The organism is Cyclobacterium xiamenense (assembly GCF_009467825.1).
Taxonomy (GTDB): domain Bacteria; phylum Bacteroidota; class Bacteroidia; order Cytophagales; family Cyclobacteriaceae; genus Cyclobacterium; species Cyclobacterium xiamenense.
The window spans coordinates 1-115343 of the sequence record NZ_WIOK01000004.1; the positions used below are offsets into that span (position 1 = coordinate 1).

76 protein-coding genes and 1 pseudogene (1 of these 77 running past the window's edge) are annotated in these 115343 nt (G+C 49.6%); 41 read left to right on the forward strand and 36 right to left on the reverse strand.

What is annotated here, in order from left to right; genetic code table 11:
- Positions 1 to 481: 481 nt before the first annotated feature.
- The 6 genes from GCU44_RS03950 to GCU44_RS03975 all read right to left on the reverse strand — a co-directional run bounded on the left by GCU44_RS03950 (position 482) and on the right by GCU44_RS03975 (position 9625).
- Positions 482 to 709, reverse strand: a complete 228-nt coding sequence (locus tag GCU44_RS03950; RefSeq protein WP_092168152.1) for a hypothetical protein — start codon at positions 707 to 709, stop codon at positions 482 to 484.
- 326 nt (positions 710 to 1035) lie between these two features.
- The gene (locus GCU44_RS03955) at positions 1036 to 2319 is read right to left on the reverse strand and encodes a PepSY-associated TM helix domain-containing protein (protein ID WP_161993889.1); all 1284 of its coding nucleotides are present in this window, start codon (positions 2317 to 2319) and stop codon (positions 1036 to 1038) included.
- Between the two features lie 18 nt (positions 2320 to 2337).
- On the reverse strand, positions 2338 to 4803 hold the full coding sequence (locus GCU44_RS03960) for a TonB-dependent receptor (protein ID WP_154854103.1): 2466 nt from the start codon (positions 4801 to 4803) through the stop codon (positions 2338 to 2340).
- A gap of 455 nt (positions 4804 to 5258) precedes the next feature.
- Positions 5259 to 6635 (reverse strand): glycoside hydrolase family 140 protein, encoded by a 1377-nt coding sequence (locus tag GCU44_RS03965; protein ID WP_154854106.1) that lies wholly within the window; start codon positions 6633 to 6635, stop codon positions 5259 to 5261.
- A gap of 422 nt (positions 6636 to 7057) precedes the next feature.
- The gene (locus tag GCU44_RS03970) at positions 7058 to 8692 is read right to left on the reverse strand and encodes an FAD-dependent oxidoreductase (RefSeq protein WP_154854110.1); all 1635 of its coding nucleotides are present in this window, start codon (positions 8690 to 8692) and stop codon (positions 7058 to 7060) included.
- A gap of 129 nt (positions 8693 to 8821) precedes the next feature.
- Positions 8822 to 9625, reverse strand: a complete 804-nt coding sequence (locus tag GCU44_RS03975; protein WP_154854113.1) for a PhzF family phenazine biosynthesis protein — start codon at positions 9623 to 9625, stop codon at positions 8822 to 8824.
- 386 nt (positions 9626 to 10011) lie between these two features.
- Here GCU44_RS03975 and GCU44_RS03980 point away from each other — a divergent pair, with 386 nt between their 5' ends.
- Positions 10012 to 10926, forward strand: coding sequence for a ThuA domain-containing protein (locus tag GCU44_RS03980; RefSeq protein WP_092168167.1), 915 nt, complete (start codon positions 10012 to 10014; stop codon positions 10924 to 10926).
- A 137-nt stretch (positions 10927 to 11063) separates the two neighbouring features.
- Here GCU44_RS03980 and topA read toward each other — a convergent pair whose 3' ends face one another.
- Positions 11064 to 13409 carry a type I DNA topoisomerase gene (gene topA, locus GCU44_RS03985; RefSeq protein WP_154854115.1) on the reverse strand — a complete coding sequence of 782 codons (2346 nt, stop codon included), beginning with the start codon at positions 13407 to 13409 and terminating at the stop codon, positions 11064 to 11066.
- 169 nt (positions 13410 to 13578) lie between these two features.
- Between topA and GCU44_RS03990 the strand changes: the two genes are divergently transcribed.
- From GCU44_RS03990 to GCU44_RS04020, 7 genes are all read left to right on the forward strand, one after another.
- A complete protein-coding gene (locus tag GCU44_RS03990) occupies positions 13579 to 14055 on the forward strand; it encodes a SixA phosphatase family protein (protein WP_154854118.1) in 477 nt (158 codons plus the stop codon).
- A gap of 53 nt (positions 14056 to 14108) precedes the next feature.
- Positions 14109 to 15176 carry an agmatinase family protein gene (locus tag GCU44_RS03995; protein WP_154854121.1) on the forward strand — a complete coding sequence of 356 codons (1068 nt, stop codon included), beginning with the start codon at positions 14109 to 14111 and terminating at the stop codon, positions 15174 to 15176.
- A 337-nt stretch (positions 15177 to 15513) separates the two neighbouring features.
- Complete coding sequence (locus GCU44_RS04000; RefSeq protein WP_092168179.1) at positions 15514 to 18714, forward strand: SusC/RagA family TonB-linked outer membrane protein; 3201 nt, start codon at positions 15514 to 15516, stop codon at positions 18712 to 18714.
- Positions 18715 to 18766: 52 nt separating this feature from the next.
- Positions 18767 to 20245 (forward strand): SusD/RagB family nutrient-binding outer membrane lipoprotein, encoded by a 1479-nt coding sequence (locus GCU44_RS04005; protein WP_154854124.1) that lies wholly within the window; start codon positions 18767 to 18769, stop codon positions 20243 to 20245.
- Between the two features lie 232 nt (positions 20246 to 20477).
- A complete protein-coding gene (locus tag GCU44_RS04010) occupies positions 20478 to 22238 on the forward strand; it encodes a hypothetical protein (RefSeq protein ID WP_241684831.1) in 1761 nt (586 codons plus the stop codon).
- A gap of 197 nt (positions 22239 to 22435) precedes the next feature.
- The gene (locus GCU44_RS04015) at positions 22436 to 23956 is read left to right on the forward strand and encodes a sulfatase family protein (protein ID WP_241684832.1); all 1521 of its coding nucleotides are present in this window, start codon (positions 22436 to 22438) and stop codon (positions 23954 to 23956) included.
- A gap of 69 nt (positions 23957 to 24025) precedes the next feature.
- Positions 24026 to 26761 (forward strand): DUF6797 domain-containing protein, encoded by a 2736-nt coding sequence (locus GCU44_RS04020; RefSeq protein ID WP_154854127.1) that lies wholly within the window; start codon positions 24026 to 24028, stop codon positions 26759 to 26761.
- Between the two features lie 62 nt (positions 26762 to 26823).
- Here GCU44_RS04020 and GCU44_RS04025 read toward each other — a convergent pair whose 3' ends face one another.
- Positions 26824 to 28395, reverse strand: coding sequence for an L-serine ammonia-lyase, iron-sulfur-dependent, subunit alpha (locus GCU44_RS04025; RefSeq protein ID WP_154854130.1), 1572 nt, complete (start codon positions 28393 to 28395; stop codon positions 26824 to 26826).
- A gap of 176 nt (positions 28396 to 28571) precedes the next feature.
- On the opposite strand from GCU44_RS04025, the gene GCU44_RS04030 reads away from it, so the two are divergent.
- The 5 genes from GCU44_RS04030 to GCU44_RS04050 all read left to right on the forward strand — a co-directional run bounded on the left by GCU44_RS04030 (position 28572) and on the right by GCU44_RS04050 (position 36140).
- Complete coding sequence (locus tag GCU44_RS04030; RefSeq protein WP_154854135.1) at positions 28572 to 29447, forward strand: AraC family transcriptional regulator; 876 nt, start codon at positions 28572 to 28574, stop codon at positions 29445 to 29447.
- Positions 29448 to 29701: 254 nt separating this feature from the next.
- A complete protein-coding gene (locus tag GCU44_RS04035) occupies positions 29702 to 31930 on the forward strand; it encodes a S9 family peptidase (protein WP_154854138.1) in 2229 nt (742 codons plus the stop codon).
- Positions 31931 to 32008: 78 nt separating this feature from the next.
- A complete protein-coding gene (locus GCU44_RS04040) occupies positions 32009 to 32926 on the forward strand; it encodes a dihydrodipicolinate synthase family protein (protein WP_154854140.1) in 918 nt (305 codons plus the stop codon).
- An 80-nt stretch (positions 32927 to 33006) separates the two neighbouring features.
- On the forward strand, positions 33007 to 34413 hold the full coding sequence (locus GCU44_RS04045) for an aminopeptidase P family protein (RefSeq protein WP_241684833.1): 1407 nt from the start codon (positions 33007 to 33009) through the stop codon (positions 34411 to 34413).
- Between the two features lie 242 nt (positions 34414 to 34655).
- On the forward strand, positions 34656 to 36140 hold the full coding sequence (locus GCU44_RS04050; RefSeq protein WP_154854143.1) for an NAD(P)H-hydrate dehydratase: 1485 nt from the start codon (positions 34656 to 34658) through the stop codon (positions 36138 to 36140).
- A gap of 2 nt (positions 36141 to 36142) precedes the next feature.
- On the opposite strand, the gene GCU44_RS04055 is transcribed toward GCU44_RS04050, so the two are convergent.
- The 7 genes from GCU44_RS04055 to GCU44_RS04085 all read right to left on the reverse strand — a co-directional run bounded on the left by GCU44_RS04055 (position 36143) and on the right by GCU44_RS04085 (position 45658).
- Positions 36143 to 37318, reverse strand: a complete 1176-nt coding sequence (locus tag GCU44_RS04055) for a PQQ-dependent sugar dehydrogenase (protein ID WP_154854146.1) — start codon at positions 37316 to 37318, stop codon at positions 36143 to 36145.
- Positions 37319 to 37391: 73 nt separating this feature from the next.
- Positions 37392 to 37991, reverse strand: a complete 600-nt coding sequence (locus GCU44_RS04060; RefSeq protein WP_154854149.1) for a ribonuclease HII — start codon at positions 37989 to 37991, stop codon at positions 37392 to 37394.
- Positions 37966 to 40638 carry an MGH1-like glycoside hydrolase domain-containing protein gene (locus GCU44_RS04065; RefSeq protein WP_154854152.1) on the reverse strand — a complete coding sequence of 891 codons (2673 nt, stop codon included), beginning with the start codon at positions 40636 to 40638 and terminating at the stop codon, positions 37966 to 37968. Before GCU44_RS04065 ends, GCU44_RS04060 begins: the two co-directional genes overlap by 26 nt.
- A gap of 218 nt (positions 40639 to 40856) precedes the next feature.
- Positions 40857 to 41978 carry a glycosyltransferase family protein gene (locus tag GCU44_RS04070; RefSeq protein ID WP_092168208.1) on the reverse strand — a complete coding sequence of 374 codons (1122 nt, stop codon included), beginning with the start codon at positions 41976 to 41978 and terminating at the stop codon, positions 40857 to 40859.
- 5 nt (positions 41979 to 41983) lie between these two features.
- Positions 41984 to 42802 carry a UDP-2,3-diacylglucosamine diphosphatase gene (locus tag GCU44_RS04075; protein WP_154854155.1) on the reverse strand — a complete coding sequence of 273 codons (819 nt, stop codon included), beginning with the start codon at positions 42800 to 42802 and terminating at the stop codon, positions 41984 to 41986.
- 143 nt (positions 42803 to 42945) lie between these two features.
- The gene (locus GCU44_RS04080) at positions 42946 to 44289 is read right to left on the reverse strand and encodes a sensor histidine kinase (RefSeq protein ID WP_154854158.1); all 1344 of its coding nucleotides are present in this window, start codon (positions 44287 to 44289) and stop codon (positions 42946 to 42948) included.
- Positions 44279 to 45658 (reverse strand): sigma-54-dependent transcriptional regulator, encoded by a 1380-nt coding sequence (locus tag GCU44_RS04085; RefSeq protein ID WP_154854161.1) that lies wholly within the window; start codon positions 45656 to 45658, stop codon positions 44279 to 44281. Before GCU44_RS04085 ends, GCU44_RS04080 begins: the two co-directional genes overlap by 11 nt.
- A 203-nt stretch (positions 45659 to 45861) precedes the next feature.
- On the opposite strand from GCU44_RS04085, the gene GCU44_RS04090 reads away from it, so the two are divergent.
- Complete coding sequence (locus GCU44_RS04090; protein WP_154854164.1) at positions 45862 to 46290, forward strand: FKBP-type peptidyl-prolyl cis-trans isomerase; 429 nt, start codon at positions 45862 to 45864, stop codon at positions 46288 to 46290.
- Between the two features lie 58 nt (positions 46291 to 46348).
- On the opposite strand, the gene GCU44_RS04095 is transcribed toward GCU44_RS04090, so the two are convergent.
- The 5 genes from GCU44_RS04095 to rsfS form a co-directional block, all read right to left on the reverse strand.
- Positions 46349 to 46783, reverse strand: a complete 435-nt coding sequence (locus GCU44_RS04095) for a T9SS type A sorting domain-containing protein (RefSeq protein WP_154854167.1) — start codon at positions 46781 to 46783, stop codon at positions 46349 to 46351.
- A 158-nt stretch (positions 46784 to 46941) separates the two neighbouring features.
- Positions 46942 to 47775, reverse strand: coding sequence for a hypothetical protein (locus tag GCU44_RS04100; RefSeq protein WP_154854170.1), 834 nt, complete (start codon positions 47773 to 47775; stop codon positions 46942 to 46944).
- Complete coding sequence (locus GCU44_RS04105; protein ID WP_154854522.1) at positions 47756 to 48541, reverse strand: UDP-2,3-diacylglucosamine diphosphatase; 786 nt, start codon at positions 48539 to 48541, stop codon at positions 47756 to 47758. Before GCU44_RS04105 ends, GCU44_RS04100 begins: the two co-directional genes overlap by 20 nt.
- Positions 48542 to 48843: 302 nt before the next feature.
- Complete coding sequence (gene ftsH / locus GCU44_RS04110; protein ID WP_154854173.1) at positions 48844 to 50895, reverse strand: ATP-dependent zinc metalloprotease FtsH; 2052 nt, start codon at positions 50893 to 50895, stop codon at positions 48844 to 48846.
- 70 nt (positions 50896 to 50965) lie between these two features.
- The gene (gene rsfS / locus GCU44_RS04115; protein WP_154854189.1) at positions 50966 to 51319 is read right to left on the reverse strand and encodes a ribosome silencing factor; all 354 of its coding nucleotides are present in this window, start codon (positions 51317 to 51319) and stop codon (positions 50966 to 50968) included.
- A gap of 100 nt (positions 51320 to 51419) precedes the next feature.
- Here rsfS and GCU44_RS04120 point away from each other — a divergent pair, with 100 nt between their 5' ends.
- The 8 genes from GCU44_RS04120 (at position 51420) to GCU44_RS04155 (ending at position 64386) form a co-directional block, all read left to right on the forward strand.
- Positions 51420 to 52175, forward strand: a complete 756-nt coding sequence (locus tag GCU44_RS04120; RefSeq protein WP_154854192.1) for a biotin--[acetyl-CoA-carboxylase] ligase — start codon at positions 51420 to 51422, stop codon at positions 52173 to 52175.
- 72 nt (positions 52176 to 52247) lie between these two features.
- Entirely contained in the window at positions 52248 to 53567 is a 1320-nt protein-coding gene (ahcY, locus tag GCU44_RS04125) for an adenosylhomocysteinase (protein ID WP_154854195.1), read from the forward strand.
- A 259-nt stretch (positions 53568 to 53826) separates the two neighbouring features.
- Positions 53827 to 56187, forward strand: coding sequence for a phosphoenolpyruvate synthase (gene ppsA, locus GCU44_RS04130; RefSeq protein ID WP_154854198.1), 2361 nt, complete (start codon positions 53827 to 53829; stop codon positions 56185 to 56187).
- A 525-nt stretch (positions 56188 to 56712) separates the two neighbouring features.
- Positions 56713 to 57111, forward strand: coding sequence for a DoxX family protein (locus GCU44_RS04135; RefSeq protein ID WP_154854201.1), 399 nt, complete (start codon positions 56713 to 56715; stop codon positions 57109 to 57111).
- An 18-nt stretch (positions 57112 to 57129) separates the two neighbouring features.
- Entirely contained in the window at positions 57130 to 57786 is a 657-nt protein-coding gene (locus GCU44_RS04140; RefSeq protein WP_092170113.1) for a Crp/Fnr family transcriptional regulator, read from the forward strand.
- A gap of 113 nt (positions 57787 to 57899) precedes the next feature.
- Positions 57900 to 62030, forward strand: coding sequence for a hybrid sensor histidine kinase/response regulator transcription factor (locus GCU44_RS04145; RefSeq protein WP_154854204.1), 4131 nt, complete (start codon positions 57900 to 57902; stop codon positions 62028 to 62030).
- The gene (locus GCU44_RS04150) at positions 61984 to 64095 is read left to right on the forward strand and encodes an alpha-L-fucosidase (RefSeq protein WP_154854207.1); all 2112 of its coding nucleotides are present in this window, start codon (positions 61984 to 61986) and stop codon (positions 64093 to 64095) included. Before GCU44_RS04145 ends, GCU44_RS04150 begins: the two co-directional genes overlap by 47 nt.
- A gap of 126 nt (positions 64096 to 64221) precedes the next feature.
- Positions 64222 to 64386 carry a DUF1328 domain-containing protein gene (locus tag GCU44_RS04155; RefSeq protein WP_092168258.1) on the forward strand — a complete coding sequence of 55 codons (165 nt, stop codon included), beginning with the start codon at positions 64222 to 64224 and terminating at the stop codon, positions 64384 to 64386.
- 74 nt (positions 64387 to 64460) lie between these two features.
- Here GCU44_RS04155 and GCU44_RS04160 read toward each other — a convergent pair whose 3' ends face one another.
- From GCU44_RS04160 to GCU44_RS04190, 7 genes are all read right to left on the reverse strand, one after another.
- Positions 64461 to 65486, reverse strand: coding sequence for an alpha/beta hydrolase (locus GCU44_RS04160; protein WP_154854210.1), 1026 nt, complete (start codon positions 65484 to 65486; stop codon positions 64461 to 64463).
- Positions 65487 to 65489: 3 nt separating this feature from the next.
- Positions 65490 to 66290 carry a pyrroline-5-carboxylate reductase gene (gene proC, locus GCU44_RS04165; RefSeq protein WP_154854213.1) on the reverse strand — a complete coding sequence of 267 codons (801 nt, stop codon included), beginning with the start codon at positions 66288 to 66290 and terminating at the stop codon, positions 65490 to 65492.
- 67 nt (positions 66291 to 66357) lie between these two features.
- Positions 66358 to 68037 carry a M1 family metallopeptidase gene (locus tag GCU44_RS04170; protein WP_154854216.1) on the reverse strand — a complete coding sequence of 560 codons (1680 nt, stop codon included), beginning with the start codon at positions 68035 to 68037 and terminating at the stop codon, positions 66358 to 66360.
- Between the two features lie 15 nt (positions 68038 to 68052).
- The gene (locus GCU44_RS04175; RefSeq protein WP_154854218.1) at positions 68053 to 68814 is read right to left on the reverse strand and encodes a creatininase family protein; all 762 of its coding nucleotides are present in this window, start codon (positions 68812 to 68814) and stop codon (positions 68053 to 68055) included.
- 310 nt (positions 68815 to 69124) lie between these two features.
- Entirely contained in the window at positions 69125 to 70510 is a 1386-nt protein-coding gene (locus tag GCU44_RS04180; RefSeq protein ID WP_154854220.1) for an amidohydrolase family protein, read from the reverse strand.
- Positions 70511 to 70555: 45 nt separating this feature from the next.
- A complete protein-coding gene (locus GCU44_RS04185; RefSeq protein ID WP_317175329.1) occupies positions 70556 to 71536 on the reverse strand; it encodes an NAD(P)H-quinone oxidoreductase in 981 nt (326 codons plus the stop codon).
- Complete coding sequence (locus tag GCU44_RS04190; RefSeq protein ID WP_092168279.1) at positions 71536 to 72336, reverse strand: universal stress protein; 801 nt, start codon at positions 72334 to 72336, stop codon at positions 71536 to 71538. The genes GCU44_RS04185 and GCU44_RS04190 overlap by 1 nt, the downstream gene beginning before the upstream one ends.
- A gap of 104 nt (positions 72337 to 72440) precedes the next feature.
- Here GCU44_RS04190 and GCU44_RS04195 point away from each other — a divergent pair, with 104 nt between their 5' ends.
- Positions 72441 to 72947, forward strand: a complete 507-nt coding sequence (locus tag GCU44_RS04195) for an acyl-CoA thioesterase (RefSeq protein WP_154854222.1) — start codon at positions 72441 to 72443, stop codon at positions 72945 to 72947.
- 99 nt (positions 72948 to 73046) lie between these two features.
- Here GCU44_RS04195 and GCU44_RS04200 read toward each other — a convergent pair whose 3' ends face one another.
- On the reverse strand, positions 73047 to 75059 hold the full coding sequence (locus GCU44_RS04200) for an alpha/beta hydrolase (RefSeq protein WP_154854224.1): 2013 nt from the start codon (positions 75057 to 75059) through the stop codon (positions 73047 to 73049).
- Between the two features lie 230 nt (positions 75060 to 75289).
- On the opposite strand from GCU44_RS04200, the gene GCU44_RS04205 reads away from it, so the two are divergent.
- The 9 genes from GCU44_RS04205 to GCU44_RS04245 all read left to right on the forward strand — a co-directional run bounded on the left by GCU44_RS04205 (position 75290) and on the right by GCU44_RS04245 (position 88147).
- The gene (locus tag GCU44_RS04205; protein ID WP_154854225.1) at positions 75290 to 76204 is read left to right on the forward strand and encodes a metallophosphoesterase; all 915 of its coding nucleotides are present in this window, start codon (positions 75290 to 75292) and stop codon (positions 76202 to 76204) included.
- A 74-nt stretch (positions 76205 to 76278) separates the two neighbouring features.
- The gene (locus GCU44_RS04210) at positions 76279 to 77139 is read left to right on the forward strand and encodes a phytanoyl-CoA dioxygenase family protein (RefSeq protein ID WP_154854228.1); all 861 of its coding nucleotides are present in this window, start codon (positions 76279 to 76281) and stop codon (positions 77137 to 77139) included.
- A 291-nt stretch (positions 77140 to 77430) separates the two neighbouring features.
- On the forward strand, positions 77431 to 78252 hold the full coding sequence (locus GCU44_RS04215; RefSeq protein ID WP_154854231.1) for a sugar phosphate isomerase/epimerase family protein: 822 nt from the start codon (positions 77431 to 77433) through the stop codon (positions 78250 to 78252).
- Positions 78253 to 78480: 228 nt separating this feature from the next.
- Positions 78481 to 81273, forward strand: coding sequence for a DUF6797 domain-containing protein (locus tag GCU44_RS04220; protein ID WP_154854234.1), 2793 nt, complete (start codon positions 78481 to 78483; stop codon positions 81271 to 81273).
- A gap of 29 nt (positions 81274 to 81302) precedes the next feature.
- Positions 81303 to 82205, forward strand: a complete 903-nt coding sequence (locus GCU44_RS04225) for an isochorismatase family protein (RefSeq protein WP_154854236.1) — start codon at positions 81303 to 81305, stop codon at positions 82203 to 82205.
- A 188-nt stretch (positions 82206 to 82393) separates the two neighbouring features.
- A complete protein-coding gene (locus GCU44_RS04230) occupies positions 82394 to 85492 on the forward strand; it encodes a SusC/RagA family TonB-linked outer membrane protein (protein ID WP_206670803.1) in 3099 nt (1032 codons plus the stop codon).
- Positions 85493 to 85570: 78 nt separating this feature from the next.
- Positions 85571 to 87232 (forward strand): RagB/SusD family nutrient uptake outer membrane protein, encoded by a 1662-nt coding sequence (locus GCU44_RS04235; protein ID WP_154854239.1) that lies wholly within the window; start codon positions 85571 to 85573, stop codon positions 87230 to 87232.
- Positions 87233 to 87477: 245 nt separating this feature from the next.
- Positions 87478 to 87918 carry an Hsp20/alpha crystallin family protein gene (locus tag GCU44_RS04240; protein WP_154854242.1) on the forward strand — a complete coding sequence of 147 codons (441 nt, stop codon included), beginning with the start codon at positions 87478 to 87480 and terminating at the stop codon, positions 87916 to 87918.
- A gap of 34 nt (positions 87919 to 87952) precedes the next feature.
- On the forward strand, positions 87953 to 88147 hold the full coding sequence (locus GCU44_RS04245; protein ID WP_154854245.1) for a hypothetical protein: 195 nt from the start codon (positions 87953 to 87955) through the stop codon (positions 88145 to 88147).
- A gap of 410 nt (positions 88148 to 88557) precedes the next feature.
- On the opposite strand, the gene fdhD is transcribed toward GCU44_RS04245, so the two are convergent.
- The 3 genes from fdhD to GCU44_RS04260 form a co-directional block, all read right to left on the reverse strand.
- A complete protein-coding gene (fdhD, locus tag GCU44_RS04250) occupies positions 88558 to 89406 on the reverse strand; it encodes a formate dehydrogenase accessory sulfurtransferase FdhD (protein ID WP_154854248.1) in 849 nt (282 codons plus the stop codon).
- Positions 89403 to 91676 (reverse strand): FdhF/YdeP family oxidoreductase, encoded by a 2274-nt coding sequence (locus tag GCU44_RS04255; protein ID WP_154854251.1) that lies wholly within the window; start codon positions 91674 to 91676, stop codon positions 89403 to 89405. The genes fdhD and GCU44_RS04255 overlap by 4 nt, the downstream gene beginning before the upstream one ends.
- Positions 91677 to 92031: 355 nt before the next feature.
- Complete coding sequence (locus GCU44_RS04260) at positions 92032 to 94449, reverse strand: TonB-dependent receptor domain-containing protein (protein WP_154854254.1); 2418 nt, start codon at positions 94447 to 94449, stop codon at positions 92032 to 92034.
- A gap of 1108 nt (positions 94450 to 95557) precedes the next feature.
- Here GCU44_RS04260 and GCU44_RS04265 point away from each other — a divergent pair.
- From GCU44_RS04265 to GCU44_RS04285, 5 genes are all read left to right on the forward strand, one after another.
- Complete coding sequence (locus tag GCU44_RS04265) at positions 95558 to 96229, forward strand: DUF2306 domain-containing protein (RefSeq protein ID WP_154854257.1); 672 nt, start codon at positions 95558 to 95560, stop codon at positions 96227 to 96229.
- 386 nt (positions 96230 to 96615) lie between these two features.
- The gene (locus GCU44_RS04270) at positions 96616 to 100788 is read left to right on the forward strand and encodes a hybrid sensor histidine kinase/response regulator transcription factor (RefSeq protein WP_161993891.1); all 4173 of its coding nucleotides are present in this window, start codon (positions 96616 to 96618) and stop codon (positions 100786 to 100788) included.
- Positions 100769 to 101095: an EthD family reductase gene (locus GCU44_RS04275; protein WP_206670804.1), complete on the forward strand. Its 327-nt coding sequence runs from the start codon at positions 100769 to 100771 to the stop codon at positions 101093 to 101095. The genes GCU44_RS04270 and GCU44_RS04275 overlap by 20 nt, the downstream gene beginning before the upstream one ends.
- A gap of 276 nt (positions 101096 to 101371) precedes the next feature.
- Positions 101372 to 101683 carry an MBL fold metallo-hydrolase gene (locus GCU44_RS04280; RefSeq protein ID WP_154854263.1) on the forward strand — a complete coding sequence of 104 codons (312 nt, stop codon included), beginning with the start codon at positions 101372 to 101374 and terminating at the stop codon, positions 101681 to 101683.
- 107 nt (positions 101684 to 101790) lie between these two features.
- Entirely contained in the window at positions 101791 to 102531 is a 741-nt protein-coding gene (locus tag GCU44_RS04285) for an alkyl sulfatase dimerization domain-containing protein (protein ID WP_206670805.1), read from the forward strand.
- Between the two features lie 167 nt (positions 102532 to 102698).
- On the opposite strand, the gene GCU44_RS04290 is transcribed toward GCU44_RS04285, so the two are convergent.
- Together GCU44_RS04290 and GCU44_RS04295 are read right to left on the reverse strand one after the other, a co-directional pair.
- Positions 102699 to 103805: an SMP-30/gluconolactonase/LRE family protein gene (locus GCU44_RS04290; protein ID WP_154854269.1), complete on the reverse strand. Its 1107-nt coding sequence runs from the start codon at positions 103803 to 103805 to the stop codon at positions 102699 to 102701.
- Positions 103792 to 105183 (reverse strand): FAD-binding oxidoreductase, encoded by a 1392-nt coding sequence (locus GCU44_RS04295; protein ID WP_154854272.1) that lies wholly within the window; start codon positions 105181 to 105183, stop codon positions 103792 to 103794. Before GCU44_RS04295 ends, GCU44_RS04290 begins: the two co-directional genes overlap by 14 nt.
- A 1037-nt stretch (positions 105184 to 106220) precedes the next feature.
- On the opposite strand from GCU44_RS04295, the pseudogene GCU44_RS23255 reads away from it, so the two are divergent.
- Together GCU44_RS23255 and GCU44_RS04305 are read left to right on the forward strand one after the other, a co-directional pair.
- A pseudogene (locus GCU44_RS23255) lies at positions 106221 to 106361 on the forward strand (BBE domain-containing protein); the annotation flags it as partial.
- Between the two features lie 28 nt (positions 106362 to 106389).
- On the forward strand, positions 106390 to 107268 hold the full coding sequence (locus GCU44_RS04305; RefSeq protein WP_154854275.1) for an SDR family NAD(P)-dependent oxidoreductase: 879 nt from the start codon (positions 106390 to 106392) through the stop codon (positions 107266 to 107268).
- 273 nt (positions 107269 to 107541) lie between these two features.
- Here the strand turns inward: GCU44_RS04305 and GCU44_RS04310 are convergent, their stop codons facing one another.
- From GCU44_RS04310 to GCU44_RS04320, 3 genes are all read right to left on the reverse strand, one after another.
- Positions 107542 to 109953 (reverse strand): TonB-dependent receptor domain-containing protein, encoded by a 2412-nt coding sequence (locus tag GCU44_RS04310; protein WP_154854277.1) that lies wholly within the window; start codon positions 109951 to 109953, stop codon positions 107542 to 107544.
- Between the two features lie 214 nt (positions 109954 to 110167).
- Positions 110168 to 111862: an ATP-binding protein gene (locus GCU44_RS04315; RefSeq protein ID WP_154854279.1), complete on the reverse strand. Its 1695-nt coding sequence runs from the start codon at positions 111860 to 111862 to the stop codon at positions 110168 to 110170.
- 86 nt (positions 111863 to 111948) lie between these two features.
- Entirely contained in the window at positions 111949 to 112950 is a 1002-nt protein-coding gene (locus tag GCU44_RS04320; RefSeq protein WP_154854282.1) for a hypothetical protein, read from the reverse strand.
- Positions 112951 to 113518: 568 nt separating this feature from the next.
- Here GCU44_RS04320 and GCU44_RS04325 point away from each other — a divergent pair.
- Together GCU44_RS04325 and GCU44_RS04330 are read left to right on the forward strand one after the other, a co-directional pair.
- Complete coding sequence (locus GCU44_RS04325; protein ID WP_154854285.1) at positions 113519 to 115015, forward strand: sulfatase; 1497 nt, start codon at positions 113519 to 113521, stop codon at positions 115013 to 115015.
- Between the two features lie 8 nt (positions 115016 to 115023).
- On the forward strand, positions 115024 to 115343 hold the 5' portion of the coding sequence (locus GCU44_RS04330) for an arylsulfatase (protein WP_154854287.1). 1192 nt of this gene lie beyond the right edge of the window; 320 of the gene's 1512 nt are visible here — the first part of the coding sequence; it begins with the start codon at positions 115024 to 115026; the stop codon falls past the right edge of the window.

A 115343-nucleotide genomic window follows, 5' to 3' on the forward strand; every position in this document is an offset into this window, starting at 1 on the left:
TTAAGACAACATAATTTACCTAAAGTAGGCCGGTTTTCATAAGGAAAATCGGCTTATTTTGTCTCAAGAGGCCATTTTTTTCTTAACTTAATAGCATTGAGTCCGGATTGGAGCCAGCACGGAGCCCGGCTGCATGTTAACTTACCGCCCGTTCGGGTAACAGTTATGCCGGTTGCTGTTGTTTTTGAGTGGTTGGTTTTCCTGCTAAAAAAAAGGGTAGTTGTCTCCCAAAGAAAGCCGGGAAAAAGACCTACGTTTATGTGGCGAACTGGCTGCCCGAAGGACGATTAAGGGGTAATTGTATAAGGGCTTGGTTAGGACTAAGAAAGGTGCGCAGAGAAATTATACGTATTACCTTATCTTAAGAAAAGCTATCGGTACTTTCTTAGATAAGGAGAAAAATTTATAGTTGGATTAATTCTAAATACCAGCACAAAAGAAACGCTACAGTCTATTTTATAACCATAGCGTTTACCTTTTCTTAGGCGGTTGCAAATTGATTACAGCCAAAACCGGCTCCGGTAATAAATTCTATTGACTTGGCATTCTGGTCAATAGGTCGGCCGTCGTTTAACACCGGGATGATGTAATCCGGGTCCATTTTTGACTCCAGGTGACTTAACTTATTGCACTCACCGTAATTCTCCTTGTTGGCAACTACGGGTGCCGTTGGCTCCCAATGGTTGCAATTCGAACAAACTTTTTCCATAGCTTTTTATCCTTAGTTACCCTCAATATACCAGTTATCTAAGAAAATGTTTCTTATCGGCTATATAAATAGCTAGTTTGTAATTAAACTAAATTAAAAAGACTGGTTGCTTTGTTGTTTTAATGGAAATAGGCAGGATTTTGGAAAGATCTTGCGCCCGGGATTTAATGCCTACCGGGCCAATAAATCGGAGTCCCCGAAGTACGCGGTCTCGGTTGGCTACAGGGCTTCCGAAGGGACACCAATAACGCTGTTCTGCGGTCGGGATCGTCTCTGGGTATCCGGTTGCTGCCGCCCGCAAGCTGCGGGCAGCAACCCGAAGAGGCCTATCGGGCCTGTCTCATTTTTGTTACAAATACGTACCAGGCCAGCCAGCCTACACTTGCGAGGATGGTCGCGACGAGCAGTATGGGTTCCCAAGACAGGCCATACCGAAAATGCATAAAGAAGAAAAGGTAGGCGAAAATCGGCGCCGCAAGCAGCCAGTTGATGTACTTCCAAGCCCCCATCACCGCATTTTTTTTCGTTCCTGATTTTTTAAGCTGCCTTCGCAGGGCAATCCAAATTCCGGTAAGCACCAGTCCGGAAATTCCCAGGCCGCTGATAAACCAAATGATTTTGGATGTCAAGCCGCCCCAATTGCCAAAATGAAGGGGGTCGGCTATATCGTTCAGGTACATGATCGTTGGAATATCTTCCGCTTTTTGCACGCCTACGGCTTCGTAATCGAGGGGATCCACATATACCCGATTGGCTCGGTTTCTAACCAGTGGTACCTGGCTTTTTCCCCGTAAATAGATGGTGCTGGATGGCTGTCTGGGGGGAACAATGCCCCTGATTTCCAGTCCGGGTATGGTATGGAGGGCAACCTTAGCGGCCATGTCGTAATCCCACCGGTACGGAAAGGGCGTCTGGTCTGCGGAATCAAGGGCTACTTCTCTGTCCAGTTTTGGTGCGGCAGGGTTGGATATATCGGAAACCTTGCCCAGGTTGGTTCGCTCGGTAAAATACCATATCCCTGTCAGCGAAAATACCATTACAAAAGGAATGGACCATAGCCCTACCAGGCGGTGCAAGCTGCGGAACAGTACCAGCTTTCCGCTACTCCGTTTCAGCTCCAGGAACTTACGCCACCATTTTTTGTAGAAGAGTAGCGCAGTACCCAGGGATATTGCCAGCAGAAAGGCAAAGACCAACACCATGAAGTAGCCGATCTGGTAAAAGGGCATAAACAGGTAATAATGAAAATCACGAAAAAATCGTTGAAACGTCACTTTTGTCGCTCCGGTTACCTTTCCGGTAAAGGGATCGGCGAAAACATAGGTACGGTATCCGTCTTTTTCCAGATACAGGATATCGTTTAGATAGGGCTCTTTCGGCATGAGCCAGTAACTGAGTGTATGGTTGGGGTAGGCCTGTTGTACTTCCTGCACAATGGTATTGTAGGGCACCCGGTCCCCGCTGCCAGTGGCGCGTAGGCCCGGGTGAAAAAGCCAATCCATTTCGTTGCTCAGGGTAGCCAGTGTGCCCGAAAAGCAAACGATAAAAAAGAGAAGACTTAGTTTGATGCCAATCCAGCTATGCAGCTGAAACAATGTGCGTTTGTTCACCCTCACGTGCGTAATAAGTTAAAAGGAGTAGGAAACGGTGGTTAGGATGTTTCGTGGACTTCCGGGAAACGCCCGAATCACGTCGTAGCCTCCTACCCAGTGAGTTTCGTCAAATACGTTATTGATGTTGATTTGAAACTGCACCTTGTCCAGTTTGTAAAACAAAGCCGTATCAACTATGCCATAGGACGGAAACACGTCGGGTTCCTCAGCGGAGACGATGGAGCCAAACCGCTCGGAAACGTGGTTGTAACCCAGGCCTATCCCCAGGTCTTTAAATACTCCCCCTTCGAAGATGTATTTGGTCCAGACATTTGCAGTATGTCGGGGGGCATTCGGTTTTTGCCGGCCGATCACTGATTCCTCGTCGGCAGCCGTGATTTTTGCGTCGTTAAAGGCATAGCCCGCGACAATGGACCAATTTGGAAGGATATTTCCGCTCAGGTTCAATTCAAAACCCCGGGCTTCCTCTTCCCCCAGTTGTACCAGCCTTTCGGGGTTTGTCGGATCATTGGCATTATACAGGCCCCCTCGCTCTACGATTTGATAGAAGGCGAGGGTTGCACTTAGCTGATCGTTAAACAAGTTGGATTTCGATCCGAATTCCAGCATTTCGCTGGTTAGGGGATCGAATGGGCCGCCAGCCTCGGGGTTGATAAAAGCGGCCGCAGTTTGGGGTTGGTATCCCTGAACCCAGGTACCGTACAGGTTGGTGGTGGGATGAATGCTGTACACCAGCCCTACCCGGGGCAACAGGGCCTGCTGGTCCACCGTTTCTTCGGCTGGGCTGTTGTAATTCAGGTAATCATTAAAATATTCCTGGCGAAGCCCAAGCAGCACTTTCAAGGGTCCGAATTCAGATTGGTTTTGCAGGTAGATACCGTGGGACTCCTGCATAAATTGGTTGAAGGTGCGCTGTATGTAGCGGTAGCCGCTCATGTCCCGCATGCCGTTAGCAATGGGAGAGGTAAGGTCAAAATGTCCCACATTGGTGGCCGGGTTTCCATTGGCATCCATGACATAATTGGCTGCATTCGCCGGATTGAATACATTGGATGTGCCTCCGTTCTGTAGGAGATAGGACCGGGCCTCCAGTTGTGATCCTCCGGGCAATTGCTCTTGTCGAAAATAGTCGTATCCTGCCAGCAGGGTATGGCGGGTCGCTCCCAGTTGGTAGTCTACGTTCAGGTAATTGTTAAACGAATTGTTGTTCCAGGAACGTTTGCGGATAAAAACCCGCATGGCTACCTTGGTATCGTCGATGGATCCGTCCCCCAGCGAAGCAAAGCGGTTGGAAGTCCGGTGTTCCAACAGGTCCTCGTTGTAGCTGGAGAGTTGGTAGCTGCTGTTAAAACTGACCTGATCTGAAAACTGGTGCCGCAAGGAAACGGTGGCATTGATGGTGGTTTCATCCAGGAAGTCGTTGATGGCGCTCAGGGAGGTGGTAATGGGCGTGGTAAACAGGTTCCGGTTGCCAAAGGCTGCTTGTCCCCGGTCCAGGCGGCCCTTCGAGTCCTGGTAAACGATGTCGAAGTTAAGGCTGGTATTGTCCGTTGGTAAAAAAGCAAAAGAGGGGGCCACGACGAGGTTTCGGCTAAACTGCAGGTCCCGGAAGCCGTCCGAGTTTTCGAAGCCGATGTTGAGGCGATACAATAGTTTTTTATCTTCGGTCATGGTGCCGGTAAAATCAGCGAGGGTGCGCAAGGTATTGAAGCTACCCACCGTGGTAGAGATGGATTTACGGGATTCTGCCAGGGGTTTTTTGGTCACCCGGTTGATGGCACCGCCCGGGGATGCATTTCCAAACAGGGCAGAAGCCGGCCCCTTAATCACCTCTACCCGCTCTATATGGGGAATCAATTGCGGTTTCCAAAAGCTGGTAAAGGTGCGCATGCCATTCAGCAATGTGCCAAAATTGCGCTGGCCCTGTACACGAAAACCTCGAATGGTGATGTCGTTGTAAAAACTAAATTGATTCACACCAGCTACATTTTTCACCACATCGTTGACCGTAAAGGCTACCTGATCCAGCATAAGTTCTTTTGTGACAAAATTGATCGTTGCCGGAACATCCTTTATCAAGGAGGCAGTTTTTGTTGCCGAATAGGTTTCCTTGTTGTCGTAGCCAACTTCTCGTCGGCCGGTGATTTCTACCGTCTGCAAGGCATAAAGCCCCTGTGTGAGCGATACATTGACCTGAGTCACTTCTCCGGCGTTTATCGTTACCACCCGAGACTGGCTTTCGTATCCAATAGAGGACGCCATCAGGGTATAGCTACCCGGTGCCAGGTTTGGTAGGGAAAACGAACCGTCCGCACCGGTTACGGTTCCGGTAGCGGAACTTTTCAACGCGATGGAGGCGAAGGGGAGGGGTTCCCCAGTAGCATTGGTAACCTTACCGGTAAGGGTTCCGGTCTGTGCCTTCAGGGGCTGTGCTGCTAAAAGAACCTGAAGAAAAAAGACGAAGAGTAGGTATCGGGACATCTTATATTTATTTAGATTGATTTAAAATAATAGCAAATATGCAACATACCTTCAGAAGCTAAAAATTATTTAGACTAAATAAATATTGATTTTTTCTATGGATTTCACATTCCCTATTCGCTAATCCAATTGGCCGTCTGAATAGCCCACAGAGTGAAAGAGGCGGCTAAGTTTCGGAAACCCGAGCCTGGGATAGGCCATTCCCTGAGCAGGCTATTGCCTGCTTTCCCTTATGGGAATTGCGAAAGGACACCAGTGGATTGTCCGCTGGAGTTCGGCGGACCTGCCGACTCCGGGGTTCCTGATTCGACTCAGACCAGCCGCGAAACTACGGGTGTATTCTTTAGAAAAATAGCTGCAAGCCAGTTAGCCAGTGGCAGGGAATACAGGCAGCGATCGGGGAAAAGATCAGCGGCGCTTACGTGCGCATCCCAAAAAGGGGAAGGAATCGTGACTTAGTCCATAAACGCCGAAAAATCGTACCCGGCCGCTTTATCCACCAGCAGCAGTAGGAAATCGCTGCCCCAGCCACTGGCCCAGGGGGTAAAGCGGTGTGCTGAGCTGGTCTTCAGGTCGCCAATCGCCTTGACCCGGCCGTTTCGGGGATTGAACCAGTACGCGCTGACGGTTTCCGCATCCAGTTTTGGTAAATCCAGGTGCAGGGGCATACCGGTAGGGGTATAGGCAAGTAACAGGTCGCCCCTTTCCGTTCGGGCAAGTAAGCGGTGAGAGGTGTCCTCGGGATTGTCTCCCAGCAGTAAGCGTTGATCCAGTTGCAGTTCCTGCCAGGGCAGCGCTGAAAGGATGTTTTTCAGGTAGCCCATTTGCTTCGAACCGGGTAGGTCTAGCGCCTCCTGCCATCCCGTGCGCGCATTGATTACGGGTTCGTGCTTGCTGCTGTACATTTGCCAGATATCGTTGCAGCCGTAGGTGTAGCCGGCGGCTCCCGATAGCATGGTCCAGTATCCGGCCACCCGCACATCGGCATCGTCTAGCCAGCCATACGCTTTGTCTTCCCAAAACCGATCGCGAATGTTTTCGTAGCGGGGCTCCCCGTTGATTACCGGCCGGGTGGGCCTTAGGTTTCGCGCGTCCAGTACGTATTGGTAGTCCTTTGCCAGGCGGCTGTGCCCGCTTTGAAACATGTCCAGCTGCAGCCAGGTATCCTCGCTAAAAAAGTCCGTCGCTTTCTTTCCACCGACCGGATGGAAGGTCAGCAGGTGGCGTTGGTCATGGGCCCGAATGCCTTGGGCCATGGCGCGAATGATTTCGTAATGAGTTTCGTTCTCCATCGCCCGGTCTCCTCCCAGTATCCACACCAGGTTGCTGTGGTTGTGGTAGCGTTTGGCCAGTAACTCGCCATAGGTGGCGGCATTCTCCGGGGTAAAGATCTCCGGGCCAGCCCCCCACCGTCGGTTAAACTTATCTCCCCAGGTGGGCAAAAGTCCCACATATAGCCCCAGCTCCGAAGCCTTTTCCATCAGGTAATCTACGTGTTCAAAATAGGCTTCGTTTAGCTTTTCGGGGTTGTTGTCGATCAATGGGGTAGCTCCCTGCGCATTGGGACTGTTCAATCCATCCAGTTCGGCCAGGATCACGGTTTGGATAAGGGTAAAACCCTTATCGGCCCGGTCCTGTAGGTACCGGTCTATTTCTGCTTTGTTCAGGCGGTGGAGCAGTTCCCAGGCGGTATCTCCCAACCAGAAAAAGGGTTGCCCGTCCGCTGTTTCCAGATACCGTTGATTATCGGAGATTTTCAGCAGGGGGAGCTGCTGTCCGGTGGTGAAAAGGGTCAAAAAAAGCAGGGGTGCCAGCATTGCAAAGGGTTTCATGTTGATTTTCGGTTTAGGTTTGACAAGAGGTGCACATTCCACTGACGGACAAACAGGCTGCTTTTCCTGGGATGAACCTCCTAAGTAAATATCCTTTAAATTAGAAGAAGTTGCAACAATAGCAGGAAAAACCTGCTGTGGGTTTAGTGATCAGGGCCTACTTTTGGGGCGAAACTAAGATAGAAATTGGATCGCTCTCTACGTCTACATCGTTGCTTATTGGTACTTCACGTATTCATGCCCGGTAGTCGGCGTCCTCTGTGCCTTCTGGATTGCATAAAAGCTGTAGCAGTGCCTCGCCGATCACATCCATTTATGCATTCCGATAACGACGAGTAAAGGAATTGAATAAACCCTCAGGAAAAAGGCGCATTGGCGGGATTCGAATTAATGGGCTTTTTTCCGGATTGTCCTGGCGCTGTTTAACGTAAGGTGATAACGGTCCGGTTAGCTTCCAGGCGTTCTTTCAATTCGGAATAGGGCAGCTGTTGCACGGATGTGTTCGTTTCCAGGCACAGGTCGGCCGCGATGCCCGCCGCTTCCCCCAACAGCATAAAGGTCCATTCCAGCCGGATGGCTCCATAGGCGATGTGGCTGGCAGAAAGACAGGTGGGTGTCAGCAAGTTGTTGCATTCGGATTCCCGGGGAACAAGGCTGCTGTAGGGAATAGGAAAGGGCTTCCAATTGTCCCCACCAAAAACAAAGCCTTCGTTGTAGGCCTTGCCTTCCCGCACAATGCGCCGCACGTGGTGCACATCCGGAGGCCAAAAGGCAATGGCTACCGGATCCTCGATACGAATACTGGTATCTTTGCGGGTATGGTGCTCGGTAATGACGTAATCGGATTGCATTCTCCGGCCGTCGCGGATATACAGCATGCGGGGCCAGCCCTGGTTGTCGGTAAATTCGTCTTTCGTGGTACCCCACTGACGCCATTCCTGGCGGACGTTTTTGGGAACTTCCGGGTCGTTGGCCAGAAACCAAAACAGGCCACGGGTAAAATCCAGGTGGTATTGGTAAATCTCGGCCCGTTGCTCGTAGTCCCCTTCCGGGTAGGCGTGGTTCATGCCATACAGGTTGTGCGACAGGTCGTGCCAGGCCCCCAGATCGGTTTTGTTGCCCGGAATGGAGTAGGAAGGCTTGTACAGGGTACCGCCGGCGTCGAGGTAGCGCAGGTAGATCTCGTACCAATCGCGTTGGTAGTTTTCGGGCTTTGCAAAGGGTATGCGGTTGGATGGGTCTTTGGTCAGGCAGGCGCGGAAGCAGTAGGCCTGAATGCGCCCATCGCCCGCGCCGGGTTGACCCAGGGCTTCGTCCTGAATGGTATGAATCAACCCGCTCTGCGGATTGCCGGGCTCTACATAGGGATCCACAGCTACCTCGAAATTCCGGTAGGTATTCGATTCGCGGATGCCGTTTTTGGTTTCTCCGTAGCGGCTATTTGGCTCCCTACCTACGATCGTGGATATCCCGGCATAGTGCAGTAGGTCACCTTCGTAGGAGGCATCGATAAAGAGGGAAGCCCGAAACGTTTTCCCGTTACGTGTTTCAATGGACACGATTTTTTCGCCCTCTTTGGTTACCGCATCGAAGGCAAGGCGTAGCCTGGATTCCGTATAGACCGGGATTTCCAGCTCGGCCAGCCAGCGATCAAAAATACCCTTGGCCACATGCGGCTCAAAGCGCCAGGTGCGGGCCTGGGCTCGTGCCGAATCGAAGTTGGTAACCCCATAATGCCGGGCCACGTCTTTGTAAAACTCCAGGGTAAGCCCACCGATCACGGAATCGTTTTTAAAGCCGGAGTGATTGTTGATATCCGATCCACCCAGGCCTTCGATCGTCATGCCTCCGATATATGTATCCGGGCTGACGATCACTACCTCCCGACCACGCTTTTTTAATTGTACGGCCGCCAGGATCGAAGCACTGGAATTGCCGTAGATGCATACCTCGGATTCGATGAGCTGTTCCGGATGATGGCAGGCCCATCCGAGTACCAACACCAGCAATACGGATTGGGGGATTTTTCCGAAAGCGGAGTTAAGGGCGGTTTTCATGGTTTCTTAGTAACAAGGTTGTCGCGTTTCAATATACGACCTCTCACGAAAGGAGTCAAAACCTGCCGCAAAATCAGTTCCTTTCTTCAAAGGAATACGGATTTTGAAATGAGATGTCCGCGGGCAGCCTTAGCGCTGCGCCCATTCATCCAGGAAGAGTTCGCCGATGAGGTAAAGTTTGGCGGTTCCGCTAATGGCTACACGCTCGCCCTCGCAGCGGCAGTGCAGGTAGCCTTTGCGGGAAGAAAGCTGGGCAGCACGCAGGGTCGGTTTGCCCAGCTGCTCCGCCCAGTAGGGTGCCAGGGTGGTATGCGCCGAACCCGTTACCGGATCCTCGCTTATCCCCGCTCCTGGTGCAAAGAATCGGGACACAAAATCCAATTGTGTACCTTTGGCGGTGACGATTATCCCCCGGGCAGGAAGTGCTGCGATCCGCTCAAAATGTGGCTGCAGATTTTGTATGGCTGCTTCAGAGTCGTAGACCAGCAGGTAATCCGATTTGCCAGCAAAGGCTTTTGTGGGAGACAGGTCGAAGCAATTGCGGAGTTTTTCGGTTACCGGAATTTCCCGAACGGGGTCCGCCGGAAAATTCAGGGTTAGCTGATCGCCATCCTTGCAAACCGTCAGGTCTCCGCTCCGGGCAGAATAAAAGTGAATACTGCTGCCCGCATGCTTTTCGAAGGAGAACAGGACAAAGGCGGCAGCCAGGGTAGCGTGCCCGCACAGGTCCACTTCCACCCGCGGGGTAAACCAGCGGATCTGGTAGCGATCTCTTTCTTTTACGTAAAACGCCGTTTCGGACAGGTTGTTTTCCATGGCGATCTGCTGCAGTAGCGAATCCGGCAGCCACTCCTGCAGGGGGCAAACAGCTGCCGGATTTCCTGCAAAAACCCGGTCGGCGAAGGCGTCGATTTGATAGATTTTTTGTTGCATGTGTGTGTACGTATGCGAATGTAGGAATTCCATCTTAAAAATGGGCGGTAAGCAAGCTCATTTTCCTGCTAACCTGCAGCGATTGAAGGGCTTGAAGGTGCCTGGCCACCGGGGAATTTCTGGTCTGGAGGGCGCCGTTTTGCCCAGGTTGGTTGCGCGAAAGCATTCCCGATGTCTGCACCGCTGACAGTGAAAATCGGCAAAAGGGACCGGTTCCCGTTGGTACGATCGTTTTTTTCGCCTATATTCACCCGCGGATTCGTTAGAATACGAAAACAAACCGATGGCAATCAAATTGGAGAATGCAGTGGTCGGTCTGTTTGGTGTATCCGGTGCGTTTCCAGACAGTATTCACCAAATAATCCACGATATACCCGGTAGTTACCATGAGAAAAAGCATCTACACCTTACTTTTATTTTTTATTGCGGGCGGCCTGTTTGCGCAGAGTATGAAAGATATTCCGGTCAACGAGGAATGGCTGGAAAAAATTGAGTCCCTGGCCCCTTCCGACACCAGAATTGAGGCCCCGGTAAAGAACATCCTGGTTTTTTCCCAGCATACGGGCTTTTACCATTGGACCATCCCCCACAACGACGAACTACTTAAAATTCTTGCAAAAAAGACCGGTGCCTTTGAGATTACCATCGCCCGGGATATCGATACGTTTGAAAAAGAGAACCTAAAGCAGTACGACGCGGTTGTGCTGAATAATTCCAACCCTTCCGGTCCGGATCGGGACCTGTTCGCAGATTTGCTAAAGAAAAATTCCAGTCTGGATGATGCCCGCATTGCAGAATTGGCCAGCCAATACGAAACCAATCTGATGGAATACGTGGAGGAGGGCGGTGGCCTGTTTATCATGCACGGTGCCATTACCGTGCAAAACAATTCCCAAAAATTCAGCTCCATGGTGGGTGGAAGCTTTGACTACCACCCCAAGCAACAGGAAATGCACTTAAAGGAAGTAGACCCAGGCCATCCCCTGGTACAGGCATTTGATGGCAAGGGGTTCGTTCATACGGATGAGCCTTACTTCTTTAAAAACGCCTATTTTGACTACAACTTCCGCCCGCTCTTATACATCGAAGCCGATAAACTAGAGGGTGTCAGAGGGGAAGTGAGCAACAATACCATCTACGTGGCCTGGATCAAGCGGCACGGAAAAGGCCGGGTGTTTTACAGTTCCCCTTCCCACAATGCCCAAAGTTTGGAGCAGCCGGAGTTGCTGCAATTTTTTGTGGATGGGCTCCAGTACGTGGTTGGGGACTTGCCGGCAGACGATAGCCCGATGAAGAACTAAGCAGGGTCCTTAGTGGGAGTTTGCCCCACCCATCTTTATGCGGTAAATTCACACTTTCCTTGCCTGTTTCTACATATAAAAAATCCGGATAAACGCATGTGTGTATCCGGATTTTTTGTTGAAACCGGGGAACAAACTTATTTTTTCGTTTTCTTCTTCGCAGGAGCGGCTTTCTTGGGTTTGGCTTTCCCTTTTTTACTGTCTCCCTGGCTTTCGATGATTTCCATGGTTTCAGCAAAGGTCAGCGATTCGGCCTCCTTATCTTTGGGGATCTTGAAATTGTTTCTACCCATCTTGATATAGGGTCCCCAACGACCGTTCAGTATTTGTAATTCGGGGTTTTCGTCAAAGGATTTGATATGCTTTTTGGCATCCGCCTCCCGCTTGGCCTTGATCAGTTCGATGGCTTCCTCTTCGGTGACCGATAGGGGATCGTACTCTTTGCCCAAGGATACAAACTTGCCGTCGTGCCGGATGTAGGGTCCGAATCGCCCCACGGCGGCCACAATTTTCTTGTCCTCAAAATGGCCCACGTCCCGTGGCAATTTGAACAGTTCCAGCGCATCTTCGAGGGTCATGCTTTCGATAAACTGCCCTTTCAACAGGCTGGCAAATTGTTTTTCCTCGTCTTCCTGATCCCCGATTTGCACCAATGGTCCAAATTTCCCCAGTCGGGCAATGACCTTTTTACCGGTTTTGGGATCGATACCCAGCTCCTTGGAGCTGTTGACATCGGTGCGTTTGATGTTTTCCGTTTGCTCTACCTTGGTATGGAAAGCCCCGTAAAAATTTTGGATCATTTCCTCCCAGGGTTGCTCTCCATGGGCAATGTGGTCAAACTCTTTTTCCACCTTGGCAGTAAAAGAAAAATCGATCACGTTTGGAAAGTGCTCGACCAGGAAGTCGTTCACCACCATGGCAATGTTGGTGGGGAAAAGCTTGTTTTTTTCCGTGCCAGTGGTTTCGGTTTTCTCGGCGGATACAAATGCCCCATCCTTGATTACCATTTCGGTATACTTTCTGGGCGTTCCGTCCCTGGATTCCTTGAGTACGTAGTTTCGTTTCTGTATGGTGGAGATGGTGGGCGCATAGGTGGACGGGCGACCGATGCCCATCTCTTCCAATTTTTTCACCAGGGAAGCTTCCGTGTACCGGGCCGGTGGCCGGGTGAAGGATTGCCGGCCCTTCATTTCGATCAGCTGCAATTCCTGTCCCACGGTTAGGGGAGGGAGCAAGCCTTTGGCAGTGGACTCTTCCTCCTCGTCCTCGTCGGTGCTTTCCAGGTATACCTTCAAAAATCCCTGAAATTTGATTACTTCCCCGCTTGCGCTCAGCGTTTGATCGGCGTTGGAAATGGCTATGGAAACGTTGGTTTTTTCCAATTGGGCATCGGCCATTTGCGAGGCGATGGCACGTTTCCAGATTAATTCGTACAGCCGCTGCTCGTTGCGATCGTTTCCGGCCTCGGTAACCGAGAATTCCGTAGGGCGGATGGCTTCGTGGGCCTCCTGCGCTCCTTCCGATTTGGCAGTGAATTTTCGTTGGTGGTGGTATTCTTTTCCAAAGGCCGACGTTATTTCGGCTTCTGCACTTTTTAGTGCATCATCCGAGAGATTTACGCTGTCGGTACGCATGTAGGTGATCCTGCCGGATTCGTAGAGTTTCTGGGCGATATTCATGGTCTGGGCCACGGAGAAATACAGCTTTCTACTTGCCTCTTGTTGCAGGGTGGAGGTAGTAAAGGGCGCAGCCGGGGTCTTTTTCGCCGGTTTGGTTTCCAGGGATTTGATGGAAAAATCAGCTTCCAGGCAGTTTTTCAAAAAGGCTTCTGCCTCTTCTTTGGTATCGAACTTCTTGGGCAGTTCCGCTTGCAGCTGCTTTCCTTCTACGTCAAAAAGCGCGGTGATCTTGTAGGAAGAGGTAGCGTCGAATTTTTCGATTTCCCGCTCCCGGTCTACAATGAAACGTACCGCCACGGATTGTACCCGGCCTGCGGACAGCCCGGCTTTTATTTTTTTCCACAAGACCGGTGAAAGTTCAAAACCCACCAATCGGTCTAGAATTCGTCGGGCTTGCTGCGCATTGACCAGGTCCAGGTCGATTTTGCGGGGAGATTCCAGGGCCTTGATGATGGCGGATTTGGTGATTTCCCGGAACACAATGCGTTTGGTATTTTCGTCTTTCAGGTTGAGAACCTCCTTTAGGTGCCAGGAAATGGCCTCGCCTTCGCGGTCGTCGTCACTTGCCAGAAAGATGGTCTCTGCCTCCTTAACTAATTTTTTTAATTCCCGGATTACCTCCTTTTTATCGGGGCTGACCTCGTACGTTGGTTTGAATTTATTTTTTATGTCAATGGCATTTTCCCCTTTGGGAAGATCCCGCACATGCCCGTAACTGGAAGTAACTTTGAAGTCCTTTCCAAGGTAACCTTCTATGGTCTTGGCTTTTGCAGGGGACTCGACAATGACTAAATTTTTTGGCATGGTTTACGTAGTTAAAGATAAAAATACATGGGATCCGGTTACTATCCGCTAAATTTGGCCTAAAAATAGATGTCATATACTTGTCTTCCAAATATTCCTCCCCCGCAATTTTTATTGCCGGGGTAAAATCTACATATTTAATTTTCAAAGCAACGACCAACGACAGCTTATGGTGAAGGAATTACTACTGGCCCGACACGGAGAAGCAACGGCACCTTCTTTTGCAGTGGAAGACATGCAACGGAGCCTCACGCCCGCTGGTTCCCAGCAGGTGGAACGATTGGGAAGGACGCTGGCCATAAACGGCCAAACCTGCGATTATTTGATCCACAGCCCCGCCAAACGATGCAGCCAAACTGCGGCCATTCTTGCCCAACAATTGTCGGTGAAAACCTGCAATGCTCACCGATCCATTTATCAGGCCAGCCGGGAGCAGCTTTTTCGGCAGTTAACGCAGTTTCCGAAAGAAGCCAATCAGGTGCTGTTGGTGGGACACAATCCGGCCGTCAGCCAGCTTGCTGCCTACCTTACCGGAGAGTCTCACCTGGTGTTTTCCCCGGGTATGATGGCTCGGATTCATTTCACCGACCAGGAATGGGAGGCCGTGTCCAAAGGAACCGGAACCCTGGAGGAAATCCTGCAATAGGATTCATTTCCTTTCCCAACCTGAGTTTATTCGTACGCAAAAACCTTTTTTTTATGTCAGCCAACCCTACTTCCATTACCAATTTTGATCCAAACGGTCTGGGCTACGCCGGCAAGCTCTTTGGCCTTCCCTTTGAACCCGAAAACAGTCAGCTGCTGATCCTTCCCGTTCCCTGGGAAGTGACGGTGTCTTACCGGTCGGGCACGGCCGGTGGACCTGCAGCCATCCTTGAGGCCTCCGTACAGGTTGACTTGTTTCAAGAGGACATACGGGATGCCTGGAAGCTTGGTCTGTCCATGCTGCCCCTGAACCCGGCACTAAAGGCGGATAATGATAACTACCGCTTGTTGGCGGATAAATACATCCAATGGCTGCAGAAGGGATCTCCGGAGGCCGACCACGAACGTTTCGCTGCCGTGCCAGACATTATCAATGCTGCCTGCCGAAAAATGAACGATTGGGTAACCGAACAGGCCGAGAAGCAATTAGACCAGGGCAAACTGGTCGGTTTGCTGGGTGGCGATCACAGTACGCCTTTGGGACTGGTGCAGGCGATTGCCAAAAAACACGAATCGTTCGGCATTCTGCAAATCGATGCCCATGCAGATTTGCGCCCGGCTTACGAGGGGTTCGACTTTTCTCATGCTTCCATTGCCTATAATTTCCTGAAAATTCCCCAGGTGCAGCGCCTGGTACAGGTGGGCGTTCGGGATGTATGCGAACAAGAATGGAACCTTGGTCAATCCGATACGCGTTGCCAGCTTTTTACCGACGGAAACCTGAAGGAGCAATTGTACGGAGGCAACACCTGGGAGGCGCTTTGCCGGGAGATCCTTGCGGCCCTGCCGGAGCAGGTCTACCTAAGCATCGATATCGATGGCCTGATTCCACAGCTATGCCCACATACCGGTACGCCGGTACCCGGAGGATTGGATTACCAGCAACTCATGTTTTTGATCAAAATGCTCGTACGGTCCGGCAGGAAACTGATTGGCTTTGACCTGGTAGAGGTGGCGCCTGGTAGCGACGGGGGCGAATGGGATGCCAACGTAGGCGCCCGTATCTTGTACCGGATCGCAAATCTGACCGCTGTCTCCCAGGGAAAACTACACTGGGGATAGGTTGGGTTAGTCGGTACTTCCGGTTAGGTTATGCGGGCTTACGGGAGCAAATTGGCGCGAAAGAGTACTTCATGGCCTGGCGGGCGTGGATTGCCGGTGATTTTTTAGCCCCGGTAGTTTTTCCCCCCTTCTTTTGCTGATTTTGTGCAGGAACGGGCCGTATCCCCAGAAAAAGTCCCAAGCTTCCAAAAAGTGTCATTTTTTATTAACCTGCTCCTCTTTCCAGGGGCGATTCCGGATTTTGGATAAGATACCATATTTTTTGGTTAAGATGTAGCACAGGTTTGGGGAAGTACTAGTCTAACTTAGCCTATCCTTTCATACCTAATCAACGCATATGAAAAAATCTACCCTACATCTCCCTTGCCACAGGGCCTCCCTGTGCCTGGGCTTGCTGCTGTTTCTAGGGCTATTTGCCTCGGAAGCGAACGCACAAAACCGGGTCAGTGGTACCGTTCGCAACGAGTCGAACGAGGTCCTGCCCGGTGTCAGCATTCTGGTGGTCGGTACCACCATTGGTACAGTTACGGATATTGACGGCCAATACCAACTCGCCGTTCCCGAAGGCTCCGAACGTCTTTCTTTTTCCTTTATCGGTTTCGAATCCCAAACCGTCGACGTTAACGGACGTAGCACCCTCGATGTGGTCATGCGGGAAGATTCTCAGGACCTGGGCGAGGTGGTCGTGACGGCCTTTGGCGTCCAACGTGAGCGAAAAGAACTGGGCTACACCGTACAGGCACTGAAACCCGAGGACCTGACCAGTGCCAACGATTTCAACCTGGTCAATTCCCTTAGTGGAAAAATTGCCGGGGTACAGGTAACCAATAGCGGTTCTCAGGTGGGCGCCTCCTCCCGAATCGTCATTCGGGGAAATGCTTCGTTCTCCGGAAACCAACCCCTGTTTGTCGTAGACGGAATCCCAATCGATAATTCCAGCAGCAACCTGGGAGGTGCCGGCGGTCTGGATTATGGCAATACCGCCGCAGACATTGATCCGGAAAACATTGCCTCACTTACCGTATTAAAAGGCGCCAATGCGGCGGCCCTGTACGGCAACCGGGCCACGCATGGGGTCATCCTGATCGAAACCAAAAAAGGGCAGCAGGGCAAACAGGGACTGGGTGTGGAACTGAACTCCTCCCTGGTGTTTGATGTACCCAGCTTTTTTATGGATTTTCAGAACGACTACGGACCCGGGCAACGGGGCGGAGAGTACGATTGGCAGCAATACCTGCAAAATAATCCCGGTTCCAACCTGAGCTATAATGAATACGCGAAACAAAACAGCTACAACTATGTGAACGGAATCGGCGGTGGTATCAACGAAAACGCAACTTCCTGGGGACCGCGTTACGATGCCGGCTTGCTCCTGGATCAGTGGGTGAAGGGCCCCAATAGCCCCTGGGAGTCCATCCCAAATAACATCCACGACCACTATTTTCAGACTGGAAGTAACCTGATCAATCAGGTAGCTGTGACCGCACGAGGCAAAGAAGCCTATGGGCGTGTTGCCTTTTCAAACCGTCAGATGACGGGGACCTTTTTCAATACCGACCAGACGGTCAATACCTTCAATGCCAGTCTCACCCTGCTGCCCACCGATAAATTAAAAGTGAGTACAGATTTCAATTACGTCAACCGATTTAGTGACAACATCCCAGTAGTTAGTTATGGCTCCATGACCAAACTGGCCTGGGGTGCTTTTCGAAACATTCCGCTGGATGAGGTGAAAAAGGTCTATCGGGAGCATGGCAACGAAATGGGCAGCGGCTACAACCAAAATGCCAACAATTTCTATTATGACCTGGAAAACACCAACAGCATGGACCGAAAACGTTTCTTTGGAAACGTCAATATAGATTACCAGCTTAACGACTGGCTTTCTGCCAATATGGTAACGGGCCTCGATTACTATACGGAAGAGAGAAAATCCATCACCCTCTCCCGTACACGGGCCAATATCAACAACAACCGCGGAGGGCAGTTTTCCCTTACCAACCTCAGCAGGCAGGAATTTAACAGCGATATCCGCTTGAACATCAACAAGCAATTTCTGAATGACTTTTCCCTGGTGGCCCTGGTGGGCGGAAACTTCCGGCAAAATACCGCCGATTTCCTTTCCCTCAGCGCACCCGACCTGGCGGTTCCGGACCTGTTTAATATTTCCAATGTGCGCGGAACACCGGGTACAAGCATGTCCGAAAGTCAGCGGGAAACCTATAGTATCTATTCTTCCGCTACCTTGGGTTACAAAGGGTACCTGTTTCTGGGGGCGACCGGAAGAAATGACTGGAGTTCTACGCTGCCGGAGGAGAATCGCTCCTATTTCTACCCTTCCGTTAACCTGGCCTTGACCCTATCCGAAGCGCTGAACATGACTTCCAGGACCCTGAGTCATGCACAGGTCCGGGCCAGTTTGGCGCAGGTGGGTTCGGATACCGATCCGTACCAACTGATGGGAACTTATGGAACAACTACCTTTAACAATATTTCTTTATTTACTCCCACTGCTGTAAAGCCGCCCACCAACCTGCTGCCGGAAATGACCACCTCCTTTGAAGTGGGGGCTGATCTGCGCTTTTTCTCGGATCGCTTATCGCTGGATGCAACCTATTACCGGCAGGTGACCGAAAACATGATCTTGCAGGTGCCGACCGCCCGGTCCACGGGTTACGCTTCCCAATTGATCAATGCCGCAGAAATTGAAAACAAGGGCATTGAAATCATTTTGCGAGGTAGCCTGGTTCAACGGGGAGACTTTTCCTGGGACGCGACCGTAAACTGGGCCAAAAACACCAGTACGGTGGAATCGCTGTACCAGGGGCTGGAAAACATTACCATCAGTTCCGGTTTTGGCGGGGTTCGGCTGGTCGGCACGCCCGGGCAGCCCTGGGGGGACCTGAGTGGCCTGCCCTACGTGCGAGACGATAGTGGCAACATCATGATCAATCCAAACGGGACACCCATGACCACCAACCAACAGGTGATTTTGGGAAATGTTACCCCGGATTGGATCGGAGGGATACAGAACAGCTTCCGGTACAAGAATGTTACCTTCGGAGGATTGTTTGACTTCCGCATGGGGGGAGATTTCTTCAGCACCACGTATTGGCATTCGTATCCCACAGGAGCTTTTGAAAACAGCGTCCAAAACAACGTGCGGGCCGAGGGGATTGTGGTCGAGGGTGTTCAGGGAGATGGCTCACCAAACGATGTTCGCATCTCGGCGCAAGACTATTACAATGGATCCTGGGTGTGGAACAACCATGAGTACTCCATCATCGATGGGTCCTTTATAAAACTGCGGGAGCTCACGCTGGGCTACCGATTTTCGGTTTGGAAGTTGCAAAACGTCAACGTTTCGGTGTTCGGTCGTAACCTCGCGATCCTGCACCGAAGCGCCAAAGCAAAGGAGCTGGGCCTGGATCCCGAATCCGCTTCCCAGATGGGAGGGGGTGAGGCCGGTACCGGCTTTGAAAACTTCATGCCGCCCACCAATCGGTCCTATGGATTCAATCTACGGATCGCCCTATGAGAGGGAATTGTACGAGTCAGGTAAACCAATATTTCGCTAAAATGTGCTCCAAATGAAACATACCATCAACTATAAACTCACCGGGTTCGTGCTCGCTTCCGCCCTGATTTTCGCTTCTTGTACAGAAGATTGGAACGAGATGAATGTCAACCCCAATCAGCCGTCGGAAGTACCTGCCAGCAACGTGCTGGGTGCCGGCATGACCGTAGTAGCCGGACAACTGTTCGGCGAACGCATCGGTATTTATTACGCGGGCACCTGGTCCGGTCAACTGGCAGCTATTGGTGCCGGGGATTACGAATTCCGGGTGGATATCAATAACAGCCAATGGGACAACCTGTACCGGGGCATGGCCTATTTTGTGGATGCAGCGGAAATCGCCCGGGAGGAAGGAAACCAAAACCTGGAAGCAGTTTCCCTGATCATGAAAGCGTATACGGCCCATCAGGTTTCGGACATGTGGGGAGATATTCCCTACACACAAGCCTTTTTACTGGATAAAGAGGGGATTTTGAGTCCGGAATTTGACACGCAGGCAGTGGTGTATGACACAATTCTGGAAGAACTGGAAGCAGCTAATTCCATGCTGGATCCAAGTGGTCCGGCAATCGGAGTAGGCGATTTTATCTATGGAGGGGATATTGCAAAGTGGCAAAAATTCGCCAATTCCATCCGGTTGCGGGTGGCCATGCGCATGTCGTCCGTGGTCCCTCAGGATGCGGCGTCGGTCTTGAACCAAATTCTGGGCAATCCTTCCACCTACCCGGTATTTGAAGACCACAGCGATAATGCCTACTTGCACTGGCCGGGGATCAGTTCCAATATCGAACCCTGGCGGCAGCGCCTGGGCACACCCACCAACAAAAACGATCAATACCGCACCAATTACGACCTGATCGAACGGCTCAAGGACATGGACGATCCGAGATTACCGGTCTATGCCGATGAGAACCTAAATGGGTTCTTCAATGGGTACAAAATGGGAATCGGACAGACCAGCGATCCCATGAATGCCCAGGCAAATGTATCGCATATCGGAGACCGATTTGGATACGATGACGAGGGTTTTTCTCCCTTTATGAATGCGGCCCAGGTTTGGTTTATCAAAGCCGAAGCGTTTGAAAGAAACCTCGTTGCTGGAGGCAATAGCCAGGAAGCCTACGAAACAGGCATTACTGTATCCCTTCAGGAAAACGGTATCTCCCAGGACCTGATCGACGATTACTTGCAACGTCCGGGCGTTGCCTGGGATTCCGGTACGTCCACTAACCTGGAAAAAATCCGACTGCAGAACTGGATCGCTCTGTATAAGCAAAGTGTGGAAGCCTGGGCGGAGGTACGCAGAACGGATGTGCCCCTGCTGGACAAGGTTTCCAACGACTACGCCGCCAACCACAACCGACCGCCGTTCCGCATGGCCTATCCAGCCAATGAAATTGCCCACAACCAACGTTTCCCGACCGATGTTGTCGAGGAAGATATTTTCTATGGAATACAGGTATGGTGGGATACCCGGACCGGGGTAGAATAGGTGACCTTGCAAATGCCTGCCGACACGGTCAATCGGCTGCGAGCAGCGTTCGGTTGCCCTATTTGGCTACCATGACCAGGGGTGTTGTGCTGCACCAGTGCCACTAGCGAGGCACCGTCCGGAGTACAACACCCCATGCATCCCGTTCCGCCTTACACATGCCGAAGGATGGGGCCGTGTTGCTCCACGGTACACAGACTGCAAAACTTCAACCATGTAATCAAAAAGTGCTATGTATGTACGACTCTTTGTCAGTGGCTTATTGCTTGGGATTAGCGGTCTGCTGATCCATGCCACCACTCCTCAGCCGAAAAATTCGGCCCTTGCGACCAATGAAATTTCCCAGCGGGCAAACGGACTGCACGGCTACATCGGCTACAGTTCGCCAAGGCGGCCGGAAGGATTCGGTGCGGGCATAGGCTTTTACACAGCGGTATGGCCGCTGGTAGAAAAGCCCCTTGCCGGATTTCAAATCGGACTCCCCGGCAATTGGATCATTCCGGATAATCCGGACAACAAGGACATGCCCTGCTGTCCCGAAGGTACCATCGCCCGTACCTGGGAACCCCGGGGACCTACCTGGGCCAGTGTGTTTCAAACCCAGGAAGGGGGCCTGGGCTACTGGCGGGGAAACCGCTACCACTACGGACCACCCAAATTCAGCATGAACGGGGTACCCGATTGCTACAATTCGGAAATTGCCTCTCCCGGTTGGCCCTTTTTTTACCGGGCGGCTGCCTTGCCGGAAGACCAGCTGGGGATCGCTCAGCTTAGCAACCGTATACTGGTGCCACCCGATGGAATCACCTTTGTGGAAGACCTGGAAGGAAAGTTTTTGGGCTATACGCACATGATGCTGCCACTTACCGAAAAGCGCGAAGGACCACCACCTACTGGCGACCAAAGCTGGACCCTGTTTCTCAATTCCGCGAATTTTAAGGGACCCGTGGCGTTTTATATTCCCGAAATGTGGAGTCGCCTTTCCAAAGAGTACCCCGCCATCGAAGGCATGGGGTTGGACGCCCGGGAAGGAACCATGGGCGGAGGAGGTGCCATGGAAATCAATACCGTACCCTCCTTCGAAATGAAAACACCGGAAGGGGAATTGTACATTAAAATCCCCCAATTGCAATTTCCCGTCGATGCGCAGGGACGTTCGTTACTCGTGCAGGACGTTACCTATTACTCCAAAGACGCCTTGTTTAATCCCGTAAAGGCCTGGAAAAACGGAGGCGAAGCGGTTTCCGGAGCCTTTCGCGAAGCCCATTCCTGGAAACCTGATATCAGTCCCAGGAAAATTTCTCTCGATGGGGGTGCTCAACTTAATGCCGGAGGCACCAAGCTGGGCGGCCTGGAATCGGTCGTGGAAGCCATCGTAACCGATTCCAACGCCTTCGGTTTGCAGTGGCAGGAAAACCCCTTTGGAAAGCAGGGTCGTTTTCCGGAGTACTTCAAGCAAGTGGGAGACCTGCGGGTGCCCATACCGGAAGCGGAGGCCCCGGAAGAGTTAACAGAAAGTACGTTCGCTCTGGCAGGTACCGAGAAGGAATACATCAACTGGCGGGATGGAAACGAGATCGTTTCGGGAAATTTTCGGATTGACAAAGAGCTTCCCTATTCTACGCCCACTACGGGTGCCTGGGCGCATCCGGGACCTGCTTCCGAAGCTTATTCCGTAGACCTAAAGGATGGATCAACGGTTACCTACAAGTGGTACCGCTTTATTGACCAGCCTTCTTTTCAGCAATTTAACTGGAGCACCGAAGAAAAAGCCGCGCTGCAGGCCCTGGTAGAAAAGATCCACCGAAACTGGACCATTGACAAAACCTACATGGCACCGCCCAGTTCCGGCGGGCTGGTCGCCATTGACCCGGTGTTGATCCTCAGTCCTCCGGCCGGCATGGAAGTGGGGTATGTTCCCATCGTGGTCCGTCAGGAGCGGAAATTGGTTGCGGAATCGGATCGGTCGACTTCGGCACTTGCTAGAAGATGACCCGGTGATTTCCGTGAATATACGGGCTGTTTGTAATCCGGAGGATTGGGCAAAAGAAGCTTCAGGAAGCCAATACCGTATCGGTGCAGTGGCCTTTGGGGCTTCGGTTTACAAAAAAATAATTGGCAATCTATGGTTGGTTGCCCTAGCTAATGATATTTTCGATGCAGGAAACGTTGTTTTTCGATAAAAAATGGATGCTTGGATTGCTAATTTCCTGGAACAGTATGTGCCACCATTCGATGGCCGCAAGCCCGCAGGCGCCCCGCCCCAACATTATTCTATTCCTATCGGATGATTTGGGTTATGGAGACCTGGGATGCTATGGGAATTCCATCATCCAAACCCCACACCTGGATCAATTTGCCAGGGAAGGGGTGCGCATGACCGACATGCATTCCGCCGCATCGGTTTGTTCCCCTTCAAGGGCCGCAATTCTCACCGGAAGGAACGGGTACCGAAGCGGTTTCTACAACATTGCCGGCTTTTTCGGAACGACCCTCAGCAAAGACGAAATCACCCTGCCCCAACTGCTGCAGGAAGTGGGCTATGAAACCGCATTTTTTGGCAAATGGCACCTATCGAAGCTGGAATCGCCGGAAGAAGTATCCGTAAACGAAATGGGTTTTGACTATTCCCTGGCCACTTCCGTCAATGCCTTTGGAACAGGACCGAAAAACCCGGAAAAATTCGTCAGAAACGGGGTTCCCGAAGGTCCGATGGAGGGCTGGTACGTGGACATCGTTACCCGGGAAGCAAGCAGCTGGATCGCTGGGAGAGGGAATTCCGACAACCCTTTTTTCCTGATCGTTTCGACCAACGAGCCGCACACCCCGCTGGATCCGCCGAAAAGCTTCGCAAGCGCTTATGATACGGAGGAGGTGCGGAAACTATCCGGGCAGGTTTCTTACGGAGGCGTACCGCGGCCTACCAAAGATTTGACGCACCATTCAAAGGAATACTACGGAACGGTAGCGCAGCTAGACCATTCTTTTGGCACGTTTATGCGCTTTATTGATGAGCAAGGATTGCGCGAATCCACCCTGGTCATTTTCACCAGCGATAATGGTCCGGAATATCCCGTTACCCTGGAAGAGTCCAAAGGCGAATGGGAAGACCCCATTCGGGACAACTGTTTTGGTACCCCCGGAATACTGCGGGGCATGAAGCGGTATCCCTACGAGGGGGGGCATCGCGTTCCCGGCTTGATTCGATGGCCCGGACAGATTCCCGCCGGGACGGAGAGCGATCGGCTCTTTAACGGGACCGATTTCCTCCCCACGCTGTGCACACTGGCCGGCACCGCCATACCGAAGGACCGAACCATCGATGGTACGGATGCTTTTCAGGCGTTTCTCGGAAAAGACTACGAACGTGAAGTTTTACCTATCTGGTTTTTTCTGTTGAATGCTTCTGACATGCCTGGAATGGCCCAAATGGCCATGCGCGATTCGGAGTACGTGTTGGTGGGCAGACTGGGCCCTGCCCGTGGAGACTTTATTGGTCTGCCAGGTCCGGGAACCTATCCGGCTGTGGATTGGCTGAAAACTGCCGTTCCCGACTCCTTTGAACTGTACAACATTAAAAAAGATCCAGGTCAAACCCGGGATATTTCGCAGCAGGAATACGGGCGGTTGCTGGATTTGATTCCCAAAATGCAACAACTTTGGCTGGACATCCGGGACGAAGGCCCCTGGTGGGGACGGATTCCCGATTAAACCCATCTCTGTTGTTTTTTTATTAGGTGTATTTCATTTATCTTTTGAACAGAATCGTTGACAAAACCCATGAAGTTAAAATTTAATGCAAAACAGGCGCTTGTTTTCTTATTTATTGCCTTGGCTTGCGAAAACAATTCCGACAAGAAGACCACCATGGAAATCTCGCCTGATGGTTTTATCCTTCAGGAATCCGATCTACCGGCTTACGAAAAAAACATCGATCATAGAGGATTACTGGAAGCCCTTGGCGACAGGCACGGGGAGTCCATGCGTACCGGAGAACACATCTATACGAATACCTGCGCCACGTGCCATGGGGATCCGGAACAGCAGGGATCCTTGCCGACGGCATTTAAATTTTGGGAGGGCACGTTTAAGGTGGGAAACGATCCCTATTCCATCTACCAGACCCTTACCCGCGGTCACGGTGCCATGCCTCCCCAGGTAAACCTGACGCCTGTGGAAAAATACGACGTTATTCACTACATACGCGAAACGTTTGTGGCCCCGGAAAACCCCACCCAATACCTTGCCCTGAACGAAGCGTACCTGGCAGGTTTGCCTGCTGGCAGCAGCATGGGGCCGGAACCCCGGGAATACAAGCCCTGGGCGGAGATGGATTACGGTAATTTTCTGATCAACACCTACGAACTGGTACCGGCGGATGCAGCCCCCAGGCAGCGGTCCACCGGGCCGGTGCAGCCGCTCCCGGATGAGGATTTTAGCAAGGCTAATTTTGCCTATAAAGGCATTGCCGTTCGACTGGACGAAGGAAGCGGGGGCGTGGCTGCAGGAAATGCCTGGATGCTATTTGATCACGACCTGATGCGGGTAGCCGGCGGCTGGACAGGAGAGGGTTTTATCGACTGGGAAGCCATTCTTTTCAACGAAAAACACAACATTTCGCCGAGAACGATCGGAGAACTTCACTTCGAAAACGAAACCGGCCCCGGCTGGGCGCATCCTCGAAGCGGAACGTTTGAGGATCCCCGGTTTCAGGCCCGGGACGGACGCAGATTCGGCCCCCTTCCCCGGGATTGGGCACAGTACAAAGGGCTGTATGCGTACGAAGACCGGACAATCGTTTCTTATACCGTAGGCGATACACCTGTTTTGGAGACATTCGGTGTTGCGTATTCTGGCGATCGACCCGTTTTTACCCGAACGTTGAACCTCAGCCCTTCGGGTGAATTACTTAAAATGCGGGTGGCTCCAGTGGGAACAGAAGTAGCCCTGAGGGGGTCAGGAGCGGAGCTGGTAGAGGAAAACGGCTACCAGCTACTGCATGTCACGGATACTGACCCAATCAAGATCAAGCTATTTCTGGCGGCACCGGGCTTTACAGGCCTGCAGGAGTACGTCCGTAATGCCGCTCCCGCCGAATCGTTATCGGCGTTTATCAGTGGAGGGCCCGCCCGCTATCCGCAACTTCTGGAGACGGCCATAATACCGGGGGAGCAGGAGGGTGCTTTTCAGGTAGATATTTTGAATCCACCGTTTAACAGTCCCTGGAAAAACCAGCTGCGCTTGAGTGGGCTGGATTTTTTCAAAGACCGAAACAAAGGCGTGGTTTGTGCCACGGATGGAGACGTTTGGCTGGTGGAAGGATTTACCGAAAACGAGGGAAAACTAACCTGGCAGCGAATCGCTTCCGGGCTATTCCAGCCCCTGGGAATCAAGGTAATTAACGAAGAAATTTTTGTAACCTGCCGGGACCAAATCGTCCGGCTGCAGGATTACAATGGGGATGGAGAAACCGACTTTTACGAAAGCTTCAACAGCGATCATCAGGTGACCGACCATTTTCATGAGTTTGCCATGGGCTTGCAAGCCGATGCAGAAGGGAATCTGTACTATGCCAAGAGTGCCCGTCATGCCCGAGAACCCCTGGTACCGCAGCACGGGACCTTGCTACGTGTCAGTCCCGATGGGGAGCGCACGGACATTATTGCTACGGGATTTCGGGCGGCCAATGGGGTCTGCCTCAATCCGGACGGTACCTTTATTGTCACCGATCAGGAGGGGCACTGGAACCCCATGAACCGCATCAACTGGGTGGAAGAGGGCGGTTTTTATGGGAACATGTTTGGGTTTAATCCACCGGCGGATAGCACCGACTCCGGAATGGAACAGCCGCTGGTGTGGGTAGAGCGGGAGCGGGATCGATCGCCCTCCGAATTGCTTTGGGTGGATAGTAAAAAATGGGGAGCCTTGAACGGTAAACTGCTCAGTTTCTCGTATGGTTACGGAAAGATCTATCTGGTTCCATTTGAAAAACTGGACGGTCAGGTACAGGGAGGGATTGTAGAGCTTCCCTTACCTCGTTTTGCCACCGGCGTGATGCGGGGTCGGTTCAATCCGGAAGACGGTCATTTGTATCTTTGTGGGCTATCTGCCTGGGGTTCGACGCAGCCCCAATTGGGAGGACTCTACCGCATTCGCATGACCGATACCCCGGTGAATCTGCCGGTAGGAATTCAGGCCCAGGAAGATGGGGTGCTACTAACCTTTACCGAAAAACTGGATGAAAACAGCGTAGAAAATTTGGGCAATTTTACCGTTGCTACCTGGGATTTACTGCGGTCAAGAAAGTACGGATCCAAGCATTACAACGAACAGGAATTGCCCCTGGAGGCGGCCGAATTGGGTCGGGATGGAAAATCGGTAAAGCTAAAAATCCCTGGTATTCAACCCACATGGGTGATGGAGATCCACTATTCGTTGGAAAGCGAAAGCGGCGAAGCCGTGGAAGGATTGATTCAAAACACCATTCACAAGCTGGGAGAGGCATCTTCCTTGTAACAGAAACCCCTCCAGTCACATACCTGGGCTGGAGGGGTTAATTCGCTATTTTGTATGAATTTTTAACAGCTTTTATAAAATTGGCCTTGTCCGAGTTTTCGTTCGATTTCTTTTGCGGCCTTCGTAATGGATAGCCCACCCAGGTTGGTGCAGCGCAGGGTATTGGGAATGCTTTTGCCCACCTCGTACATGGTTTCGATGACTTCGTCGAGGGGAATCAAATGGTCGTAATCTGCCAGTGCCATGTTGGCGCAGGAAAGGGCATTGGAGGCGGCCATCACGTTTTTGTTTAGGCAGGGGGCTTCCACCCGGTTGCCTATGGGATCGCAGATCATGCCCAGGGAGCTTTGCAAGGCCATGGAAGCCGCGGAAATACTTTGGGGTAGCTGGCCCCCGGCCAGGTATACCAGCGCGGCAGCAGCCATGGAAGAGCCCGAGCCGCATTCTGCCTGGCAGCCTCCCACTTCTGCAGCAAAGGTAGAATGGGCCGCAATAAATACACCGATCAGGCCTGCAATTAGCAGGGCTTTTACCGTTTCCTCTTCCGATAAGCCCAAGGAGTCCGAAACTCCCAGTACAGCACCGGGCATGGCCCCGCAGGAGCCGGCGGTTGGTGCGGCCACGATTACTCCCATGGAGCTTTTTACTTCCATGATTGCGGACACATACATGATGATTCGGTTCAGCACGTCTCCATCCACAAGCTTTTTGCTTTCCATCAGCGATTTGAATTTCACGGATTGTGGACCCAGGATCCGGTCCTGGTATTCGGTCCCTTTCAGGCCGGTGCTCACCGCATCCTTGAGGATTTTCCGGATGTCGTCCATTTTGTCCAGTACCTCTTGTTCCGAAATGTTACCACGCATGCTTTCGTACCGAAGGGCCAGCTCCCAAAGCGATAAGTCCTTGCCTTCGTTATAGGCCAACATTTCCTCGCAGGTAATAAAGGGAACTTGTTGATTTTTGGCGGTGAGCACGGGCAAAACGGGCCGTATTCGTTTGACCTGGGACACGTTTTCAAGTTGTTCCAGTTCCCCTAGGACCGCTTCCTCCGGAAATTGTTGTGCTTTTAGTTCAATATAGGATGGCTCGCCGGTCCGTATTTCCAGACCATCTACCTCCGGTAAGGCATGACTTAAGTAGTTTATTGTGCCAGCTGGATCGTTGGTGTAGATCAGCGTCAGGTAGCAGTCACCTGCAAAAGAAACCGCGGCCCCGTCGATCTCAATCACCTCAATCATGCCTCCGCCGGTAGAAATGGCCGTTACCTGATGCGTCTCCCAGGGATTTGTCAGGGTGATTTTGTAGGTATTGGGGTGGTCGGCCTGTATATCGCGGATGGAAATGGTAACTTGAATACCGGCAGCGCCCATGTGCTGCTCGGCCTGAACCAGGCGCTCGTCGTACGCCTCCCATCCCAGAAAGCCGCCAAACAATCCCATATCCGATCCCTGTTCCTTGTGGGTAGTGGCCAGGGAGCCCTCCGGATCAAATTCTATTTCAATGGAGGAGATGCGCCCGCCCATTAGGTCGTGGCAGATCCTTCCGATTCGAAGCGAAGCGGCACAGTGAGAGCTCGAAGGTCCCCGCATCACCGGGCCTACGACGTCGTTAAATATACTTGGATAGTTCATGGTTGCTATTGTTTTGGTCTGTAGTTAAATGTAGTGGTATTTGCCGCCGATCCATTTTCAAATTTTAGCTAATTTGTATACTATCTTAGCAATTCGCTGATTATTTGTATGCTTTTTTGCTTTCTATCTGCATTTGGTCTAAATTAATCGAGTGAGTAACCATTGTTCCTTAAGCCATGCAGCCATTACACTTTAAAGTACCCCGATTAAAAGAAGAGACCATCCGGGTGGAATGTTGGGACCTGGATAATTTTTTCGAACCCATCCATTACCACGAAGAGTTTCAGATTTCATTGATCCGGGAAGGGGAGGGTTCCCTGTTTGTTGCGGAAAGCGTCATCCCCTTTAAGAAAGGGGAGATTTACCTTTTTGGCAAGAATCTTCCACACGTATTTCGAAACAAAAACTTTGCCTATGCCGGTAGCGGGCATCCTAAGGCAAAGGCCGTCTCGGTATTCTTTAATCAGGATGTGCTTAAAAGTTCCCTAAGTGATATACCGGAAGCCTATGCCATACAGCGATTGATTGATTTTTCGGTGTATGGGGTGAAGGTTTCCGATTCCAAACAAACAGAACTCAGCCGAAAACTGGCCGTGCTTCCCGAAAAAAATTCGTTTGAACGATTTCTGGGGCTGTTGGATATCCTTGAATGCATATCTAAAGACAACAACCTCCATTTTATTTCATCTCTGGGCATTCCCTTACATTCCGTACAGGAGAATTTACCCAAGATAAACCTGGTTTTTGATTACGTAAGGAAAAATTTCAGCGAAAAGATCAGCCTCAAACAAGTAGCGGCATTGGTAAACATGTCGCCGACGGCCTTTTGCCGGTATTTTAAGTACAAAAGCCAAAAGACCTTTTCCCGGTTTTTGATAGAAGTTCGGATAGCCAATGCCTGCCGCCTCTTGTACCAGGATGATTTCAATACCTCCGAATGTTGCTACAGTTCCGGCTACAACAACCTTTCCAACTTCCACAAACATTTTAAAAGTGTCACCGGTATGACGCCGCTTGAATACAGAAACAATATCCTGAAACAATCGAATTGATTTCCGATGGATTGCTTGTGCCGAATACCGAGAAGCAGGCAAATAAAAATTACTGCCTGGCGAAGGGTTGCATCGGCGTGAGTTTCCTGTTTTTCGTTAAAATACCATACCCTTTGGATAAAATGATGGAATAGTAAATCTATTGGAAGCGCCTATCTTTATGCCTGTAGTTAGCGAGCGGTATTCCAGGAGATTGGAATGCATAGGCGTATACGCTGACTGGGTTTAGGTGTGCAACTAGTTCGTGTCTGCAAATGAATAAGATCGTCTTTCTTTCGGTGTATTTTTTTATCCTTTCAGGAGTCGGTTTCTCCCAACGCAGTTTTAGCCTGGAGGATATCTACCGGGACAATGCATTTGCTGCTGCCAAATTCGGCCCCATTCGATGGATGCGGGATTCGAAGGGCTATTCAAGTATTGAAAAGAATGCAGACGTAGACGGGGACGACCTGGTTCGGTACGATGCAGCCTCAGGCCGGCGAAGCCTTCTTGTGTCTGCGGAAGAATTGATTCCGGAAGGTCAGACAGCACCTTTGCAGATAGCCGATTACCACTGGTCGGCGGATAACCGGAAGTTGCTGCTTTTTACCAACACGCGAAAGGTATGGCGGTACCATACCCGGGGTGACTATTGGGTATTGGATCGGGAAACAAAAGCATTGAGGCAGCTTGGTAGGGGACTCCCGGGGTCCAGTCTGATGTTTGCCAAGTTCTCTCCGGACGGTTCCCGCGTCGCCTATGTAAGCAAAAACAATATTTTCGTTGAATTCCTGGAAAGTGGAGCGATCATTCCACTCACCAACGATGGAGGAGAAAATACCATCAACGGTACCTTTGATTGGGTATACGAGGAGGAGTTGGGATGTCGCGATGGCTTTCGCTGGAGTCCCGACGGGGAGCACATCGCCTACTGGCATTCCGATACGCGCGACATTGGGACTTTTTACCTGATAAATAACATTGACTCGGTGTATTCCCAACCCATTCCCTTACCCTATCCCAAAGTCGGAAGCAAGCTATCAACCGTCAAAATCGGTGTGGTTTCTGCTGAGGGAGGAGACAGCAGGTGGTTTGCAGTTCCGGGCGACCCAAAAAACAATTACCTGGCCCGGATGGATTTTATTCCGGATTCTGACGAGGTGCTGATCCAACAGCTAAACCGGCGGCAGAATACCAATACCGTTTGGGTGGGGGATATCACTACCATGTCGCTTTCCCGGGTGCTGGAAGAAAAAGAAGAAACCTTTTTGGACATTCACGACAACTTAATTTGGCTGGATGGACAGCAGTACTTTACCTGGACCAGTGAGCGGGACGGATGGAGGCATTTGTATAAGGTATCCCGCGATGGATCTTCCATTACCTTACTCACCCAGGGGGATTTCGACGTGGAACGAATCAGTCACATCGATCCCGAGGGAGGGTATGTGTATTACATCGCCTCTCCTGATAATTTCACCCAACGGTACCTGTACCGAAGCCCGATAGACCGACCGGGGCCGGCTGAGCGAATTACACCTACCGATCTTCCCGGACAGCATGCCTATCAGCTTTCGGGCGACTCACGCTTTGCTATACACACCTATCACAATGCGGTCAGACCCCCGCGTATTTCGCTGGTAGCACTTCCTACCCATCGCGAATTACGGATATTGGAAGAAAATCGGGCGCTTAAGGAAAAATACGATGCTCTCGGACTGCGTCCGAAGGAGTTTATCAAAGTGGATATTGGTGAGCTGGTCCTGGATGCATTTATGATCAAGCCCATTGCGTTTGACCCGACCAAGAAGTATCCGTTGTTACTCTACGTGTACGGCGAGCCCGCGGGATCTACTGTGCAGGACAGCTGGATGAACGGGGATCTTTGGCACCAGTACCTGGCGCAGCTGGGTTACGTGATCGTGAGTATTGACAACCGGGGAACCAAAACTCCACGCGGCAGGGATTGGCGAAAGTCCATTTATGGGCAGATAGGCATTCTGGCCGCGGAGGAGCAGCATGCAGCCGCTCAAAAGATCCTCTCCTCCCATGACTTTATCGATGCATCCCGCGTGGGAATTTGGGGATGGAGCGGTGGAGGTCAGATGACCTTAAACTGTATGTTCCGCTACCCAGACGTGTACAAAACTGGTATTGCGGTATCCTTCGTATCCGATCAGCGCCTGTACGATGCCACGTATCAGGAACGCTACATGGGGCTCCTGGAGGACAATCCGGAGGGATACCGGGATGGTTCTCCCATTCATCACGCCCAGCACCTGCAGGGCGATCTGCTTATCATGCACGGCACGGCCGATGACAACGTACACTACCAAAGTTTTGAAATGTTGGTAGATCGTTTGATTCAGTATAACAAGCAGTTTTCCATGATGGTATACCCGATGCGGGCGCATGGGATCAATGAACGAGAAAACACCTCCCTTCACGTGCGAGAGACCATGAAAAAATTCTGGATAGAACATTTGGAACCGGGACCCCGTTAGGCGGAGCCCTGAAAATGCGTTTATACTAACCCTGAATGCAAAACAGTAGGCTATGTTGAAACTCTTAAATAAAAAGCTATGATAAAATGGAAAGGAGTATTTCCAGCGATTACCACCAAATTTACTTCGGATGACAAGCTTGATTTAAACGCTTTTCATGCCAATATCAAGGTACAACTAAAAGCGGGAATCGATGGAATCATCATCGGCGGTAGTCTGGGTGAGGCAAGTACGCTCAGCGACCGGGAAAAAGAGGTACTGGTACAATCCACCGTGGAACTGGTATCTGATAAAATTCCAGTAGTACTGACCATAGCTGAGCAATCCACGAAAAAAGCGGTGGAGTTGGCACAGGCCGCGCAGGAAAGTGGCATCAAGGGCTTGATGGTTTTGCCGCCCATGCGGTACTACGCGGATTCGCGCGAAACGCTTGCATTTTTCAAGGAAGTTGCGGCTGCCACCGACCTTTCCATCATGGTTTACAACAATCCCATCGATTATAAGATTTTGGTAACCCCGGACATGTTTGAGGAATTGGCATCGTGTAAGAATATACAAGCTGTCAAAGACTCATCCAGAGACCTCACGCTGATTACCAAGATGATCAACCGTTTTGGAGATAGGTTCAAAATCCTGGCAGGTGTAGATCCATTGGCCCTGGAAAGCCTGGTACTCGGGGCGCATGGCTGGGTAGCCGGCCTGGTATGTGCGTTTCCTTACGAGACTGTGGCCATTTATCGCCTTGTAAAGGAAGGGCGAATTGCAGAGGCATTGGAAATCTACCGTTGGTTTTTCCCACTTTTGGAATTGGATATTCACCCAAAACTGGTGCAATATATCAAGTTGGCAGAGGTCGCCACCGGTTTGGGAACGGAATACGTACGGGCACCGCGGCTGATGCTGTCCGGGGAAGAACGGAAGCAAATTTGGAAAATTATCGAAGATTCGCTTGCTGTACGGCCCGATCTACCGACCTGGCAAAAAATGACCCTGTGAGCGTTGGGTAAGCCAGGAAATTTTATAGAGATTTACACACGGGTATTTCTACCCGCACCGGCTTGGTGCACCCAAACTGTATGGAACGAACCATGGATTTATTTTCAAAAGAAACCTACCAGGAACGACGACGCAACTTGATGAAATCCGTCTCAGGCGGGGTTTTATTGTTTTTAGGTAATGAAGAAAGTAGTAGTAATTTTAAAGACAACTGGTATCCCTTCCGGCAGGATAGTTCCTTTTTGTATTTTTTTGGGCTGGACTTGCCGGGTCTGGTAGCAGTGGCGGACCTGGAGGAGGACCAAGTGATCCTCTTTGGAGACGAGCTGTCTACCGAAGAGCTGGTATGGCATGGAGAAAAGCCCAAATTGGTAGATTTGGCGGCCTTGGTCGGGGTACAAGAAGTGAGACCATCCAAAGATATTGGCAGCTTCCTGGCCAAATCCGCCCAGTGTAGAATTCATTTTCTACCCCCTTACCGGCCGGAAAATACCCTGAAGCTGATGGACTGGCTGGGCCTTGCAGCCGCCCAAATTAAGGACCGGGTTTCTGTGGAATTCATCAAGGCCGTTGCGGCGTTACGATCGATTAAATCAGCCGAGGAAGTCCGTGAGATTACCAAAGCAGTGAACCATACCGTAAACGTGCATCGCAAGGTCATGCAAAGCACCCAAGCGGGCATGTACGAATACGAATTGCTAGGAATGGTCTCCGGGGAAACATTGTCGGGAAGAGGTAGCCTTTCGTTTCCGCCCATCATTACCACCGATGGGCAGACCTTGCACAACCACCGGTATGCCAACCGCCTGGAGCGGGGAAAAATGCTACTCGGTGACTTTGGTACCGAGACAGCCATGCATTATGCCGGCGATATTACCCGCACGATTCCGGTCGGTAAGCGGTTTTCAGCAGTACAGCGAGAGGTATATGAGATCGTATGGCTGGCGCACCGTTCGGCAATTGCCGCGTTGAGGCCAGGCGTACGTTTTCTGGATGTACACCTCCTGGCCTGTCGGAAGATTACCGAAGGGCTCAAAACCATGGGGCTTATGAAGGGTGATGTAGAGGAGGCCGTACGACAAGGAGCGCACGCCATGTTCTTTCCCTGCGGCCTGGGTCATCTGATGGGATTGGACGTACACGACATGGAAGATTTGGGTGAGTCGTACGTAGGATACACGGATCAATTGCAGAAAAGCAGCCAATTTGGCCTAAAATCCTTGCGATTTGGCAAGGAACTGGAAGCAGGGCAGGTGCTCACAGTGGAGCCGGGTATTTATTTTATTCCCCAACTAATGGATTCCTGGAATGCCCAAAACCTGCATCGGGACTTTATCAATTTCGAAAAATTGGCCGATTTTCGTGATTTTGGTGGTATTCGGATCGAGGATGATTTTCTGATTACGTCTAATGGTTCGGAGCTTTTGGGTATGCCACTGGAAACTTCCCCCGACGAAGTTGAATCCCTTCGTAGCAACGCGGGTTAAGGTGGCTCCCGGGAGCCATTTGCATACTCCTGCGCGCTGTGCGGATCCCCGGTAGGCTACCATTTTTCCCTAATCCCGGGCGTTTCATTAGGTTATTTTTTTTTAAATCCCGAACTTCTGTTTCATTTAGCAGCTTCCACGACAAACGAAGGGGTCCCGGTCAGGTTGGCCGGTAAGCGCATTGGCTCCTCCGATTTTCCGTGCGGTGAGTGGCGGTATTCTGGAACAAAAAAAGCAAGGACATGCAAAAGATACTTTCGGGTAATGAGGTAAAATCACTGGATCAACAGTACGTTGCAGGGGAAGGAATTTGCTCGTACCAACTGATGGAACGAGCGGCGCGGGTTTTCTGTGCGTGGTTTGTTCAAGAGGTACCAATGGAGAAACCCGTTTCCATTTACTGCGGGACAGGAAACAATGGAGGAGATGGGCTGGCCATCGCACGAATACTCAATCAGGCAGGATATAGGGTACATGTAGGGCTGATAGGGGATCCGGATTCCGGTTCGTCCGATTTCCGGCAAAACCTTCAGGTTTTGCCGGAAAGGGTTTCCCTGGATAGCTGGGAAAAATGTCCTTCCGGGCAGGTGATTGTTGATGCGATTTTTGGCGTGGGTATCAATCGACCATTGGGCGGTGATTACCAAAGCCTGGTGCAGGAGTTAAATGCCCGTGCTGCATTAAAAATAAGTGTGGACATGCCGTCGGGCCTGCCTTCCGATGGGCCTGCCGAGGGGGATGTGTTTCGAGCCGATTATACGGTGAGTTTCCAATTTCCAAAGCTTTCTTTATTGGCACCGGAACACGCGGTATTCACCGGCAAGCTAGTGGTTAAAAGCATCGGTATCGACAGAGGTTATTTTGAATCCTTTGATTCCAGACGGTTTTTTTATTCGGGTGAAGCCCTGGAAACCCTGCACAAGACTTTTCCAAATTCAAGCCACAAGGGTGATTTTGGGAGAATCATTTTGGCAGGAGGAAGTTATGGCAAAATGGGATCCATCGGCCTGAGTACCCGTGCCGCTTTGCGTACCGGGTCGGGCCTGGTTTTTTGCAAGGTTCCTGCTTGTGGCGTAGACATCCTACAAACCAGCATACCGGAAGCCATGGTACTGCCACCCGGGGGAGAAACCGAAGTGGGCGGTAGCCTGGAAACCGAGGGGATCGATGCGGTGGGCATGGGTCCCGGGCTTGGCAAGGGCAAAGGTGCGGTGGAATTGGTGCATGAGTTGCTGCGCCGTTACACCGGCCCCGCCGTTTTGGATGCCGATGCCATCAATATTTTGGGAGATCATCCGGAATGGCTGTCGTTTTTGCATGCCAAGGTGGTGCTAACCCCCCACCTCAAGGAGTTTGAACGGCTCACGGGCATTGAAGCGAAAAATCACTTTCACCGGATGGATCTTGCCAGGGATTTCGTAGTGAAATACGGCTGCGTGCTGGTGCTAAAAGGGGCCTATACGCTGATTAGTTTTCCGGATGGGCAACAGGTATTCAATAATTCGGGCTCCGTACACATGGCTACTGGCGGTTCGGGAGACGTATTGACCGGCATACTCACCTCGTTTCTTGGGCAGGGATATTCCATGAAAAACGCCGTTTTATGTGGTGTATTTCATCACGGACACGCCGGGGAATTGGCAGGGTCCCAATTCGGAAGGGGGACCCTGGCCAGTGATATCCTTGAAAAAATACCCGAGAGTTTTCGGCATTTCGGTATCGTCTGATTTTACTCGAACGTCAGTTTCAAAATTTTATCATCATGCAGACGCAACGCTGCCCGCCCGTCAGTATTGCTGGTGGTCACGTACAGATTTCCATCGGGCCCAACGGTGACGTCCCGCATTCGTCCGTAAATCCCTTTGGAAGGGGCATAGGAAAACCAGCGTTCGACCCGCTTCACTTCGTACTCGTTTTCCTTATCGACTACCAATCGGATCAGTGCTTGCCCTCCAAGGGAGGCCACATACAAATCCCCTTTGTAGAAAGTCATGCCGGCCGGAGGGACGGCCGCTTTGTTCCAGGAGGCTTTGGGATCCACATAGGCTTGCATCCCGGGAGCTCCGACAACGATGGGCCACCCATGGTTACCTCCTTTTTCCACCATATTTATTTCGTCCCGGTAGCGCACACTTCCCTCTACTTCAGCGCCCGAAGGACCGTGTTCAGAGTTAAAGAAAGCGCCGGTCTCCGGATCCCAGGCGAATCCCTGCACCACCCGATGCCCGTAGGAATAGACCGGTGAGTTGGGAAAGGGATTGTCAGAGGGAATTGCCCCTTCGTCGGTTAGTCGCAGTATTTTGGAGGCCAGGTTTTTGGTATCCTGTGCCACAAAGGGCTGGGACATGTCGCCGGTTCCAATGTACAGCATGCCGTCAGGGCCGAACGCAATCCGACCACCCAGGTGGATTGCATAGGCCGGTATTTTGTCCAAAATCACCTTGTCTACTTGGGCAGTAGTGCCGGTATCTTTTAGCCGAACCACTTTACTTAAAAGCCGATCTTCCGCATCCCGGTAGGCATGCATGACGTAAATCCACTGATTGGTTTCAAAATTCGGATGTACTGCCATACCCATCAGGCCGGCATCCACTTCGTGAATGGTACCGGGAACATCCAGGTAGGGGACTGGTTCGGAATGCCCGGCGGGGATACGGACGATCGTTCCGGGTCGCTGTGCTACCAGGGCGTCGCCATTAGGCAGAAACCGGAGGGACCAGGGTATGGTCAGGCTATCCACCCAGACTTCAACTTTTACACCGGGTACCTCCGGGAGAAATACGTCTTCTGTTTTCTGTGGTACTTCGCCCAAAATGGGCTGGGCTTTTTGCACAGGGGTTTGCGCCTGCAAGCCAAGGGACAGGAAGAGGAAAAGGAGTAGGTAAAAAACAGGTGTGGGATTCATATGCATTCGGTTATTTTTATTTGTTTAAACCCTCTTGGAACAGCATTCGTTCCAGCCCAGACCGGATCTTCGCTTACAGGTCGATTTTCAACTGCTCCGGTAAGAGCCGGAAGGATTTGCGGTGTAGGGGACTGGGGCCCAGTTTCCGAATGCCTTCCCGGTGTTCTCGGGTAGGGTAACCCACGTTTCGTTCCCAGCCATAGCCCGGATAGTCCCGGGAAAGCCTGGCCATGAGTTCGTCCCGGTAGGTTTTTGCCAGGATGGAGGCGGCTGCAATGCTGGCAAATTTCCCATCTCCTTTTACGACACAATCAAAGCTGATGTCTCGTACCGATTTGAATCTGTTTCCGTCGATCAGCAAATGATCGGGTGATACATCCAACGCATCTACAGCCCGATTCATGGCCAGAAAGGAGGCGTTCAGAATATTCAATTCGTCGATTTCGGCTACCGTAGCGCTTCCTATGGCCCAGCTCAAAGCCTGGGATTTAATCTCTTCTGCTAGCGATTCCCGGCGGGATTTGATGATCTTTTTGGAGTCGTTGATCCATTCATTGGCGTAGTCGGGGGCAAGGATCACCGCTGCTGCCACCACCGGCCCGCACAAGCATCCCCTGCCTACCTCGTCGCAGCCGGCCTCTTTTCGGTTAGCTTTTAAATAAGGTAGCAGCATTGGGATAAAACTGTTTCTCCTTGTAGTACTTGTGGATCAGTTCCGCCACCAGACCTGTCCAGCCGGTCTGATGGGAGGCCCCGAGGCCCCGGCCATTGTCCCCATGGAAATACTCGTAAAACAAGATCAGATCCTGGAAGTGCGGGTCTTCCTGCATTTTTTTGTTGTCTGCGTAGATGGGGCGGTAGCCGCTGGAATCCTTGCGAAACAGGTTGATTAGCCGAAGTGATAGTTCCTTTGCGATCAAGTCCAGGGTCATAAACTTTCCGGAACCGGTGGGATATTCGATGGAAAAAGTACCCCCGTAATAAAAATCAAATTTTTTCAGGGATTCGATGATGAGGTAATTGATAGGAAACCAGATGGGGCCTCTCCAGTTACTGTTGCCGCCAAACATGGTGGTCTCCGATTCACCGGGCGCGTAGCTGACCGAAAACCGGCTGCCATTGATCTGCACCGAATAGGGATTTTTGAGGTGGTCTTTGGACAAGGAACGGATACCGTATTCGGATAGAAATTCGGTTTCATCCAGCATTTTGTACAGAATGCTTTTCATGCGGTGCCCGCGGAGGAGCGAAAAAAGCCTTCTTTTTTCCTGACCGGGATGTATCCAATTGGAAACCAGCGCGGCCAACTTTGGTTTTTCCTTAAAAAAGAAATCCAGACGTTTTTTGAATTCGGGAAGGTCGTCGAAAAGCTCTTCCCGTATGGGTTCCACTGCAAATAGCGGAATGATCCCCACTATGGACTTCACCTTCATCAACTTAGGTTCTTCTCCCGACAAGTGCAGCACATCAAAAAAGAAATTGTCTTCGTCATCCCAAAGGCTGATATTTTCTTTGGAGATATTGCTCATGGCCCCTGCGATGTATAAAAAATGCTCCAAAAATTTGGTCGCTGTATGCTGGTATACCTTGTTGAATTCACACAAATCCAGGGAAATTCGCAGCATGTTCAAACAAAACATCGCCATCCAGGAGGTAGCATCTGCCTGCTCGAGTTTCCCGAAGAGTTTGTCCACATGGCTTCTATCAAAAACGCTGATATTATCCAGCCCCAAAAACCCACCTTCAAAGATGTTTTTACCCTCCTCGTCTTTTTGGTTGACCCACCAGGTAAAATTAAGTAGTAATTTGTGAAAGGCCCGTTCCAGGAACTCCTGGTCGCCTTTATTCTGTCCGTTGTATTTTTTGTCAATTTGATACACCCGTTGAACCGCATAGGCATGTACGGGAGGGTTGACATCGTTGAAATTCCATTCGTAGGCAGGCATCTGCCCGTTTGGGTGCATGTACCAATCGTTTAACAGGACCAAAAGCTGGTCTTTTGCAAAATCCGGGTCCAGTCTGGCCAGGGGTATGCAGTGAAAGGCCAGGTCCCAGGCGGCATACCAGGGGTATTCCCATTTGTCCGGCATGGAAATAATGTCGTAGTTTTGCAAATGGCGCCAATTGCTGTTTCTGCCTGACTTTCGTTCCTGCGGAGGTTGGTACCTGCCCGGATCTCCTTCCAGCCAGCGCTCCACGTTGTAGTAGTAGAACTGTTTGCTCCATAGCATGCCGGCAAAAGCCTGTCGTTGTATCAGCTTCATTTCCGCGTCCTTCACCCGCTCCTGCAGGCCCCCGTAGAAGGATTCCGTATCTGCTATTCGGTCCTGAAAGGTTTTTTCTGCAGACTCCAGGGGTGTTTCCGTTGCTGCGTGTTGCATCCGAAAAACAACTTCCGCTTTTTCTCCTGCCGGGATGCAGATTTTGTAGATGGCCGCTGCTTTGGTTCCGGTAAATTTGGGGTTGAGGTGTTTCTTATCTCCCTGTACGACGTAATCATTGATGGCATCCTTCAGGTATTTCTTTTGGTTGCCGATGTGGTACAGCCGCTCCCGGTTGGTTTCGTTGTCGCAAAACTGTAAATCCGGTTCCCCTGAAAAGGTGAAGGTGTAGTTTCCGGATTTTGGAGAAAAAGCGGTCATTTTTGCAGGTCCGCTTTTCCTTAAGCTGGGCATAAAGGGTTCATCCCCGGTAAACCAGGTTTTTCTAAACCAAATGGTGGGCATTACCCAAATAGTGGCTTCTTCCGAACCGCGGTTATGAATGGTAGCCCGGGCAAAGATATCTTCCACATCGGCTTTGGCGTACTCAAGAAAAATATCAAAATAGGCATTCTTGTCAAATACACCGGTATCCAGTATTTCGTATTCTTTTTCGTTTTTCCCCCGCAATTGGTTTTGTTCCAACAGCTGCTGGTAAGGGAATGCTTCCTGGGGATACTTGTACAGCATTTTCATGTAGCTGTGCGTAGGAGAGGAGTCCAGGTAGTAGTACAACTCCTTCACGTCTTCTCCGTGATTGCCCTCGTTTCCCGTAAGCCCGTAAAAACGCTCCTTTATTAGGGGATCTTTTCCATTCCAAAAGGCCCATGCAAGACAAAGCTTCTGTTTGTGATCGCTGATTCCCCCGATCCCTTCCTCTCCCCATCGATAGGCCTTACTCCGGGCATCGTCGTGGGTGACGTTTTCCCAGGCAGCTCCATCCGGACTGTAATCCTCTCTAACAGTGCCCCATTGTCGTTCGGTGAGGTAGGGCCCCCATTTTTTCCAATGACGGATTTTTTCGCGGTTTTCCTTTAGTCGTTCTAACTCTTTATTCATGGGTATAGCTGGCCGTCCGTATAAAGGGCGAATTTAAACCATTTACCGTTCTAATTGCCAACTTATCCCGGATGTATTTCTATTTTTTTGTAACGAGGTTAAATTTTGTACGTTCTTGTTGGCAGTAAGCCATACAAGCAGCCGATAGGTGTTTTTTTTTGACCTGTTTTTTTCACGTCAGACTGAAAAATCGGGAATGGATCGGCAGTGGGTATGTATCAAGGGGTTACGGGAACCTCCTCCGCGACAGGCAGGCGTTTCAGAAAGTCGGCAAATGCTGTCTCCAGCCCGTGTTGCCATTGGTAAAATTCCTTGCCTGACTGGCTACTGTCGGTTTCTTCCTCCAATAGTTTGTCCAGAAATTCAGCCGCAAAGCGATCGGCCGCCATTCCTGCTCCAGCCTTTTCCGCGTCGCATGCATTGCATTGCTGTTCGTATTGTCCTTTCACCGGAACCATCAGGGCCTTTTTTCCCAGATACATGGCTTCTGCTATGGATTCAAAGCCCGCGGTGGACAGGTAGGCCTTGCATTGACTCAGTTTTTCAACGAACAGCCGGTCGTCAATGTGATGAAACGTTAGGTTGGGCAGCGCCTGATAACCCGGGGGCATTTTTTGGGCATCCCAAAAGGCCTCTATGCAAATACTTGGATGGTTCGCCGCAATGGTGTATACCTCCTTTGCATAGCCCGAATTGACGATGTATACGAGAAAAAAATCCCGGGTAGCGGGACTGGCTTGACGGACGCCATTGCGAATCAGGGGAGGCCACACAACCAGGTTTTTCTTCTTTCCCACCCGGCGGGGTTCCCATAGGGAGAGCGCAATGATTTGGGAGGAATTCCAGCAGGTAATGCGTGTATTTAGTTTGAATAATAGCTTTTGAACGCCTCCCGGTTGGGCAAAAGTAAAATCCGGATGGTACATCAGGTATTGGTGTCCGATGGCGAGGTAAGTGGCCCGCTGAGGGTAGCACATGGCATAAATCCCTCCCAGTATATCGTAAAAATTCAAGATGCAATCCGGTCGATGCGCCTGTACCCAACGATCCAGCTGTCGAATGCTGCGGATATACAGCGGTAGCTTTTTTAGGTTTTCAAGAATGGTCGAACCCATCTTGATAGCTTTTTGCTCCTTATCGGTGACAAAATTGGGGCTTTGTACCCGGTAAACAGGGCAAGAAAATGCTTGGAGAAAGTAGGCGGGGGTTTTTCTACGTGTGCTGCTGCCTACCACCACTGCTGCTACTTCATGGCCCTGATTTCGAAGCAGTTCGCTGACGACCATGGCCTGCGTCATGTGTCCCCTACCTTCGCCCTGAACGATGAATAGAAATTTCATAACAGTCAGGAAAATTTATCTATCCGGGAAACGGTCGGCTCCCGGAGGGGAATTACCTTGCTTTCCTCTTGCAGACCTTTTCCAAAGTCCAGCTCGTTGTAATAGATCAGCTGCCAATTACCCTCATGGTCTTCTGCGAGTGCGCTTAGCGATTCCACCCAATCGCCGGAGTTGAGGTAGTCGATGCCGTCAATAGTCCGTATTTCTGCTTTGTGGATGTGTCCGCAGATGATGCCGTCACAGCCTTTGGACCGGGCGATTTTGCAGAGTTCGGTTTCAAATCCGTCAATGTAGGACACAGCAGATTTCACCTTGGATTTTACATACTGGGAAAGGGAGTAATAGGGAAGGCCCTTTTTACGCCGGTAATGATTGACCCGGGTGTTGAGCCAGAGTAAAAAGGTGTAACCCATATCGCCGAGGTAGGCGATCCAACGCAGGTTTGTCGTGATGTTGTCAAATACGTCACCGTGAGTAATGAAGTATTTTTTACCCTGGCTTTCGTATACCAGGTCTTTTTGTATCGACAGATTGCCGATTTCGAGCGGCAGCACCTGGTCTAAAAAATCGTCGTGGTTTCCCCGGAGGTAAACCACCTTTGTTCGGTCACAGTCGATCATTTTTAGCACCCGGTTGAATACCCGTGTATGCTTTCGTTTCCAACTACCGGATTTTTTCAACTGCCACCCGTCGATAATGTCTCCATTGAGAATGAGGTTTTCGCATTGGTACTGCTTGAGAAACCGCACCACCTCTTTGGCTTTGGAGCCTTTTGTTCCCAGATGTATATCGGAAAGAACAATGGTTTTAAAGTTTGTTTCCAAAACGTTGTTGTTTTGGAAGCAATGTAGCTGGATAAGATAAACTGGTGATGAAGAATCGTTTATCAAAATGCTATTAAAGTAGCTGATCTACCGAAAGGTGTGAATGAATTGTTACCTACCGGTTATACGGGTGTTGGCCTACCTCATGCATTGAAGATAAGTTTGAAGATCGTCCCCTTGTTTCGGGACGACTTCACTTGAATATTGCCCTTATGTCTGCGCATGATTTGCTTGGAAAGGCTCAATCCGATGCCCGATCCCCTCTTTTTGGTGGTAAAGAAGGGAATAAATATTTTACTTAGGGCTTCTTCTTCAATGCCCTTGCCGCTGTCCTCCACTTCGATAATAATTTTGCCTTGATCATCGATAAAGGCCCGTAGGTATAGGTTTTTTTCAGGTGCATCCTCCAGGGCATGGATGGCGTTTTGGGTAAGGTTGATCAGTACCTGTTCGATCTGTGAACAATCTGCAAATAAAAGAAGGTCTTCCGGAGTGATCTGTTTGTGCAGGTTGACCTTCTGAGTTTCGAGCTGATTTTGCAGGAGCATGTCCATCTGGTCGAATAAGTCGCGGATCTTAATTGCCGAAAATTTTGGTGCCGGTATATGGGCGAGACTTCGGAAATCACTGACAAAATTGATCAGCCCCTCGCTGCGTTTTTCAATAGTGGACAGGCCCATCTGGTAATCCTGAAGTTCCTCGGTATCCACCGCTGCCTGCTGATTCAGTTTTTGGTTAATATCCATGCTGATGGTAGCCGCTAGTGAGGATATGGGCGCAATGGAGTTCATGATTTCATGGGTCAGCACCCGAATCAGGTTTTGCCAGGCCTCCATTTCCTTTTCTTCCAGTTCACTTTGGATGTTTTGCAGGGAGACCAATTTGAATTTAACATCCCGAAGTACCAACTCGATGGCATAGACGGAGAGCTGCATGATCCCGTCCGGATGGGCGATTTTTATCAATTCGCTTCCACCCGTACGCAGGTTTTCGATGGCATGATGGAGTTCTTTGTTGATGGAAGCGATTTCCTGGATATGGGAAAGCTTTTCAATGTTTAACATGCGTTTGGCGGCCGTGTTAAGGATCTGCACGCTGCCGTCTGCCTCGAAGGTAATCAGACCGATGCTGAGGTGCTGAAAGACCGTCCGAAAATAGTGGAAGTTGGCTTCTTTTTCCATCTGATCTTCCTTGAGTTTTGCCAAAATGGCATTGAATTCGATATGCAGGTCGTCGGTTTCTGTCCCGTCGAATTTCACCGGATAGACCGTGGAATAGTTGTTTTGTTTGATATTGTCCAAAAACTGACGTACTTTATTAAAGCTGCTTTCCGCATAGCGGATTAGGAGTATCAGCTGTACAAATGTCAAAATAATGAATAAGGAGATGGCAAATACACCCGCCTCCGTTAGGATCATGTAAGCAAACAAAAATAAGGTCAGGGTGAGCACAAAAATCCTACCCAGTAAGCCGATTTTATAATCCATATTTTTCCAACCTTCGGTACAGGGAGGCCCGCGTCAATCCCAGCGCTTTTGCTGCTTTGGAAATGTTGCCTCCGTTTTTGTCTATGGCTTTCTGAATCAGGGTTTTTTCGACCTCGTCCAGATTATAGGTATTGGTGCTGACTTTATCGGTGGCAGGCTTTCCAGAAAGAAAGAAGAAATCCCGGCTATCCAGCTCGTTTCCTTCCGCCATGATAATGGCCCGTTCGATGGCATGCTGCAGTTCCCGGATGTTTCCCGGCCAACTATACCGTTGCAGCAGTTGCAGGGCATTTTGCTTCAGGCCTTTGAATTGCTTCCGGTATTTGGCAGAATAGACCTTTAGGAAATGGGCGGCTAAAATGGGGATGTCGTCTTGCCTGTCCCGAAGTGGCGGAAGAAAAATTTCCACCGTATTGATTCGGTATAACAGGTCCTGCCGGAAACTGTTTTCCAGAATCATTTCGTGCACCGGCATGTTGGTGGCACATATGAGTCGAATATCTACCGGGATGGATTTATTGGTACCGATCCGGGTTACTTCCCGCTTTTGCAGTACGGTAAGTAGCTTGGATTGTAGCGGCATGCTCAGGTTGCCGATCTCGTCCAGGAACAAGGTCCCCTTATCCGCCACTTCAAACCTTCCGGCCCGGTCTTCCTTAGCGTCGGTATAGGCTCCTCGTTTGTGGCCGAAGAGTTCGCTCTCAAACAAACTCTCCGTAATGGCACCCATGTCCACGCCTACGAAAATCTCGTCTTTCCGCTCCGAACGATCGTGAATAGCCCGGGCGATCAGCTCTTTTCCCGTCCCATTTTCCCCAAGAATCAGGATGTTGGCATCCGTTCGGGCCACTTTCTCGATGATGGAAAAAACGTTTTTCATGGAGGCACTCTGCCCGATGATATCGGAAAAGGGTTTTTTCAGATCCGCCTGCAACTGCCGTTGTTTACTGGATAGCTTGTCGACCTCGTTGTAGCTTTCCTTTAATTTGATAGCTGCGGACAACGTGGCCAATAATTTTTCGTTTTGCCAGGGCTTTAAAATAAAGTCCGTAGCCCCTTCCTTAAGTGCCTGCACGGCCATCTCCACATCGCCAAAAGCGGTAATCAGGATAACCACCGCTTTTGGATCGATTTCCTTGATCTGACGAAGCCAATGAAACCCTTCTTTTCCGGAGGTGGTATCTTCCGTAAAATTCATGTCCAAAAGGATCACGTCAAAACTATTATTCGTAACCAAAAAAGGGATCCGTCGGGGATCTTTTTCGATATGTACCTCTTTTGCATGCTTTTTTAATAACATTTTGGCGGCAAACAAAAGGTCTTCGTTGTCGTCAATTATCAACAATTTGCCTAAATTCTTATCTTCCATCCTTTTTTAACCGATTAGTGCTGAAATAATGCCAATGTTAAATCCTGCCAATTTACAAAGAAAATGCCGATTCACCTACTTGTGTTGTCCGTAATTGGACATAATTGGTACGAAAATGAACAAGTAGGGATTGATATTCCTTTGGTTTTTAATCCCTTGATAAAAGTGCTATCTTTGCTATTTAAACAAAAAAATACATACATATGTCTGTAGCAACTAAAGGAAATACCGTAAAGGTACACTACACAGGAAAACTAAAGGACGGAACGATATTTGACTCCTCCCAGGATAGGGAGCCGTTGGAATTTATTTTGGGAGACGGGAAAATGATCAAGGGATTTGACGTGGCCGTTCAGGGCATGCAGGTAGGAGACGATAAGAGTGTGACCATTCCTGCCGACGAGGCTTATGGCCAAAAACGAGAGGACATGATGTTAGACGTACCCATCGAACAGGTTCCTGCGGATATCAAACCGGAAGTAGGAATGGATCTTTCCATCCAAAATCAGCAGGGACAACCAACCCCCGTAAAGGTAGTTCACGTTGACGAGGTTAAAATCACCCTGGATGCCAACCATCCCCTGGCAGGGCAGGACCTGGTATTTGATATCAAACTTGTCGAAGTATCGTAAGGTATGCATTAGGTAAAGGAAAGGGGGGAGACCATGCGCTGCAAGGGTCTCCCTTTACTTATTTATCCAATGCCGAGCTTTTTTCGAGGTTTCCCTGCGGATTGGCATAGATACTTTTTGTTTTGTTGTATTTGGCATTGCCTACCTCTACTACAAAAATCTTGCTGTTTAAATGGGTGAAATCGTAATTTTTTTGCTTTCCGTCCGCTGGCCGGAGTCGGTCATGCAAGATAAGGTTACCCAGTATGTCGTATATTTTGACATCGGTGAGTTGGTTATTGGGTTTTTCCAAAACCAATTTAAATTTTTTATTTCCCAGCGACTGAAGGTCAAAATTAACAATGGGAGTACTCAGGTCTTTTGGAAAAGAAATGGTTGTCTCAACTGGCCGTCCGACATTTTGTGCCCGAACCAATAGGCTGCCTGCATAAAAAAAGGCCATCAGGAGAATGACCGAAAATAGGAGTCTGTGGGTATTCGTTTCTTCATCCATTGATGTGCAAATTGCAAAAATCGAATTGAAAAATTTTAATTTTTCACCTATAATTACTATTAATTAACAAAATTATAATTTATATCGGAATACAATACCCCGAAAGGAATCAAATTGTTTGGTTTTATGTAAGTGGTACGGTGACGTGGGCTTTCCCATCAATAGTTATCCGGGCGGTCATAGGCGTAGAGCTTGGATGAAGTCAACAATAGGATTTGGTTTTTGGTCAATGCCAAACCGATGATTGGGGGTAGTGCCGGTAGGGCAAGACTCCTGCGGTCCCCGGTCAGAAAATTGGTTCTTACCAATTGCTGGGTTTCCAGATGGTAGGTGTGTTCGTTGTCCACAAAGGCGGGAATACTCCCCGCTAGCGGAAGTTTTTTGATTAGGTTTGCCTGATTGTCAAAAAGGTACATGCCTTCATCGACTATTTGTAGAAATAGGATGTTTTTCCGTTCCAGCAACTGCAGCACCCGCAGGCTACTGTTCGGTAGCAGGATGTTTAGGGGTTGTTCCTGCAACAGTTGCCCCGTGGAAAAATCAGTTTTTTTCAGGCTCAGGTCTGTTTCGTCGTATAGCCAGAGGCCATGGTTGTTACCCAGCGTGGCCTGACTAATATAGCCCCCAAAGCCCAAATCCGCCATTGAGTTTCTGCTGAGTGGGTTCAGGAAGCGATCCAGGATTTCGATTACCTGCTGACCCGCAGAAAAAAGAAACAGATTTACCGTCCAGTATGCCTCTAACTGATTCAGTTCCGTGCTGATAGCCGGTGCATAGAGGTTTAGCGAATCTCCCCCTGCGTCAAACTGACGCAAATAGCCGCTTCGGTCGCTGACAAAGATCGCACCGTTTCGGTCTACGGAAATTCGGGAGGCCTCGCTCAGGTCCAATTGCCATCGTTCTCCGGACAGCTGTATATCCTGAGCCAATCCTGGAAGGGCGGCGAGGAGAAAGGAAAAGAATAGTAGGCTGCTAATCGGATTTGATGGCATATCCGTTGTAGGATTTGAGTTGGAAGGCCCATCCATCGAATTCCCCATAATGGCACTGATGTACCCATTCACCAAGATTAAAATAGGTGGATTCGCTGGAAACCGAAAGGTTTAGTGGAAGGTGCCGGTGCCCAAAAACGTAATAGTCAAAATGCATTTTCTTTTCAATCTCCAGGCAATATTGGTACAACCACTCGTTCTCCTTTCCTTTGAATTCCCCTTCGTTTTTTTGATCGTTCGTTAAGCGACTGTTTTGGGACCAGCGGTGAGCAATGGCCATGCCAATATCGGGGTGAATCCATTTAAATAGCCATTGGCAGGTTTTGCTCGTGAAAAATCGTTTGAGTATCTTGTATTTGCGGTCCCCTGGCCCCAGTCCGTCTCCATGGCCCACCAAAAATTTTTTCTCATTGATTTCCATTTCCTGGGGATGGTGAAATACCGGAATATCCAGCTCACTGGTGAAATAGTCTTTCATCCACAAGTCGTGGTTTCCGGTAAAGAAGAATAAAGGAATGCCCTTTTCTCTCATGGCAGTAATCTTGGAGATAAATCGCACGAATCCCTTGGGTATGACTTTGTCGTATTCAAACCAAAAGTCAAATATATCTCCTACAAAGAAAACCGCAGCCGCATCCTTTTCGATGTCACTTAGCCAGTTAATGATTTTCTTCTCCCTTTTTCTGCTGGATTCCGCATCGGGTGTTCCCAGATGAAAGTCTGAGACAAAATAGACTTTTTGGTGATCCAATAACCGAATTTTCATTTTTGGTGTAACATGCGTATCGTTTCCGAAGGATGACATATCTGGAGTACTAGTTATTGCACCATCGTACACACGAGGCTTCCATTGCTACGGGAAAGGGGCTGAACCGACCAACCCCACCGCAAGTTAAAAACAATCGCCTAAAAAAAGAGCAATAGCGCCTGGAAAGCCTCCTGTGCCAGGCAATTTTGCCGCTGACTGTTGGGCATGGGGTCCGTGTTGCCTCCAAAAGCAATTCCAGAGCAGTAGCGGGTTTTGCCGCTTTTGCTCTGGAAAACTGGGGTCATCGTCGAGGTCGGGTATCAGTCCTTGTTTTCTACTACGTCTTCTTTGGATTCCTCTGGCTCTTCGGTGGCTTCGTCTGCATCTTTTTTGACCTCAGCTTCGATCTTTTTGCCGTCTACGACTTTGGTGAATTTCTCATAGGTGGTCTCTTTGTCAAAAGGTCTTTTTCCTATAAGGCTTTCCAAATCGGATTGAAAAAGGATCTCCTTTTCCAATAACTCCTTGGCAATTATCTCGAGTTCGTTCCTTCTGTCGTTCAGTAAGGTAATGGTTTTGCCGTAGGAAAACTCGATTAACTTTCTCACTTCCTCGTCAATGGTTTGTGCAGTACTTTCCGAATACGGTTTATCAAATTTGTATTCGCTCCCCTTGCTATCGTAAAAGGATACGTTCCCAATTTTTTCATTCATCCCGTAAATGGAAACAATCGAATACGCCATCTTGGTGATGCGTTCCAAATCACTCAATGCTCCGGTAGAGATTTTACCGAAAATGATCTGTTCTGCGGCTCGTCCTCCAAGGGCCATACACATCTCGTCGATCAATTGCTCGGTTTGGTAGAGAAATTGTTCCTTGGGAAGGTATTGTGCATAGCCCAAGGCGGCTATACCTCTTGGTACGATACTCACCTTCACCAAGGGATCGGCATGCTCCAGAAACCAACCGGCTACGGCATGACCGGCCTCGTGGTAGGCAACGATTTTTTTCTCCTCCGGAGAGATGATTTTATTTTTCTTTTCCAAACCACCAATGACCCGGTCGACGGCGTCCTGAAAGTCCTGCATGTCTACCGCGTTTTTATTTCGTCTTGCAGCAATCAAGGCAGCTTCATTGCAGACATTGGCTATCTCTGCTCCGGCAAAACCGGGAGTTTGAGCCGCGAGTTTTTTGGGTTCTACGTCATCCGACGTCTTGATTGGCTCCAAATGGACCTTAAAGATGGCCTCCCTTCCCACAATGTCCGGCTTGTCAATACTGATTTGACGGTCAAATCTACCAGCGCGTAAGAGCGCGCTATCCAGCACATCCGGTCGGTTTGTTGCCGCCAACACGATTACTCCGGAGTCGGTGCCAAATCCATCCATCTCCACAAGGAGCGAGTTCAGCGTATTTTCACGCTCGTCATTGGAACCAGGCATTTGCCCTTTTCCCCGTGAGCGTCCAATGGCGTCTATTTCATCAATAAAGATGATGCAAGGTGCTTTTTCTTTGGCCTGTTTGAAGAGGTCCCGTACACGGGCAGCTCCCACACCGACGAACATTTCCACAAAATCTGACCCGGATAGGGTAAAGAAAGGTACCCCCGCTTCACCGGCCACTGCCTTGGCCAGCAGGGTTTTACCGGTACCGGGAGGACCAATCAATAGCGCACCCTTGGGTATTTTTCCACCAAGTTTGGTGAATTTCCCGGGGTTTTTAAGAAATTCAACGATCTCTTCCACTTCTTCTTTCGCCTCATCCAGGCCTGCCACGTTGTCAAATGTAATTTTGACCTTGTTCTCTGCATCAAACAATTGGGCTTTGGATTTGCCCACATTGAATATTTGACCTCCCGGACCGCTTGGCCCGGACATGCGACGCATCATCATCCAAAAAAGGAAAAATATCAAAATCAGAAAGCCGAAACTCGAGATCCAATTTCCCCAACTTTCCTGTTCTTTGGCCGAATAGCCGATGCGTTCTTCCTCGGGGAGTTGCTCTTCCAGGCGGGTATAATTTTCAATAAAATTGTCTACGGAAGCGATGTTGATTCGGTAGTGAGGTCCTGTTGGATTGTAAAATCGGTTTTGGGCTTCCAATTCGTCTTTGTACCGTTGGTTTTCGAGTGCCTCTTCCCGAAGGGTGACCTCTACGTAATTCTGATTGTAAATCACCGTAACCTTCCGGACATCGCTGCTTAGCACCATGTCCTCAAACCGTTTCATTGTGATTTCTACCGTAGCTGAATTTTGGTTGAACCAAGTGACACCGATCAGGACAATAACCGCGGTTATGATCAACCAAATTTGAAAATTAGGTTTCTGAGGTGGTTTTGGAACAAATTTTTTCGATTTATTTTTATCACTCATGTTGATTTTTTTATTTCTATAAACTTTTTGTACAACGAAATTAAAAAATGAAAGTTTAAATCCAGTTGATTTAGTGACTGTTTATTTTGGTGACCTTGGCATCTCCCCAAAGCTCTTCTAACTGATAAAATTCTCTTTTTTCTTTTAAGAATATGTGAACCACCACATTAACGTAATCCATCAGTACCCATTGCCGGTTTGTTTTTCCCTCGCTCCGCCAGGGACGTTCGTTGCTTCGTTTGAAGACGGTTTCTTCCACGGCGTTGGAGATACCCTCTACCTGCGTGTCAGAGGAGCCCGAACAAATCACAAAAAAATCGGTCATCGTACTCGTGATGTCCCGCAAATCCATTACTACAATATCGGATGCTTTTTTGTCTTCCATCCCGGTCACGATCACTTTGCTCAACTCCTCTGCCGTCATAGGTGCTTTTTTCTGTGGTTTTTTAGTTAAAATTTATTTTATTCCTACATTTAACCTGATTTTAAATATCCAGATTATCGAATAAAATAACTAATTATAAATGCATAAAATCCTTGCCAATACGGTTTTTTTAGGAAAAGATTTGCAAATACTGACAGACTGTCATTCTACTAACGAAACGGCCCTTTCATTGGTTCGTTCCGGGAAGGCCGCAGAGGGAACGGTTGTGCTAGCCCTAAACCAGACCCGAGGCAAAGGACAACGAGGCCGGCAGTGGTACGCGGCCCCTGGATTGAACCTCACCTTTTCCATCGTACTCCGGCCTGAATTTATTGCTGTAAGCCAGCAGTTTGTGTTGAACATGGCCGTTGCCCTTGGGGTTCACAAGGGGTTGTCAGAATTTGTATCGGGCCTTTCCATCAAGTGGCCGAACGATTTTCTGTACGAAGGGGGAAAAAAGGTGGGTGGCATGCTCCTGGAAAATAGTGTGAGGGGAAAGCAGCTGGTGCTTCAGGTGGCAGGAATCGGCATCAATGTGAATCAGCTGGAGTTTCCGGTACCGCAGGCGGTCTCCCTGGCGGGGATTTCTGGTAACACGTTTTCGCTGGATGAGGTGCTGTCGGCCATTCTACAATCGGTGGAGGTTTATTACCTTCGGCTGAAGGCCGGCGAATGGGAGGCCATCCATAAGGAATACCTTGGACAGTTGTACCGGTTTGGAAGCTGGGCTACCTACAACGACGGGGAGCTATTTACCGGAAAGATTACCGGCGTGGGCGAAGACGGCCGGCTACAAGTACGCAAACAAAACGGTAGGGTAGCCTGTTATGACCTGAAACAAATAGCATTCGTTTAGTTCAGCATTTTCTTTTGTGTCCCTGAATTCCTAAATTTGTCAAAAATTAATTTAAACCATAGCTTCGTTAACATGTCAACAACCAAATCACAGAAATATATTCAATATAAGGTGAAAGATATTTCATTGGCCGCATACGGAAGAAAAGAAATCCGTCTTGCGGAGAGTGAAATGCCGGGTCTAATGGCCCTGCGAGAAGAGTACGGTGCCACCCAACCGCTAAAGGGCGCCCGGATTGCGGGCTGTTTGCACATGACCATCCAAACCGCAGTGCTGATCGAAACGCTAGTGGCCCTGGGGGCAGAGGTGACCTGGTCGTCCTGTAATATTTTCTCTACACAAGACCATGCCGCTGCTGCGGTGGCTGCAGCTGGTATCAGCGTGTACGCCTGGAAAGGGTTGACCGCTGAAGAGTTCGATTGGTGCATCGAGCAAACACTTTTCTTCGGAGAGGAGCGCAAGCCGTTAAACATGATTCTCGACGATGGAGGAGACTTAACGAATATGGTGTTGGATCAGTACCCGGAATTGGTTTCCGGTATCAAGGGACTGTCGGAAGAGACCACCACGGGTGTTCACCGACTCTATGAGCGAATGAAGAACGGAACGCTTACCATTCCCGCGATCAATGTCAACGATTCGGTCACCAAATCAAAATTTGATAACAAATACGGATGTAAGGAATCACTAGTTGATGCAATTCGCCGGGCTACCGATATCATGATGGCAGGTAAAGTGGCTGCGGTAGCCGGTTATGGTGATGTAGGCAAGGGTTCTGCTGCCTCCCTTAGGGGTGCCGGAGCCCGGGTCATTGTTTCCGAAATCGATCCCATCTGCGCCCTGCAGGCAGCAATGGATGGATTTGAGGTGAAAAAAATGATGGATGCCGTAAAGGAAGCGGATATTGTGGTTACGGCAACCGGCAACAAAGACATCATCGGTGAGGCACATTTTCGCGCGATGAAAGACAAAGCCATTGTTTGCAATATTGGCCACTTCGACAACGAAATTGACATGGCCTGGCTGAACGAACAATACGGACATACCAAAGACGAAATCAAACCGCAGGTGGACCTGTACCATTTGGATGGCAAAGACATCATCCTGCTTGCGGAAGGCCGGTTGGTGAATCTGGGTTGTGCTACGGGACATCCTTCGTTTGTGATGTCCAACTCCTTTACCAATCAGACCCTTGCCCAGATGGAATTGTGGAACAATACCGATCAGTACGAGGCGGGTGTGTACATGCTTCCCAAGCACCTGGACGAGAAGGTAGCAGCCTTGCACCTGAAAAAACTCGGTGTGGAACTGGATGAACTGTCGCCCGATCAGGCGTCGTACATCGGTGTCAACCAACAGGGACCTTACAAACCGGATTACTACCGGTATTAATTGTTGGAAACATATCCCTATACGAAAAGAAAACCCGGACCCAAGGTTCGGGTTTTTTTTTAACGTTTTTTACAACAGATAGGGGGTTCTAAAATCTTTACAAATTGGCCTGCGGCAAACCGTTGGTCTCTGAGTGAAGAAAAGGGTAGGGCAGTGTTTGCATGGACGGGTTGTATTTTTCTTTTTGAACATGAGCGAGGTCATGATTTTGATTGCTAAAATTGGGTAACTTACTCTTTGTAACCAAATTAGCCCGAAAATGACCAAATATTGTATTCCATTTGAGCAAATCCGGCACACGGACCTTTCGCGTGTGGGAGGAAAAAATGCTTCCCTGGGAGAAATGATTCGAAAAATGACGCCGCTGGGAATACAGGTGCCTGGCGGATTTGCGGTGACCGCTGCCGCGTACCGGGAGTATATCGAAGCTTCAGACTTACTCGAACCGCTGAAAAAGAGTCTGGACTCCCTTGACACGAAAACGCTGAAAAATTTAGACAAGGTAGGAAGTAGCTGTCGAAAGTTGATTTTGTCGGCAGAAATACCGGATTCCGTGCAGGAAGAAGTGGTGAAATTCTATCAGCAGCTGGGTGAAAAGAAGGCCGTAGCGGTCCGAAGTAGTGCCACTGCGGAAGATCTTCCCACGGCCAGTTTTGCCGGACAGCACGATAGTTTTTTGAATATCAGGGGTTCTTCCGCATTGTTGGCTTCGATCCGGAATTGCTATGCTTCTCTTTTCAACGATCGAGCCATAAAATACCGGTTGGATAAGGGATTTGATCACCTGGAAGTGGCCCTTTCTGTGGGGGTGCAATACATGGTCCGATCCGACAAGGGCAGCGCGGGAGTCGCGTTTACCTTGGACCCCGAATCGGGTTTTGACAAGGTGGTCTACCTTACCTCCGCCTGGGGCCTGGGTGAACTGGTCGTTCAGGGAGCGGTAAACCCGGATGAGTTTTACCTGTTCAAACCTGCGCTTGAAAAGGGATCACCACAGCCGTTATTGGAAAAGAAACTCGGGGAAAAGGAACACAAAATGGTCTACACCAAGGACCGGAAAAATCCTGTAAAAAAAATCCCGACCTCCGATAGGGAACAAAAGGAATTTTCCCTGAGCGAAACGGAGGTCGTACAATTGGGTAAATGGTGTCTGGAAATCGAAAAACTGTACCAGCGGCCCATGGACATTGAATGGGCCAAAGATGGGAAAACAGGGGAGTTGACTATTGTTCAGGCCCGCCCGGAGACGGTGCACCAACAACAGCCGCTGACATTAAAGACCTATCACCTACAGTCTGAAACGAAACCGATTTGCCAGGGAAAAGCCGTCGGTAAGGCCATTGCAAGTGGCAAGGTAGTCATCGTCAATTCCCTCGCAGATGGTCCTAAAGTTAAAATGGGGGATATTATCGTCGCGGACAGTACGAATCCTGACTGGAATGCATTGCTGAAAAAAGCCGTTTGTATAGTTACGAACAAGGGTGGTAGAACCAGCCACGCGTCCATCGTGGCCAGGGAATTGGGCATTCACGCCGTGGTAGGAACGGGCAATGCCACGCAAAAACTGCAGGACGGGCAGCTGGTGACCGTGTCTTGCGCTGATGGAGATCGGGGTAGCGTATTTGAGGGAAAGTTGGATTGGGAGGAAAAGGAAGTGTCACTGAAAGGGCTCCGGACGACAAAGACCGCGGCCAAGCTGATTCTTGCAGACCCGGGACGGGCCTTCCAGCTGGCCATGTATCCCCAACAGGGAGTGGGGCTGCTACGCATGGAATTTATCATTTCCACAGCCATTCGGATCCATCCGATGGCACTGGTGAAGTTCGACGAGATGGTGGAAAGTCACGAAAAGAAAGCCATACAGGCCATGACAATGGATTATGCGGACAAACAGCAGTACTTTGTGGAAAAATTGGCAGCTTCCGTGGGCATGGTAGCCGCCGCCTTTTACCCCAAGGAAGTGATTGTACGCATGAGCGATTTCAAATCCAACGAATACCGGGAATTGATCGGCGGCAAGTACTTCGAACCCGAGGAGGAAAATCCCATGTTGGGATTTCGGGGTGCATCCAGGTATTCCCACGAGCTGTATCGGGAGGGATTCGGCCTGGAATGCAAGGCTATGAAACGGGTTCGGGAAGAGATGGGCTTGGATAATGTGAAACTCATGGTCCCCTTTTGCCGGACGGTGGATGAGGGCGTGCGTGTCCTGGAATGCATGCAGTCGTTTGGTCTGGAACGGAAAAAAAACAAACTGGAAATCTACATGATGGTGGAAATCCCCAGCAATGTCATCCTTGCGGAGTCTTTTGCTGACTTATTTGACGGGTTCTCCATCGGGTCCAACGACCTGACTCAGCTAGTGCTCGGGGTGGACCGGGATTCGGCCATGGTGAGCGGATTGTTTGATGAAAATAACCCTGCCGTAAAAGAGATGTTAACAAAGGTCATCCGGGCCATTAAGAAAAAGGGAAAAAAGATCGGATTATGTGGACAAGCTCCCAGTGATTACCCGGAGTTTGCCGGTTTTCTCGTCGGGTTGGGGATCGATAGCATTTCATTTAATGCCGATGCCCTGCTAGCAGGGATTAAAAACATCCAAAAAGCAGAAAAAAAATAGAAAAGAGACATATTGGCAGGCAAACACTTGGTGGGAACGGCGGGAACGATTAATTTTAACCGATAAAAAACTGAAATCGTGCTTGCCTGAGGCGGAAATTCCTGACAAATACGCCTCGCGGGGTAATATCCCGATAACATCCCCTCGCCGATAAGCGTCGGGAGGAGAGACATGCGACCTGCTTGCCGGTAGGCAGGAATTCTTCCGAAGGTTATGACAGGCCTATGGCCTAAAAAAAAGAGTACTAACAGATTCCATGTGACCACTAAAAGACAGTTTTAAACACATGAAATCGAGCCTGCCTCGGACAGGCAGGCATGACGAAAACGTCACACAGTGGGATGATTATCAATCATGCGAGATTCCATCTGACCGTTGAAAAAAAATATAAACAGATGAAATCGATCCTTCCTTAAGTAGACATGCATAGCGCAAGCGGTACATGGAAGAATGATTAGTAATCATGCGAGATCCTCCCGATGTGATCGGGACATGCATCTGACCATTAAAGACAATTATAAATAGATGAAACCCGTATCCTTTGTTTTTATCCGGTTGGGAATCGGCATCAGTATGCTCGGCCATGGTTTGGTTAGAATCCCGAAGCTGTCTGCCTTCAGTGCCGGGATGGTGGGCAATTTTAGCGAATCCATTTTGCCCGAACTTTTGGTGACTCCTTTTAGTCTGGTGCTGCCCTTTCTGGAGTTGATGCTGGGACTGGCGCTTATTTTGGGCTGGAAGACGCGAATTGCAGGTATCAGCGGTGCTTTATTGATGCTTTTGCTTATGTTTGGTACTTCAATGATTGAAAATTGGTCCGCCCTGCCCTCGCAAATGATTCATTTGTTGTTTTTTGTGTTGGTATATGAGTTTAATGAGGTGAATACCTTTTCGTTGGACGCGTCCAACCCATCCGCTAAATAAGTTCCTATGATCGACAAGATTGATATCGAAGTTTTAAAAACAAACCTACCCTTTATCACCGATTCCCGACTTCGGGAGGCCCTGGCAAAAGAAGGCAAGGTCATGGAAATTCCCAAGGGAAAGACCATCATGGAACCCGGCCAGTTTGTGAAAATGGTGCCGATCGTTTTGGAGGGAAGCATCAAGGTGCTACGTATGGACGAGGAAGGAAGGGAATTGTTTCTGTATTACCTGGAGCCCGGCGAAACCTGCGCCCTGTCGCTCACCTGCTGTTCGGCTTCCAAACCCAGTGAAATCAAGGCCGTAGCCGAAGAAGATACCCTCATTTTGGCCGTTCCGGTGCATACCCACGAGCAATGGTCGGACGAATTCAAACAATGGAAAGACTACGTTTCCACCACCTATCAATCCAGATTTCAGGAAATGCTTGAGACACTCGATGCGGTGGCTTTTAAGCGAATGGATGAGCGATTGATGCGTTACATTGTAACCAAAATGAAGCAGGCAAAGGCTAATGAATTGCACACCACCCATCAGGAAATAGCTTCGGAACTGGGTACCTCCCGCGAGGTAATCTCCAGGTTGCTCAAGCAGTTGGAAAAGAAAAAGTGGATCGAGCTGGGTAGAAACGTGATCTACATTCGCGATGATTTTGAGGAATTGATTAGTAAATAAATGCCCCTTAGAAACCCGTTTGTGCGTGTGAAAAAATCCAACCGCTTACGGGAACCATAGGAGTCACCCAATGCCAGTCGCGGGCAACGAAGGTTCAAGAAATGAAGTAGTCTATGGGAAAAGGCTTCCTTTTTTTTAGGTTGATTTGTATGGTGATGGTGTGCCTACCAACGCTTCAAGCGCAGGAGGCCTTATCGTTCCGGTTTAAAAAGCTGGATACCGGTCAAAGCCTTTCCAGCGGAGACATACAGGCTATTTTTCAGGATGTGGATGGCTACATGTGGCTGGGCACCAGCAATGGGCTGAATCGGTTTGATGGATCCAGGTTGCGCAGGTATTTTGCAGATGAGCATGATTCCAGTACGATCAGTAGTAATTCCATCAGCAAAATCTACCCGGGACCTGCGGGTAATTTATGGTTTAAGGATGCCGAGAGGATTGTCAACGTGTACCTAAAGGACAAGGAAATCTTTGCACGAGACATGGAAGAGTTTGCAGCCCGGTACCAGCTGAGAAGTGCAGTGCTAACCAAGGTCTTCGAAGATTCCAAAAAACGGTATTGGTTTTTGCACCCCTTCGAAGGCATTACGCTCCTTGACAGCAGCTTGCAGGAGGCACGGTATTTTTTTTCCAAAACATCGGAGGATGGAACCATAGGTAGCAATTTGGTCACGGATATTCAGGAAGATTCGGAAGGTAATTTCTGGCTGGTTCACGCAAATGGTTGGATTGATATTCTCTCCGGGGCGAATTTACGGGTTAAAAAAAGGCTGGCATTACTCGATGAGTCGGAGATTCTTCAGAACTATATTTTTGAATTGGTGCTGGATCAATCGGGGGATGCCTGGGTTTTTTGTCCGGATTTTCCGCTTGGTTTGTTTCATATTTCTGGTAAAACCTGGCAGGTGCAGGCCATTCGCGAGGATTCCGAGGGGATTCGTCTTAACAATCCCTTGGTTAAATCCGTATTGGAATACGCCCCAGGAGAAATTTGGGTAGGTACGGATCACGGGGGGATTAATATTATTGACACCCAAAGCAACAACGTTCATTATGTGCTCAACAGGCCGGAAAGTAGCCTGGCCTTATCCCACAATGCGGTCTACGCTCTGTTTAAGGATGCATCCGGAGTGGTATGGGTGGGTACGCACAAAAGGGGAGTAGACTTGTACCATCCCAATTTGGATCGATTTGGGCTGCTTAGGAGGGATATTGATCCGGAAAACCCCTTGCCTATAAATGACGTCAATGCGATCGAGGAGGATCCCTCGGGGAGCCTTATAGTGGGATCAAACGGTGGAGGCTTGTGGCGGTACGATTCCAAATCCGGCACTTACCTGGATGTATCGCAGTGGCCAAACGATACAGGACCCGTGCCTGATTCCGATGTAGTAGTGGTTGATTTGTACAGCGACCGGTCCGGTACCTTGTGGATCGGTACCTACCAACGAGGCTTGTATGCATACGATGGAAAAAATTTTACCCACTATGAGGCCCAAATAGGCAAGCCGGATGCATTACAGGATAACAATATTTGGAAGATTTTTGAAGATAGTGCCGGAAGGTTTTGGATAGGTACGCTCCGGAAAGGGCTCTTTCTATTCGACAAAGCCTCGGGTAACTTTACGCAGTGCAGCACGGAAGAAATGGGTATCGCATTGAATAACCAATACATCACTGCCATTACCGAAGACAATACCGGAAATATCTGGGTGGGGGGAAGCCTTGGGATTGACATTTTTCATCCCGAAAAAGGCTACCAACGGTATTTTCCTGGAAATTCTGCCGATCCCTCCGGATTTAGCCACTCAAACGTTTCGGACATGTTTCGGGATCGCTATGGAATCATTTGGATAAGCACAGGCCAGGGCTTGTTCTATGTTGACGAAACAATGGATTCCTTTCATGTATTTGACCAGTCCAACGGGTTGAAAAACGATTTTCTGGTAAGTCTGGTACCGGATAAGCAAGGGAATCTGTGGTTGAGTTCCAATGACGGCTTGATTCAGGCCGAAGTGGACCGTAGTGCTACAGCGCTTTCTCTCTCGTTTCGATTTTTCACTAGTGGGGATGGCTTACAAGGTGATAGGTTTAACAAAAATGCCGCCTACGTATCCAGCGATGGTAGGGTATACTTCGGCGGAGTGGATGGGATAACCTACTTGCATCCTGAAACCTTTCCTTTTTTTGACGCCGAGCCACAGGTGGTTTTTTCGGATTTTCGCCTGTTCAACCAAACCGTAGCGGTGAACGAACGGGTAAACGGCCGGGTGTTGCTGGACAAACCCCTGAACGTAAGTCGATCGGTACAACTAACGCACCATGAAAATATTTTTTCCGTTTCTTTTTCTTCCCTGAATTACCTAAACCCGGAAAAAAGCAGCTTTTTGTATCGGCTAGAGGGGTTCAGTAAGGAGTGGATTGCTGTGGAGACTTCCCCTTTTGAAGTCACTTTTACTAACCTTGACCCTGGAAATTACACCTTACAGGTGAAAGCTTCCTCCATCGACGGAGCCTGGGGAGCGAGAGTGGCCAACCTTGATATAGAGATTTTGGCTCCTTTCTGGCAAACACCCCTGGCATTTGGTATGTATGGCCTGGTGCTAGTTATATGTATTGCCTCTTCCTGGCAGTGGTTTGTGTACCGGGAACGTCAACGGCTTAGCCGACTGGAGGAAATTAAGGAGAACAAACGTCTGGCTGAACTGGACCAGATGAAAAGCAGGTTTTTCACGAACGTGAGCCATGAGTTTCGGACACCACTGACACTTATTCTGGCACCGGTAGAAAAACTGGTAGCCGACACCCCGGATGGTCCCGTGCGGTTTCAGCTGCAAACTGTCCAGAAAAATGCCCGAAAGCTGCTGACCCTGGTCAACCAACTCCTGGAAATCCGAAAGGTGGAAAACGAGCAACTGGAATTGCAAACGGCAGAAGCAGATTTGGTCACTTTTTTGGAAGAGCAGGTTCACGCTTTTCGGAGTTTGGCTATACAAAGGCAAATTGGTCTCACCTTTAGCTCCAATGTACGGAATATTCCGACCGTTTTTGATGGAGAAAAGATGGAGCGAATCCTGTACAATTTACTCTCCAACGCCTTTAAATTTACGCCAGCAGAAGGAGAAATCAATGTAAGCCTGGATTTCAAACAACACAGCTTGTCCGGGGGCTGGGCAGCTATTTGCGTTCGGGATTCGGGACCGGGAATTGCTCGGGATCAACTGGACCGCATCTTTGAGCGTTATGTGACGCTTAGTTCTTCCGAAAACCAGGGTACAGGTATCGGGCTTTCTTTGGTACAAGAATACGCAAAACTACACGGAGGCAGTGCCAGGGCCGAGAGCATCCCGGGCCAGGGAGCGGCGATTATTGTTTCGCTTCCGCTTATCCTTCGGGAGGGCTACCTGGTCTGGGAGGAATTTTTCATGGATACAGGAAAGGAAGAGCTGATTTCCTCTGGTTCGGGGCAGGCCGAACAGGACCGCCCCAGCCTGTTATTGGTAGAAGACAACCCAGACTTGCGGGAATACCTTGCGGAGGTGCTCCGTGATTCTTATATCATCGATCAGGCAGCCAACGGCAAAGAGGCCCTTGCTATTGCGCTTCGGAAAATCCCGGATATCATTCTTTCCGATGTGCTGATGCCGGAAATGGATGGGGTGGCTCTTTGTCAGGCGATCAAGACCACCATTAAGACTTCCCATGTACCGGTAGTTTTACTCACCGCCAAAACTGCCGAAGAAGATCATTTGCTTGGCTTGCAATCCGGCTGCAACCTCTACCTGGAAAAACCTTTTAATCTCGAAATCGTGCGTTCATCACTGGCCAACTTACTACGGGAAAGGGAACGGCTGCAGCAACATTACCGCAAACTCATCACGGTGAAAACAAGCGAAGCCGAGCTGGAATCACTGGATGACCGGCTGATACGAAACGCCGTACTGCAGGTCGAAAAGGAAATTGATAATCCGGACTTTTCGGTAGAGACACTCAGTAAGCTTCTTGGAATGAGCCGGGTGCACCTGTACAAAAAAATTAACTCACTTACCGGACAGACGCCCCTGGAGTTCATCCGATCCATTCGCCTGCAGCGTGCAGCCCAATTGTTGGTTACCAATCGGTTTACCGTATCGGAAGTCGCCTACAAGGTAGGTTACAACAATGCCAAATATTTCTCCAAACACTTTAAAGCCAATTATGGAAAAATCCCCTCTCATTACCAAAAAGAAAACGAGGATAACTAGCTTGTACTACCTCCTGTTAGCGCTCTTATTGTCAGGTGGTGCCTGTTCCGGGCCTTCGGCGACCCCACCGGAACCCGTGATGCCCATTCCCCACGAACGGCAGCTGGAATGGCAGGACATGGAATTTTACGCATTTGCCCATTTTAATATGAACACCTTTACCAATCGGGAATGGGGCATGGGCGACGAGGATCCTGCCTTGTTTAACCCAACCGATTTTGACCCCTCGCAGTGGGCGAAAATTTGCAGGGAGGCAGGTATGAAAGGAATCATCCTAACGGCCAAACACCACGACGGGTTCTGCCTTTGGCCTACCGAAACCACCTCCCATTCCGTAAAAAACGCCACCTGGAAGGATGGGAAGGGAGATATCGTTCGGGAGGTTTCCGAAGCGTTTCGGGCGGAAGGTCTCAAATTTGGGGTGTACCTTTCTCCCTGGGATAGAAATCATCCCGATTATGGAAAGCCGGAGTACATCGATGTCTTTCGGCAGCAACTCCGGGAATTGCTCACCAACTACGGAGAAATTTTTGAAGTATGGTTTGATGGTGCAAACGGCGGGACTGGATACTATGGCGGAGCCAATGAAGAGCGGCGGGTGGACAAAAAAAGCTACTACGACTGGGCTACCACCATTGACTTGATTCGTGAATTGCAGCCCAATGCCGTCATTTTTGGGGATGCTGGACCGGACGTACGTTGGGTAGGTAACGAGCACGGTTTTGCCTACGAGACCACCTGGTCTAATCTGATGCGGGATTCGGTGTACGGTGGTATGCCGGAATATGCCAAAGTCTACGCTCCCGGCCAGGAAAATGGAACCCACTGGGTGCCCGCGGAAGCGGATGTTTCCATCCGGCCAGGCTGGTATTACCATCCCTATGAAGACCATAAGGTTAAATCCCTGCCACAGTTACTGGATATTTACTACCACAGTATCGGACGAAATAGTTCCCTTTTGCTGAATTTTCCCATTGATAGAAGGGGCTTGATTCACGAAAATGATCAGGCCCAACTGATGAAATTGGTCCATAAAATTCGGGAGGACTTTTCTGTACCGCTGCCGCTGGATAAGGCCAGCATTACGGCTACTTCCACTTTGGGAAAGGGATACGAAGTGTCGGCCATATTGGAAGAAAAGGGCCGCTATTGGGCGGCAGCGGAAGGAACCATTGCAGCCACCATTCAGCTGGAGTTTCCCGATCCGGTCCGGTTCAACCGGTTTCTCGTCCAGGAAAATATTGAGCTGGGGCAACGAATCAAGGCATTTGATGTCGAAATCAGGACAGAGGAGGGAAGCTGGACGCCTCTTGCCTCCGGCACCACCGTGGGCTTTAAGCGGATCTTACGCCTGCCGGATACGGAAACCACGGCCATTCGTTTCGCCATTACGGATGCAAAAGCAAGCCCCACGGTGCAACACCTGGCGTTTTACCTGGCTCCCAAGTTACTGCTTCCTCCCAGCATCACCCGGGATAAATCCGGCATGGTAAGCCTGAAAGCACCGGAAGAGGGGCTGGAGATCTGGTACACGCTGGATGGCTCCGACCCGGCGCAGCAAGGCAAGCGGTATACCGAGCCCTTCCCCGTACTGGATCCAACTGCGATTCGGGTGCTTTCAAAAGATCCGGGGACTGGAGAAATTAGCGAGGTTGCACTCAAGGCATTGCAACTTGCCCGAAAAGATTGGACCGTCTTGGGTGATGGCGAACAGTCCGAACACCTGATCGACGAAGACCCGACGACAAACTATTTTACAGATACGGACCGTGTTTCCATCGACTTGGGAAAAAGCTATGCATTGACCGGATTTACCTATTTCCCCATGCAAAACAGGTACCTATCCGGCCTGATTACCCGGTACGCATTCGCAGTTAGCGAAGACGGGCGACAGTGGACGCAGGTGAATGAGGGCGAATTTGGAAACATTGTGAACAGCCCTATCGAGCAACGGGTTACTTTTCCTACCGTAACAGGCAGGTACATTCAGTTGCGGGCACTGGATAAACTGGACGATAATCCGGCAAGTTATGCCGAACTGGGCGTACTTATTGGGAATCCGTAATGGGCAGCAATCAGCGGTAGAAAACCAGGGATTAAACCACCTGAATCCGGTAGTTGCGGAGTTTGGTTTGCTTTTTGTAGTTAACGAAGAGTAAATTTAAAACCGTACTACCAAACCACTCTAACTATGTTAACCTGGGTAATCGTATTTCTTGTCGTAGCACTGATCGCCGCCGTACTGGGCTTTTCCGGACTTGCTTCGGGTCTTGCGTCTATCGCTAAAATTATTTTCTACTTGTTTTTGGTACTTTTGGTGATTGGGCTGATCGCCGGTGCAGTAAATGGGTTTTAGCATTCAAAACGGAATGTTTGCCAACTACGTGTGGCGGGCGTTCCGTTTTTTTTTGCTGACGAGCCACGGGTAGGCTACTCTCCGGAAGGCACGGGGATTTCCCGCGCCGGTACGTTGACCACCTCTTCCAGAAAAGAAATGGAAGCATCGAGCACGGACGCCCATTGATCGGTTTTGATCGGGGACGTAATTACGTGGTCACCGGCATCGGGAAAGGTCATTTTTTGTTTGTCCGCTTCCGGTGTGCCCAGCTGCTCGTACATGGTCAACATGGCTGGTACCGATACGACCCTGTCCTGGATTTCTTCATTTTTGTAAAAATAGCCCATAAAAAGCGGTTGCCGGACTTTCTCAAAGGTCTCGGCATTCATTTTGCTTTTTACCAATACGGCAAGGCTGGTATAAGCATTGATGTGGAGGCGGTCGGCCCAGTATTTTCCTTCTTCGGGTTCCCGCGGTACTTCCATGATTCCCGACTCGGTCATGGTCAGTTGCATCAATTGCTTCATCCAGGGCTGAAAAAGTGGATCCAACCGGTCTCCGTAAATGGCGATGCAGGGGGAATACAGCAAGACGGCTGCTATTTCCGGACGCTCTTCGGCCAGAACCAGGGACAAGGCTCCCCCCATCGAAGTCCCGAGGACAATTACTTTTTCACCCAACTGCCTGCTGATCATGTACGCTTCCCGTGCTCCCTGGATCAGATCGGATGCACTCAGGTATTCGAAGGCATTTGGCCGGCTGATTCCGTGTTCCGGTAGGCGGCTCAGGTACAGGTTGGCACCAAAATGTGCGGCAATTTTGCGGTGTACCGGATCGCCCTCCATGTGGCTGGCACCAAAGCCATGCACATAGAGAATGCTATACGGCGTTTTCTCCTTCCGGGTACTATCCGCCCAGACAATGGTAGCCCGGTTGCCCGGCTTCAGGCCAGCTACCGTATCTTCTTTGTTCCGAACGTAGCTCTCCAATGCGGTTAAATTTTCCGGCACCTCCGGATACGCACCACGGAGGTCCTGAACACTTTCTTTCGGACCTACCATGTACAGGATGACCAGTAAAATGGCCGTTCCCATTAGCCAGGGAATAAGTTTTTTCATGGGTTATTTTTTTATATCCTCGTACGAAGCAACAACTCCCCGTACCATGGCCGAACTAAAGCCATGGTGTTCCATTTCGTTAAGACCCTTGATGGTGGATCCCTTTGGGGTGGTGACCTTGTCTATGGCTGCCTCGGGATGGATGCCTTTCTGGATGATTAGCTCCGCCGCACCCTTCACTGTTTGATTCACGATTTTATTGGCCGTTTTGGCATCAAAACCAATTTGAATCCCCCCTTGGGTCATCGCTCGCATAAACCGCAGCACGAAGGCTGTACCACATGCGCCCAGAACGGTAGCCGCTTCCATGAGGTGCTCCTCAATGGTGATGGAGATGCCGACACTGTTGAAAATGGCTTTTACCAGGTCTTCCGATTCGGGGCTAAAATTTTCCCCGCAAATGCAGGTTATGGATTCCTTGATGTCTGCGGCGATGTTTGGCATCACGCGAAAAATGGTGGTACCGGGATCCAGTTCATTTTTTAAGGTAGCGATGGTAACTCCAGCGGCGAGAGAGGCAATGACCACCTTTTCTTTTACAAGAAATGGTCGGATTTCTTGTAAAATGGGCACAATGTTATACGGCTTTACGCCCATGATAACAAAGTCGGCGTCCCGTACGGCTTCTTTGTTATCAGCCAAAACGCGAACGCCCTGGGACTGCAGGTAAAACAGACTCTCCGGATGCCGTTTGGTTACAGTTAGGTTTTTGCCATCAAACCCTTTGCTTCCCAGCAACCCGTTTACGATGGACAGTCCCAGGTTTCCACAACCGATAATGGCAATCTTGGTGTTGGTTTCCATTTCTGGTTTCTTATTTACGATATAGGTGTAAATTTAGTCAATTATTTTTCTAAAAGTAGCACGGGCGCTACTCGGACGGTGCTCGAATTTGTTGGGTGAAAATATACAAGTTGGGATCTATTTCGAATACCCTGCCCGGTAGCAGCAAGTCGGTGGACTGCCAGGCAGCCGTTGGATGCAGCACATGGGTCAGGTTATTTTGGCTGACTGTGACCGGCATGGAAAAGCCATCCACCACTTCCTGCCACCGGTAATACAGTCGGTCGTCTTTCCAATAGTGCTGAAAAAGCGGTACCTGAGCGGTCCGAAGGTATTGGTCGAAAAATGTCTGCAGCGGCAGACCGGTTTCGCGTGCCAAAAACCCTTCTATATCCTGTGTGGACACGGTTTGGTGGTAAAAGGTCGCATTCATTTTTCGGAGAATGGCCCGCCATTTTTCATCCTGATCTATCCACTGCCGGAGGGTATGCAATATATTGGCCCCCTTGAAGTACATGTCACCGGATCCCCGTTGGTTTACCCCGTAATCACCAATGATCGGGATGTCGTTTTTGATCACGCTACGGGCTCCCTGTAGGTAGGCGTTCCCGGCGTTCACGCCGTAGTGATAATCAAGGAAAAGGCTTTCTGAATACGTGGTAAAACTTTCGTGAATCCACATGTCGGCGATGTCCCGGTAAGTGATGTTGTTGGCAAACCACTCGTGCCCCGCTTCGTGAATGATGATGTAATCGAAGGTGAGGCCCCAGCCGGTTTCGCTAAAGTCCTTGCCCTTGTAGCCCTGCTGGTATCCGTTTCCGTAGGTAACGGCCGATTGGTGCTCCATGCCCAGGTAGGGGACTTCGATTAGTTTAAAACCATCCTCGTAAAACGGATACGGCCCAAACCAATGCTCGAATGCCCGCATCATTCGGGGAGCATCCTTAAACTGAACAAGAGCCTTTTCCAGGTTTTCCCTCAATACGTAATAATCCAGTGTGAGCGGGCCTTTTTCCCCAAGGTATTCTTCGGAAAAATGGGCGTAATCGGCTATGCTAATATTAACGCCGTAATTGGCGATGGGGCTACTTACGAACCAGTGATAGGTGGTTTTTTCCGGACTCGGTTTTTCGGTCTTTCGGAGCCTTCCGTTGGACACGTTCATCAATGGATCCGGAACGGTCACACTGATCAGCATGCTATCCGGCTCGTCATACATGTGATCCTTGCAGGGCCACCAGAGACTGGCTCCATCGCCCTGATTGGAGTTGGCGATAAAGGGCCGCCCTTTCTGGTCTTTTTCCCAGGTGAGGCCGCCACTCCAGGGGGGATTCGGACTTATTCGTGGGGTTCCGCCGTAGACTACCTGGAGTTGATGGATTTCACCGACCTTCTGAGGCAATTCCAATTCCACAAAATACGCGTTGCCCTCCCGCCGGTAAGGCATTTCTCGGCCTTCCTGATAAAAGCCTTTGATTTCCATGGGTTCCTGCAGGTCTATTTGAAGCGTTTGGGAGGATTTCAGAACCTTATAGTGAACGGTATTTTTGCCCTGAATGGATTTTCGCCTCGGGTCAACCTCCACATCCAGGTGGTAATACAGCAAGTCCCACCATTCCCTTTCCTCTGTGATGCTTCCCCGCAAACTGTCCTGCCGGGAATACGGCACAGAAGTCTGCTGGGCCTGGGTTGGGAAGAGGGTAAGGGTATACAAAGTGGTGCACAAAAGCGCGAGGGAGCCAATTTTTTGGAAAGCGAGTTGCTGCATGCGTAGAAGGATTATTTATTCGTAGCGGTCTGCCAGGTCCAGTTTTTCCAAATCGATCATGAATTCCGCTACCTTTTGGGTGACATCGGTAAAAAAACGCTCGCCCTTCTCTTTGGAAGAGGCTTTCGGATTGCCAATACCGGTGTCTTCAGTCACCATGGACCATTTTCGTTCTGCCCAGGCCCATCCTTCCCGGAGGGCATTGATCCGGGATTTTTTTTCGGCTCCGTCGCCCGCTTCTTCCAAAGGGCCCACCAAATGAGGTTGTAGGTGAAGGATGAGACTGGTTTCCATTTCATCCGCATGATCGCCCATGTGCTCAAAATAGGCCGTTTTATCCATGGCCTGAAACCAATTGCAGGTACTGAAAAACATATCGGGAAAGGCAAGACCGATTTCTCGCAAAATGGATTTGAAATCGTTGCCTCCATGGCTGTTAAGAATCAGCAACTTGGGAATACCCTGCCGCTGCAATACCGTTGCCAGATCCCGAATGATCGCCATCTGGGTGGAGGGGTTGAGGTTCATGTCCAGGTAGATGTCCGACTGCCCCGTATTGACTCCAAACGGGACGGTGGGTAGGATCATGATTTTGGCACCAGCTTTCCAGGCAATTTCTCCGGCAGCTGCTGCGATGGCATCTGCTTCGTAACAATCCGTGCCGTAGGGCAGGTGGTAATTATGGGCTTCGGTTGCTGCCCAGGGAAGTACCGCCAGTTCGATACGCTCGTCCTTTAATGCCTTCCAGTTGGTCTCTGCCAAAATATAGGGTCTCATAGTTACTCGTTAGTTGTGTAGCCAAACATGCTTCCGATGTGTAAATAAACCATATTTTTTTTTAAATCCCATCGGAAACGATGAAGACTTCCCCGTATAGAAAGCCGGAAATTCGACATCCACTGGAAAAAACGCTACCGCAGCAGGGAGTAGGAAGGACCGCCGACCCAGACGGCAGCCGAGCTGCCTCCCTGTACCAGCCGCATAGCGATAAAAATTATACTTGCAGGGGTATGACCGTTGGGAACAGAAAGAGGACATCTACTTGCTCATGCCCGATATCCCCGATTTGTGAGCTGCCTTCATGGGCCTATTCCTTCTCCTGACTTGCGTACTTATTGGCGATGGCAGCCAGTTCTTCCTCGATGGTTTTTCCATCCAACCAGGTTCCACGTACCATCACGCCTGCCGGATGGCGTAGGTATTTCAGGTCTTCCAGGGGATTTTTTTCCACCAGGATCAGGTCAGCAGATTTTCCTGTTTTTATTTCCCCGAAGTTTCCGTTAAAAAAGGCCGCCGGATGGAGTGTGCCAATTTGCAGGGCTTCGAGCGGACTCAATCCGGCATCCAGCATGCCCTGTAACTCGTGGTGAATGGAGAAGCCGGGAACGTTGAAAACCTGCGGTGCATCCGAACCCAGCAGTAAGCCCTGTCCCTGCTCGTGAAGGGCCTTGATCAATTGGTGTCGAATTTTATTATATCGCTGCCATTGCTCCGGATCGTACGCTTCCCCGGTAGTAAGGTTGTTTTTGCTGGCGATCCAGGCTTGGATGGTCTCCGGATGCATGTAGCGCATCTCCGGCTCGCTTGCCAGTTTGCTCGCAGGTATCGGAGAAAACCAGCGGTCAAACAGCGCCTGTGTTGGTACTACCCAGACCCCGTTCGCTTTACTCAAAGCGGCCAGTTCGGAGATTTTTGAGGTATCTGCCACACCGGTAAAGTTGTAACCGAAAAACCCATTTTCGATCGGGTTGACCCCAACTGATTCCGGTACCAGGCCTTCCAGAAAGCCATCTACATGATCCACGGTCTGGTACCCGCTTTCCAGTGCATGCCGAATTCCGACCAGGTTGGACACGTGACCGGCAAAGGGGATGCCTGCCTCGCGGGCGGCTTGAACCAAGGTGTCAAAAACATGCAGGCGGATTCCGGGATGCAATTTCAGAAAATCGTAGCCCGCATTGGCGTATGCGGTTACTTTTTCACGTGCCTCTTCGGGGGTTCGGACGGTGGTGCCATTCAAGGAGGGACTGGAGGTGACTATCCGGGGAGATAGAATCAGGCCTTGATCTGCCTTTTCACGAAGGGGTAAATGAACCGGATTTCCCAGCATACCACGGATGGTGGTAATGCCGTTGGAGAGGTAGAGAAATAGTGTTTCTTTGACCAGGGAATCGTCCCAGGCTGCTGCCGGAATATGTGCGTGCATTTCCGTAAGGCCGGGTAACAGGTACTTCCCTTCGCAAGGAATGACGGTACCTGCCCCCCAATCTACCGGGTGTCCGGCAGGTAGGATCCGGTCGATTATCCGGTCTCCAACTACGACGTGGCATTTATTGATTTTGCCGGTGGCTACGTCGATTAGCCAAACGTTTTCCAGTACGGTATAATCGGCATTTAGCGGGTAGGTTTGCGTGTTTGATCCGCAGGTGAATAGCAGTAGACTGAGTGAAACGAGAGACAATAGGTAGTTCATGGCCTATGAGGTTAATTGGGTTTACATAGCGGGTGCCTGCCGGGATTAGACCAGTAGCAGGATTTTTCCCACGTGAGTGGAACTTTCCATCAGCTGATGCGCCTTGTAGGCATCCTTTAATGGAAAGGCGGTGTGTACCACCGGCCGGATAAGATCCGGAAACAATGGCCAAACCTGAGCCATGAGTTGGGTAGCAATTTTCCCCTTGTAGGCGACCGATTGGGGACGCAGGGTCGAGCCAGTAACTACGAGTTCCTTTTTCATTATCCGGATCAGGTCCACCTCCCCCAGGGTACCACTCATCGCATTGATTAAGATTAGTCGTCCCTTCCGGGCGAGCAACCGAATGTTCTTTAATGTATAGGCGCCACCTACCATGTCGAGGATCAGGTCGATTTCCGCTCCCTGCAGGTGGTTTTTTAGCCTTTCCTCGAAATCATCCTCTTGGTAATTGATGGCCAGACTGGCCCCTAACTCTTCGCAGATCCGACATTTTTCGTCTGTGCCTGCGGTCGTGTAGACTTCTCCCCCAAGTGCTCGGACCATTTGGATGGCGGCCACACCTATTCCGCTGCTGCCTCCATGCACCAGAACCTTCTCTCCGGAGCGAAATTTACCTATCGAGAAGATAGTGTTCCAAACCGTAAAAAACGTCTCCGGAAGTGCTGCCGCTTCCTCCAGACTGACGCCTTCCGGAATCGTGAGGCATTGATCTGCAGGAACCACCGCGTACTCAGCATACCCTCCTCCTGCGAGTAGTGCGCAAACCGGATCTCCGATCTCCCAGGTTTTTACCGTTTTCCCCAACTGCTCCACCCAACCCGAAACCTCCAGTCCGGGAATATCTGCCGGAACACCTTCCGGAGCCGGGTATTTTCCTTTGCGCTGCGCCAGGTCGGGACGGTTGACACCCGCTGCCCGAACCCGAATAAGTACCTCATTGTCTCCCGGAACCGGCACCGGACGATCGGATAGCTCCATCACCTCCGGTGGACCAGCCTGTTTGATCACAACAGCCTTCATCATTATTTGATTACCAGCAGCGGGATATGGGTATGGTAGGCCATTTCTACGCTATGACTGGATTTAAAAAGTGAATAAAAGAAGCTTTTTTCTTTGGAAAACATGACGAGCAAGCTATCGGATTTATCCTGAAGGTATCGACTCAACCCCTCGTTTGCATCTTTTCCGCTGAGTTTTTGAAACGAAAAGTCGCAATCGGGAAAATGCTCGTCCAGGTAGGTTTCAACCCCCTTAAAGCTGATTTCCTTGGTGAAGTCCGCGTCGGAAGACACGTGGACCACCTCATAGGGTAGGTTCCAGGTTTCGGTCAGTTCGACCAGTTTCCGAAACATGGACTCGTTCTCATTTTCCAGTTCCAGGGCTACCTTGATCGATTTTACCGCATCAAAACCGGCCCCAAAGGGAACTGCGATGACCGGGACCTCGCTTTCTTTGACAACTGTGGCGGTGTTGGACCCAATCAGGTTCTTTTTGATCCCACTGGCTCCCTGCGTCCCCATGATGATCAAGTCGTAATCCCCGTTGGCCACGGTGGCAAATATGGCCGTGGACACGGTTCCCTGGATGATTTTATAATCCACCTTCACCGAGCCATCGGTTTCGCTGATGGCTTTTTTCAACGCCGCTTTCGCGTCCGTTTCGATGGCTTGAATGATCTCTGCTGCCTGTGCAGCAAAGTCATACACGGCATAATACGAATACATTAACGTGATACTGGCATCCTGCTGCCGGGCATAGGACCGGGCAAAAGCGAATGCATTGGCGGCATTTTCCGACAAATCGGTAGGGACCAAGATTTTCATAGTATGTGGTTTTTACAGTCATTAAGGTACGGATTTTTAATCGATTCGCCACAATGATTTAAATCATATATCTTTGCAATTGACAAGAAATCCATCGCAAGCGTATGTTTGAATTTGATAAGAATAAACACTATCCGAAGGAAACGGAAAGCCGGGTGGTAGTCCGGTTTCAGGATTGCGACCCGCTCCAACACCTGAATAATGCCAAGTATTTCGATTATTTTTTCAATGCCCGGGAGGACCAGGTTCCCAAGCTGTATGGGGTGGAAATGATCGATTTTATTCGCAAATACAAGGCCGCCTGGGTGGTGTATAACCACACTATCTCCTATATCCGGCCTGCCCGGGTGGGAGAATGGGTACGTATCATGAGTCGGGTGATCTGGCACGACCACCAAACAGTACTTATCGAGTATTACATGACCGATGACAACAAGGAAGAGTTGAAAACCCTGCTCTGGACGACCATGCGGTACGTAGACATGGCCCAAGGAAAGTCTACCGAACATACAGGTGCGGTAAAGGAATTTCTGCTGGCTGTTTCCGAAAAAATAGACATCGAGAATACGAGCATCAAGGGCCGAATCAAAGAAATCAAGGCCAAATTATAAAACAAACTACCTTCGATGCATCCCGGTGGCAGATTGAATAGGGTTTGGTCCTTCCTGGCCGCAAACCCGGTGGTGAAAAGACTACCGGTTTTTAAACAACTACAGTCGCGTAAAACCGTGTCTACCTGCGGCTTTGAGACTTTTTTCGGACCAAAGGTACCGTGCTGGTACTTCTCCCAAAAAGCTTGTTCGGGTGGGGTACAGCAGGGCAGGAATTTGATACATATCCGTACATTTTAGTACCCCCAGGAGTTCCAATGCCGTATCCATACCGTGTGCGGGGCTGGGTAGGTCATGGGTCTCAGGAGGGTTGGAGAGGATTAGTTTTTCGCAGGATCCATCCAGCAATGCTGCATACATCGCCACCAGTCCCATTCCGTCCCGAGCCGCGATGCTAATTTTCTGCGGATCCACTCCGGGTAGGTTGCGCGCAAATTCGATAGCCCGTAGGGCATCGTACACTTGCATGGAAGGAAGTGTTCTACCTGTCCAGGCTGCCGCTCTCCGAATATGCCAGTTTAACTCAGGTGCCCAACCAACCTCTCCGGTGCCCCGCACTTCCAGGTAGGCAACGTTTTGGCCCCGGGCAATTTTCTGAGCAAAACTTTCCGAATCCCAACGCAATTCTCCCGGGTTCCGCAAAACGATCACAAGCGGATGCGCTTCCTCCGGATTTTGGCGGTAAAATACATTCAGTTTCAACCGCCAACCTGCCTCGCTCGTAAAGGCAAATGTCTTGTTTCCATGCGGTGCCAGATCGTCCGTGCGGTAGATTTCTTTCCCTTCAAAACGTGCCGCTTCTTTGGGAAAGGCGGCAAAGGTATGGGTTCGCAGGTAGTCGGTGACTTTTTTATGCAGTTGCAGCAGGTCTGCCTCGTTTTGAATGACAGGGGGCGGGGGCATGTTGAGAAAATGATCCTGAATGACCGGGGTGAGGTCGTCTGCCGGGGCTCCCTCGCTGTACACCTGCGGCTGTTCGGCCGAAAGCAAGGCTTCCGTATCCGTTTCAATGTCGGTGATCTGTTCGGGCGAAATATGTTTGCCCATCAGGTGTTCGAGAAAAAAAGAAAAAATGGCCGTACGCGATTTTTTGTGGTAGGAATGTCCCCCGGGGGTTTCTACCAGGCTGACCTGGCCTGTTGCACCCAGGTTCTGGTAGAAGGTAGCTAATTTTTGGTGAAAGGCACGGGTCGATTCTATGCCATACAACTCGTCCCGATCGGACTGAGCGATCAATAATGGCCGGGGGGCGATCAGCGCCCCAATGTCCGTGAAGTCCCATTGGAACGGGTTGTGCGGCATCATGCAATCGCAGTGCCCGTCGATTCGTCGCTCGCCAATTTGAGAATCGAGGGTTCCCGCTCCACAAACGGGGGCAGCCGCCTTGATTCGGGAATCGGCGGCGGCCAGGTACCAGGTTTGGGATCCGCCTCCCGAAATACCAGTGACGCCCACATTTTCCATATCGATTTCCTCCCGTATGGCGAGGTAGTCCAGGGCCCGTATGGCATTCCACAGCTCCACGGCGGCCGGGTTGTAACCCCTGGAGTACCAATGAAACCAACCTCTGTTATAGGGCCCCCAATGGTGGCCGGCGACTTCGCCAAATTGGACGGTGTCAAAGATTAGGGAAGCAAACCCCAGTTGAGCAAGCTTTCTGGGATGGGCCTGGTAGTGGACTTTTTGTCCCGGGGCATGTCCAGCGAGGTACAACACCAGTGGGGAGGGTGCGTTGCTGCCTTCGGGAACGTACAGGTTGGCGGGTACGTACAATCCGGGCATGGATTCAAAGAAGAATTTCTCGATGCGAAAGCCGTCTTCTTGTACCGTGCCTGTATGCCGAACAGTGGGTGGGTCGCGCGGTTCTTCCAGTGAAAACCCCATCATTTCCATAAACTGCCGGTGGCGTTCCGGTCGCTCACGTTCCCAAGTGGACGCGGAAAGATCGGCAAGTGGAAAATCGGCACTCAGGGCAGCAGATGATTGGTACAGGTAGGAAAGGATGGAATTCGGTACCGGCTCTTGCTGCGCTGTGGATACAAAAGGCGATAGCAGAAGAATAAGGACTAAAAACGGTACGTACCAGGAAAATGAGCGCGACGTGTACATCATGAAGTTAGCTGGGTTTATGATTCAGGTATGCCTGAACCGGGTTTTTTGGCTGCAAGCAATTTTCCAAGCTAGTCAAAATTTTGGAAAAATGCGCAACGACTCGGCCTTGCTTCCGCTAAATATGCCTCATCGCTATCCGTACTTTTTGAGAAAAAAATCGGCCGGGGATGCCTCAAGCAAACGAATCGTCCTAAATTTGTTGTAGTAGAATCCGAACAAAAGAACAAACCATGGGGCTAGATTTTATTGGAGATATACACGGCCATGCCGCCGAACTGGAACAATTGCTGTTCAAACTCGGGTACCGCAAAAAAGGATCCGTCTATGCGCACCCCAGCAGAAAAGTGCTGTTTGTGGGGGACTATATTGATCGCGGCCCCCAAATCAGGGAAACCCTTGAACTGGTCAAGGGAATGTGCGAAAGCGGCCATGCCACCGCGTTGATGGGAAATCATGAGTACAATGCGCTCTGTTTTCATTTTCAGGAAAGGGGAGGGGGCCACCTTCGAAAACACCAAATAAAGAATATCATCCAGCATTACGACACGCTCAAGCAGTTTCAAAACAAGCAATCTGAGTACGAAAAATACCTGGAATGGTTTAAAACGCTGCCGCTTTATGTGGAAACAGAAGGCTTTAGAGCTGTCCATGCGTGCTGGGATCAGGAACAAATCGATTTTTTGCAAGCAACGCTGCAAGAACAGAAGTTGACGGATGCGCTGATTTACGATTCGGTCAACGTTGGAACAGCCCTTAATCTGGCCGTCGAGCAGACCTTAAAAGGAAAAGAGTTGGCGCTACCGGAGGGCGAAACCTACCCGGATAAGGACGGTACGCTGCGGTCGTCCATACGGATTAAATGGTGGGAAAACCCTTCCCAAATGACCTACCGGTCTATCAGTGTGGAGCCCAACGAAAAACTTCCGGATCTTCCGCTAGACGCGGCAGATTTTCCATCCCAGGGGTATTACGGAGTGACCGAAAAAAAGGTGTTTTTTGGGCATTATTGGTTAAAAGGAACTCCCTCCTTTCAAAAAACCAATGTCTGTTGCCTGGATTACAGCGTCGCAAACCAAGGAAAGTTGGTAGCTTACCGATACTTCGGCGAGGGGGAGTTGGATGCGCAAAATCTTTGGTACGTGTAGAAGAGGCAGAGCAACAAACCGGAGAGGTGTAACATGGCCTTTTATTTTTCGAAAAATATGGTTAGTTTTCCTTTATGAATAGTTTTACCAAACAACAAATCCAAGATTATAACCGAGACGGGTACCTGCTTGTGCCGGAGTTTTGTTCCCGGAAGGAAACGGATACGCTGTACCGAGTCGCCATTGAGGACGAAGCCATGCGAACGAATGCGATGGACCTGAACGACCAATCGGGGAAAAAGACGCGTTTGTCGCTATGGTTCAAGCCGGGTAACGATGTTTTCGGCTACCTGACGCGGAGCCGAAAAATGGTGCAGTCCGTGGCTGCGCTTTTGGACGGGGACTCCCCGGTTTGCCATTTTCATTCCAAACTCATGCAAAAGGAACCCAAAGTCGGAGGGGCCTGGGAATGGCATCAGGACTACGGCTATTGGTACAAAAATCAGTTCATGTTTCCGGACCAATTACTTAGTGTGATGGTAGCCCTGACGCCTGCCACCAAAGAAAATGGTTGTTTGCAGGTAATTAAGGGCTCCCACAAATTGGGTAGAGTCAATCATGGCTTTGCCGGCGAACAGGTAGGGGCAGATCAGGTGATGGTCGATAATGCACTAAAAACCATGGAATTGGTATACTGCGAGTTGCAGCCCGGCGATGCCTTGTTTTTTCACAGCAACCTGCTTCACCGCTCGGCCGCCAACCTATCCGATAAACCCAGGTGGAGCATTATTTCCTGCTTTAATTCCCAATCCAACCTGGCCTACAATGAGACGTCTACTGCCTGGAAAGAACCCATCGAGCAAGTGCCGGACGAAGCAATTCTGGAATGGGAAGCGGCTTCTCTTTCGGAGGCAGTTTTTCTAAAAAAAGAAAACGACCCGGCCCTCAAAAATACGGGTTGGGAAGCAGACGTGCAGGTGCGTAAAGATGGCTGAGTTTTATTTGGTCTGTTCCTGACCTCAGGCCTCGATCTTTCCCAGGAGTTTTTATTCCTGACGCATTTTTGGTCGCCTGATTGGGAAGACAGCAGGGTGAATGATTTTCCCGGCCAGGGTTTGCTGGTTTTTAGGTCAGACACTTACTCGAAGCCAAATAAAATGGATGATTTCCGATGCGAGAACGCACCGGACACGTAAAGCAAAAACCGTAGAAGTTGTTTTTACCCACTAGTTTTTTCCGGTATCGGTTGATACTGGAAATACTAGTAACTAACGATATCAGAAGACATGTCGATCAAATTTTACGCTCCCTTGTGGGGCAATACGCGCTCGTTTAAGGAATTTTGTAAGAATGTAACCGAAGCCGGGTACGAGGGCGTGGAAATGGAACTTCCGCTGGACGTGACGGCGAAGCGCGAGGTGCTGAATACCTTGAAGGACTACGATCTGGAATTGGTCGCCCAGTACTACCAGTCTTTTGAACCGGACCCGGTAGCCAATTTCGATGCTTACCGTCGCTACCTGGAGCACTTACTGGAGGCCGCCCCGGTAGCGGTTAACTGCCAAACGGGTAAAGATTTTTTCACATTTCAGGAAAACGAGCCCCATTTTTCGCTGGCTCGAGAACTGTCGGAAGCCTCTGGAATTCCCATCACCCACGAAACCCATCGCGGAAAATGCCTGTATTCGGCCCCGGTGGCAGCCATGTATTTTCAGAAAATTCCGGAGCTGCGCATTTGTTTGGATATTTCGCATTGGTGCAACGTGCACGAGTCTTTACTGGAAGACCAAAAGGAAGCCGTGGATCTGGCCCTTTCCCGAACCGATCACATTCACAGCCGGGTAGGGTTTGCGGAAGGGCCCCAGGTAAACGATCCCCGGGCTCCGGAATGGAGCGATGCCTTGCAGGCACACCTGGGTTGGTGGGATCGGGTGGTGCAGCGGCACCGCAAGGCCGGTACCAGCCTGCGTATTACCACCGAGTTTGGACCGTTTCCATACATGCCTTCCCTGGCTTACACCCAAATGCCGGTTGCCAACCAATGGGAAATCAATGTGTATATGCTGCATTTGCTAAAAGATAGGTACCTGGGAAGCTCTTCTCTTTGATCGGGAAAGCAGGCAGTAGGCTGGCAAGAGGAAAAGCGAGGGATTTTGTCAGAAAAATCGAGTTTATTTCGGCAACTTCAACCACATTTTCTGGGCAGTGGTCCCCAAATCCAAATTCAAGGTGCCACCGGCTGGACCTTAGCCTCCCAAAATTTTTGTATTTGAAACTTTTGGCAGTAATTTGGGAGGCTGTTCTCAAAACTTTAGTAAAGGTTGTTTTATAAACGCATGAAGTACGCAAATTCCACCGTTCCATTCTTGAAATTTACACGTAGCATCCAATCCGTTCTGCTGTTTTTAGTAGTTATTCTGGTTTTTTCCTGCCAGAAGAAGGTACCTGAGAAAAAGATCACAGCGGTTGATTTTGAAACCGAAGCATTCGCTCCTTTTGTCGAACCGAATTTTCCCTTTATTACCACATCCATGGACGGCCGGGAACTGGGAGAAGGGTTTCCTGCGGACAATATTTCCGCCCGGGTATTGGCCCTGCAATTGGGCAATGAAGCCTATGCCTGCTTTGATACGGACATGCTACGCTGGACGGTGGCCTGGACGGGCGCGTTTATGCCCATGGTTACCATGGCTCAGATATCCTACGATGATTTTTACAATAAGGGAAACCAGATTCCCAAAATCGCCGGCGATCCCAAGGTAGCCACCGGTAGCTATCCAGGTTGGTCTTCCGGTAAGCCGCTGTTCTCGGATCCCCGAACACCCTCTCCTCACCCGCAGAGCCCAGCCTGGGGAGCGATTCCCGCGGAAATCGGCCGGTACGAAGGGATATATACCCTTGGTGAACAGGCAGTAATTGCCTATTCGGTGGGAGAAACCCGTATTCACGAATTGCCCGGTAGTTTGAAGCAGGAGGAAATGACGGCCTTTACAAGGCATTTTGAGGTTGCACCCACAGAAGATTCCCTTTTCCTGGTAGTGGCCGAAGTAGCCGGTGCCGACCGGGTGGAACAGGGGGAAAATACCCTGTTGATTCATCGGAAGGGAGAAATTACCGGTCTTGGCCTTCCACCGGGTCATTCCGGTGTACGCCTGGCCGTATTCGATGACCGGTATTTAGTAGCCAAAATAGCCCCCCATGCGGAAGCGATCGAGTTTGGATTGCTGGTATGGAAAGGGGCACCGGAACAACTACCTGCCTTTGAGGCGGCAACGGCCGAATTTAAGGGAAAGATGCCCGCTTATGATCAGGGAGGGCCTGCTTATTGGACCGAAGCCGTGCTTACACAGGGCCATGTCTCCCCCGACACGGCTGCTTTTGTGACAGATCGCCTTACCCTTCCCGTTCCTAATCCCTGGAAGCGGAACGTGCGTTTGGTGGACATTGGATTTTTTGATGCAACTAAAGCAGCCCTCGTTACTTTCGAAGGAGACGTGTGGATCATGGATGGCATTGAGGCCAATTTGGAGCGGCTGTCCTGGTCTCGTTTTGCTTCGGGCCTGTACGAACCCCAGAGTTTGGAGATCGTAGACGGCGCGATTTATGTATACGGGAAAGACGGAATCACCCGACTACACGACTTGAATGGGGATGGCGTAGCCGACTGGTACGAGAATTTTTCCAATGCCATGGCGCAGTCCATCGAAACCAGGGAATGGGCATCCAGCATGGTGGCCGATCCGGACGGAGGTTTTTACGTGGCTAAATTTGGCGCCCTGGACATGGGACCCGAGACTTCATCTCCCAAATCCCTGATGGGATTTCGTTCGGCTTCGCACCACGATGGATCCGTTTTGAAAGTTTCTGCGGATGGCCGGTCCGTGACCCCCTTTGCAACGGGATTTCGGGGACCCTACCTGGGCATTCACCCGGAAGAAGGCTGGTTGACCGGTTCGGACCAGCAGGGGCATTACATGCCTTCCACTCCGATCATGTTGATCCGCAAAGGCGATTATTACGGGGTGCCCGCCACCGCGCACCGGGATCCCATTCCAGAGACCGCGCCCCCCATCGCCTGGATACCGCACAGTCAGGATCGCTCGGGGGTAGGCCAGGTCTGGGTAACAAGCAGCGAAATGGGTCCCCTCAACGGCCAACTCTTACATCTTTCCTACGGCAGGCCGGGGTTGTTTCAGGTAAAAATCGACAGCGGATCGACCGTAGTTCAAGGAGGTGTGAATGTCATCCCGGGCAGTTACCCCGCGCCGACCATGAAGGGAAAAGTCAATCCGGGAGATGGGTTGGTCTACTATACCGGATTTTCCCTTTGGGGGCACAATTCGGAGACCCTAAGTGCCCTACACCGACTGCGTTATACCGGAAAGGATAATTTTATGCCCCGTGACTACAAGGTGCGGGAAGGCGGTATCGTTTTGCGGTTTGACCAGGAATTGGATCCAGCCGCCGCGCAGGACATCGCTGCCTACCAGGTAAAGCGCTGGAATTACCAGCGAACGCAAAAATACGGATCCGGGCATTACAAGCTGGACGGGACAGTGGGGGAGGAGAACCTACCCGTATTGGAGGCGGTTCTTTCCGACGATCGGAAAGCGGTTTTCCTGATCGTGCCCCAGATTACTGAGGTGATGCAGATGGAAGTGGGCTATGCGCTGAAAACGAAAGCGGGCGTTTCCTGGTCGGATAAGGTATGGATGACCGTAAACGAGGTGGTCCGGCCAAACTTACTGGCGGAGGGGTTCAGTGATGTAAGCGAAGCGGATTTGAATCAGGAATACGACGCTTCCTTGCTGGCGGATGCGGCAGGCGAGGAAGCCGATGCTGTCCGTGGGAAGGAACTTTTTATGAATTACGGATGTATCGCCTGTCATGCGGTGGAAGGCAGCGGGGAGGGTAAAATCGGTCCCAACGTAAACGGGCTCTACGGCTCGGAAAGGACTTTTACCGATGGTACGACTGCATCCGCAGATGAGGACTACCTCCGGGAGTCCATCGTGGATCCGGGAGCGAAAGTGGTACAAGGAAGGGAAGGAGAAATGCCTTCGTTTTTGGGTGTTTTGTCTGAAAATGACATCACTTCCATTATTTTGTATTTTAAAACCTTAAATTAATAACGTATCTTACCGAAAAATCCGGTACGATGAAACCTATCTTTTGTGTATTGCTTGTAATCGCCCTGATTTCCTCTTGCCAGTCTGGAAACAAGGAGGGTGCTGCTACTTCTGAATCAAATGGGATACAGGTTAACCTTCGAAAACAGGTGGCCATCAACAGTGAAAACGTGGCCTGGGAAACCAGGGCCTACCAGGAGGAATGGGACCCCACCAAAACAGCCTTTATCGTAACCGATATGTGGAACGAGCATTGGTGCGAGAGTGCAACACAACGGGTAGGGGAGTTGGCACCTGCCATGAACGCCACCATTGCTGCCGCCCGGGAAAGAGGGGTCACCATCATTCACGCGCCCAGCGGGACAATGGAGTTTTATGCCGATGCCCCGCAGCGAGCTGCGGCAAAAGCCGTTGCCTACCATGCAGCTCCCGAAGCGTTCCCGATCAACGATTGGTGTTACCTCGACCCGGACACCGAATCCCCCCTGCCCATTGATGATAGCGATGGTGGCTGTGACAAGCCTTGCTCCAATGGCGAGCCCTGTGAGGAGCGAACCGCCTGGACCCGGCAAACGCCGGAAATAGACATTGCGGAAGGCGATTTTATTTCCGATCAGGGGCAGGAGATTTTCAACATCATTCAGTCCAGGGATATCAAAAACATCGTTGTGATGGGCGTGCATCTGAACATGTGCGTGTTGGGACGGCCATTTGCCATTCGGCAGATGGCAAATCTGGATAAAAACGTGGTATTGATGCGGGACATGACCGATACCATGTACAACCCGGAAATGCCCCCCTATGTAGGTCATTTTGAGGGAACGGAATTGGTCGTAGCCCATGTGGAGCGGTATTGGGCACCTTCCATGCTTAGTACAGACTTTACAGGTCAGCAGGCCTTCGCCTTTCAGGGAGCTCCGGCAACTGAGTGATGGTCTCTGCCTGCATTACCTCGCGTAGGATAAGCTATTTTCCGCCATCATTTCGCTCGAAATCCATTATAGTTTTGTTAAATTGGTTTCAGTTTTTAATGCAATTGGTGACCAACTGATAACCCCCATGTAAATCTCAGGAAAGATTCATTGATGAGCTTTGTGGCTCAATAAAAAATGAATCAACCATGGGAAAAAAACTACAAGTATTTCTTTTTCTGCTGCTGCTCACGAGTGGGATGGTGCAGGCGCAACGCACCGTCGAAGGCGTCGTGTTCGATGATACCGACCAGGCACTTATCGGTGCGGTAGTTACGGTCAAAGGTACCACGAAAGGGACCGTTACGGACATCGACGGCAAATTCAGCCTACAACTAACGGATGCAGCCGAGGCCTTGCTGGTATCTTATGTGGGCTTTGTCCCCAAAGAGGTTTTAGTGGGTAATCAACGTTTTTTCGAGATACGTCTTCAGACCGATGATCTGTTTCTGGACGAATTTATCGTCACCGGCTACAGTTCCCAAAAGAAAAAAGACGTGACCGGTGCCGTATCGAGCATCGACATGGAGGAACTATCCAATATTCCTGCCCCAGGTGTGGATGCGATGATCCAGGGAAGAGCGGCCGGCGTGAGTGTGGTCTCGGACAATGCCCCCGGAGGTGGGGTAGCGGTCCGGATCAGGGGCTTTGGGACTATTCGTAACAACGATCCGTTGTACGTCATCGATGGCGTGCCCACCACCTCGGGAATCAACATGATCAATCCCAACGATATTGCCACCTTTCAGGTATTGAAAGACGCATCCGCCGCATCCATCTATGGCTCTCGTGCCGCAAACGGTGTGGTGATTATCACGACCAAAAAAGGGAGATCGGAGCAAACACGTTTGAATTTCAACAGCTATGCAGGGATCCAAACGGCCTTTAATCTTCCCGAGATGCTGAATGCCCGACAATACGGAGAATTGCTATGGGAAGCTACACGCAATGACGGTGGTCAGCCATCCAGCGACGTGTACTGGTCCGGGTCGGAGCCTGTCATTCCTACCTGGTTGGATGCAGCGCAGAACATTCCCTCCGCAGATGTGGATTGGGTAGCGGAAATTTTCAGACCCGCGTTTATTCAGTCCCATAACCTGGATTTCTCCAAAAACACCTCCGATGCCAATCATTTCGTCTCCTTTAACTATTTTGAACAGGAAGGATTGATCAAGCATACTGGTTTTAAACGGGTATCTGCCCGTTTTAATACCGAATACAAGGTATTGGACCGCCTTACCTTTGGTGAAAACCTAACGGCCGCCTATACCTGGAATACCGATGTGACCACTAACGCCGCCCTTGGCAGCGTGGTATACGATGCGTACCGTTTTCCTTCCATTTCTCCGGTTTATGACGTAAATGGCGATTTTGCCGGTTCGGCAACCAGCGATACCCAAAACCCCTTGGGCAGGCTTTACCGAAACAAGGATAATGTCCGGAAAAATCTAAAGCTTTTTGGAAACGTATACGGTATTCTAGCGCTCACAGAGGGCCTGGAAGTGAAATCAAACCTGGGAATCAACTTTGAGAATTACAATTACAGGAGATTTAATCCCAGTTTTCAGGAGACGTATACGCAGCGGGTATTGAGTGACCTTTCTACGAACAATCGGTACCAATACGAGTGGGTTTGGTCGAATACGGTGAATTACAGCCGTACTTTCAATGATCATCAATTGGGGTTACTGGCAGGAGTGGAAGCAATCTCTTTTTACCAGGAGGGTTTTTCGGCAAGCAGATTTGGCTTTCCGTATGACGACCCCAACTTCAGGTACCTGGACGCGGGAGATGGCAGCGATCAACGCAACGCTGGCACGGCCTCCGATTGGTCGCTTTTTTCCTACCTGACAAAGCTGGATTATTCCTATTTGGATAGGTACCTTGCTTCGGTAACCCTGCGCCGGGATGGAAGTTCCAAACTTGCGAACAATCGCTGGGGTACCTTTCCCGCTGTATCAGCCGGTTGGCGTGTATCGGCTGAGGAGTTTTTTGATCTCCCCGCGGTTGATGACCTGAAATTGCGCGTGGGTTGGGGAGAAACGGGCAATCAGGACATTCCCCCGTATTCCACGTTTTCAAGCTACCGCAGCTATCCCAACTATTCCAACTATCCGCTTTCGGGTTCCCAAAACAGCGTTGTCCTGGGTTTGACAGAAACGAGAAATGGTAACCCCGACCTGAAATGGGAAACAACCACCCAAACCAACCTGGGGCTGGACGCGACCTTGTTTAACCATCGACTTGGAGTTAATGTGGACTATTTTGTCAAGACTACCCGCGACATGTTGATCGAACGGCCACTGACTCCCATGCTGGGTGGATCCAATATTTCCAGTTGGGATAATGCGGGCGAGATGCGGAACAAGGGACTCGAACTGAACCTGCAGTATTTCGGAAAAGAACGAAGGGATTTTAACTACTCGGTAGGGCTAAATCTGTCTTCCATTCGAAACGAGCTCATTTCCTTGCCCGAGGAAGTCGATTACATTGCACTTCCCAGCTCCCTGTTGCATACCGTTAACTTTGGACAGGAGGTGACCCGTTCCGCAGTTGGTCAGCCCATCGCGTCCTTTTACGGATTTGAAGCCTTGGGTTTGTTTTCAAGTCAGGAAGAGATTGCCGCTCACGCAACCCAGCCGGATGCCCAGCCGGGGGATATCAAGTTCCGGGACACAAACGGAGATGGCATCATTGACAGCAAAGACAGGACCTTCATTGGCAATCCCCATCCGGATCTGACGGTGGGATTAAACCTATCGGCTACTTTTCGGCAGTTTGACGCCGCGCTCTTTTTCTACGGAAGTTTTGGTAACGAAACCTACGACCTCACCCGGTACTACCTGGATTTCTTTAACCTCAGCGCTTACAACAAACACCTTCGTGTATCGGAAGCCTGGAATCCCGAAAATCCAGATGCCACCGTGCCGCGCTTGTCGCTGAATGACGGAAATAACAACATTCGCCCCAGCTCTTACTTCTTGTCGGACGGGTCCTTCCTTCGGTTGAGGAACATGCAGGTAGGGTATTCCTTACCAGAAGCGCTGGCGGGAAAATTAAGCCTTAGTAAGCTGCGAATTTACGTTCAGGCCCAAAACGTATTCACGATCACGAGCTACAAAGGTCTGGATCCGGAGATCGGGCTTCAAAATTACGATTCGGAGCTGCGCAACCTGGATATCGGTGTAGACCGGGGTATCTATCCTCCAAACAGAAACTTTACGTTGGGAGTGAATCTTACGTTGTAACAAAACAAATGAATTCCCCTGTAGGGCAGCCTGGTATTACCGAGCTGTCCGGAGGGGATTCGATAACCATACCTTGTGATGAAAAATATACGATTACTACCAAGCATATTTAGTCTTGCCCTACTGTTCGTCTCCTGCTCGGAATCCTTCCTGGACGAAGAGCCCATCGGAGAAATCTCTCCCGACCAAATCCTTCGGGTTGAAAACCTGGAAGGTGCGATTGTGTCGGCTTACAGCATTTTAAATGGTCAGATGGACAATGCATCCAGCGCCTTCAATTCTCCCGCCTCCAACTGGAATTTCGGAGATGTGGTGTCTGACGATGCGTACAAAGGAGGGGGCGGTACCGGCGACCAAAACCAAATCCATCAGATGGAGCTGTTCCTTACCAATCCCTCGATAAGGGATGTAGAACGTAAATGGCTTGCCCTTTACGAGGGTGTAAAAAGAGCCAATTTGGCGATCCGCCTGATTCAGCAAAGTGAGGAATTGGAAGCGGCTGTGGCCGGCAGACGGTTGGGAGAAATGCGGTTTCTACGGGGACATTTTTATTTCGAATTAAAAAAAATCTATAACCGGATACCCTATGTGGACGAAACGGCCCTTACAGCAGAAGATTATTACGTGTCAAATACCGCACTGAGCGAGGTGGAATTGTGGGGCAAGATCGAAGCAGATTTTAATGCGGCTTTTGATGCTTTGCCGGATACGGCGGAGGAGCCAGGCAGACCTGGAAAATGGGCAGCAAAAGCATACCTGGCAAAAGTATTTCTGTACCAGCAAAATTGGACCCAGGCCGAAGCAGCGGCCGACCAGGTAATCGCAAGCGGGCAATACGAGCTAATGGAAAATTTCCGGGACGTCTTCCTACCTGAGAATGACAACGGGAAAGAAATCATCTTTGCAGTGCAACATTCCATCAACGACGGCTCACCCAGCAATTACAACGGATCCATCGGAGATCGATTGATGGCTCCGGGAGGACCTTTTTATCCGCAATACGGATTCTTGCGGCCCAGCCAAAATCTGGTAAACGCTTACAAAACGGACGAGAATGGCTTACCGATGGCAGACAATAGCGACCCGGTAGATGGGCAGTCTTTTGATCCCCGAATTGACCACACCCTGGCCCGGCCGGGTATTCCTTACCTGGATTTGGGTATCAATTACGAGGCCTCCTGGGCACGGGATCTGTCTACTTACGGTCCCTATAGCCCCAAAAAGCGAATGGTATCTGCCCTTTCCCCTCATTACCTGCAAATTTGGCCGTACGTGAATAGCTTGAACTATTACATAATCCGGTACGCTGACCTATTGCTTTGGAAGGCAGAGGCAGCGATTCAAAACGGCCATCTGGAAGAAGGTAGGCGGTATATCAATCTGGTGCGGGAGCGCGGTGCTTCGGGTAGCCGGGTACGCCAACTGGACGGGGTGTCCGATGCCGCCAATTACCTGCTGAGTCCCTACACGCAGGCATTTTCAGACAAAGAGCAGGCACTACAGGCATTGCGGACGGAAAGAAGGTTGGAATTTGCGCACGAAGGACACCGCTTTTTTGATTTGGTTCGATGGGGCCTCGCAAAAACGGTTTTGGATGCGTATTTTGAGGTGGAAAAAACCCGTAGGCCCCATTTGACCGGCGCGGTATTTACCGCCGGAAAGAACGAGTACTTTCCCATTCCGCAAAACCAGATAGACCTGGGGCGGGGATTGATTACCCAAAATCCCAACTACGAATAAAAAATGCGAAACCCGACCCATCAATTAGTGTCATTCTGACAGTGTTTTTGGTCAATAAGTAACCGGATAGGTCCCCTCCCCCCGCTGTCAATCTGACAGCGGGGTAGTTGGGAAACGATCCGATTGTAATTGGCATATGATTTGTTTTTGGTCGGATAAAATGGTTAACGGTTGTTGCCGGATTTCCGGCAATTTGTAACCCATTGAATCGGTTTATTTGATGTTTTACTTAAAACGCATACGCCATGGAACAGGTAATTAGTAAAAATGGATGGAAGCCCACATCGGGCTTGTTCGACGATTTGGTAGCCGGAGATTGGATCCAAACCAATCGGCGCAGAGGAAATACGGCTTTTGTGCCGATGGTAAATATTCTGGAATCCAATGAAGCCTACCGTATTGAAATGGGACTTCCCGGTATGAACCGGGAGGAAATAAAGGTGGAGTTGGATCAGCAGGTCCTGAGTATCAGCGGAAGTGCGAAACAAAACGCTGCAAATGAGCAGGTACACTACCTGACCAAGGAGTTCAATTACCACTCCTTTAGCCGCTCCTTCCAACTCCCGGAGACCATAGATACCGAGCAAATCGATGCCCGGTTTGATAATGGTCTGTTGGCGCTTACCTTACCAAAGCGGGAGGAAGCCAGGCGGAAACCCATAAAAATCATCGATATATCCGAATAAAGTCCAATGGTTTCACCCCCAAAAACAGCTACAAATGATGCGTACGTCTTATTTGGATTACTACAAAATGATATTGGAAAAGGTAAGCTTCGACTATGGTCTGGTGAAGAAGGAACTTCACAAAGCCAATCAGGTACTGACCGGAGAAGAGCAATCCCGGTTAAGAAAATGGATGCTTCAAAACGGACTACTTTTCGAAGCAAAGGCTGCCTTGCATACAGGTAGCTGAAGCCGCAGCGTCCGGTTGAACGGTAAATTTTGTACCTAGTGAAAATTTGAGCAAAAAAAGGTTCAGCAAAGCTGGGCCTTTTTTTGCTTTTAGCACCTCCTCTGCCGGTAGGTGTTTCGCCCCGAAAATCTACGCTTGGTTTCGTACTACCCGTGCCTTGATTTGCTGCGTGAAACATAAATTCGCATGGTAAATGATTGCCACCGAGGCTCTGATCAGGTAGGCAGGCGGCCGGTTTGGGCAGGTTGCTGCCCGTTGAAATCCAGCGAAATGCAGAAAAAATACCCCGATCCGGGTATTTTTCGGAATACCTATCTGGCTAACTTTGTGCTGGGTGATAAGTACATTTTTCGAAATGGGATTTTTTCCATGGAACCTGGAGGGCATTATTTAGGTGATTTTTTTGCTCTCTAGCTTATTCGCTCCCAGCCGCTGTAGCTATTGAACCGGTCGTGTTTCAAAAAGCCAATTAGTGTTTGGTTTTTTTCCTGGGCCAGGCGTACCGCCAGGCTGCTGGGGGCACCCAGTGCTACCAGGACCTGAATACCGGCATTCACCGCTTTCTGTACCATTTCGAAGCTCACCCTACCGCTAAGCAGCACGATTTTGTTTTCCCGGGGTGCAATTCCCTGGCGCAGGGCGGCTCCAATCAATTTGTCCAGGGCATTGTGCCGTCCCACATCTTCCCGAAGCAGGAGCATCTTTCCGCTGGCATCGTACAAAACAGCGGCGTGAAGGCCTCCGGTGTAGTTGAAGCCGGTCTGTTCGGCGTTCAGTGCTAAGGGCAAGGACCGAATCGTGTCTGCCGGGATTTTCCAACGACCATCCAAGGGTAACTCCGCTGCCTTGCAGCTAACCGCTTCAATGGCTGTTTTGCCACAAACCCCGCAACTGGCATGGGTAAAAAAATTCCGTGCCAGGTTTTCGGGATCAACCGCCAGATTTCCCCGCAAGCGTGCCCGAACCACATTGCCTTCCTCCTCCGGTTTTACCCGTCGGCAATAACGCATTCCCAACAGGTCCTTTTCCGCCTGGATAATACCCTCTGCGTACAGAAAACCCATCACCAGATCAAAATCGTGTCCGGGGGTACGCATGGTGACCACCAGGTCTTTCTCCTGCCATGCTCCCCATTTTTCAAACTCCAGACGGATTTGTAGCGGCTCTTCCACGGCAACTAAATCCGACAGGGTTTCGGTGCAGGAACCCCGCTGTTTTCTGATTTCCCAGGGCATGACCAAGCCGTTTTGTCCGCTCATGGGTTCATCCGTTTGAGGTGAACTTCCACGTATTTGGACGCCGGACATTGGCTTTCGCCGGAACGGTTTCCCAGGGCAACCAACACGTTTCCCTCCGGGAAGTAAACCGCCAGGCAGCCCCTCGTGATGGCGTAAGGCACCACCTGAAATCCTTCCAGGATTCGTTTCTCCCCTTCAAAAACACTGCTGAGCTTCACCCGGTCTCCTGTTTTGCACCCGTATTCCGCCATGTCTTCGGGATGCATCATGACCACCTCCCGGCTATTGGCGATTCCCCGGTAGCGGTCGTCGTAGCCATAGACGGTAGTATTGAACTGGTCGTGGCTGCGGATGGTCATCAGCGTAAAGGGCGTCTTTGGCGCCGAATCCGCCGGCAGCGGATTGACCGTGAGCTTTGCTTTTTGATCGTCTGTATGAAAGATACCTTCCCGTGCTCCGTTTGGCAGGTAGAACCCTCCGGGAACACGTGCCCGTTGGTTGTAACGCTCAAAACCCGGTATGACTTCTTCAACCTTGTCCCGGATTCGGTCGTAATCAACCGACATGCCCTCCCAATCCGTCGGGTTGTCTTTCCCCAGAACTGCCCTGGCCAACCCACAAACGATGGCCACTTCGCTCTTGAGCTGCGTGGATGCCGGTTCCAGGTCGCCCTGCGACATGCGTACCCGGCCGGCCGTATCTTCCGTGCTGACCCATTGCGGTCCGGCGGGGCTGATGTCTTTTTCCGTGCGCCCCAGACAAGGAAGGATGAGCGCCGTTTTTCCATGAATCAGGTGGCTTCGGTTGAGCTTGGTGGAAACCTGAACGGTCAGCTCACACTGCTGCAAGCCCTGGAATACCTTGGCGGTATCCGGAGCTGCCAGCGCAAAATTCCCGCCCATTCCAAAAAATACCCGGGCCTGCCCGGAGAGCATGGCTTCTACCGCACCTACTGCACCCAGGCCATGGTGCCGGGGAGGATCGAAAGAAAAGGCCTTTCCCAACCGGTCGAGAAAAGCGTCGGGCATTTTCTCCCAAATACCCATGGTGCGGTCGCCCTGTACATTGCTATGGCCTCTTACGGGCAGCGTTCCGGCTCCTTTTTTGCCAATTGAACCCTTTACCAACAGGATGTTGACGATTTCACGGATGGTGTTTTCCGCGTTGCGGTGTTGGGTAATGCCCATGGCCCAGGCAATGATGATTTTCTTGCTGGAGGCAAGCAGGTTGGCGGCCTCCCGGATTTTTTCTACCGGTACCCCACTGGCTTCGATCAACTGGTGCAGGTCGACTTCCTGCAAATGCCGAAGCAGCGCTTCAAAGCCGCTGGTTTGCTGCCGGATGAAGGTACGATCCAATGTACGGGCCTTCCCGGCGGCATCGGCTTCCAACAGCATTTTCAGTAGGGCTTTTAGCAGTGCCAGATCCCCGTTCAGCTTTACCTGTAGGTGCAGGTCATGAATGACCGTTGGTTTGCCCACCCATTCCCAGGGTTTTTGGGGGTTTCTGAATTGGATCAATCCTGTTTCCGGAAGGGGGTTTACCATGATGATTTTGCCTCCGTTTCGTTTGAGTTTTTCCAGGGAGGTAAGCATGCGGGGAGCGTTGGTTCCGGGGTTTTGGCCAAGAACCAGCAGCAGATCGGTCTCGGGAATGTCTGCCAGGGTCACGGATGCTTTCCCAATACCCAGGGTTTCCGACAGGGCCTTACCCGAAGCCTCGTGGCACATATTGGAGCAATCGGGGAGATTGTTCGTCCCAAATTGCCGGACAAAACATTGGTAGAGAAAAGCCGCTTCGTTGCTTGTGCGGCCAGAGGTATAGAACAGGGCCTGGTCCGGATGGTTCAATCCGTTGAGTTTTTCGGCGATAAGCGAAAAAGCAGCCTCCCAGGAAATGGGGCGGTAATGGCTGGCGTTTTCTTCCAGGACCATGGGCTCGGTCAGGCGGCCCTGTTTTTCCAGCCAATGGTCGGATTTTTCGACCAACTCCCGAATGCTGTGCTGCGCAAAGAAGGGAGGTGCTATCCGTTTATAGCCCGTTTCCCAGGCCACCGCCTTGGCTCCATTCTCGCAGTATTCCGCAAGTTTCGAAACCTCCTCCGGGTCGGGGTCTGGCCAGGCACAACTGGGGCAATCAACGCCTTTGGGTTGATTAAGTTTGAAAAGGGTTTTTATCCCCCGACCGATATGGGTTTCTTCCCACAGGGAGTAGGCCACGGACTGAATGGATCGTGGACCTGCGGCGGTTTTGGGAGGGGGGCTAAGTTTGACGCTTCTTTTTGGGCTCATTTTTTCCGGGTCTAGGGTGGCGCAGGTGAGGTTAAAGAAAAGCAAACTTTACAATATTCCCATAGATGCTACAAAAAATTATTCAAAAGGGCAGGCTGTCTGGACTGCTTGTCAGGTTTGCTTGGTCAGATGCCGTATTCATGTTGGAAGGTTTCCACGTTGAAACCTACCACAAAAATAAGGGCTCTTCGGAAAGAGATCCGTTACTAGTTCATTTCAGTAAACGTTTTCTGGGAGCAAAACCTGTACCGAATTCTCTTATAAGGTGTAGTGGGGAGTTTGGTTATCTCAGGAGGAACCTGGCGGATCCATTCCAATGCACCTTATTCCAGCTGCTTACCGGTTCTGGACCGTGTCAGTTTGTTACCCGTTTCTGTTCCTCCTGCGAGCCTACTTTTCTCTTTCTGGTTCCTTTGATTTTGCTGTTGCCAAATTTGTAGGTATAGCTGGCCATAAACACCCGATTGTCAAACCTAACCCTACCGTAAAAATCAATCCTGGCATCTTCAAATGAGCGTAATCGGAATTGGTTGGTTTCGAGTAGGTCGTTGCAGGCGATCCGTAGGACTCCGGCTTTTTCAAAGTCCTTTTGAATACCGAGGTTGATAAAGCCTCTCGATAGCGAATTTAAATAGCCCTGTATGGTCGGAGAGCGGTAATTCCCCAAAAGCTCCACCGTGTAGTTATTGGGAAGCGTAAAGGTGTTGGTCAGCACCAGCTGAATCCCTCGTTGGTCCACCTCATATACCTCTCCATTCAGCACAGAATTGATTTTCTGGTAATTCGCGGTAAGATTACTTTGGGTCTCCCACCAGGAAGTAAACTCCATTGGGAAGGCGAGCGTCAGGGCAACCGTCTGCGCTCGGTCAACATTTTCCGACTTCAGGAATAGGATATTGGTCTCCGCATCCAGGGTGGGTTGAAAACGTGCGATGACGTCTCTGTCCAGACTGTGTTGCACCGATAGAAGTAGGCTCTTGAAGGAATAGTCAGCCTTAATCGTAGTGGTATAGGTAGGCTTTATGGTTTCATTTCCTGCTAAAAAGGTATAGGGGTCTAAAAGTAGTGCAAATGGTGCCATCTCGTTAAAGGAAGGACGGGTAATCCGGCGCCCATAGGAGGCATGAACCCGGTGATTGGAATTAATTTTTCGGGAAAAAAACAGGGTGGGAAAGAAATTTCCATAGTCTCTTTTAACGAGTTCTTCTCCCGAGGCAGTAGTTAGGTTGCTGGACGTATGTTCGTAGCGTAATCCGGCACCCATCGTCGTGTTTTCATCCAATACGATGCTGGCCGAGGAAAAAGCGGCCAGGATATCTTCCTGCAGGACGCCATCGCTGCTAAACGTAGGATTGAACACCCATTCCGTTCCCACTTTTTTATCGAATACGACGGTATTTTCAAGCTGTGAAAAGGTAGCCCGAATACCGGATTCAAGCGCAACCGACTCCCCTAATTTGATGGAATGGGTTGCATCTCCCACCCAAAGCGCTATGGGCGTATCTTTGGCTATTCTGACTTCCTCCGATTCGATGAAATTACTTGACTCATCGTAAAAGTCGATTTGATTTCTGGTAGGGAAGGAATTCGTATACCACAGGTAATCCAAATTAAAACCAAAGACCTGATCCCTGCTTAGCGTATGCTGTAGGTGGATATTGCCCATTACATGGCTCCAGTTGTCAACTTCATCCAGGGACATGACAGCCAGCGAATCCGGGGAGATGGAATAGGTGGATGCGGTACGTGTGGATGCGCTATTATGTCTACGGTTCTCGTAGCCACTAATAAGTCCGCTAAGGATGGTTTTGCTTCCCATCACGTAATCAAATCCAGCCTGATAGTTGAATGTTTTCCTGCGGTGGAAGTTATCGCTGTCTATTTGGATTCCCAGATCCTCAAAACCGTTATTGTTTCCTCTATATCGGGTTGCGAAGGGGACCTGATCGGCATGGGAAGCAGACAATAGCCCAAACCAGCTGAATTTTGGCCCTTGGTGGTTCAGGGTGAAACTCATACTTCCATTGTAGCCGGAGCCATAGCCCTGACCCGTGGTCAGGGAACCGTTGGTGCCAATCGTACCATTGTTTGTTTTCATGACGATGTTGATAAACCCAGCATCACCGTCCGCGTCGTACCTGGCAGGAGGGACGGTGATGATCTCGATTTTTTCAACGTCTCTTGCGTTGAGACCTGCCAGCATCTGGTAGGCGGCCTCTACGGGCATTCGGAATCGTTGTCCATTCATCAGGATAACGACGCCGTTTTTGCCCAGGACGGAAAGCAAATTGTTTTGCCGGTCCACGGATACGCCGGGAGACCTATCCAGCATCTCCAGAATGGATAATCCGGCGGCGGTAATGCTAGTGGCCACATTAACGATCATTTTTCCCTGTTCCAGCTCAAACAGTGGGCGGGTGGCCGTCACGGTCACCTCATCCAGCTGCTGTTGTTCTTCTGTTACCATGATAGCAGGTAGCTCATTTTTCCCGGTTCCCGGGAAGTGAAAGCCGGGAGAATAGCTTTTTTCGAAGCCAAGCTGGGACACTTCCACGAAGTAATCCCCTTTAGGTATGTCCGAAAAAACAAAGTGTCCCGATTCATCGGAAATAGCTCCCTTAATCAGGGCAGAATCCGTTTCATTCCGGAGCAATACACTTGCAAATGCGAGTTCATTGTCCCTGGAATCCCGCACGTCTCCCTGAATGACTCCCTGCGAAAATCCCGGTGTAAGTAGCGAGGAACAAAGAATTAAACCGATTACCGTTTTCATGCCTTATTGATTTAAAAGATTCGGAAAGTCCGTCCGGGTATTCGGTCAGTTGCCTCAATTCCTTCAGGATAACTTATTTCTACGCCAATTTTTGTACGTATGGATCCTTTATAAAGGACAGCGCTGGCCTTCATCCTGGCGGACTTTTGATCGGTCAGGAAAGGTGAGGTCACCGGACATTTTGTAGTTTTGGAGTGCCAATGGGCATCCTGTGCACGAGACAAACCTAGGGAATACCGAGGAAAGGGATTGCGTCAAATGTTCCAAAAAGCGGTACAGATGTTTCCTGGCTATACCTATCCGGTTGTAAGTCGATAAAGAAACTCCTGCGTTTCAAGCAATCTTTTTTCGATCTTCTTCCGATTCGGTAGCTCTCGATACCCATTTACTACTGGAACAGCCAAAATTTGTGGACCAGGTGAATCGAACCAGATGCGTCGACTGTCGTCTGCACAACGGGCGGCTTGGATTAAAAACCGATTAGAGGATTGCTGTTTCGGAAGGACAATCTGCTTGACCAGTAGATGTCTTCCACTGAAAATTTAAAGGGTCCGTTTTTAGTTTTCGGGTCAAAGTCACTGGTATCAGATCCTATATGGGAGGTGCCAGAATCATGGGTTCTTTACCTGTTCTACCCCTCAGTCTGCTGACGTTGGGAGTCTGGAGCCGTTTTGACTTTCTATTTGAGGTTTTTTCACCGAATATATTAGTCGGAAAATACCGATACGAAGTAACAGAAGTCCAAGTTTTTGAAACAAATGTATTAACCAAGACAGTCTTTTTTGCCCTAATTTTGAGAAAGTAATCCCGATGATGTGTTAGGCGACTACCAACATGGAGACAGCTACTGGTAATCCTTACCCTGTTGAAAGGCCGCTTTAACCTGAGTTAGAAATAAGTTAGATTATCTAAAATCATTACAGTTTCTGCTCATCGTTTACGCGAAGTCCTGTTTCGCTAGCCGAGGCACGGAGCTTCTGACGCAGGCGGCAGGAGTTATTTGGTTTGACAACGGACTACCTGCATTCGAAGGAGTTGCATTAGATCTCTTTGCAAGACAGTTTAGATTGAAAGAAAAAAACGAACAGTCACTTTAAACCTCACTAAGATGGATTCGCTATCGCTAAAGACTAACGTATTTCGAAAGCCGCTTCAAATGGCCTTTTTGCTCTTATTGATTTATTTGGCCTACATGGCCTTGTACCACGGTATAAGGGGGTTGGCTTATTTTCAGAACAATTCCAATACAGTAATAAATCCCGTTATTCTTTTGGCACATATTGGAACTGGTTTCATAGCTCTTGTAATAGGACCTTTGCAATTTTCGGGCGGACTGAAGAAACGCTACCTAAAAGCCCATCGCAGGGTCGGCAAAATCTACTTGGTAGCAGTCCTCTTAAGCGGTATTTTAGGCCTTTTAATGGGAACCTATCGGACATTCTTCCTCAATCAAGTTGTTTTTGGTACAGGAACAATGGGGCTTGCTTTGGCGTGGCTTACTACAGCTATTGTCGCGTATAGTTATATACGGAACGGTCTGGTGGAAAAGCATAAGGAGTGGATGGTTCGCAACTATGTGGTTACTTTTGGATTCGTAACGTATCGGATTGGGGCTGATTGGATGATCCAGCATGGCTTTAGTGGGCAGGATTCAACCGTTATGGCTTGGTTATGTTGGGTACCTCAGTTAATGTTGGTGGATTATTTTTTTCAGCTAAGAGGCCAACATAAACGCCAAAAAGGCAACACCCTTGAAACCGAAGGAATGGCAAAACTTTAGTACAAGCTATCTCTCTTTCAAGCTCCTCCATAAAAACCAATCAGGGGTTTGGCGAAGGGCAGGGTGCGAAATTTTCTTTAGCGGAGTTATTAGTTTTATTCAATGCAATACCTTGCCTACCGCTTTCTCCCCTAACTAGTTTCAGGGATTTATTTAACGGAATACCTATTGATAGGTGCCTTAAATAAGATTAACCACTATTTTAATAATTTTGAATGGAACGATTGTTTTAATCTTTGAAACATATGTATTAGCAACCGCCGGTAAATATAAGTAGCTTAAAGGGTGAAAAAGCCAACTGGAGCGAAGTGAAATCAATCGCCAGAAAAGGGCCGGTGTTGGATCGTAATCGTGCCGAAAAGATGGCTAAAAAACCTGTTTGTTGCATGAGGAAAGTAATGCTTGTTTCGCTTTTGTTATTCGCGGTATCCACCAAGAGTCAGGCGGTGATGCCGCAAGATAATGACCCGATATTCCAGCGTTTTTCAATTCAGGAAGGGTTGAGCCACAACAGCGTTTTATGCATGATTCAGGATAGACGAGGATTCCTTTGGATCGGAACCTACGATGGCCTGAACCGTTTCGATGGCTATCAGTTCAAGGAATACAAGCACGATTACCAGGATTCCACAACGATTTCCCAGAACCTTACCATGGCTTTATATGAGGACAATAAGGGCTTGATTTGGGTGGGTACCGCTGGGGAGGGCTTGTGTTATTTTGATCCTCAAACCGAAAAATTCACCCGGTATCCCCTTGTAGTCGAAGAAAATGGGGCCTATGAAGACGTACCAACGATAAGTTCTATCCAAGAGGACGTACATGGAAACATATGGGTAGGCACCATCTATGGGTTGTTTAAACTAGAACCGGATAAAAAAACGGCTATTCACATTCCCTTGAGTTCATCGAAGCTGATCATTAACAGCGTTACACGGGACAGGTCCGGGAATATTTGGGTGGGGACCTCTAAAGGGTTATTCAAAATCCCTTGCGATGATCCTACATCCTTTATTCACTGGAAGCACGATCCGGAAGTAGCGGAAAGTATCGCCAGTGACGATGTAATGGCTGTGTTTGAAGATCATCGAGGAACATTGTGGATTGGATACATCGGTGGACTGGATAGTTTGGACCGAAAGACCAAAGAATTTATTCATTACCGGCATGATCCATACGATTCGAATTCGTTGAGTACCGATATCCTAAATTCGAAGGCCATCACCGAAGATCAATGGGGAAATCTGTGGATTGGAACCACTAAAGGGCTGAATAGGCTAAATTCAGAAAGAACTGTTTTTACGCGCTACCATTCAGAACCCAATAATGTACACTCGATAGGCAGTGACGACATCCATGCTGTCCTACTGGACAAGATGGGTAACCTATGGGTTGGTACAGTGAATGGGGGTATAAGCTTATCCAATCTGCAACCACGGGAATTTTACCTGATTCAACATCTACCGGATAATCCCAATTCGTTGAGCAGTAACCTGGTGCGGTCGATTTATGAAGACACGAATGAAACCTTGTGGATTGGAACCGAGGGCGGAGGCTTGAATAAATATGATCGGAAAAACGGAACCTTCACTCATTTCAACCACGAGCCAGATAACCCGAAAAGCCTTTTTAATGACTTGGTTAGTTCCGTTTTGGAAGACAGTAAGGGTAACTTTTGGATAGGCTACGGGGGTAATAATTTTCTTCTCAACGTGGGAGGTGTAAGTAAAGTCGATAGCGCCTCCTCAAGTGTTACGCACTATGATATTCAAGCCGCAAGGGATTCCGGAGGAGATAGGGACGTGGTGGCTATTTTTGAAGATAAACGTGGTACCATTTGGCTAATCACTCAAAATGGTTTAAAACGATTTTCAGAGGAGACGGATACCTGGGATCATTTTTTACACGATACCTCTAATCCGGAGGGAATCAGTGATTTTTGGTGTTACGCGATTTTTGAAGACAGCAGGGAGGAGTTATGGATCGGAACCGGCGCTAACGCGCTGAACAAAATGGACAGAGAAAGAGAAGGCAGGTTTCAACATTTTACTGCTAACCCCAAAGATCCGACCAGTTTGAGCAGTCATTCGATCAGACATATCGTAGAAGATAAGCACGGCTTTTTGTGGTTTGCTACGAGTGGAGGAGGAATATGTCAATATGATCCGCAAACAGGGACTTTTACCCCTTTTACAACAAAGGATGGGCTCCCTAGTAATACCATTAACCGCATCGAAATAGACGAACAAGGGAAGTTCTGGATGAGTACGAACAAAGGCATATGCCGTTTTGATCCTGAAACAAAGGAAGTGCAACGTTTTGACTTGGGATATGGATCGTTGAAGCATCACTTTACGACGGGATATTTCAATGCAGGGTCCAGCACCAAAGGAAAGGACGGCACCTTGTATTTCGGGGGCAGTGATGGGGTAGTTTACTTTCATCCTGAGCAAATTGCGCCTGCCCCTAATCCCGCTCCCGTAGTGCTAACCCGGTTCTCTGTATTCGATACGGCTGTGCCGGAATGGAATGAATCCATGGATATCGTCCTGCCCCACGACCAAAACTTCATTTCGCTGGAATTTGCGGCGTTGAGTTTTGTAAATGCCCAAAACAACAAGTATGCGTATTTCTTAGAAAATTTCGATCAGGACTGGATTTACTCGGAAGATCGACGATTTGTTAGCTATACAAATTTGAGTCCAGGCAACTATGTTTTCAAGGTAAAATCCTCCAACTATGATGGTGTCTGGAGCGATCCGGGAATCAATTTGAACCTTACCATACTACCACCCTGGTGGAGCACTTGGTGGGCTTATCTGCTTTTTCTGCTAGTGGCAATTTTAGCCTTATATTGGATGAGAAGAAGCATTATCTATTGGGAACGGATTAATTCCGACCTGAGGTTTCAACGACTCGAAGCCGAAAAAATGCACGAGTTGGATCGGGCGAAATCGGCATTTTTTGCAAATATTTCCCATGAGTTTCGGACTCCGCTGACCTTAATATCTGGAACGGCGGAGTCGCTGAAAAAGAAAGAAGGAAGATGGGCGGAGGACGTTGAACTCATTGAAAGGAATGCTTCTAAGCTTCTTCAGTTGATTCGTAAACTGCTAGACCTTTCCAAGCTTGAGTCAGGAAAACTTAAAGTAGCATGCAAACCGGGTAGTATCACCTCTTTTTTGGAGACAGTGACCGGTTCCTTTATTTCACTCTTTGAAAGTCGGGACATCTATTTCTACACGGACCTGCCTGAAGAGGAAATCATTGCTTCTTTTGATGCGCACAAGCTTGAAATGATTTTTTCGAACCTTTTATCGAATGCCTACAAATTTACCGCTAGCGGAGGAGAAGTAAGCTTCTCGGCCGAGGTAAGGACGGAAGGTGTAGATCGGCTCAGGTTAAGTGTAGCGGTAAAGGATACCGGAATTGGTATTCCGTCGGACAAGTTAGATCATATTTTCGAACGGTTTTATCAAGAAGAATCTACCAATACCAGAAGCTACGAGGGTACCGGTATTGGGCTTTCTCTGGTGAAGGAGCTTACCGAACTGATGGACGGCCAAGTTTCTGTACAAAGCACTGTTGGAAGAGGGTCTGTATTTTTTGTGGAAATCCCCCTAAAGCGTGTAGATCCGCTTGCGGTTGACCTGATTTCCGCGGGGCATCATCACATTTTCTCCCCGGCGGTAGAAGAAAAGGCCACTGGGGAGCTAACTACCGAAGGCATAAACTTACCAACTGACGCTGGTAGACCGAAGCTATTGGTGGTGGAAGATAATGTAGATCTAAGGAATTTTATGCGCGGACAACTTCAGGGTGCCTATTCTATTTTGGAAGCGGAAAATGGTCACTTAGGAGTACAGAAAGCCTTGGCTTCGTTGCCTGACCTGATCATCACAGATTTGATGATGCCTGAAATGGATGGGATTCGGTTATGTGAAAAACTAAAGAGCGACGACCTTACCAGCCATATTCCGATAATTCTACTAACGGCAAGGGCAGATACGGAAAGCAGGCTCGAAGGGCTTGATATGGGAGCAGATGATTACCTGACCAAACCATTTAAAATCGAAGAACTCTCGGCGAGGATAAAAAATCTTCTCGAATCCAGAAGAAAATTAAGAGAAAAGTTCCAAAATGGATTCTCTTTAAACCCCATAGAAATCACAGCAACCTCTGTGGAGGAAAAATTTATGCAAAGGCTTTTCGATATTATGGAGGAGCATCACACGGATCCGGCTTTCGATTTGGAAAAGTTATGTAAGGTAATAGGCATGAGCCGAACCAACCTCTACCGTAAATTAAAAGCCATCATTAACCAATATCCCACCGAGTTTATCCAGTCTTTTAGGCTTAAAAAGGCCGTTATGCATTTTAAATGCCGTTCTGGAAATATCAGCGAAGTGGCGTACAGTGTCGGGTTCAATAGTCTAAGCTATTTTACAAGAATCTTTAAAAAACACTATGGGGCGACACCCACCGAGTATATACAACAGTTTTCAGAAACTCAACTTGTAACCGACAATCATCAAAAGCATGAAAAAAGGAATGATTAAACTCAGCGTATTGTATCCGAACGTAGATGACGCAACCTTCAATATGGATTACTACTGTGATCACCATCTTCCCTTAGTAAGAAGCTTGTTGGGAGATCATTGTAAAGGCGTTGAAGTGGAGAAGGGGCTGGCAGGATTGCCCCCCCCTGATACCCCGGCCCCCTACATCGTATGCGGCCATTTATTCTTTGATTCAATGGCGGATCTACACGTGTCAGTGAATGCAAACCTCGAACAGATGGTTGGCGATATCCCCAACTTTACTAATGTCCAGCCTGTGGTACAAATTGCTGAGGTGGTGATGTGAAAAACGCTATGGCATCTTTACCATATGTTTTATTCAGTCAGTTAACGCCTATCCATCGGTGTTCATTAAGTTGGCAATCGTTGATTTTTAAAGCTACATAGCATGAAAATAGGCACAATCCTTTCTGTAATAGTTATTTCAATTCTTCAATCTTTGGTAATACCCGGCCGTTTATTTGCGTAATCAGCAGCTGAAAAGCTTTCGGCGCATGGTAGAGAGTTTGATAAACAAATCATAAAAGTCACCGATGGTGTGTACGTTGCTATTGGTTTCGCCTTGGCCAATAGTACTATGATAGAAGGCCCGGATGGTGTTATCATCGTAGATGTAACCGGTAGTCCGGCGGCTGCTGAGGAAGTCAAGGCGGCATTTACAGAAATCACCAATAAACCCATAAAAGCCATTATTTACACACATAGTCATGGTGATCATACAGGTGGGGCAACCGCATTTGCCAAGGATGATAATCCAAAGATTTATGCACACGAGCGGTTCAATGGAGTCAGGTCAGGAGCGATATCCTCCAAATCCTTACGGTTCGCGCTGTCCGGCAATTTGGCCTTGCACTTCCATCTGACATATTCCTAAACGCTGGTATCGGGCCAAAGATAACAATTGATCGAAGTGGCTTCGTATCGCCCTCGCACACGTTCGCTGACCGGCTGGAAGTAGAAATAGCGGGCATTCCGGTTGTGTTGCAATACGCACCCGGTGAAACAGATGATCAATTGTATGTGTGGCTGCCAGGTAAGAAGGTATTATTGCCTGGGGATAATTATTTAAAGACTTTTCCAAATCTTTATACAATACGCGGATCGAGTTACCGGGATATCCGACTATGGGCCCAAAGTCTCGACAAAATGCTTAGCGAAGGTGAGATTGAATACTTAGTTCCTAGCCATACGAAGCCTGTAATTGGTGCCGAAGAAGTAAATAAGACCATTACACATTACCGGGATGCGATACGCTTCGTCTACGATGAAACTGTAAAAGGTATTAATGCCGGAATGAGTCCCACAGAACTTTCTCAACAGGTGAAACTACCTGAACATCTGGCAAATGATCCAGTGCTACAAGAATTTTATGGAACAGTTCCGTGGTCCGTCCGTTCCGTTTATTCCGGTCTGATAGGATGGTTTGATGGAAATGCCACAAACCTGTATCCGCTGTCCTCCAAAGAACGCGCACTACGGATGGTAAAGCTGGCTGGGGGAGTCGATGTCATACGAAAAATGGCAACAACTGCTCTTCATGAGGGAGATCCCCAATGGGTTGCCGAACTAACCGATCACTTAATGGCGCCGGACGAGAACGACAAGGAGGCAATGAAACTGAAGGCAAAGGCTTTAACGGTATTGGGAGAAAACCAAACCAGCTCCAATGGCCGAAATTATTACCTTACGCAAGCTCAAGAGCTGAATGAAAAATCAAAGTGATTGCGAGTATACCCTCGCGTACCTTTTTGAAGGAAGGTGATGGGAGGCTGCAATCGCAAGCTTCCCATCTGGCGTATTCCGATAAGGTCAATATCCTGTATTTAAGGTTAAAGCCAGCATGTAGCGTACCGTTGATGCGTTTGAATCACGAAAGCACGAATGGCAACTTAATCTGTCAATTCGTTACGAAATCCCTGTTTTTTCGTTGCTACCTGGTAAAGTGTTTTTCTGGCAGTTATAAAGAGTGTGTTGCTCCATTGGCCGGTTCCGAAGCATAGGTTGGACGGTACATTTTCTGGGATTCTTATTTCTGTGAGCTTCTCACCTTTTGGCGAATAGACAGCAATACTGCCGTTCAGAAGCGCCAGGTACAGATTGCCGTCCGAATCAACGGTCATTCCATCAGGACCTCCTTTTTCAAAATCAATCAATACGCCCTGGTACGCTACTGTCCCATCGGGAAGTAGTGAATATTCCAGCAGGGAACCTTTTATCGCCGGCTGTGGACCGTCGAAGCCTCTTGGCAGCGAACCCGAGATTCCGGTTCTTCCGAGATTAACCAAGTATATTTTTTTCTGGTCAGGGGAAATGGCGATACCGTTAGGTTTACCGGCATTTGCACCGACGAGATGGACCGATTTATCGGGATCTATTCGGTAGATTCCATCCACGGGCTGATCGATTGATTCCCTACCGAAATAGCGGGGATCAGTAAAGTAGATTCGGCCCTTGCTGTCAATTACCAGGTCATTTGGTGCGTTAAACTGCTTTCCATTAAAAAGTGCGGCCAATAGGGTGCTCTTACCAGTTTTCATGTCTGTTTTTACCACCCTTCGTCCCCCGAAATCTGCGCCTTCACAAGCGATTAGGTTTCCTTCGCTATCAAATACCAATCCGTTGGCCATCCCACTAGGAGACCGAAATACCTTTGCCTCGCCGGTTTGGGGATTATAAGTCCAGATGATTCCCGCTTTCATTCCTTCAACATCGGTAGCGGTAATGTCCGTAAAATATAAGATACCTTCCGGTGACATAGCCGGCCCTTCTAGCAATACGCCTTCTCCACCGGAAAACACTGCTCTAACCGTCGCACGCGGATCAATGATGTCGGCGGCGGATAGGCTGCTTTGTCCGTAGGATACCGAGTTCAGCGTACTACTTGCGGCCATCAATAGCCCACAGATCACACCTATTGCCCCCGCTAGCGATTGTGGCCTTCTCTTCGTATTTTCTGCCTGTTGGGAGGCATTCCCACCCACATTAACCGTTCGCATTCGGCAGAATGTTATTGTTTAGGTGAAAGAAATTGTCGGGGTCGTACCGGTGCTTTAGTTTGGCCAATCGGGAATAATTTGGCCCGTACGCCACCTTGACCCGGTCCAGGCCATCGTCTGGCGAGAGCCAGTTTACCGCGGTGCCCCGTGTATGGGGCTCCACTTCGGCCCAGAAAGCTTTTGCCCAGGCAATCAGCGAATCGGCCTCTTGCGGATCCGCCCACTGTGGGGTAATGTCGAAATACCATTGCTGGTCCCGGTAGGGGAAGGGCGTTTCTTCCGGATCCACCCGGGTCACTGCGCCTTTCATCACGTTGAATAGAACCATGGAATAGGGACTGATTTCTTCGGTATGCTTCACAACAATGTCGATCAACTCGTCACTTATTTCCGGGAGATAGCCCATTTTGTTGTACCGTTGCAAGCCATGGGGAACGGCTGCATCCAAACTTTTTTGAAGCTGTACGTAAGGACCTGGAGCGATCAGGTCGGCCATGGGTGGCCTAAAGGCCCTTAGCGGTTCCAACTGCCGATTTCCTTCATCGAAATCTCCTGTCCAGCAGACCACGAACCCAAAAACCTTCGTCCCATCGGGTAGTGTAAAGATCCCGGCGATAACGCTCATGTCGTATGGTGTATTCATGGAGTACTCCCGGTAAAATTGCAGAAGCTCCCTTGCCTGAGCCAGGGGATAGAGGATCATGCCAGCCAGTACCTCCGGCCCCACCTTGTGTAGCTTGTATTCAAAGGAGGTAACCACACCGAAATTTCCCCCTCCTCCGCGAATGGCCCAAAACAGGTCCTTGTTTTCCGTCTCTGAGGCTTTGACAAAGCTCCCGTCTGCCAGGACCATGTCTACCGAAAGCAGGTTGTCTATGGTCAGCCCGAATTTATTCATCAGGTACCCTTGTCCTCCCCCCAGTGTCAATCCCGCAATGCCTGTGTGTGACACCACTCCGGCCGTGACGGCAAGACCAAAAGCCTGTGTTTCATGGTCAAGATCCGCCAATAACGCACCGGCTTCCGCCCTTGCGGTTTGCTTTACCGGATCTACACGCACCCCTTTCATGGCGGACAGGTCGATCAAAAGTCCGCCATCACAGGTCGATCTTCCGGCAAAACTGTGTCCGCCCGCTTTTATCGCCAACACCAATTGGTTTTCCCGGGCAAAATTCACTGCAGCGATCACATCCGAGACCCCGGCGCACTTGACCACCATAGCCGGATACTTGTCGATCATTGCGTTCCAGATGGTCCGGGACTGGTTGTAGCCTTCCAGATCGGGAAGTAGTAGCGCTCCCCGTAACGAGGATTGGAAGGCTGCTGAATCAATTTCCGGAGCCTTTTTGTCGGTTGAGATCAGATCGTTGGTTTTCATAAAAATGGGGGTTTGGTTGAATTGTGTTTGTTACCGTCCCGAAGCAATCGGCTGGTACAGGGTATTCACGCCGTTGAAGGGGCGAAGTAAACCTAAGAAAAAGAGCAAAAAAGGAGTAGGCCATATGTTCCAAAAACCGGTGTAGATGTTCCAAAAGTTATAGCAGTAGGCCCCGATCTTTTCCGTTACTGAAAATTGCAACCTAAGTACCGATTATTGGAATAGTTGTTCTACCGGATGAATAAAATACGGTCTAGATTTACCTCAATTACGGGACGGCTGATTTCAGTCAACGATTCAGCCAACGCAGGCGTATCCGGTGGTTTTTCACCAGGCTACATGTTTGCATGGGGGAGGAACCAGACCAATTCCTGGCTGGATCTGCGGCGCACCCGGGTTAGCGCACAGCTAGGTCTGTTTCAGCCGGGGCGGACAAAAAATCCGGGAGGGGTGAACGCATCCGATACCCGGAAACGGGAATCCGCTGGTGCCTTGAGATTTGGGAAAAAAAGAAAAACATCAGATTGAATTGGATTATTTACCAAAAAAAACCGGGGTCATTGGCCACCGGTTTTTTTTGGTAGTTCCGACATTCGTGCTACCAGCAGCTTGCATGTTCCGAATGCTACTGCCAGGTTACGGCGAAAAGTTGAAAAGGGGAATGGATCCCGTTTTTTCCTGCCCACCCCTCTGTCCTACGTTTCGTGGGTTACTACCGGTTACCGCAGCAGGCGGTTAATCTTCTGTATCAACGCTTTATGAAACAAATAGCTTACAAATAGAAACATATGTACTACATGGATGAGTCGATACACGATACCTTTGTAGGAATAGATAGCCAGTCAGTTTAAATCAATTGTATACTTCATTCACGCGTACATGGAAGTTTTCCAACAAAGACTACCGATTGAGGTCTGGGATGAACTCGTTCGTTCGGTTTCCGGATCTGTTGTATTCCCCCATTCAGAGCACTACGATACAGCAAGAGCTAGTTGGAATGGCATGCTTGATCGAAAACCGATGGAGCGGATCGTGTACGGGCGGCATACGGAGATAATTGTGAACGGTTAAAGCAGCTAAAACAAGAATTCGATCCCAAAAACTGCTTTCGGTGCAATAACACCATCGCTCCCTGGCCAGAGGGTTGTTTTCCTTTCCAGACAGAGATTACCAGATAAACCCATCTACACCTAAACAAAATATCGTATGAAAAAAGTATTAGTAACCGGAACAAACAGAGGGATCGGAATGGAAACCGCCCTTGCTTTTGGCCGTGCTGGCCACCAGGTTTTTGCTACCATGCGAAACCTGGAAAATGCAACCGAACTTATGCGCAACAGCAAACAGGAATCCTTGCCAATTTCCATCTACCAACTGGATGTAGATTCGGATGAATCCGTCGCACAGTGCATACAGGCAATTACATCCGATCATGGGCCCATTGATGTACTGGTGAACAATGCGGGCATCGAGCGTCATGGCTCAGTAGAGGAAATGCCCATGGCAGACTTTCAAGCCGTCATGAACACCAATTATTTTGGGGTGGTCAGGTGTATTAAGGCTGTTTTGACATCCATGCGGAAAAAAAATAGTGGCTGTATAATCAATATAAGTTCTATATCTGGTAAAATTGCTTGTACCCCGTTGGGAGCCTATAGCGCCAGTAAATTTGCACTTGAAGCCCTGACCGAGACGTTGGCACAAGAAGTAAAGCCCTATAATATCCGAGTATCCGTCGTTGAGCCGGGAGTAATTAATACCGAAATGCCAATTAGTATCACCCAAAAGAGTTCTTCTTTTTATCCGCAAGTTCGTCGAATGGGGAGTTTTTTTTCCGAAATACTCAAGACTCCAACACCAGCGTCTATTGTCGCAGACCAAATCCTTGAAATAGCAGAGAGTGGCACATGGAAATTAAGGCATACCGCAGGACCCACAGCTGCACCTTTTTTGGACTGGCGTGCTTCAATGACTGACGAGCAATGGGTGGATTGGAACGCGCAGGAGGATACCGATTGGTACGATGCCGTAGAAGCTACGTTCGGCATGAATTGCCGGCCCGAGAAACTGGAAAAGGAAAAGTAAACCAACTCAGACCCTTGAGGTTTCCAAAACCTCAAGGGTTAATCAGCATGCAGACCTTTGGGGTTTTCCCAACCCCGTATTCTATACCAGAGTGTTCACGAAAAAACCTCCGGGTTCTCAAAGACCCCAAAGGTTTAAGAACGTTGAGGTTTCCCAACTCTGTATTTGGTGTTGTGTTAAACTTAACTATTAATAATTCCCCGTAGTAAGCTGTTCGATCAGTTGATTTGTTCCATATGGTGCGACCAAAAGATCAATTCTTGTTTCCCACCGCTACTTGACATCCATCCGTTTCCGATCTTCTTCGGAAGCGGATTCTATTTTTACAGATTTCAACGTTTTATTTCCAAATGGACGCGAATAGTTTAGCATAAAGGTCCTGTTTCTCAAATAATAATCGTTCTGCATATGGAGGGGCGGTTCCCGAAATACCACACCATTCAAAAGATTATTGGTGTTGAGTAAATCCGTGATTGCCAGCCGAATGGTTCCTTTGTCCCCGACAAGTTTTTTTTGGACCCCCAGATTCAGGGATCCTACGGGCCGAAAAATCAACAGGCCCCAGTTTCTTCTGGATTGAAAATTTCCCCCTACCTCCGCCGTATACCCATTACCAAGCATAAAGGTATTGCTCAGGTTCAAATTAAGATCGAAAACGGCATCCCGTTGATTCAGGGGTAAGTGCGCTGTTTCAAAACTTCTCCAATTCAGCCGAAGTGAAGACTGTAAATCCCAGTTGGCAGCAATAATCCAGGGAGCCGAAAAAAGCAGTCCGGTGGATTGAAGATACCGAAGGTTTTGGGGACTATACGTAACCAGTTCGTTTTTTGGGTCATAACTGGGTTGAAAAGGAGCAATTTCATTTTCCGTATAACTGTGTTCGAGTGCTACGGATGCCCGTTTGTAGGTTAGCTCCAGTTTATATGTGTCAATAATTGATGGCAACAATGCGGCATTGCCGTCAAATTGCGTGTTTTGATTGATAAGCAATACGACAGGTACCAGGTCTCCCAAGGAGGGGCGGGTGATTCTTCGGTAGTAGCCCAAAGCCATAGCTGTATTTTCATTTAGGTTTTTCTGTATCAGGAGAGAGGGAAATAAATTTGCGTAATTTCTATTAATATCCCCTTTTACATTGCCATTTTCAATGTCCGTGAGCGTGTGTTCATATCGTAATCCTACTTTAAAGTCTAGCTTGTTTCCTGCTTTCCAATCGCCACCGATATAGGCTGCTGAGACGATTTCCTGCACATGAGCCGAACCGGCCAGGATGGAACCGAGTTCCCCGACACCATTTTCATCGTAAGTAGACTGTATGGAGTTATCAAAGTCCATCCAGGATCTTTTTGCGCCTGCTTTGAGGTTGATGCCTTCGGCAGGTTGAAACTGGTAGTCTAAGGCAGCGATATGAAAGTTCATTGGTGCATAACTCTCCAAATCAAACTGGATGGCTTCGCTTTGTTCGGCGAAATAAGCGGCATTGTCATAGGTGGAAAGATTGTCCAGCTGAAGGGTCACCCAGTCGTAATCTATTCTGAATGTATGTTTGGCCCACGGCTTAAAAGAATAATGAATGTGGGAACTTTGATTTGATATATCTCTAGATTCATGGTACAAAATGTCCGTTCGAACGAGTGAATCGCCAACCTGAAGGATTGTCCCACCCTCTCCTCTCATGCTGTTGTTATTTTGTGTCAAATTGATATAGGCACCGATTTCGGATTTTTTGTCAAAGGTTTTTTGGATACCCACTCGGAACTGATGGGATTGCGAGAGTATGGCCCGATCTGTATCGCTTTGAAAGGATTTCAACAGCCCGCTCAGCGACTCGGAACGAAAGGCGTTTTGCCACAGAAGTACATTGTGGGTATGCAAATAGGCGTATTCGGCAAAAATAGAAAAGGATTTTCCCCTATGGGCGAGGCTTAAATTTGCACCATAGACTTCAGCTCTTTTTGCTCCGGCACTCAAGCCGAAGGTACCGTTGGTTCCGAAGTCGGTGCTTTCTTTGGTAACGATGTGTATGATGCCACCGGCCCCTTCCGCATCCAGGTTGGAGGGTGGCTGGGATATCAGTTCTATTTTCTCCACATTGGCAGCGCTCATTCCCTGCAGCATTTGCATAAGGGATGCCATGGGAATTCTGCTCAGGGTATTGTTAATCATGACCATCACGCCCTCCCGGCCGTTTAGCGCGATGCTGCTTTGTTGCTGATTGACCATCACCCCTGGAGATCGGGACAGCACCTCCAAGACGGAACTTCCCGCCGCGGTGATGCTTTCCTGCACGTTTACCACCATCCGGTCCATCTGTTTTTCATACAGGGGCTTTTGGGCAGCCACGACTACTTCGGCCAGTTCGTCCTCACCTTCCATAAGTACAACAGGGGGTACGATGAGCCCTTCGTCCCGAGGTACCCGGATCTTGTGCAGGTATGCGCGAAACCCCACGGACGTTATTGAGAGCAGGTAGTCGTCGGCGGCAACCCGGTCAAAACGAAAACTACCGTCGACTTCAGAGACTGACCCCGCTACCAAAGAGGAGTCTTTTACGGCTAATATTCGTACGTTCGCGTAGGGTAGGGGGCTGCCATTTGCTTCGGTTACGGTGCCGGTAAGTTGGCTTTGCGCGGAAAGGATGACAGGCATTCCAGGCAACACGTACAGCAGGATAAGGTATCTCATGGTCAAGATCGTTTACAGGTTCTGTGCTTTATGTTGAAAGCAAGTGGAAACTAAAAATGAAAAGTACGGATTTTGATCAGGCAGGAGTTAGTACAGATGTGTCAACAAGTTGTACAATTGGGGCAAACTGTTAGTATGTGGGTTGTCAAGGGTCGGCGTACCTTGTTACGTAAAAATTCTCAGCGGCTGGGGTACGTCGGTTACTATCCCGTATTTAATGCACCAGGTATTCTGACGGTGTTTTTCCAAACTGTTTCTTGAAGCACTTATTGAAATACGATAAGCTGTTAAACCCGACCGCATAGGCCACCTCGGTAATATTTCCCGATTTTTGTTCCAGCAGGTGCTGGGCCCGTTTCAGCCGAACTGCCCGGATAAACTCGGTAGCCGAATGGTCGGTCAATGCCTTGAGCTTTCGGTGCAGGTTGGTCCGGCTCATGCCAATTTCCCGGCTAAAAAATACAACGTCAAAATCCGTATTCGCAATATTGTCTTCTAGGATCGCCATGGCTTTTTTCAGGAATTTCTCATCGGTGGAAGTTACGGCGATCTCGGAGGTTTTCAGATCAAGCGAACGGCTGAACCGTTCCCGGAGTTTTTTCCTGCCTTCGATAAGGTGGTGTATCCGTACCCGAAGCTCTTTCATATCGAAAGGTTTGGTCAGGTAGGCATCTGCACCCGTATCCAGTCCGCCGATTTTGCTTTCCGAATCGGCGCGGGCGGTAAGGAGGACAAAGGGGATGTGGCTGGTCCGCTCGTCGTTTTTCACCTTTTCACTTAGGTTAATGCCGTCCATTACGGGCATCATCACATCGGAAATAATCAAGTCCGGTACGCTTGTAGCGGCGATCGTAAAGCCCTCTTGTCCATTATCGGCTTCCAGGATCCGGTACTGGTTTTGCAGGCTTTGTGCGAGAAAATGCCGGAGTTCCGGATTGTCTTCGACGATTAGCACGGTAGTCCTGATCGCCAGGTGGTTGAGGGAGCGTTTCCCGGCTGGCTTTGGTGCTTGCGGTATCCAGGCGGTATCCAGTGCGCCCTCCGATTGCTTCAGCCCGGGAATCGCTCCGGGTTCGGCCCGCTCCAGGGTCAACTCAACGGTGAAGCAGGTTCCCGAATCGGGGCTGCTTTCCACCTGGATGGTTCCTCCCTGAAGCTCGGTGAGTTCCCGGACCAGTGCCAGGCCAATCCCGGTACCTTCGTAGCTGCGAGTGGCCGAAGCCTCTCCCTGGAAAAAGCGGTCAAAGATATAGGGCAACCTTTCGGCGGGGATTCCGATGCCGTTGTCGGCGATTTTGAATTGTAGCCGGACGTCTGCTTCGGTTTGGGCCGGGCAGGAAACGTCAAACCTGACGGTTCCGGAAGTTGGGGTGAATTTGTAGGCATTGATCAGGAGGTTGGAAAGCACCTTCTCCAATTTATCGGGATCAAAATTTAGGTAGATCGGGCCTTTGGGATAACTGCCGGAAAAAGCGATTTGCTTGCTCTCAAACTGGGAGGAAAAGGTGCCGGCCAGTCTTTTGGCAAAGCCGACGATTTCTCCGGGTTCCTTTTCCAGGGTTAATTTGCCAGCTTCCAGTTTGGAAAGGTCGAGCAACTGGTTGACCAATTGGAGCAGTCGATCGGCGTTTCTTTTTATCAGGCGATGGCTTTCCTGCAGGATTGAAGGAGATTTTTGTTCGTCCTCGAGGCGGTCCACCGTGCCGGAGATCAGGGTAAGGGGGGTTCGGAATTCGTGGGAAATATTGGCAAAAAAGTCCGATTTGGTTTTGTCCAGGTCGCGCATTTTTTCGGTTTCCAGCCGTTTTACCTCCATATCCAACAGGCTTGTTTGTAGGGACCGCTTGGTTTGGGCATATTCGACCGCTAACAATGCAGAAAAGGAAACGGCTGCAGAAAATACGGCCAAATCCAATGTGATGGCTGTATCATAGGGAAACCCTGGTAATACGTTGCCATGGAACAAGCAAAATAATGACCAGAACACAAAACTCCCTAGCCAACCAAAAAAATTACCCAGGCACCTTTACTATTTTTCCGTACTGCTCTCCAGCTAACCAGAGCGGCCACTAAAGGGCCCATCGTAAGGTAATACGGCCAATAATAATTTGCTGCTTCATAAGGCCATTTCCAAGAGGGAATAAATAGCAAAGCGGAAACGGTGGCAAACCAAAACAATCGATCGAGCTTCTCTCTGGCAAATGAATACACGGCAAGTAGTCCCCATATGATGAATGTGCTAAAAAACAAGCAACTGATCAATCCAATCACAAAATAGGAATCTCCTTCCCTGGGCATAAAGCGGAAAACATGTTCCAAAAAATACCCCAGTGCCAGACTTGACGTAAACAGGCTGTAGAAGAGATTGGTTTTATTGACGGGGAAGGTGATGAAAAAGAATAAATGAAGCAAGGCAAGGAAGAGCAAAAAAGTGGCTTTGCCAACCAATCTGGAAGTTACAAATGCCCGTTTGGATACCAACCGTTTCACGGCCTTATCCATTTGATCCAGCTCAATAACCAAGGTTGGATTGCCTCCCCATAGTCCGAGGAAATTCATGTAGGGATTTCGTTTTGTAAATGAAAAGCGCACTGCCAAAACCTGATGGGGCTTATCTTCAAATTGAAAGCTGAAGGGGACAAAATTTGGATTATAAATGAGTTCCTTTTTGGAATCCTTGCTGACCTGTCCCAACGTATGTACCAACTTTCCATTGAGAAATAGTTCCGATGCCCCTCTTTGAAAAATGGCCATGGACAACGGCGTGTTCAACCATGCGGAATCGACCGCTACATGCAGCCTAAACCAACCAATCTCGGCCTGTCTCAAATCTGTCAGGTAATGGATGTCGGTAGTGGGGTCAATAGGCGACCAATCGCTGTCGTCAAAATCAGGATGTGCCCAGGAGGGATCGTCTCCCGGATGAAATTTCCAGTTCTGATTGAGGATAATCGGATTGGTGTCAACTTCGAAAAGGATCACACTGGTTGAATCCATCGGTGTTGCTTCACTCGTATGGGAATAGAGAAAAAAGCACAACAGGCAGATGAGCGGCAGCGGATGCACAGCTATGCTCCTATGAAAATGGACAGGAGCGAAACCAATAGCCTCCCGACAGATTCTCTTTTGTGTAAGTCTACCGTATGTAAAAGTGAAATGCATCAAAAATAGAAAATTAACGATGGGTTATTTGGAAAATAATATACGAATAATTTATTATACGGCTATACTTCCGTATATAATTGGCTGTTAATTTTTTCTACTTTTTCCCGGTTGCTGGATTGCTATTTAAACACTACCAAATTAGTAAATCAACGATACCTCCTGTTAGCACGGATGTTCCAGGAAGTTGTCCATATGTTCCATTTTGAGGATGACTGGTATCGATCACCCAAAAACGGTAGGTTTTTCGTGTAGGTTCGTATCGGCAGCTACCAAAAGGAAAAGCGGGCGAAATGGAAGGGTAGCTTTTTGAGGATCAACCGGGCTTTGTTTTAATTTTACCGATTTCCCCCTATATTTAAGCCAGTGCTTCACCTGTATTTCCGAATTAACGAGTTACCCAATGACCAAAAACTACGCTTGTATCTTTTCCATCCTGTGTTTTACCGTTTTTTTTTCCTGCTCCGAACCGGCAGCCGAAGAAAAACCCTACAATATTTTGTTTATTGCCATTGATGACCTACGACCCGAACTGGGGGTGTATGGCAATGACATCATTCAGACCCCAAATCTGGATGCCATCGGTAATGGCGGATCCGTTTTTCTCAACCATTACGTGCAGGTACCCACCTGTGGTGCCTCCCGGTGTAGCATTTTGACCGGCATGCTGCCGCAGACCACCAATCATCTGCAGAATTCTGCCATAGAGCAGTTTCTATCCAACGAGCCGGAAAAAGAACGACCGGAAAGTTTTGTCCATCATCTCAAAAGAAACGGCTATTACACGGTCGGGATAGGAAAAATCAGCCATTCCGTGGATGGCTTGTGGTATGGCTACGAAGAAAGCCCCGAGGGAGCCAAAATGGAAATGCCCCATAGCTGGGACGAGATGCTGTTCGATGCCGGCAAATGGGGAACGGGTTGGAATGCCTTTTTTGGCTACGCAGACGGCTCCAACCGGCAGGGGAAAAACAAGCAGGTCAAACCCTACGAAGCAGGAGATGTGGATGACCTGGGCTATCCGGACGGACTTTCTACCCAGCTGGCTGTCAAAAAACTGAAAGAACTTTCGACGAAAGGCCAGCCCTTTTTTATGGGATTGGGTTTATTTAAGCCCCATCTGCCCTTTACGGCACCCAAAAAATACTGGGATCTCTATGACCGTGCGGATATTCCACTGTCTCCCTTTCCGGATTTACCCGAAAACGTTCATCCCAGCAGCCTTCAGGGTAGTGGTGAATTCAATCAGTACCAGTTGGGAGAGGAGAAAGCCGGACTGGACCGGAAGCTTTCCGACGAATATGCCAGGAAACTCCGGCATGCTTACTATGCGGCCGTCAGCTACAGCGATGCCCTGGTGGGCAAGGTACTGGAAGCACTGGAAGAAGAAGGCCTGGCAGACAATACCATCATCGTGGTTTGGGGAGACCATGGCTGGCATTTGGGAGATCACCGGGTCTGGGGGAAACATACCACCTTTGAAATGGCGGTGCGCAGTCCGCTGATGATCAAGGTTCCAGGAATGGCAGCCCGAAAAATAGGAAATGAACTGCCCGTTAGCAGTATCGACCTGTATCCTACCTTGATGGAACTGACGGGTATTCCCACCGATTTCCCATTGGACGGGCAGTCGCTGGTGCCCTTGATGAAAAGCGGAAGGGACGCTCAACGAGCGGCAATGGCTTTTAGTTATTTCAGAAATGGCATTTCCATGCGCACCGATCGGTACCGGCTCACCCGGTATTTCCGGGAGGCAGAACCCACGCTAGAGCTTTTTGATCACCAGAACGACCCCATGGAAACGGTAAACATTGCCGGGGAATTTCCGGAAATCGTCGCAGCGCTATTGCCTCAGTTAGAAAAGGGCAATACTGGGTTGTACGCAAACAGGGATAATTGACGAAAACTATGGAAAGGAAAAAACCATTACCATCCTACACCAGGCACTTTCTGCTTCTTGTTATCGCCTGTGCTGCATTTTCCTGCGGATCCGCCAAGGAAAGCGGCGAAGAGGTTGCATCAAAACCCAATATCATCTACATACTTGCCGATGACCTAGGGTATGGCGATCTGAGTTTTCTGGGGCAGGAAAAATTTCAAACGCCGCATATCGATGCCTTGGCAGCCCGGGGCATGGTGTTTACCCAACATTATGCGGGAACGACGGTTTGCGCTCCGTCCCGCTCGGCCTTGATGACCGGCTTGCATACCGGGCATACGCCGGTACG

What these genes read in the sequence shown, in the direction of transcription:
- GCU44_RS04085 (WP_154854161.1), bottom strand. Translation starts at nt 45,658, where the DNA reads ATGGAAGATAAGAATTTAGGCAAATTGTTGATAATTGACGACAACGAA.
- GCU44_RS04135 (WP_154854201.1), top strand. Translation starts at nt 56,713, where the DNA reads ATGAAACCCGTATCCTTTGTTTTTATCCGGTTGGGAATCGGCATCAGT.
- GCU44_RS03970 (WP_154854110.1), bottom strand. Translation starts at nt 8,692, where the DNA reads ATGAAAACCGCCCTTAACTCCGCTTTCGGAAAAATCCCCCAATCCGTA.
- GCU44_RS04005 (WP_154854124.1), top strand. Translation starts at nt 18,767, where the DNA reads ATGAAACATACCATCAACTATAAACTCACCGGGTTCGTGCTCGCTTCC.
- GCU44_RS04220 (WP_154854234.1), top strand. Translation starts at nt 78,481, where the DNA reads ATGAAGTACGCAAATTCCACCGTTCCATTCTTGAAATTTACACGTAGC.
- topA (WP_154854115.1), bottom strand. Translation starts at nt 13,409, where the DNA reads ATGCCAAAAAATTTAGTCATTGTCGAGTCCCCTGCAAAAGCCAAGACC.
- GCU44_RS03960 (WP_154854103.1), bottom strand. Translation starts at nt 4,803, where the DNA reads ATGTCCCGATACCTACTCTTCGTCTTTTTTCTTCAGGTTCTTTTAGCA.
- GCU44_RS04070 (WP_092168208.1), bottom strand. Translation starts at nt 41,978, where the DNA reads ATGAAATTTCTATTCATCGTTCAGGGCGAAGGTAGGGGACACATGACG.
- GCU44_RS04045 (WP_241684833.1), top strand. Translation starts at nt 33,007, where the DNA reads ATGGAACGAACCATGGATTTATTTTCAAAAGAAACCTACCAGGAACGA.
- proC (WP_154854213.1), bottom strand. Translation starts at nt 66,290, where the DNA reads ATGGAAACCAACACCAAGATTGCCATTATCGGTTGTGGAAACCTGGGA.
- GCU44_RS04025 (WP_154854130.1), bottom strand. Translation starts at nt 28,395, where the DNA reads ATGAACTATCCAAGTATATTTAACGACGTCGTAGGCCCGGTGATGCGG.
- GCU44_RS04120 (WP_154854192.1), top strand. Translation starts at nt 51,420, where the DNA reads ATGCATAAAATCCTTGCCAATACGGTTTTTTTAGGAAAAGATTTGCAA.
- GCU44_RS04035 (WP_154854138.1), top strand. Translation starts at nt 29,702, where the DNA reads ATGAATAAGATCGTCTTTCTTTCGGTGTATTTTTTTATCCTTTCAGGA.
- GCU44_RS04195 (WP_154854222.1), top strand. Translation starts at nt 72,441, where the DNA reads ATGTTTGAATTTGATAAGAATAAACACTATCCGAAGGAAACGGAAAGC.
- GCU44_RS04180 (WP_154854220.1), bottom strand. Translation starts at nt 70,510, where the DNA reads ATGAACTACCTATTGTCTCTCGTTTCACTCAGTCTACTGCTATTCACC.
- GCU44_RS03980 (WP_092168167.1), top strand. Translation starts at nt 10,012, where the DNA reads ATGAGAAAAAGCATCTACACCTTACTTTTATTTTTTATTGCGGGCGGC.
- GCU44_RS04255 (WP_154854251.1), bottom strand. Translation starts at nt 91,676, where the DNA reads ATGAGCCCAAAAAGAAGCGTCAAACTTAGCCCCCCTCCCAAAACCGCC.
- GCU44_RS04240 (WP_154854242.1), top strand. Translation starts at nt 87,478, where the DNA reads ATGGAACAGGTAATTAGTAAAAATGGATGGAAGCCCACATCGGGCTTG.
- GCU44_RS04095 (WP_154854167.1), bottom strand. Translation starts at nt 46,783, where the DNA reads ATGGATGAAGAAACGAATACCCACAGACTCCTATTTTCGGTCATTCTC.
- GCU44_RS04295 (WP_154854272.1), bottom strand. Translation starts at nt 105,183, where the DNA reads ATGAAAACCAACGATCTGATCTCAACCGACAAAAAGGCTCCGGAAATT.
- GCU44_RS04230 (WP_206670803.1), top strand. Translation starts at nt 82,394, where the DNA reads ATGGGAAAAAAACTACAAGTATTTCTTTTTCTGCTGCTGCTCACGAGT.
- GCU44_RS03965 (WP_154854106.1), bottom strand. Translation starts at nt 6,635, where the DNA reads ATGAAACCCTTTGCAATGCTGGCACCCCTGCTTTTTTTGACCCTTTTC.
- ftsH (WP_154854173.1), bottom strand. Translation starts at nt 50,895, where the DNA reads ATGAGTGATAAAAATAAATCGAAAAAATTTGTTCCAAAACCACCTCAG.
- GCU44_RS04080 (WP_154854158.1), bottom strand. Translation starts at nt 44,289, where the DNA reads ATGGATTATAAAATCGGCTTACTGGGTAGGATTTTTGTGCTCACCCTG.
- GCU44_RS04175 (WP_154854218.1), bottom strand. Translation starts at nt 68,814, where the DNA reads ATGAGACCCTATATTTTGGCAGAGACCAACTGGAAGGCATTAAAGGAC.
- GCU44_RS04000 (WP_092168179.1), top strand. Translation starts at nt 15,514, where the DNA reads ATGAAAAAATCTACCCTACATCTCCCTTGCCACAGGGCCTCCCTGTGC.
- GCU44_RS04320 (WP_154854282.1), bottom strand. Translation starts at nt 112,950, where the DNA reads ATGGATTCAACCAGTGTGATCCTTTTCGAAGTTGACACCAATCCGATT.
- GCU44_RS04040 (WP_154854140.1), top strand. Translation starts at nt 32,009, where the DNA reads ATGATAAAATGGAAAGGAGTATTTCCAGCGATTACCACCAAATTTACT.
- GCU44_RS04100 (WP_154854170.1), bottom strand. Translation starts at nt 47,775, where the DNA reads ATGCCATCAAATCCGATTAGCAGCCTACTATTCTTTTCCTTTCTCCTC.
- GCU44_RS04060 (WP_154854149.1), bottom strand. Translation starts at nt 37,991, where the DNA reads ATGCTGCTACCTTATTTAAAAGCTAACCGAAAAGAGGCCGGCTGCGAC.
- GCU44_RS03975 (WP_154854113.1), bottom strand. Translation starts at nt 9,625, where the DNA reads ATGCAACAAAAAATCTATCAAATCGACGCCTTCGCCGACCGGGTTTTT.
- GCU44_RS04055 (WP_154854146.1), bottom strand. Translation starts at nt 37,318, where the DNA reads ATGAATCCCACACCTGTTTTTTACCTACTCCTTTTCCTCTTCCTGTCC.
- rsfS (WP_154854189.1), bottom strand. Translation starts at nt 51,319, where the DNA reads ATGACGGCAGAGGAGTTGAGCAAAGTGATCGTGACCGGGATGGAAGAC.
- GCU44_RS04155 (WP_092168258.1), top strand. Translation starts at nt 64,222, where the DNA reads ATGTTAACCTGGGTAATCGTATTTCTTGTCGTAGCACTGATCGCCGCC.
- GCU44_RS04030 (WP_154854135.1), top strand. Translation starts at nt 28,572, where the DNA reads ATGCAGCCATTACACTTTAAAGTACCCCGATTAAAAGAAGAGACCATC.
- GCU44_RS04185 (WP_317175329.1), bottom strand. Translation starts at nt 71,536, where the DNA reads ATGATGAAGGCTGTTGTGATCAAACAGGCTGGTCCACCGGAGGTGATG.
- GCU44_RS04015 (WP_241684832.1), top strand. Translation starts at nt 22,436, where the DNA reads ATGCTTGGATTGCTAATTTCCTGGAACAGTATGTGCCACCATTCGATG.
- GCU44_RS03950 (WP_092168152.1), bottom strand. Translation starts at nt 709, where the DNA reads ATGGAAAAAGTTTGTTCGAATTGCAACCATTGGGAGCCAACGGCACCC.
- GCU44_RS04245 (WP_154854245.1), top strand. Translation starts at nt 87,953, where the DNA reads ATGATGCGTACGTCTTATTTGGATTACTACAAAATGATATTGGAAAAG.
- GCU44_RS04290 (WP_154854269.1), bottom strand. Translation starts at nt 103,805, where the DNA reads ATGCGAACGGTTAATGTGGGTGGGAATGCCTCCCAACAGGCAGAAAAT.
- GCU44_RS04200 (WP_154854224.1), bottom strand. Translation starts at nt 75,059, where the DNA reads ATGATGTACACGTCGCGCTCATTTTCCTGGTACGTACCGTTTTTAGTC.
- GCU44_RS04325 (WP_154854285.1), top strand. Translation starts at nt 113,519, where the DNA reads ATGACCAAAAACTACGCTTGTATCTTTTCCATCCTGTGTTTTACCGTT.
- GCU44_RS04205 (WP_154854225.1), top strand. Translation starts at nt 75,290, where the DNA reads ATGGGGCTAGATTTTATTGGAGATATACACGGCCATGCCGCCGAACTG.
- GCU44_RS04010 (WP_241684831.1), top strand. Translation starts at nt 20,478, where the DNA reads ATGTATGTACGACTCTTTGTCAGTGGCTTATTGCTTGGGATTAGCGGT.
- GCU44_RS04275 (WP_206670804.1), top strand. Translation starts at nt 100,769, where the DNA reads ATGAAAAAAGGAATGATTAAACTCAGCGTATTGTATCCGAACGTAGAT.
- GCU44_RS04210 (WP_154854228.1), top strand. Translation starts at nt 76,279, where the DNA reads ATGAATAGTTTTACCAAACAACAAATCCAAGATTATAACCGAGACGGG.
- GCU44_RS04260 (WP_154854254.1), bottom strand. Translation starts at nt 94,449, where the DNA reads ATGAAAACGGTAATCGGTTTAATTCTTTGTTCCTCGCTACTTACACCG.
- GCU44_RS04265 (WP_154854257.1), top strand. Translation starts at nt 95,558, where the DNA reads ATGGATTCGCTATCGCTAAAGACTAACGTATTTCGAAAGCCGCTTCAA.
- GCU44_RS04050 (WP_154854143.1), top strand. Translation starts at nt 34,656, where the DNA reads ATGCAAAAGATACTTTCGGGTAATGAGGTAAAATCACTGGATCAACAG.
- GCU44_RS03990 (WP_154854118.1), top strand. Translation starts at nt 13,579, where the DNA reads ATGGTGAAGGAATTACTACTGGCCCGACACGGAGAAGCAACGGCACCT.
- GCU44_RS04235 (WP_154854239.1), top strand. Translation starts at nt 85,571, where the DNA reads ATGAAAAATATACGATTACTACCAAGCATATTTAGTCTTGCCCTACTG.
- GCU44_RS04225 (WP_154854236.1), top strand. Translation starts at nt 81,303, where the DNA reads ATGAAACCTATCTTTTGTGTATTGCTTGTAATCGCCCTGATTTCCTCT.
- GCU44_RS04310 (WP_154854277.1), bottom strand. Translation starts at nt 109,953, where the DNA reads ATGAGATACCTTATCCTGCTGTACGTGTTGCCTGGAATGCCTGTCATC.
- GCU44_RS04270 (WP_161993891.1), top strand. Translation starts at nt 96,616, where the DNA reads ATGAGGAAAGTAATGCTTGTTTCGCTTTTGTTATTCGCGGTATCCACC.
- GCU44_RS04190 (WP_092168279.1), bottom strand. Translation starts at nt 72,336, where the DNA reads ATGAAAATCTTGGTCCCTACCGATTTGTCGGAAAATGCCGCCAATGCA.
- GCU44_RS04105 (WP_154854522.1), bottom strand. Translation starts at nt 48,541, where the DNA reads ATGAAAATTCGGTTATTGGATCACCAAAAAGTCTATTTTGTCTCAGAC.
- GCU44_RS04305 (WP_154854275.1), top strand. Translation starts at nt 106,390, where the DNA reads ATGAAAAAAGTATTAGTAACCGGAACAAACAGAGGGATCGGAATGGAA.
- GCU44_RS04215 (WP_154854231.1), top strand. Translation starts at nt 77,431, where the DNA reads ATGTCGATCAAATTTTACGCTCCCTTGTGGGGCAATACGCGCTCGTTT.
- ppsA (WP_154854198.1), top strand. Translation starts at nt 53,827, where the DNA reads ATGACCAAATATTGTATTCCATTTGAGCAAATCCGGCACACGGACCTT.
- ahcY (WP_154854195.1), top strand. Translation starts at nt 52,248, where the DNA reads ATGTCAACAACCAAATCACAGAAATATATTCAATATAAGGTGAAAGAT.
- GCU44_RS04150 (WP_154854207.1), top strand. Translation starts at nt 61,984, where the DNA reads ATGGAAAAATCCCCTCTCATTACCAAAAAGAAAACGAGGATAACTAGC.
- GCU44_RS04170 (WP_154854216.1), bottom strand. Translation starts at nt 68,037, where the DNA reads ATGCAGCAACTCGCTTTCCAAAAAATTGGCTCCCTCGCGCTTTTGTGC.
- GCU44_RS04090 (WP_154854164.1), top strand. Translation starts at nt 45,862, where the DNA reads ATGTCTGTAGCAACTAAAGGAAATACCGTAAAGGTACACTACACAGGA.
- GCU44_RS04065 (WP_154854152.1), bottom strand. Translation starts at nt 40,638, where the DNA reads ATGAATAAAGAGTTAGAACGACTAAAGGAAAACCGCGAAAAAATCCGT.
- GCU44_RS04145 (WP_154854204.1), top strand. Translation starts at nt 57,900, where the DNA reads ATGGGAAAAGGCTTCCTTTTTTTTAGGTTGATTTGTATGGTGATGGTG.
- GCU44_RS03995 (WP_154854121.1), top strand. Translation starts at nt 14,109, where the DNA reads ATGTCAGCCAACCCTACTTCCATTACCAATTTTGATCCAAACGGTCTG.
- GCU44_RS04160 (WP_154854210.1), bottom strand. Translation starts at nt 65,486, where the DNA reads ATGAAAAAACTTATTCCCTGGCTAATGGGAACGGCCATTTTACTGGTC.
- GCU44_RS04020 (WP_154854127.1), top strand. Translation starts at nt 24,026, where the DNA reads ATGAAGTTAAAATTTAATGCAAAACAGGCGCTTGTTTTCTTATTTATT.
- fdhD (WP_154854248.1), bottom strand. Translation starts at nt 89,406, where the DNA reads ATGAGCGGACAAAACGGCTTGGTCATGCCCTGGGAAATCAGAAAACAG.